The following is a 115,343-nucleotide window of genomic DNA, read 5'->3' on the forward strand; positions in this document are numbered from 1 at the left end:
TATCCCATACCAATACTCACTTTATCCCAAACAATTGCCTTCCAAAACTTAAAACCTATTCTTTCAGCAATGGGCTTGATGATAAACATAGTTTCTTGATCACAAAATAAATAGAAATGAGCATTTTTCTTTAAAACTCTGTGAATTTGAGTCAAAAGACTTTCAAACCGTTCATTGGGAAATATTTCGAACCATTGATTACTAGAGGATTTGCTCACTTTTAATCTGGTTGTGGTGCCTATTTTTCGATGTTTCTCTAATGACTCATACGGAGGATCTGTCACTATAAGTTCAACGCTTGAATCAGCGAGCGTTGAAAGCCAAGAAACGGCATCATCTTTAAAAATTTGCATTTATATCCTAGATTAAATCGCTACATTTACGCCCATTTTGAAACACTTGAGAAACTTCGCCCTTACCAAGATGACGGCATTCGGTACAGTAACTTTGGTCACCATCTGGATTTCGTGCGGTTTTGCGAGCGGGCGTTTTTCCAAAAGAAGATGGGTACGGGTGGAATACATGCTCTTTCCCATTAGCATCAGAACAATGAGGACATGATTTAAATTTCTGGTCAGTCACGGGATCTGTTTTATAAATTAAACCACGATTGAGAGGTTTACCACAACAGCAACATACCATACATATATCTCCACGATTAATGAAACATAGCCATCATAAGATATTATTCACATTAAAAATGAGATGCTTACATACAATTAAATAACCTAACTCATTTAAATACTCTTTTTTGCTCTATTCTGATTCTTCATCAGAACAACTTTTTAGACTTTCAATAAGCTTTTTCTTCTCAGAACCGCTCATTTTTCCTATTAAACAAGCTAGTTCAGCAGAAGCATCATCTTCACAGAAAAAGTAATTTAAAGGCACACCAAGTGCTTCTGCCATTTTTTTCAGAGTACTGATATCTGGTGTATGTCGACCTTTTTCATAATGGTTCATTCGGCCGCTTGCAGAGCTTTCATCCATACCAATCATTACTCCTAAATTTTTTTGAGTAATGCCTGCACGTTTGCGAGCTTGCTTAAGCCGAATAGGTATTGGGTTGTCTGCCACAGGCTTATCATTTATGTAATCCTTGAATAACTTAGATTGTCTAAGTTTTACTGATTTCTGTATACTTAGCAATCCTAAGTTTTACTGTATTTAAAGATAGCAATGAAAAGAACCAAAAAACTAAGCCATCCAATTTATAACCTTCTGATTAATAGAAATCTTGATAGATTTACGGTCATTCAGGCTCGGGATGAATTACAAAAATCTACTGATGACCGGTTTGATGATGCAAACGATGCTAGAAGGTATGTATACCGACAAATAAATCACCTCGTATCCAATGGCTATTTAAAAACTGTGGGTAACGGTAGGGAAAAACTATATATAAAAACCGAAGCGTTTAACTTAGGTTCTTTTTCCAAAAAGACAGTAAAAAAGTATCAACGTAATATGATAAAGGTTGAAAAGAGTGTCCAAATTACTCAAACTGAAAAATACATAAAAGCGTTAGAAAAAGAACGTATCCAGTATAAAAGTGAGCTTTCTGTCATTTTGGCCGAAGAACAAGAATATCATCGCTTAATGAACCGATTTATAGATAAAAAAGAGCTTTTAATGCCAATCTATACTCAAGCAAAGGAACGTTCAGAAACAACTCTCGGTAAGATAAATGCCTTAACTAGTGTACTTAATGCTATGCATAACCAAATGCCTGAACAGTATTAACTATAAAATAGATTCAGCCAGGTTTAGGCTGAATCGAAGATGGACAAAACTTAACATGGCAACTAATTGATCTTGGATTGAATTTGAGTCCACTGAAACTAATCAGTTTCTAGGAAAACGATCATCGATTCATATTTAACTTACGTTACACGCCTTGGCTTATATGACCTTTTATGCATACGATTAAATTAAACAAATCGTTTTCCGGATGTTTTTTCTTCAATGACAAGATGTATTTTGTGATTTTTTCATAATTATTTTTGTCAACGCTTTTTATATGTGCAATCCGACCGTTAATTGTAGGAAGCTTTGAATTGTCAGAGGTTAACATTGAGTAAACCTCTGCACGTATACGTCGGTACTCACTTCTTCCAATTCCAACACTATTAGGAGAGATTACTAACCCTGTTACTTCTTTTCGTTTTCTAGTTCCGCATATTTTTGTTTTTTTATGATTTATGATAAATCCTTCATCTTGGATTATTTCTTCAATCATAGGCTGTGCTTTTCTTATTTTTGCCTCGTTCCGAGCTGACAAGGTTATGTCATCTGCGTATCGTGTATACATGATACCCTTTGGTCCAGAGTAACCTTGAATCCTCGAATCTAATCGTTGACATGCTAGGTTTGAGAGTTTGGGGGAGGTAGGAGCTCCTTGAGGTAATCGACCGTTGAATGTGCATAAGCTGGTAAGAATGTAACTGATGTTTTTGTTGTAACCTATTGAATGGAATATACTGTACACGTTAGATGCGGGAACCGAATGGAAGAAGTCTTCTAAATCTATATTTAGTAGAACATGAGCGCCTACATGCGGCTTAGCATTGCTTAAAATAGATTCCCCAATTTCGAATCCTTTAGAGTTTCCAGATGAACTTAGGCGGTATAAGATTTTTCTTAAAATCCATGATTGAACCGCTTTCATAGCCCTAGATGGTTGAGCAATTTCTCTCTTACCCCCAGATTTTTTGTCTAAATAGTAAACATGATAGTGATCATCTGATTTGTAGATAAGTTGTTGAAGAAGACCTGAGGATAACCTCATTTGGCTAGATAGCTCGTTGAGGTTGCTAACTGCTGGTAAGCCTAGGTTTTTTAGTTTACTTAAAGCTTGAGGATGTGCTGAAATTTCCATTGTTAGATTGGGCACCTTTACGTCAAAAGTTCTCGTTTAGACCTTGCGAGTCTGAAACGAAGTTTCAGCGAGCAAGAACTAAATGAGCCAATGTTCCGGTTTAGTTGAAGGACAGCGAATCACTACCCAGTTGTATTTTGGATTTCTCAAAAAACAACTCGCTAAAGGTGCGTTCACTCATTCTATCATAATTTATTCCTGACTTTCCACGATACTGATAGTTCATAATTTCTATTCGTACTCGATCTAGACGATGTTGTGTAAATTTTGATAGGACATGTGATTCGCCGCTTCTGGTCATGTTATAGCCGCTAGTTGTATTCATTATCAATCTTTCCGATTGAAGTTTGCTCAATGCAGACCGTGTAGCAATGTCTGACATAACATGATTCTGATTTGTTGCTATTTCTAGTAATGTTTTCAGACTGTTAAAGTCAATGTTTTCAATTAAATATATGCACGGCAGTATAAAGTTTTCCGCTTCCAAAATGTTTGTGACATTTTTCTTTACTGGATTTTGTCTTTGGATTTTTGTTATTGCATCTGAGATAGAACGAAATACTCGAGGAATAGTGTCTGGGCAATCAAGTTTGTCATAGTCTAAATTTATCACTTTCCCCGTATCTGATGCTTTTATGAGTCTGTTTGGGCCATAGTTGAGAAAGCTTCTCTTGTTTTTATATCGTTGGTTAGCGACACATATGAGCTTATTTACTAAGTTGGGATTGCTGGAGAATGCACCCAGCTCAGCGAAAGAACCTGGACTTTCAGGGAGAAGTACGATTGCGTCTACAGAGCTTGCCAGAATGTTCTCGAGGGCTAAAAGGCTATGTTGCCCATGGCCTGCAAGTAAGTCATCAAACAAACTTTCTGGGTAGAGTAACTCATACTCAATCCGTGTTTGATTTTCCATTAATAGCTTTGCCATCTTGGAGCGACCAGTTGTTTTATCCTTAATATCTGCCCCACACAAGAAAACGGTTCTTTTTCTTTTGTAAACAGGAACATAAATACGTTCTTTTATTACCTTAGCGATGTCAGTTAGTTGTTCACTCGAAAATTTTCTTCTCACATTTAATTCCTGAAATAGCATTTATCATATGAGTACCGCAAGAAAACTATAGTTATGCTGCTTACATACCTGATACAGCCCCCACCATCTTGCTGGAAACGACTTAATATCACGGTAAACTAGATATCGCTGTAAGTAAAATACATTTAAAGGGGTTGTTCGACCGCTATCCGTTGATAATTTAACCCATACACATATATTTAATATTCTGTGAATATGGGATAAAACACTACCAGATTCATAGAAAATAAAGTCTTTATCGGTATCAATTTCAAATTCTATTTTATCGGAGAGTGATAACTTTCTGGGTTCAAACTTCTGTCCATTGACTTGCCAACGACTTGAAGTACTAATAGCCCATTTTATTTCTTCAACGACAACATCTCTAGTGTCACGATTTGCTATGACTAACTTGCATGTTGGCTTATAAAGGCACTTGGGATCAGAGAAATTCACAAATAAATCTTTGTAAATATGAGGATGTTGATATTGAACCCTCTCTTTTCTCTCAATTTTCTTTAACTCCAAATCCCGCAACTTAATCGCATAGTCTTGCCTTCTACCTTTAACCGTATTCCAGAGTGTTAATGCTGTGATAAATGTGGCAAAAATTGGGGCATACAGCACCAAGTCTTCAACTGTTAAAATTTCGTGCATATAAACCTCCAAATAGCACTACCATTCCGATTACTCATATGGTTACATTTTGGGTTTGAATATATACCCGAACGTTCAGCCATTTTTTTTTACTTGAGCTAAAAAATTATCTCTTTGGCTTTTATTACTGTTCATAACGTTCCTTTACAACTAATACGATGCCCGATAACCTTTTTGAATCGAAAACGCTAATCGGTTGGAACAAAAAATGCCATACATTAGCTATCTAATAGAACAATTTGTTAACTAATCACTCTTCTAACTTTTCCTTTATTTTTGATATCTTATCGTCAATTTTCGCAATATGACGCTCAGCATTTTCTTTGTATGATGCAGAGCCAATATACCAATTTTTGAACAAGACCATAGCAGCAGCAGCCCAAGTTGCTAGCTCTAAGAGAAGTGAGCTTGGCATTGGAATACCTGCCATCATAATCTTACTAACTATCGGAATTATATTTGCAACACAAATGACACCTAATGCATACATAATTGTCTGAAGAGTGTACTTAACGTAACTCACCCCACTAGTACTAATTTTAACTATTAGGTTTTTTTCATCTTCGAGAAATAACAATCGCTCTTTAAGTTTCTTTTTCCGACGAAGCCAAAGCCATGTAGCAAACAAGCTTGACGCGGTGCCAAGCAGAAATGTTCCAATCAGTGTTATTATATCAACGCTCATGATATCTCCTTGTTAAATTTAAGGAAATATATCAAGCTAATGGTATCTATGGCAATGGAAAGCTAACGCTAAGTAGTGCACTAACTTACTTAGCAACAAAATAAATACACAATCATATACAGTACCTACATAAGCAATATAAATTTGCGCACATATTTGACCGTGAGCAAAAATAGATCAATTGGTGAAATGAAAAACGTGTCCTAAATTTTAGGTTGGCAAACATCAGGGCATTTTTGATTCAGGTGATTAATTTCATAACACAAAAATGGTGGTTCATAGATCATTGATATCGATGTTAATTTCTGGGGAGTTTTCTCTTTGCTTAACTAGCTTTCTGTCTTGTTCATCTTCCTCAAATTCAATTCGGCAAGAGTCAAAAACATCGCTTCGTTGAACTAAAAAATCGCTGTCCGCCTTATCTGTATCTTCCAAATAAGATCCCCAATCTTTTTCACTTGTAGTCGCGAGTTCACTAGAATGTACTGTATGACTTGTTAATCTTTCTAAAAGGTCTTTTCCTGACAACCATTTTTTACTCATAGATCCCTTCTCGATTCGAAATGACATTAGATAATTTATAGCATAATGAGTAGCTAACCATAATGAAAGCTAGCCCAGAAACAAGGAATGAGGCATATATCGTTCTAGTGCAACTAACTTACCGCTTGTAACTTTGTTTTGAAATAATGTCTTAGTTAATAAAAACAATAATTGATTTAAACGGGATGAACAACAAGAGAGGAATACCAAGAAAATAGTATATTAAAATAGTATTTATACTATTTTAAGTTATATGTAATTAAAGTTCTTTTTCTTTATTAGTATGAAAAAAATAGCACTAATACACCGTCTGCATTTTCAGAGCGATCGCCCAAGCTGGCTGCCCATGTCACTATTTTGGTGATTTCCGGGCGCTTTTCATTCCACAGATGGTCGTGTTCGGCTTTTAGTTTATTGTAGCCTTCCCGGGTAATTAACTTTGTTTTCACGTAAAAACGATTCCTGATTCTCGTTATTAATATGACAGAATTTGTCTGATTGTATCAGCCGTTGTGGCAGAGAAAAAAGCCCTGAAACCACCGGATATCACGATACGGATATTTTTTGAGCATCACTGGTGAAGAGAAAGGCAGTGAATAATGATCATCTGCCTTAAATTATGAAAGACCAAAGAAAGAAAGGAATGTTTTCCGGTAGTCGTCCGTAAATTCCGAGGTATCCTGAAATTCATTACGAATAATCATCCCTTCGGTAAATGTCAGTGCCATCTCGACCCGTCCGGTATCCGCCTTATCTCCTTCGCTGGAACAGATGGTGGTGAGCAAGTCTTTTAACCACTGCTTATGAGCCTGAGAAATCTGGGTTATTACCGAATCGCTTTCTTTGAATTCCGAGACAGCGTGCATGAACATACAGCCTTTAAAATCTTTCTGACGAAACCAGACAAAATGCCAGTGGAGAAAAGCGTCCAGTTTTTTATTCATCGTTCCGGCTTGGCTGACTTCCTGCTCAAGGCTTTGAGCAAACCGCTTATGACGCCGCGCCAGAACTGCCGCGATCAGTTTGTTTTTTGAACCAAAATGGCGATACATGGATGTTTTCGATACCTGAGCGTTATCGCGGATTAAATCCACACCAACAGCGGTATAGCCAAACTGATTAAACAGGGCTTCTGCAATATCAAGTATGTGTTCTTTTTTGCTCATTATTCGTATTCCAGACAATACAAAACGTTTTCTTGCACTAAGTGTACAGATCTGTATTATAAAAAACCAGGGGTGAACAGATCTGTTCACTTTTATTGAAAGTAAGGAGATAAGTCAATGAATCGATTACGTGGTGGTGGTTCGCTGCCTTCAAAACCCTCATATTTACAACTGGCTAAAGGATTTATTGGTGGTTCGGCCGGTATTTTTTTATTGTCGGTATTAGGCCAGTACTCTGGCGTTCCCTGGTTAATGGCGCCATTTGGCGCAACCTGCGTTATTTTATTTGCAGCACCAACATCCCCTTTGGCTCAGCCAAGAAATGTGATTGGAGGGCATCTGATCACTGCATTTGTCGGTATTGCTGCTTTGTACGGCGCTGGTGATTCGTTGGTTGTGATGTCGCTGGCGGTAGGGGGGGCGATTGTTTTAATGCAGTTTTGCCGGGCGGTTCATCCTCCTGCCGGAGCGAATCCCATAGTTATCATTCTGGCGGGTAAGTCTGTTGTCGGATTCAGTTTTCTGATCACTCCGGTGCTTGCTGGTAGTGTGGCTCTCGTCGTTGTTGCTGCGGTTGTGAATAACTATGGGGTCAAACAGGGCTGGCCGGTTTACTGGCACGGATTCGGACGTTCAGAATCATAGCCATGAAGAGCTGAGTAGGACTGAGACGACAGTCCTACTGCTTTTAACGATTATGATGACATTTCAGCCGGTGTCAGATTGGTTTGCGCATGTTTTTTCTTAACTTTATAGGCAATGCCCATGGCGATAAGCCATACCGGTAACAGATACACAGACAGCCGCATTCCTGGCGTTAAATACATGATCGCCAGAATACCAAGCAGGAAGAACAGGCATATCCAGTTGGTGAGAGGATAGCCCCATGAAGGATACTGGGTTTTTTCCTGATGGCGGATTTTTTTCCGTTTGAATTTCATGTGGGTGATCGTGATGATAACCCAGTTAAGTACCAGGGCAGATACCACCAATGCCATCAGAAAGCCAAATGCTTCGCCGGGCATAAAGTAGTTGATCAGTACGCACAGGCCGGTTGAGATTGCGGAGACGGCCAGTGCAGTCATAGGAACACCACGTTTATTCACTTTCAGCAGCGCCTGTGGGGCATTTTTCTGTTTGGCTAAGCCAAATAGCATACGGCTGTTGGAATAAACGCAGCTGTTATAAACCGATAATGCAGCGGTCAGAATAATAACGTTCAGCACGTTCGCAACCCAGTTGCTGTCCAGTGCATGGAAAATCATAACGAACGGGCTGCCGCCCTCGGCCACTTTTTCCCATGGATAAAGGGAAAGCAGTACGACCAGTGAACCAATATAGAAAATCAGAATCCGGTAGATAACCTGATTGGTGGCTTTGGGAATGCTTTTTTCCGGATGCTCGGCTTCTGCGGCGGTGATACCGATAAGCTCAAGACCGCCAAATGAAAACATAATGGCAGCCATTGCCATGGTCAGACCACTGATACCGTTAGGCATAAAGCCACCCTGAGCCCATAAATTGGTAATGGTGGATTCCGGGTTACCGTTATTTGACGTCAGAAGATAAACCCCGAACAAAATCATGCAGATGATCGCCGCCACTTTGATAATCGAGAACCAGAACTCCAGTTCACCAAACATTTTTACATTGGTCAGGTTAATAGCGTTGATGAGAAGGTAAAAGGCGAGCGCGGAAACCCAGGTCGGGACCTCCGGCCACCAGTACTGGATGTATATGCCGATAGCGGTCAGTTCAGACATACCAACCAGAATGTAGAGGACCCAGTAATTCCAGCCCGACATAAAGCCGGCGAAGTCTCCCCAGTATTTATTTGCAAAGTGACTGAAGGTGCCGGCAACCGGCTCTTCGACGACCATCTCGCCAAGCTGACGCATGATGAAAAAAGCGATGATGCCGGCCAGAGCATACCCTAACAGAACAGACGGTCCGGCACTTTTGATGGTTTGTGCTATTCCCAGAAACAGCCCGGTACCGATAGCGCCGCCTAATGCGATCAACTGGATGTGCCGGTTTTTAAGTCCTCTGTGAAGATTTTCCGGCGGTGTATTTCCTTTCATTATCAATTCCTAATAATCAGAGAAGTCCGTTGGCCAACAGACTCATCGTTGAATATAAATTGCTGCATGCAAACTGACCGGAGCAATTCCTATGCCAATCCGGATACATAGTGATGCGTTCCGTTTTCTTCAGGACAAAAAGGGTAGGTCTAAGCGGACTGAGTTTGATACACTCGATCGCCTGGAAGTACGATTTAACCGGTCCGATGATGGAAAACGAACTTGATGAATTTGATGTAAAAATACTGACATTACTGCAGGACAACGGACGTCTCACCAACCAGGAGTTGAGTGAACTTGTTGGTTTGTCTCCTTCTCAATGTTCCCGCCGACGAATTAGCTTAGAAAATGAGAAACTCATTCTGGGCTACCATGCACGCCTCTCACCACGGGCACTTCAACAGGAAGTGATCGCAATGGTGGAAGTTAAGCTGCTAAGTCATGAAGAGGAAAAAGCCTATAGCTTTCTCAATTTTCTTAATGAAGAACAGTCGATTATTGATGCGTTTAAAACAACAGGAGAAGCCGACTACTTACTGAAATGTGTCGTTTCTGATCTGGAAAGTCTCAATGACCTGATTAATCGTATTTTCACTACCAAACTGATCGCGCATATTAAAACCTCTGTCGTACTTGATCGAGTAAAAGAGTACGGTGTTGTGACCAATCCCGGGTAAAAACTTGCACCATATTGTGACATCTTAACAACAAAATGTTCACGATTGGTGCATATAATAAGTCATTTCCTCACAAAACAATCTCTTTTTAATAATATATTGCATGATTATTTCTCTGTGGTATTAATGCTGCACGAATTATGCATTTTGAATTTCTGATATTAAAATTTTAGGGAAGAGGATTATGTCGGACGCAGCGGTCATGAATGTAGATGAAAAAACTGGAAAAAAATTAGCCCATAAATGGTTTGAAGATGTGATGGCGCTCCTGATGGGGACCAGCCTGGTGTCATTTGGTGTGTTGTTTTTGAAACAGCTCGGTATGATTACCGGTGGCACGGCCGGGTTGTCGTTGTTTCTTCATTATAAGTTGCATGTGGAATTTGGAACGGTTTTTTTTTCTGGTAAATTTGCCTTTTTATTACCTGGCCATTCGCCGGATGGGATGGCTGTTCACGCTTAAAACGTTTGCCGCTGTCGGTATGGTGTCATTTATTACCAATACGCAGGGGCAGTTTATTCATATCGACAGTTTAAATCCACTCTATGGAGCAATATTGGGTGGCTTTTTGTTTGGAACCGGATTTATTATCTTATTTCGTCATAAAGCGAGTTTAGGTGGCTTTAATATTCTGGCACTATATCTTCAGGATCGGTTTGGTCTGCGTGCCGGTTGGTTTCTGATGGGCGTCGACGTGACGATTATGCTGATTTCGCTTTCCGTTGTTGGTGTTTATGAATTAGTACTTTCGATAATTTGCGGTTTGATTTTAAATCTGATTATCGCGTTAAATCACCGTTCAGATCGTTATCATGTATGAGTTAAAGGAGAATTTTGTGTTTGAACATGTAACCTCGTATGCCGGGGACCCCATACTGTCTCTGATGGAAAAATTTATGGCAGACAGCCGATCTGACAAAGTGAATTTAAGTATTGGTCTTTATTACGATCAGAATGGGAAAATTCCGACGCTTGCTTCTGTTAAGGAATCCAAATCGCAGCTGATTACAAAAGGTGAAGAACCTTGTGTTTATTTACCGATGGAAGGGCTGGCACCGTATCGTACTGCCGTCCAGCATCTGGTTTTCGGGGATGAGCACAGCGCTTTGCAGGAAAATCGCATTGCAACGATTCAGTCTCTGGGGGGGTCCGGTGCTCTGATGATTGGCGCGGATTTCCTCCATTACTATTTTCCGCAGTCTGAGGTATGGGTCAGTAACCCAACCTGGGAAAATCATAAGGCTATTTTTGCCGGAGCCGGTTTCCATGTTAACGAATACCCTTATTTTGACGCGGCTACGAAAATGCTGGATTTTGAGGGTATGCTGGCATCACTGAAAACATTGTCGGCGAAGAGCATTGTCTTACTTCATCCTTGTTGCCATAACCCGACCGGGGTTGATCTGACCTGTGACCAATGGGACCGGGTGATCGAGGTAATCAAACAACGGCAGCTTATTCCATTCTTTGATATGGCGTATCAGGGATATGGGGAAGGCATGGCTGAAGATGCGTATGTGATCCGTCAACTGGCAATGGAAAAAAATGTGATTGCCTTTGTCAGCAATTCGTTTTCAAAAATCTTTTCGCTTTATGGTGAGCGGGTTGGCGGACTTTCGGTTGTCTGCAGCAGTGAAGAAGAAGCGGCCCGGGTTCTCGGTCAGTTAAAAGCGACCGTGAGACGTAATTATTCCAGCCCGGCGAAACATGGAGCCGTCGTGGTTTCTAACGTTTTGAACACCGATGAGCTAAAAGCGATGTGGCTTGGTGAAGTGGATGCAATGCGTACCCGTATTATGACGATGCGTCAGACACTGCATCACCGTCTTCAGAAGCTTTGTCCGGACAAGGATTATCAGTTTTTAGTGCAGCAGAAAGGCATGTTCAGTTATACCGGTTTCAGTGAAACTCAGGTGGATGAATTACGTGAGGAGCATGGTATTTACCTGATTGCGAGTGGCAGAATGTGTTTAGCCGGACTGAATGAGATGAATGTAGAAAAAGTTGCTCAGGCATTCGCTGCATTATCATAAATATCGCTTTTCAATGTCGTATATCAGGCGGGATAGTATTTACATATCCCGCTTTTTTTCTATTATCAGAGACATATGAAGTTGTTTTACGAAATACTCGTTAACAATTCTTTGCACTTTTCAGCCGGTAACGGTGATACATTACGGTTATTGAATATCGGAGTTTAGATTCGGTGAGCTGGCAGAGGTCGGCTTTGACAGGTGAGGTCTATCATGCAGGAAAATCATAAGATTTTAGTCGTTGACGATGATGTGCGCTTACGCTCCTTATTAGAGCGTTACCTTTCGGAACAGGGGTTTCAGGTTCGTAGTGTCGCAAATGGTGAACAGATGGATCGCCTGTTAACCCGTGAAAATTTTCATCTAATGGTGCTGGATCTTATGTTGCCGGGTGAGGATGGTTTGTCTATCTGCCGTCGTTTGCGGAGTGTGAACAACAAGATTCCGATTTTAATGCTGACTGCCAAAGGGGACGAAGTTGATCGGATCATGGGGCTGGAAATCGGAGCGGATGATTACCTGCCTAAGCCATTTAATCCGAGAGAATTACTGGCCCGTATTAAAGCGGTACTTCGCCGGCAAAGTCAGGAAGCTCCGGGAGCACCAAGCACGGAAGAATCCATTGTTGAATTTGGTGACTTTCGTTTAAACCTGGGCACCCGGGAAATGTTTCATGGCGATGAACCGATGCCACTAACGTCGGGGGAATTTGCCGTATTGAAAATTCTGGTCACCAATCCACGGGAACCCATGTCCCGGGATAAACTGATGAACATGGCCCGGGGCCGGGAATATTCTGCGATGGAACGTTCTATCGATGTTCAGATTTCCCGGTTACGCCGGATGCTGGAAGATGACCCCAGTAAGCCCCGTTATATTCAGACGGTGTGGGGACTGGGTTACGTCTTTGTTCCGGATGGGCAGTTTGCTAAATAAGAGTGAGAATCAGGCTCCTGAATTTCAGGAGCTTTTTTATTTAAAGGTATGCTATGCGGGTTCGTAGTTCTTTTACTCAAACCATTGTGTTATTTCTGATTTTACTGGCGGTTAACCAGCTTTATTCGTATTACGCGGTATTTAATTATGCCTTACTTCCCAGCTTGCAGCAGTTTAATAAAATACTGGCTCATGAGATCAGTCTGATGCTGGATGATTCGAGTGATCAGGATATCTCACTCGATGCTCCGGTTCGTCGTAAGGTACTGGAAAAACTGGGCGTGACGGCTCATTCGGCAAGCGGAGAGATGGAAAAGGCGTTTGAACACAGCTATCGCATTGATTTGATGAGCGATGAAATGACGGCTCAGCTTGGTTCTCCGACGATTGTCCGAATGGGAGTGGAAGATAAAAGTTATGTTCTCTGGATGAAAATTAAAAAGCTTCCGAATGTGTTGCTACGTATTCCTCTCACCGAATTACAGGAAGGGGATTTTGCGCCGTTGTTTCGTAATAGTTTAATTATGGCCATTATAATTATCCTTGGTGGGTGGGTGTTTGTCCGCTTGCAGAATCGTCCGCTGAAAAAATTAGAGTATGCGGCCAAGGCGGTCGGCCGGGGTGAAATTCCACCGCCACTCGAAGAGATTGGTCCGTCGGAAATCCGCTCAGTAACCAATGCGTTTAATCAGATGTCGAAAGGCATCCAGGCGGTGGAAGAAGACCGTGCCTTGTTAATGGCGGGAATCAGCCATGATTTGAGAACGCCTCTAACCCGGATTCGTCTGGCAACGGAGATGATGTCGCCTGAAGACAGTTATCTGGCTGAAGGCATTATCAGTGATACAGAAGAGTGTAATCAAATCATCGGTCAGTTTATGGATTACCTTAAACCGGTCAGTACGGATTCATTTTGTTCTGTGGACTTTAACGAGCTTGTCAGTGAAGTCGCATCGGCAGAAGGTGGGTATGAGCTGCAGATTGAAACGGACTTTGCCGAACCACTTAAACCGGTTTCGGGGCAGCCGGTTGCGATGAAACGGGCGATTACCAATCTGGTCATCAATGCAATCCGTTATGGCAATGGCTGGGTAAAAGTGAGCACCGGAATGACGGCAGATAGTTCACTGGTCTGGGTGAGTGTGGAAGATAATGGTCCGGGAATTCCTCCTGAGCAGGTCGTGAAAGTGTTTGAGCCATTTACCCGGGGTGATACCGCCCGGGGCAGTGAAGGAACGGGACTGGGGCTGGCGATTGTCAAACGCATTGTCAGACAGCATAACGGCTCTGTTCTGCTTGATAACCGGACGGAGGGAGGACTGAAAGTCCAGTTGAGTTTCCCGGTCCGGTAATTTTTCCGTTATCTTTTTGCAGTTATGCGAGCTTGGCGGTGATATTTTTTTTTGCTCCGGCTATGCTGATGATAGTTAGGTAAAAAATGAAGGTGTCGTTATGTGTTATCAACATATCCTGGTTGCACTGGAATTATCTGAAGACAGCAACAAGGTACTTATCAATAAAGCGACTGATCTCGCTGAATCTGTGAATGCAGAAGTCTCTTTCATTCATATTGATGGGACTCTGGGCGAAATTTATCCGGAACTGATGGACATTCAGGAACACCCGGATGACCGGCCTCTGAATGAGTACTCAAACGAACAGCTTCATCTTGTCCAGAAACATACGGACTTCCCGATTAAGCATTTTCTGGTCGGTACCGGTGAGCTGGCTGATAAGCTGGGGGAAGTGATTGGTGAGTATGGATTTGATGTGCTGATTTGTGGTCATCATCATACCTTCTGGAGCAATATTGTTTCTTATTCCAGAAAGGTCATCAATAAGTCACCCATCGATATTATTGTTGTGCCGGTGTAATACCCGGAATACTCTTAACCGTTTCGTTTGTAAGCCGGGTAATTGATTTATCCGGTTTTTTGTATGACTGATAAACGTTATCCATGTTTAGAATGTTTGGCCTTTTGGACTCTAAATAATTTCTGGACATAAATAAGTTAGCAGCGCACGAAACGCATTCATAAGTATCCTAAGAAGATTAGAACTCTTCATTACAAGCTAAAAAGACAAAATTATTTAATATCAAAATCTTGTTTTGGATACAGTTCTATTTTTTGTACCACTCTTTGGCAATATGAGGATCACGATTTATAAGTCAACTCCAAGTAGGGGAGCATGCTTTGAAAATGAGGCCACCTTCGTTCACTACAAACTGATTAACCATAGTTGCCCAAGCTTCAGTCATATGTGAAACATTGAGCGTATAATCTAAAGGTGGCATTATTTCCTACTAATCTAGCTTAATACCTGAATGGATAAGGAGTTACCCTCTAATGGATGAAATAATTGCCTTTGCTGATGAAAGTGGTAACACCGCCGGCTGTCCTTGCTACACGATTGGCATCCTTACTATTCCCACACACTACTTAGATGAGTTCGATAGTCAGCTAAAAGGCATGATTGCTAAGAGTGGTATTCGAGGAGAACTGAAATGGCAAAAGATCAGAAAAAGTGCTGGGAAGCTAAACCTATGTATAGGTATCGCGAAGCTAGTATTAGAAAGCCCGTGTTCGTTTCATTGTATCGTTGTGCGCAAAGACTTTTATCGGAAGTGGCAAATTGATGAAGAGGAAGCCTTTTTTACAACTTATGATTACCTACTTGCTAACACTCTGAAAAATAAAAATAGTAGAACGACTGTCAAAATAGATCAGAAAAGCACCTCTTATGCCAAACAAGACGAGGTAGTTAAGATCATTAGCAACCATATAATCAGGAAGAAAACTGGCAGAGCTAAAATCGAAAAGCTAAGTATGGAAGATTCCAAACAGCACCTTGGCTTACAGGCGGTTGATATTCTAACTGGCGCTGTAAATACAGGACATTGGCTCTTTATGGACAAGAATGCGCAAATTGACCTTGCAAAAAAGATAGCTTGCAAACGAATTGCAATGACGCTTGGGTGGAAGAAGCTAGTTCACGATACAATGCCAAATGATGAGTTCAATATTTGGCACTTTCCTCAAGAATACAGAAGTACCCCATCAACTGAAAAAGTAGCTATCAACCTTGAAGTTCCTACCGTTTCTCGAGAAGAGTACGAGTACTGGGCAAAAATTTATAGCTAATGGCCTAATTTGCCAATAGTTAAGACAAGAATCTTACTTTCCGCTTTATTGAAATGAACCTAGGCTGTACTTATTAGGTATAGCCAATTGACTGCATTCAAGCTCTGATCAAATCGTACCCACAAAAGTTAGGTTAGCATTTATGGTGCGCCATACCATGTAGCATTTAAGAACCAAACGAGAACAATTCAGTCCTATAACAAGCTTTGGGGCATAAATGAGTTAGCAGCACAATTAAACTCGTATTTATCTGATATGACCTGTACTTTGAATGGCTATATGTTGGGAACTGTAGCCTAACCTATCGCAAGCTCGAAGCCTTGCTGTATATAAATGGTGAGTTAAAGCATTTGGTGGTAAATAAACGACAGCGCTTTCAGTGACTTTGAATACAGTATGTTGATTTGAAGGAAATTCAGATATAAAAAAAGACGTCGTCTGACGTCCTCTACAGTGTTGTGGTGCAGATGGGGAGACTTGAACTCCCACGGCCGTGAAGCCACTAGCACCTGAAGCTAGCGTGTCTACCAATTCCACCACATCTGCGTGCCGCCTACTATCCAGATAAATGCATAGTGTGAAAAGTGTTATATGTACAACAAGTGATTTATGTCACAAAAAATCGCTGCAAGTGTCTATTAATAATACAACGTGTCCAGGGAATGTCTATTCCATTGATAAAAGTAATAAAGGTAGTGAACGGGATTATCGGGAATCAGGCCTTGGAGTATATATCTCTTTCCCCCAGCCAGCGTTCAATGATGGCCTTCGTATTTTCCGGGAAATTATCGTGCAAATGACGGGCAATTCTTTGTACTTCCGGTATTAATTGCTGATCACGAACTAAGTCGGCAATTTTAAAATCGGCCAGACCGGTTTGCTTGGTTCCCAGAAGTTCACCCGGCCCGCGGATTTCCAGATCTCGTTGGGCAATAACGAAGCCGTCATTACTCTCACGCATGACGCCAAGACGTTTCTGTGCCGTTTTTGACAGAGGGGGATGGTAGAGTAAGACACAATGACTGGCAACGGAGCCCCGGCCGACACGCCCCCTTAGCTGGTGGAGCTGGGCAAGCCCGAGGCGTTCCGGGTTTTCGATGATCATCAGACTGGCATTGGGAACATCCACCCCAACTTCAATCACCGTTGTGGCAACCAAAAGGTGCAGTTCATTCTCTTTAAAGCGCTGCATTACCGATTGTTTTTCAGCGGCTTTCATTCTGCCGTGAACCAGACCGATTTTAACGTCCGGCAGTTTGCGTTGCAGTTCCTGACAGATTTCCTCGGCAGCCTGTGCTTCCAAGATTTCCGATTCATCGATCAGTGTGCAGACCCAGTAGGCTTGCTTTTGTTCCGACACACAAGCATCATGAATGCGCTGAATAATGTTATCCCGTTTGGTATCCGGAATGGCAACGGTCTGAATAGGGGTTCTGCCCGGAGGCAATTCATCAATAACGGACGTTTCCAGATCGGCATAGGCAGTCATTGCCAGTGTTCTGGGAATGGGGGTGGCCGTCATAATCAGCTGGTGTGGGTACCAGCCGTTTTTTGCCCCTTTTTCTCTTAGCTCTAAGCGTTGATGAACGCCAAAGCGGTGTTGTTCATCAATAATCACTAACGCTAGTTTGTGAAACTCAACCTGTTCCTGAAACAACGCATGAGTCCCGACGACGATGTTTGCTTCGCCATTGGCAATGCTTTTCAGCGCCACTTCTCTGGCTTTTCCTTTTAATTTACCGGCCAGCCAGCCAGTCTTTAGTCCTAATGGCGTCAGCCAGTTTTCGAAGTTATTCGCGTGTTGTTCTGCCAGAAGTTCCGTTGGGGCCATCAGAGCAACCTGATATCCCTGCCCGATGACGGATAAAGCGGCGAGGGCAGCCACTAAGGTTTTACCGGAACCGACGTCTCCCTGAACCAGGCGCATCATAGGATGGGGTTTGGCCAGATCCGCTTCTATTTCACCGGCAACCCGCTTTTGTGCTCCAGTTGGTTCAAAAGGTAACTGGTTTAAAAAGGCTGCCATTAACGATGTTTGAGCACCGGAAGGTATCGGCGGGGCATCTTCTGTTTGTCCTTTGCTTCGTATGGCAAGCATCGATAGGTTTTGTGCCAGCAATTCTTCCATAATCAGTCGTAGCTGAGCTGGATGACGTCCCCGGTCGAACTGCTCAAGATCGATATCCGCCGGGGGACGATGAATGGTGTGTAGTGCCAGTGCCAGTGTCATCTGGTGATCATACAATCCGTCCGGAAGCAGTTCCTGTACCGCCGATTTTTCAAGCAGATCTAACGCCTGATCCGTCAGATTTCTGATGGTAATCTGACGTAGCCCTTCGGTTGTTGGATATACGGCTGTCAGGTTGGCTTCCTGAACCGGCGCTTTTTGTGATGTAAAAAATTTATAGTCCGGATGGACTATCTCCAGACCGTAATTTCCCCGTTTGATCTCTCCATAAACATGGACCATCCTGCCTTCACTGAAATTGTTTTTCATACCGGCATTGAAATTGAAAAATCGCAGGGTAAGTGTTCCGTTTCCGTCACTGATTTTGACGGTTAACATTTTTTTACGGCCAAAGATCGTATCTGTGGACATGACTTTTCCCTGAGCTGCGGCCCACAAACCGGGATGTAACTGGATAATCGGATAGATACGGGTACGGTCTTCATAACGAAGAGGAAGGTGAAACAGAAGATCCTGGACGGTTAAGAGTCCTATTTTTTCTAACTTTTCAGCTACTTTTGCACCAACCCCGCTCAGGGAGGTCAGAGGAACAGCAGATAAAAGTTGTGACATAACAGGACTCTATCAATCGGTTAACGTAGGGTTATTCAATCATTGAACTGTTTTTTTGTACAGGTTTTTTGAGAATTATTTGGCCTGCATCGCAGTCCACCAGTCTTTATCTGCAACGATTTGTCCTTCGTCATCCAGTGGCGGATAAGGCAGAGCCTTTTTTCTGGCGACCCGGGCTAAAACCGGATGACCCCGCTCGAACAGAATGCGGTGAATGTCTTTCTCTGGCAGAGCACTGACTGTCCGGTCATACATGCCTGCCAACTGGCGCTGACGCTGCGCTTCGTAAAGAATAAGTGCACTGGCCACAGACACATTAAGCGACTGCACCATGCCGACCATAGGGATGACAATATCCTGATCCGCTAGTGCCAGTGCTTGTTCAGAGATGCCGGTTTTTTCACTGCCGAGAATGATGGCAGTTGGTTTGGTATAGTCGATGTCACGAAAATCCACTGCAGAATCAGAGAGATTGGTAATCAGTATCTGCATATTCTGTTTTCTGAGGTGAGACACGGCAGTATCGATTGAAGAATGAGTGTCTACTTCAACCCAGTTTCTTGCCCCGGCTGAGGTGTGTGACAGAGTCCGCATGTCCTCCGTGGGCCAGACGGCATGAATTTTACTGAGACCGGTGGCATCCGCTGTGCGAATGATGGCTGAGACATTATTGGGCTTGTGGACTTCTTCTAAACAGAGTGTTAAGTCAGGTTGTCGGGATTTAAGAACTTCCTGAATCCGGTTGTAACGATCAATATTCATAATAATTGAGGGCTAAAGCCGCCTGATTAATAACTAAAATGACGCCCTTGATATCAGGTATCAAGGGCGGTGATTACGTGTCGGTGCTGTCGGTCTGAACTTAAAGTAAAATTAACTCCGTTTCCGCCGGACTTTCAGAGATTGTGGCATGACACGGATTTTACGCATAATTCCGGCCAGATGAACACGATCTTTGGTCGTTAGTAAAACGGTTACCGTGTATAGGCGTCCGTCTTTTTCTTCTGTTGACAGACCATGGATATTTGAACCGGTATTGGCTATGACATTGGTGAGTTCTGCCAGTGCTCCCTGATTATTCATCAGGTCCACTTTTAGCTCGGTCACGAATTCCTGATCATAATCATCAGACCATTCTACCGCCATGTAACGTTCCGGCTCGCGCTGGTATCCCCGAACGTTTGCACAACTTTCCCGGTGAATAACCAAGCCTTTTCCGGGGGAAATATGGGCGACGATATGATCATCCGGAATGGGATGACAACAGTTGGCAAAGTTCAGCAAAATGCCTTCGGCTCCGCGTATTGGCAGTTTCCGTTTCGGTTTGTCACTGTCTTTGACAATGATTTCATCGGCATTGCCGAGTAAGCGACGTGCAATCACAATGCTCATCAGTTCACCCAGACCAATTGCGGCAAGCAAATCATCCAGAGATGACATTTTCTGTTCATCAATGATAATCTGAATAGTGTTTGGATCAATGTCGTTCAGCGCGTGATCACCCAGTGCATGGTTCAGCAAACGGCGGCCAAGGCTGATGGACTCTTCGCGGCGCATGGTTTTTAGAACCTGACGAATTTTCGTCCGGGCGCGGGAAGTCACTACATAGTTCAGCCAGGCGGCGTTGGGTCGGGCTCCCGGAGCACTGATTATTTCAACAGTCTGACCAATTTTCAGTGCCTTACTGAGAGGATAAGGGTTGCGATCGACTCTTGCTCCGACACAGGTATTACCGATGTCAGTATGTACGGCATAAGCAAAGTCAACCGCAGTGGCATTGGCTGGTAATTCGACAATACGCCCTTTCGGTGTAAAGACATAAATTTCGTCCGGGAACAGATCCGATTTAACATTTTCAATGAATTCGAATGAGTTACCAGCACTTTGCTGAAGTTCCAGCAGGCTTTGCATCCACCGTTGTGCTTTCACCTGAGCCGTTGTACCGGAACGCTCACCGTTAGTTTTGTATGACCAGTGAGCGGCAACCCCTTTATCAGCCATTTGATCCATGTCTTCCGTGCGGATCTGAACTTCCACCGGAACCCCGTGAGGTCCCACCATAGAGGTGTGTAAGGATTGATATCCGTTGGCTTTTGGTACTGCAATGTAGTCTTTCACCCGGCCGGGTCGAGGTTTATACAGACTGTGGACCTGACCAAGAGACCGGTAACAGGCATCGGGTGTATCGACGATGATCCGGAACGCGTAGATATCCATGATGGTATGGAAGCGTTGCTCTTTGGTTTTCATTTTGTTGTAGATAGAGAAAAGATTTTTTTCTCGGCCCTGCACTCTTGCCGTGAGCCCGAAATCTCTGAGGCGACCTTCAATTTCGCTGTGAATTCGTTGAATCATCTCTTTTCGGTTACCACGAGCTGATTTTACAACGTCTCTCAGCACACGATAACGATTTGGGTAGAGTGCTTCAAAACCTAACTCTTCCAGTTCTGTTTTGATATTGTGAATACCCAGACGGTGTGCCAGCGGAGCAAATATCTCAAGCGTTTCCCGTGCAATCCGGCGACGCTTGTCCTGACGCAATGCGCCCAGTGTCCGCATGTTATGAGTGCGGTCAGCCAGTTTGATTAAGATAACTCTTATGTCCTGAACCATCGCAAGGATCATCTTACGAAAGTTTTCAGCCTGTGCTTCTTTTCGATCACGAAATTTCAGTTTGTCGAGTTTCGATACCCCGTCAACCAGCTCAGCCACGGCGGTTCCGAACATCGTTTCCAACTCTGCCTTGGCTACTTCCGTGTCTTCGATGACATCGTGGAGAAGAGCGGCTTGCAGTGTTTCCAGATCAAGACGCATTTCAGCTAAAATACGTGCGACGGCGACAGGGTGAATAATATAAGGTTCGCCGCTTGACCGGGTTTGCCCTTCGTGGGCATCTCTCGCTACCACATAAGAGTGACGCAGAGCCTCAATTTGAGGCTCTGACAAGTATTCCTGGGCAACGTCTTTGAGGCTATCGAATAGATACAAATTACAGGCCCGTGATGTTGTGTGATTTTACACTCACGATTAACGGTTGTGAGCGATACTGCTTACGGCTGCAAGTTCAGCCGCTTCCTGTTCTTGTTGTTCCTGACGTTCACGTGCATCCAGAACTTCTTTTGTGATCAGACCTTCTTCGATTTCACGTAGAGCAATGACGGTTGGTTTATCGTTCTCTTCCGGCACCAGAGAATCTTTACCGCCAGTTTGCATTTGACGTGCGCGGCGTGCCGCAATAAGAACTAAGTCGAAACGGTTGCCAATTTTTTCAACAGCGTCTTGTACAGTTACGCGTGCCATGAGAACTCCAAATAGTTAAATATATTAATTACAACAAGTGACCGTAAAGTATACAACTTAACACATTGATAGGCTAGTTGCAGACCTTACATAAATGATAAATTCAGGCTTATTCTGCTAAGAGCTCGGTAAGCATAGGGTTATATTTAGCAGCTTGCTTCTCTTCTTTCAATCTTTCCGCACGGATGATGGCCTTTAAATCAATCAGAGCCACATCAAAATCATCATTTACGATGACGTAATCGTATTCCGCATAGTGGGAAATTTCTGACCGGGCTTCATTCATTCGCTTCGCTATCACCGTATCACTGTCCTGGCCCCGGGCCGTCAGACGTCTTTCCAGCTCTTCTTTCGAAGGTGGTAAAATAAAGATACTTTTTGCCTGTGGCATTTGCTGACGAATTTGCTGCGCTCCCTGCCAGTCGATATCCAGAAAGATATCAATGCCTTTTTTCAGATTATCTTCGATCCAGATACGTGATGTACCGTAGTAGTTTCCGAATACCTCGGCGTACTCAAGAAATTCACCTTTGGCGATCAGTTCTTCAAATGTTTCCTTCCGGATAAAGTGGTAATGAACACCGTCTTCTTCGCCTGGACGCATGCCCCGGGTTGTATGAGAGACAGACACTTTCATCGCATAAGTCGGGTTGGTTTCCAGTAATGCCGCAATCAAACTTGATTTACCGGCACCGCTCGGTGCTGAAACGATATAAAGAGTACCTTTACCCATAATTACAATTCCACAGTCAATTGAAGAAGTTATTTTAAGATAGTCTTACCTGTATTGCCTGCGGGTTTTGCCGACAGGCAGAAAATGGAGGCGAAGAGTATCACGATCCTGACGATCTTCTCAAGTTTTAAACGATCGACAGGGGATTGCACTTATTAAAACTTCGCGTATAATCGCCGCTCCTGAAGAGGTGATGAAAAAATCATCACATCACATTGTTGAATGAAGTTTAACTTCGTTTGGGTTCCCTCGCCCCCAAATCAAACTAAAAAGGTATAACATGAGTCAATTTACCCCTTCTCAGCAACGTAAAGCCCTTTCGTATTTGGTTGTATTTCATCTGTTGGTGATTGTATCCAGCAATTATCTGGTCCAGATACCCTTTGTTATTTTTGGTTTCCATACCACCTGGGGAGCTTTTACGTTTCCGTTTATTTTTCTGGCAACCGATTTAACTGTTCGTATTTTCGGTTCGTCTCTGGCCCGGAAAATTATTTTTCTGGTTATGCTACCTGCACTTGCTCTGTCTTACGGCTGTTCAGTTGTCTTTCATCAGGGTGAATATCAGGGACTGGCTCCGCTCTCTGAATTTAATCTGTTTGTTTTCCGTATTGCGGCTGCAAGCTTTATGGGATATTTACTGGGACAGATTCTTGATGTCCATGTTTTTAACCGTCTGCGTCAGTTAAGACAATGGTGGATAGCTCCGGCGGCATCAACAGTATTCGGTAATGCGTTTGATACTATTTCATTTTTTGGGATCGCTTTCTATCAAAGTCCTGATCCGTTTATGGCGCAGCACTGGACTGAAATTGCGATGGTGGATTACAGCTTTAAGTTATTGATTAGTCTGGGACTGTTTGTTCCAATGTACGGTATTCTCCTGAATTATCTGGTTCGTAAGCTTACCTCGGTGAATCCGGGGCTGAAAATTGTAGGTATTAATGCCTGAGCGGTAGTTTTACGGATATCAGCCCGGCTCTGCCGGGCTTTTTTATGGCTGGATATTATTGATCCGATCCAGATGTATCATGAAATCGTCAGCATTCATGAAGCCGGTTATCCGGGTTGATGGTGACGTGTTCCCTTGTTTGTCCCAGAACAGTAAGGTAGGCAAACCCAGAATGTGAAGGTGTTTCAACAGTGCCTGATCGTTTTGGTTGTTGGCGGTTACATCCGCCTGAATGAGGGTATAACCGGACAATGCCTGCTGCACGTTTTCGCTTGAAAACGTGTACTTTTCGAATTCTTTACACGCGACACACCAGTCGGCATAAAAATCAATCATAACGGGTTTCCCATCATTTTTGGCCTGTTTTAACTGTTGTTCCAGCTGACTGACCGTAGTGACCCGGATAAATGCCAGTGAATGCGATTCATGCCAGGACGGGAGCAATACGCCGGTGATGGTAATAAAGGCAATACCGGCTGACAGTATGACTCCCGCTATTTTCGTTTTGAGTCCGGAGTCATTTCTAAAGCTGGCCCAAAGCAGCCAGGTAATGGCTGAAGTAGCGAGCAGAGTCCAAAGAAGCGATGAAACGGTCGCAGGTAATATTCTTTCCAGTAAGAACAGAGGGGCTGACAACAGAACAAAGCCAAACAACTGTTTTACTTTGTCCATCCACATGCCGGAACGGGGAAGTATCTGCTGGCCGAATAACGCTACAGCAATTAAGGGGACTCCCATGCCCAGAGCGAGAAGATAAAGAGCCAGAGCGCCGATATAAAGGTTGCCAGTTTGAGATACGTAAATCAGAGCACCGGATAGTGGTGCCGTGGTGCATGGTGAGCAGACCAGACCGGAAATCGCCCCCATCACAAATACCCCCCCAAATGTTCCGCCTTTCTGTCCGTTACTCCATTCATTGAGCCGGGTCTGTAGCGACGGTGGTAACTGAAGTGAAAACAGGCCAAACATCGACAGAGCCAACAAAATAAACAGAAGGCTTAATGTGCTCAGTACGTACGGATTTTGTAAATAAGCCTGAAACTGTAATCCGGCAGACGCAACAATCAGACCTAGAATGGTGTAGGTCAGTGCCATTCCCTGAACATAGGTAAATGAAAGTGAAAAGGTCTGCTTTCTGGTTAGTTTCCGTTGTCCCAGAACAATGCTGGTCAGAATCGGATACATGGGCAGAACACAAGGGGTAAAAGCCAGCCCTATTCCCAGAGCGAACATAAAAAAGAGGGTCCAGTAGTTATCGGATAACTGGGCAGCAATCTGATTTTGCTCAGAAACCGGAGAAGAGAGCCCGGTCGTTTTTACCTGTGTTGGTGTCAGTGTGATAGTGCGGGTTTCCGGAGGGTAACAGAATCCTTTATCGGCACAGCCCTGATACTGAATGCTGATGGAAGCGCCGGGATTTATGCCGTTGAGTGACAAAGAAAGGAACAGAGAATCCCGGTATATTTCTACCTTCCCGAAAAATTCATCCCGATGAGGCAATCCTTCGGGCAAGGTTAATGGTCCGGAAATGACATTCTTCGCATTGATTGTTATATTTTTTTTGTACAGGTAGTAGCCGGATTTTATTTGCCAGTCGATATTGAGTTGATTGCCTGACTGAACCGCGTTGAATGCAAAGGCTTGATCGACGGTCACAAAATCGTTGGATGACTGGCCAAACGGGTCTGTCTGGCCTGATTTAAATGCCGCCTGAGAGTACTGAGATAATAATAAACTGACAACCAGTAATAAAGTTCTGAGCATAACGAGTAGATGAAAGTAATTCAGACCGGATGATAAGCTAACAGTTATGAAAGAGATATACCAGCGATGGTATGAAACAGAGCTTAGCGCTGCCGCTCCGCCTTGGTGGTATTTTCTACAATAGTTAAACTTTCAAATTTATGAGCCGAGACGGTATTTTTCCCTTTTCTTTTAGAACGGTATAGTGCTTTATCAGCATACATGAAGGTTAACTGACTGTCCTCGTCGATTTCGGTGATGCCAATACTGACAGTAATCGGAATATTGTTGACAGTGTTGATAGAGTGGTTGAACCGGTGCATCAGTTCGTAGGCAGATTTGATATCAATGTGCTGAAGTATTACTGCAAATTCATCCCCCCCGATACGGGCAATAATGTCGGTATCACGTAACTGATTAGTCAGTTTTTCCGCTAAGCTAACAATGACATCATCACCAGACTGATGACCATAAGTGTCGTTGATGTTTTTGAAGTCATCAATATCGATGATTGCCAGACAGCTCATAGGCTGATTTTTATAGCGGCGTTTTAAACGGGAATAATGGCCGAGACTGTCATTGAATTTTTTCTTGTTCCACAACCCGGTTGCCGGATCTTTCTGGCTTTGATTTTTGAGTTCATCGATGACCTGAAGTTGTTCTGAGATATCAATGAAAGAGTACATATATTGTTTGTTGCTGTGAAAAGAACCGGGCAGCTCTTTTACTTCGAGCTGGTATGAGACGCCGTGAATGTCACACTCATCTTGCCAGTGCTCGCTGACGGATAGAGCCTGTTTGAGTTTCAGTCTGGAAAGACGGATGCGGTCCACTTTCAGGAGATTGATGTTTTTGAGTTCTGATTGCTCAAGTTCCAAAAGATGGCAAAAGAGCGTGTTTCCCATGAGGACCTGATGGTTCGCATCGGTTAAAGCCACCGGGATACTATTGTCAAGGACACTTCGGCTGAAAATTCTTTCAATGTTCATTTTGGAATAATTAACCCAGAAAATGGCAACCAGTCCGGATAGCAAGCCAAGTAATAACAAAAGAGTCAGCGCATCATTTTGTGTTTCCCGGTCATGACTTCTCAGAACTTCACTGATTTGGTTTGTCGGTATCAGGGTGACCAGTGTCAGTTTTCTTTTTGTGTCGAAAAGGGGAGCGGAGAAAGGTTTGTAAACGTAAAGGCCTTTTGGCGATAGCATGGCTCCGCTTCGGGTTTTAGAGGATGATATTTGCTGCCATAACTCTGGATTTTGAGTTGGCAGATTCATATCATTTCGTTCTTTGATGAGATTGCCGAAAAGTTTGGTGCTGTCACTGCTCAGGAGGTAATAGCCTTTAGTATCGACGAAGCTGACGGAATAGTTTTGCTGGCTGGATGTAATGTAATCAATGGTTTCCAGTACTTCCAGATTAGCAATAAAGTAACCATAACGCTTCCCATCTATATCAATAGGATAGATCAGCCGGAATCCGGGTTTATAGGGAATTAACGGTTTTCCGTGTTCATATTCCAGATCGATACCAAATGAGCCTTGCTCCCCAGGTTTCAGGTGGCTGGCATAAATAAAATAGTCACGGGTGCCTTTTTCTTGCAACTGATTGTCCGGTACGATGTATGGGACCGTCATTAATGGTGTTGATTCGACCCTTATAATCTCTTTACCCTGAGTATTTAAGTAACGAAGTTGGTAAAAATACCGGACATTTTCTTCTGTTATCAGCCATTGGTGCTCGATGTACTCTTTCAAGCGTGGTTCGCTTGACTTTGCAAAATCATACAGTAAAGGTGACTGGCTTAATTCTTTGAAAGTATTTCTAATTTGGGTGTGAAGTCGGTTTGCCCTGTCATCAACAAATGATAGAAACTGGTTTCCCTGCTCTTCAAAACGGGCAATTAAAAAATGATGGGCCTCACTGGTAGTATGGCGGTAGTAAATTAAAGGTATGACTGACAGTATCAGCCAGACTAACAGCATTTTTTGGAGTACTTGAATTGAGGTTTTCATTCTTATCCTGATACCTTATGCCACCAGATTATTATGAGCCTCTCTTAAAGCTAGTGTATGAGTGGTTTTTTGCCATCAAATTTTTGCTAATAGCAATGGTTCTCGGTTTCCTATCCGCATTAATACGAAAACAGAGATTACTGCTGATGACAAATTTGTCAGGTGAATTCGGAATATGGCAGAGAATAGGATAAACTAGTGAAACATATTGGTGCGGAGGTTGTGTGTTTCCTATCATTCTTTTATTTTTTATTGCTGTTCCAGTAATAGAAATTGCGTTATTTATACAGGTCGGCGGTTTCTTGGGATTTTGGACAACCATTGCGTTAGTGTTGTTAACGGCATTTGTCGGGGCGTCTTTGGTACGCAGTCAGGGCTTGCAGACATTAATGACCGTTCAGCAACGGCTTAATCAGGGAGAATTACCAGCCAGGCAAATTCTGGAAGGTGTGTTGCTGGCGGTTTCCGGTGTATTACTGTTAACTCCCGGTTTTATGACCGATGCTCTGGGGATGGTTATTTTGCTTCCGGGCCCACGTGCAATGCTTGCTCAGTACCTGATGAAGAAAGTGGTGGTTCAGGGGCAGTTTAATCCAGGGTTTCACCACTCATATCATAATACCAGCCAAGATGATGGTAATACTTATGAGGGTGAATATGAGCGTAAAGACAGCGATGATCACCACAAACTAAAGTAAGTTCCCCCCACTGAGTCTAGTTACTGAGTTGATAGACTGTGTTTATTGAGCTCCGTCGAAGTCCATTTGACGCCAGGCCTCATAAGCAATGATAGCAACGGCGTTTGATAAATTCAGGCTGCGGGCTTCTGCCATCATCGGGATACGGATTCGTTGTTCCAGCGGCAGGCCTTCGATGATATTTATAGGCAGGCCTCGGGTTTCCGGCCCGAAGAGCAAAACATCGCCCTGCGCATAGTGCGGATCAACATGATGACCCGTTGTTTTTGTTGTGCATGCGAAGAGCCGGTATGGTTTTCCTCTGTTTTCTAAGTATTCAAGAAAAGCCGGATAGTTTTGATGTCGGGTTACGTTCATTAGGTCCCGGTAGTCAAGACCGGCCCGGCGGACCTTTTTCTCTTCTAAGTCAAACCCCAAAGGTTCAATTAAGTGTAAGCTGGCACCACAGTTTGCACATAAACGAATAATGTTTCCAGTATTGGGGGCGATTTCAGGTTCATATAAAGCAATATCAAACATGATAGGATCTTTGCTGGTCGGAAATGGATGGCAAGAGTATATACCCAAGAGCATTTCAGGCAAATAATGAAGTTTTTTGTTGATGAAGGCATCGCTAAGCCCATTTTTAATGCTTAAAACGGGCTGAAAAAGATAGAATTTATGATAAAACCGGAAGTTGAAAGCAGATTTTTAAGCCGCCAAGTGGCTGGCTTCTTGAGGCTTCAATGGTTCCGCTATGCTGCCGGATGGCATTTTCTGTAATGGCCAGCCCGAGCCCTGTTCCGCCACTTTGTCTATCTCTGGCCGTTGAAACCCGGTAAAAAGGCCGGAAAATATCGTTTAGTTCCTCTTCCGGGACACCTGGGCCGTCATCTTCAACCGTGATGTATAAGTGCTCGCCAGATACTGTGAATTGGATAACGATTTGTTGCTGAGCATACTTAATTGCATTCCGGATGACGTTCTCCAGTGCGCTGATTAACAGTTTGGGGTTGCCTGAAATAGAACGTTCCGGAATGGCGGAATAGAGTAGTGTTTTTTTGAGTTGCTCCGCTTCAAACTGAGCATCATCAAGCATAGCTTCCCAAAGACTGGATAATGACTGTGTTTCGTGAATCAGATGACTGTCTATCTGCATTCTGGAAAGCTCAAGAAGTTCACTGATCATCTGTTCTAACCGGCGTGCTTCGGTATCGATTCTCTCTAATTCCTGTGTTTCTCCCAGCTTACGTTTTGCCAGTGCATTCGCCATGGTTAAACGAGTCAGGGGGGAGCGTAATTCGTGAGAAATGTCTGAAAGCAGCCTTTGCTGGCCGGAAATCATCCCATTAACAGCTTGCACCATTTTGTTGAAGCTTTGTCCGGCCTGGCGGAATTCTATCGGACCGAATTCAAGTGACGGGTCACTTTTAAATTCACCTCTGGCTACCCGTCGCGAAGCCATGGCCAGCTTGTTCGCAGGCTTGCTTAATGCCCAGGCAAGCCAGAGTAGAAATGGTGTACTGACCAACATGGCCAATAGCAAAAAGGAGATCGGGTTGTCCAGTAACCGGATAATGAATGGGGGTTCATTATCTGAACGCATTGCTACATATAGCAGTAAATCCCGGTTGGCTATGTAAATGGGAAAAGGGCCGATAATGGTCAGTCGTCCGTAGAGCCTTTTTTGTGGGTCTGAAACTGAATCACTGGAAGTGATGAAATTTTTTAATGCTCTGACCCTAAAACTGGTCCGGGTATCGGAAGGAATGAGGTTGCCATCTTTATCCGTCAGAAAAAAGCGCATCCTTTCCGGTCCATGGTCCATCCGCATATTGAGATGCTTTTCGATTCTGGACAGATCATTTAATCCGGCAAACTGAAGTTCAATGCTGTTTTTAATATCGTTAAAATGAAGGGTTTCTCCATGGGATAAGTTTTTTGAGCGGCGGGGATCCAAGTGCGGTAAAGATAGCACAGTAATCAGCACCAGAAAAATAATCAGCCAGAAAACAGCAAAAATCCGGCCATATAAATTATTGAGTTTTGGTAACCGCATTAATCCTCCAAAATCATCATGTAACCCCGGCCCCGCAATGTTTTAATCCGTTGTTTCCCATTTTGACGCTCCGGTAGTTTTTTTCTGAGGTTTGAGACATGCATATCAATTGCGCGATCAAATGCAGATAAATGTTTTCCCAGAACATCTAAACTCAGTACTTCTTTAGTGAGTGTTTTTCCCGGATGTTGAATAAAGTGGCTGAGCAGGGCAAATTCTGTGGTGGTCAGATCCAGCAATTCACCATCGCAATACGCTTCCTGTTTCCCCGGATACAGAGTTATATCCTGATAGCTGATTTGGTCGCTTTTCGATTGGCTGTTGTTTTGTGTTCTTCTTAGAATAGCTTTGATCCTGGCCAGAAGCTCCCGGTCACTGAAAGGCTTAGGAAGATAGTCATCTGCGCCCAGTTCCAGTCCGATGACCCGGTCAATTTCTTCACCTTTTGCCGTTAGCATCAAAACCGGAGTCTGCCAGTTTTCCCGTAACTTTTTGAGCATATCCATCCCGTTCAGTTTGGGCATCATGACATCCAGAAGAATAAGGTCGATACTGGCATCGATGCAGGTTAATGCTTCTTCACCATCGTTTGCTTCCGAAACGGTGAATCCTTCAAAGGTTAAAATTTCTTTTAGTAGCCCTGTTAATTCAGAGTCATCATCGACAATCAGTATGTGCGTCATTTTGTGTCTCCGGGATGTTTTTTATTATTTTACGGGTAAATTGGCTGAATGCCTGTATACAGACCGTAGTCTTTACACTCTTTTACGCCCTCTATACGTTGCTTGACATGGGAACCGCTATTCTATAATCACACGCTAAGAAACACGAAACGAATGATTCATTCTGGAGGTACACCTATGAAAGCTCTGAAAAAATACATTATTGCAGCGGCCGCTCTTCCTGTCATCTTAGGTTCTGCAAGTGCGTTTGCTTATAATGGTCCGAAAGATGGCAGAAAACCAATGATGAATGACTGTCAGCCTGGTAGTAGCGAACGTTTGATTATGAGACAACTCAATCTGTCGCCCGAACAACGCGATGAAATCCGTTCGATTCACCGGCAGGAACGCGACCAGATGAGAAAGGAAATGAGAAGTCTGCGGGCAGAAGAAGACAAATTGTTACTGAGTAAAGACTTTAGTGAAAGTCAGGCAATGGCTCTGGCGAAAAAAATGTCAGAAGAGCGAATTCAGCACCGGGCTCACATGTTAGAAACCAAGCATAAAGTTCTGAATGTTCTGACACCGGAGCAGAGAGCAAAATGGTCTGAACTTCGTCAGCAGGGAGTTAATGCTGCTGAGCAGTGCTTTCCGGGTAAACAGGGTCCGCGCGGTCGTCGGGCTGATATGGGTCCTCAGGGGCCAAGAGGACCAATGGATGCACCTCAGCCACCAGTAAACGAATAATCATGGATTGTTAATTTATAAAGAGAATAAAGGTAGCGGTCTGTTGCTTTTATTCTCTTTAATTTTTGAAGATTGGGCTACTTTCTGTTTTGGATTCATGCACAAACCGATAAACTGATTTTATAATAAAAGTCGAATTTATGTTTTGTGGGGTTACATGGAAAAAGAATATGCCCGTTTAGTATCTATTGCCGCCTGGTCCGCGACACTGGTCGCGACGTCGCTGTTAATCGTAAAACTGATTGCCTGGTGGGTGACCGGTTCTGTCAGTCTGCTTGCCTCTCTTATCGATTCATTTATTGATATTGCCGCATCGGTGATTAATTTAATTGTTGTGCGTTACTCGTTACAGCCGGCAGACCGTGAACATGCTTTTGGTCATGGTAAGGCTGAATCTCTTGCGGCACTGGCTCAGGCGATGTTTATTACCGGCTCTGCCTGTTTTTTGATCCTGAATGGTATTGATCGTTTTTTCCGGCCTCATGGTTTACAGTCTCCGGAATATGGTGTTTATGTCAGCGCGTTTTCTTTTGCGTTAACGGCTGTGCTGGTGATGTTCCAGAAATATGTGGTCAGAAAAACTCAGAGTCAGGCTATTGCCGCAGATTCATTACATTATCAGACCGATTTATATATGAATGTGGCTATTATGATTGCGCTTGTGCTTAGCTGGTATGGCTTTCATCAGGCTGATGCTATTTTTGCTGTTGGAATTGGCATATATATATCCGTCAGTGCGGCAAGGATGGTTTACCACGCATCTCAGACATTGTTAGACCGAAAACTTCCCGATTTCGAGATCGCACAGATCCGTCAGATATGTATGGATGTGGAAGGCGTGTTGGGCCTTCATGGTGTCCGAACCCGTATGTCCGGACCGGTGCGTTTTATTCAGTTGCATCTTGAGCTGGACGATGAAATCAAACTGATTGAAGCTCATCGAATTTCCGATATTGTGGAAGAAAACCTGAAAGAGACTTTTCCGAGTGCGGATATCCTGGTTCACCATGACCCTTATTCAGTTATTTTTGATCAAGAAATAGATCAAAAAAATCGGGGATGGTAAGGCAATATTAATCAAAAATTAATCAATTTTTGTAATAATAGTACGCGAAAATGATATGTATCAACGAAGAACTGACTCTTTGTTGTAATACTCTTTCACCATTCAAAAAACTTAATCAACGATGCGAAATAAGAGTAGTATTCCTTCTGAATACAGGTAACATATTGCGCAGTTTGAAACCGAATCTCCATTTATTGACAGGTTCGTAAATGGCAACAACTATTAATAATAAGTTCCCAATATCATAGGGGTGAGCATGATTAAAAAGATCGGGATTTTGACAAGTGGCGGTGATGCACCTGGGATGAACGCAGCAATTAGAGGCGTGGTGCGAACTGCATTGGGTGCAGGTCTGGAAGTTTATGGTATTTATGACGGCTATTTAGGGCTTTATGAAGACCGTATCGTAAAACTTGCACGTTCAAGCGTTTCTGACGTTATTAACCGCGGTGGTACTTTCCTTGGTTCAGCACGTTTTCCTGAATTTAAAGAAGAGGAGATCCGTGCGACAGCGATTGAAAACCTGAAAAAGCATGGTATTGAGGCGCTGGTTGTTATCGGTGGTGACGGTTCGTACATGGGTGCGAAGAAATTAACAGAAATGGGTTACCCATGCATTGGTCTGCCAGGCACTATCGATAATGACATCGCAGGAACGGATTATACGATTGGTTACCTGACTGCATTAAACACCGTTATTGATTCGATTGACCGCTTGCGTGATACCTCTTCATCTCACCAACGTATTTCTATTGTTGAGATTATGGGGCGTCACTGTGGTGACTTGACATTAATGTCGGCTATTGCTGGTGGTTGTGAGTACATCATCACACCGGAAACCGGTTTAAATATGGAAGAGCTTATCGCGAATCTTCAGGATGGTATCAAGAAAGGTAAAAAACACGCGATTATTGCTTTGACTGAGCTGATGATGGACGCAAACGAGCTTGCCCGTAAGATTGAGGAAGCAACAGAACGCGAAACCCGTGCAACTGTGCTTGGTCATATTCAGCGTGGTGGCCGTCCGACGGCGTTCGACCGTGTATTGGCTTCCCGTATGGGAAATTATGCGGTTCATTTGCTTCTGGAAGGTTATGGTGGTCGTTGTGTTGGTATCCAGAAAGAAGAGCTGGTTCATCATGACATCATCGATGCAATTGAGAACATGAAACGCCCGGTTCGCAATGATCTGTACAAAGTAGCAGAAGAGTTGTTCTAGAAACATTTAATTGTTGTTTCAGGTGATAAAAAGGTCGCGTTGGCGACCTTTTTTGATTCATCATTTGATTTCCGAAAACAGAAAATCAAATGATAACCGTCCGTTCCTCTGGATCTTTACGATCAAGGTAATGGATGGATTTTATCCGGCGAATGGTCCGGCAGCGGCCGCGGATAAGCAGGGTTTCTGTGGTTGCAATGTTACCCTGGCGGGTAATGCCTTCCAGCAGATCCCCTTTCGTTATGCCTGTCGCGGCAAAAATGACATTATCGCTTTTTACCATGTCTTCCATTGCCAGTATCTTATTGGCTTCAACGCCCATTTCTTTACAGCGTCTCAATTCGTCTTCGCCTAACTTCCGGTTTTCTTCGGTATCACCTTTCACATCATGACGGGCAAGCAGGCGGCCATGCATATCACCATCGAGAGCGCGAATGACAGCAGCAGAGACAACGCCTTCCGGAGCGCCGCCGATGCAATACATCATGTCGACTTCACTATCTGGCATACAAGTCAGTATTGAGGCCGCCACATCACCGTCCGGCACGGCAAAGACGCGGACACCAATGCTTTGCATTTCCTGGATGACCTTATCATGGCGAGGTTTGGCCAGAGTTATGACGGTTAGTTCATGGAGTGCTTTGCCCAGTGCGTTAGCAACATTCTCTAAATTTTCTTTCAAAGGTTTGCTCAGATTGATGCAGCCTTTTGCGCCCGGACCGACAACCAGCTTTTCCATATACATATCCGGGGCTTTCAGAAAACCGCCTTTGTCAGCGGCAGCTAAAACAGCAAGAGCATTTGACTGTCCCATTGCTGTCATACGGGTGCCTTCTATCGGGTCGACGGCGATATCAACTGCATCGCCACCCAGCCCGACTTTCTCACCGATATACAGCATTGGAGCATCATCGATTTCTCCCTCGCCAATGACAATTTCACCGTCAATTTCTGTTTTATTGAGCAAACTGCGCATTACTTCTACTGCTGCGCCGTCTGCGGCATTTTTATCTCCACGACCCAGCCATTTATAACCAGCCAGTGCCGCACCTTCAGTGACGCGTGAAAATGCCATCGCCAATTCGCGTTTCATGCTAACTCCAAGTAAAGAGAGGATCGAAAAATTGTGCGTTGAATTCTAGCATAACCAGAAGCAAACGTTTGGCCTTTTGGGGCACGTGATTTGTATTTGATCAAAATGATGTCATTTAGATCCGTGGGTTGGCCGAAAACGCTATCGAAAGTAAAGAGCGTGTCAATTTGCGCTTTTTTTTTAAGCGAATAGCGCGAATATTCAATATAGAGCGTGTGTATCCGGAACGGCGTGAGTAGAATAGGGCGTATTGAGTGTGATGGTAACTCACGAGACTATATTTTTGAGGAGAGACGAATGTCTTTTGAAGTATTAGAACAATTAGAAGCGAAAATCCAGACTGCGGTTGACACAATTACCTTACTTCAGATGGAAGTCGAAGAATTGAAAGAACAGAAACAGGCGCTGGAAAGTGAAGCAAACGAACTGCGTTCCGGCCGTGAAGCGCTGGAGCAAAAAATGCAGAATATGCAGCAGGAACAGACCGCCTGGCAAGAGCGCATTCGTGGCCTGTTAGGAAAAATGGACAACGTAGAATAGAAGAATGCCGACGGTTAAGTCGGCATTTTTGATTTTATCCGTCCCGGAGTCAGACGTTTCTTATGCTGTGGGTCTTACGCCCAATGTATGACAAAGCGCATAAGTCATTTCTGCCCGGTTCAGTGTGTAGAAGTGGAAGTCTTTGACACCTTCTCGACATAAAATTCTAACCATATCAATGGCCTGACTCGCTCCGACCAACTGACGGGTGACCGGATCATCATCCAGCCCTTCAAATTGTTTGGCCATCCAGCTTGGGACTTTTACCTGATTCTGCGCGGCAAATTTATTTGCCTGCTTAAAGTTTGATACCGGCAGGATTCCCGGAACGATTTCCACATCAATGCCAGCTGAAACGCAACGATCCCGGAAGCGAAGATAGCTTTCAACATCAAAGAAAAACTGAGTGATGGCCCGGTTAGCTCCGGCATCCACTTTTCTTTTCAGATTAAGCAGGTCGGCCTGAGCGCTTTTGGCTTCCGGGTGAACTTCAGGGAACGCTGCAACTGAGATATCGAAGTCGTGACGGGATTTCAGAAGCGTTACTAAATCGGCAGCATACATTTCGGGTTTACCACCGCCTGGCGGAATATCACCGCGCAGAGCGACAATATTCTGAATCCCATTATTCCAGTAATCTTCAGCGATATTGATAAGTTCTTCACGAGTTGCATCAATACACGTCAGGTGAGGGGCTGCTATCAGACCGGTTTTTTCTTTGATTTCTTTGATAATAGAGTGAGTACGGTCTCTTTCACCGGAGTTGGCACCGTAGGTGACGGACACAAATTTCGGTTGTAATGTTTTCAGGCGGTGTACTGAATTCCACAGTGTTTCTTCCATTTTAGGGCTGCTGGGTGGAAAAAACTCGAAGGACACATTGATGTCGTCCGAAAGTTCAGCGATGTTCTGATTTAGTGCGTCAATGTGACTTGCGTGTGTATAGCCCATAATCACTCTCCGGTTGTGATGTTGCCTGATGTTTGCTCTTCTGACGTTTAGACGTCTATATGTCTAAAGAATGTATTGAAACACTTTCATTGTCAACAATATAAACATGAATAATACTCATGATGTCTTGAGTTTTTTTCACATACAAAAGAAAGAGCCAGAGGCTCCTTCTATTATTGTCTACTTAAAGAAGAGATGACAGTAAATTGATATCCGATTGTATCGCTCCGGCCGTTACCTCCCGGCCTGCGCCGGGTCCGCGTATGACCAGTGGATTGTCTTTATACCATTTACTTTCAATTGCAAAAATGTTGTCACAGGGAAGAAGGTTTGCCAGAGCATGTTCCTGTGGCAGCGCTTCGACACCAACTCTTGCTTTCCCTGATTTATCCAGACGAGCAACATAGCGTAATACTTTACCATCTCTTTGCGCCTCATGAAGGCGTTCAGAAAGCAGTTCATCCAATTGTTGGCAGTTATCCAGAAAATCATCAAGAGAAAGCGGAATAAGCGCATCGGGAACCAATGATTCGACAGATACACTGTCTGGTTCTATTTCCTGCCCGGCTTCACGAGCCAGAATGATTAATTTTCTCATGACATCTGAACCGTCCAGATCGCTTCGTGGATCCGGTTCTGTGAGTCCTTGTTGCCAGGCCAGTTCAACTAGCTGGCTGAATGGAATGGAACCATCATATTGTTGGAATAACCAGGAGAGAGTTCCGGAAAAAATTCCTGACAACGCAATGACTTCATCGCCACTTTCACGAAGATCTTTTACGGTATGGTTGATTGGCAGACCAGCGCCAACCGTAGCATTATAAAGCCAGTGGCGGTTGATTTTTTCAAATGATTCTTTTACCTGATAGTAATAATCGCCCGGAGAGGAACCGGCTATTTTATTGGCCGAAATCAGATGCAATCCCTGTTGGGCTATATCCAGATACTGATTGGACAAATCCTGACTGGCTGTGACATCCAGAACAATGACGTCGTCAAATTTCTCGGTATTACCCAGTTTTAACAGCCATTCGTCGCCATTGTTAGCAATGGCTTTATCTTTAAAATGGATATCTGCCGTTGTGGCATCAATGCCATTTTCATCGTACCAGTACGATTGACTGTCAATGATAGCGATGAGTTCAAAGTTCATGCCCCGACGCTTTTCCAGCTCCGCTTTTTGTTCACCAAAAAGTGACAGCCAGCTTGACCCAATGTTTCCTTTACCACATAAAGCCAGTCCGACTCTTCTTTGCGCCTGAAACAGTTGGCGGTGGATGCCTTTTACTAACGCACAGAGTGGTGCGGAATGGCGTAGAACAGAAACCAGGCTCAAGCCGGTTTGTGATTCAGTGATAAATTCAACAGGAGCCGACTTTAGTTGCTGATAAAAGCCAAAGCAGTGTTGAGCATTATTGGTGACACCTGCACCGACGGCCGCAATGAGGGAATAGCCCTCTTTCAACTGAATATCTGAGTCAATATTCAGTGCCTTGAGGTATTCAAAAGCACCGTTGGCGATTTCACTGGTATAAGCGAGCCGGACTCTTTGCTGATCGGCATGAGCATCTGTAGCTAATGGGGTTAACTGAGCCTTTTGTAACTGCTCGGTAACAGAGGCCAGAAGACGATTGAAGTCATGACCTTTTTCAAACGTCAATTCAAGTAGTATGACATTGTTCAGTGAAGTAATTATTTTTGCTCCCCGGCCGGATGCCAGAACCCGTTCGATGTGCGTGGAACCTGATTCAGGCTGGTAGCTACAACGCAGATGCAGGTCGATGGCACTTTGTGCGACAGGCTGTAAAGTTCTGCTGTGCAGAACCGGGGCGGCTAAGCGGGCAAGCTCACTGGCTTCATCCAGTCTCAGTAAAGGCAGAAGACAGGCATCATCAACGATTCTGGGGTCGGCACTATACACACCGGCAACGTCACTCCAGATAGTAACGCGTTCAACTTCTGATAGTGCTCCGATAATGGTTGCCGAATAATCCGAACCATTGCGGCCGAGAAGTACGGTTTTTCCCTCATCATTCTGTGCAATAAAACCGGTAAATACGATTCTCTGGTGGGCATGCTGAGCAAGGATTTCTTTGATCAGTGGGTACGATTTCGCTTTTTCTATTTCTGGCTGAGTTCCGGCTGGAGCCCTTAAAAAAGTTCTGGAATCTTTTGCGACGGCGACCAAACCATGTTGATTTAGTAAAGAGGCCAGAAGGCGGGATGACCATACCTCTCCATGAGCCAGTATACCCGCGTATTCAAATGAGGAGAGCGGAGCACTGAATTCAGACAGTAAGTTCAGCTCGTCATCTAACTGAGCAAGCAGTACTTGTGCTGATTCACCATCGATTAGATTCTGGATCAGTGAGGACTGAAATTCTTTTATGGTATTCAGTGTTGTCTGAGCAGCTTCTTTATCCAGTGCCAGCTCTTCAGTAAACTGAATCAGGTTATTCGTGGTTTTTCCTGCAGCAGAAACCACGATTAGGTCGTTGGTATGAGAATATTGTTTAAGAATGTCAACGACTCTCAGATAACATTCCGGGTTTGCTAAGCTACTACCGCCAAATTTATGTAGGTGACGAGCTTCCGTCATTATTGAATCTCCTTCGATGACTCAAATGCTTGTTCTAAATCGGCAATAAGGTCGGTCGCATCTTCTAAGCCAACAGACAGGCGTAGTAACTGGTGGGATACGCCTGCGGCTTTTAGTGCTTCTTCGCCCATTGCCCGGTGGGTCATGGTCGCCGGATGACAAATAAGACTTTCTACACCACCAAGAGATTCAGCTAATGAGAATAAAGACAGAGCGTTGACGAAACGTTTTAACTGTTCGTAGCTTCCGGCAAATTCAAAACTGAGCATACAACCAAAACCTGACTGCTGTTTCTGCGCGATGTCGTGTCCCGGATGATTTGGCAGACTTGGGTGGTAGATCGTTTTCACCAACTCATGACTGGATAAAAAGTGAATGATTCTTTGACTGTTTTCTTCGTGGGCACGCATACGTGCACCGAGTGTTCTTAACCCTCTTAGCGTCAGATAGCTGTCGAAAGGGGTGCCGGTTGATCCTATGCAGTTCCCCCACCAGGCCAGCTCTTCCGCATGTTCAGCCGTTTTGGCGATAACTACACCACCAAGAACATCGGAATGTCCGTTGAGATATTTTGTGGTTGAGTGAATGACGAAATCTGCACCAAGAGTGATGGGGTTCTGAAAAATAGGGGAAAGAAATGTATTATCGACAGCGACAAGTGCACCGGTTTTTTTTGCCTGCAGGCATATTTTTTCTATGTCCACCACACGGACTAATGGGTTTGAAGGTGTTTCCAGCAAAATAAGTTTGGGTTTTTCCCTGAGTGCTTCCTGCATTGCACTGTCATCACACTGGTCGATAAACAAAACGTTAAAATCGCCTTTCTGGCTTCTTGAATTAAACAAACGGAAAGTTCCGCCGTAGCAATCACAGGGAGCGATGATCGTATCGCCCGGTTTCAGGAACGTTGAAGCCAGAAGGTTTAGTGCTGCCGTTCCACAATTGGTGATCACTGCGCCTGCTCCGTTTTCCAGCTGTGATAATGCAGACTCTAATAGGCCTCGATTGGGGTTGCCGGAGCGGGTATAGTCGTATTCAGGAACTTCCCCAAAATTGGGAAAACTGTAGTTAGTCGACAGATAAATTGGCGGAACAACAGCATGATGTTGAGTGTCTGATTCGATACCAGTGCGAACGGCAATCGTGGCTGGTTTGTGAGTTGGCATATCGGCTTTCCTTCCTGATTTAGCGGCAATATTAACGCAATGGGCAACGTAACTGAGTTATTATAATTAACAGACGCATTTTAAACTTGTAATTAACAGATACACTTTAAACTTGTCTGCTTGAGACGTCAATACTTCCAGACGTCTATATGTCTTTGCTTATGGCGGTAAATAACGCTAAAATTATCCCCAGTTTTTGAATCAGTATTTTTGCGAGTGAGAGGTTGAAATGGCGGATTGGAATGGCGAGTACATCAGTCCTTATGCTGAACATGGAAAAAAGAGTGAACAGGTAAAAAAAATAACCGTATCGATTCCTCTTAAGGTATTGAAAGTATTAACTGATGAACGTACCAGACGCCAGATTAATAATTTACGGCATGCGACCAACAGTGAATTATTGTGCGAAGCTTTTTTACATGCTTACACCGGTCAGCCTTTACCGACGGATGAAGATTTGCGAAAAGATCGTCCTGATGATATTCCGGCAGAAGTGAAAAAAATCATGACGGAAATGGGAATTGAATTCGAATCTTTTGATGAAGAATGCTGATTAATTGATACTGTATTATATATAAAAAGCAGAGCCGCCCTCATGGGGCGGCTTTTTTTCGTCTGTTTTTATCTGGAGAACATATCGGCCCTCCTTATTTTTAAAAAAAACTAAAATTATAAAAAAATTTTAATAATTCAAATAAATTTTACTTGAACAACAATTCGTGCAAGAGGATGATGAAAAGTGAGACATAGAGCACACATATAAGCTCTAAATACTCAACATAAATAAAATAAATTAGTCAGCTTTTAAAAATTTGGAGGTTATATGAGTAACACGAGTATTGCCTATTTTATTGCGGATACGTTACGCCAGGCCGGTGTTAAACGTATGTGGGGAGTTACTGGTGATTCTTTGAATGGTATCAGTGACAGTTTGAGAAAGATCGGTTCTATTGAGTGGTTGGGTACCCGCCATGAAGAAGTGGCCGCATTTGCTGCAGGCGCTGAATCTCATGTTTCCGGAGAATTGTCTGTGTGTGCCGGTTCGTGTGGACCGGGTAATATGCATTTAATTAACGGGTTATACGATTGTCACCGCAATAAAGTGCCGGTTTTGGCTATTGCTGCCCATATACCATCGTCTGAAATCGGGACGAATTATTTTCAGGAGACCCACCCACAGGAATTATTCAAAGAATGCAGTGTTTTCTGTGAGTTGGTTTCTAATCCGGAGCAAATGCCCTATTTGTTGGAAACCGCAATGCGCCAGGCCATTTTGAATAATGACGTTGCGGTATTAGTTCTGCCTGGTGATGTGGCTTTAAAACCCATGCCTGAGGGGATAAAACCGAAATGGAATGTCCCCAAACCGGCATTTTATCTGCCAGAACCACAAGATCTTGATGAGTTAGCCAACGCATTGAATGGCAGTAAGAAAGTGACTTTGTTATGTGGTGCGGGAACAAAAGGTGCGCACGACGAAATCGTGAAACTGGCCGGTAAATTAAAAGCGCCAATTGTGCATGCATTAAGAGGGAAAGAGTATCTGGAATACGATAACCCTTATGATGTCGGAATGACCGGTTTAATTGGCTTTGCTTCTGGTTACTATGCCATGCGTGAGGCAGATACGGTATTGGTGATCGGAACCAGTTTCCCATACCGGGCCTTCTATCCGGAAAAAGCCCGTATTCTGCAGATTGATAACGATCCGGGCGCTTTAGGCCGACATACCCAGATTGATTTTGGTATTTTAGGGGATACAAAAAGTACCGTAAATGCTCTTTTGCCTCTAATTGGTGATGATCGTTCTGACAAACATCTGAATAGCTGTCTGAAAAATTACAAAGAAGCGAGAAAAGGGCTGGATGATCTTGCTAGTGGGAAAACTTCACATAACCTGATCCACCCTCAGTATCTGGCCAGTCTGATTAGCCAGCAGGCGGCGGATGATGCCGTTTTTACCTGTGATGTTGGTACTCCGACCGTTTGGGCTGCCCGCTATTTAGACATGAATGGTCAGCGCCGGTTAATTGGTTCATTTAATCATGGTTCAATGGCAAACGCGATGTCTCAGGCAATGGGGGTTCAGGCGATTGATCGTAAACGTCAGGTGATCGCCATGTGTGGTGACGGTGGGTTTTCGATGTTGATGGGCGATTTATTGTCACTGAAACAGCTCAACCTGCCAGTGAAGATCATTGTATTCAACAACCGTTCTCTGGGATTTGTGGCAATGGAAATGAAAGCCGGCGGCTATCTGTCGGAGGATACCGACTTAGACAATCCCAACTTTGCTGAAATAGCCGAAGCCTGTGGTGTGAAAGGCATTCATGTTTCTGACCCGCAAGCCCTGCCGGCTGCGATTACGGAAACCCTGAATCATTCCGGCCCTGTTGTGCTTTCCGTTGATACGGCGAAACAGGAGCTGGCCATGCCGCCTCAGATCAAGATGGAACACGCGAAAGGTTTCAGCGTTTATATGATGAAAGCGATCATTAATGGACGCGGCGATGAAATCGTTGAGCTAAGTAAAACCAACTGGATACGCTAATGTTTCTATTTGAGGGCCACCTTTCGCGGCCCTTTTTTGTGGAAACTTTACCGGATAAGGGGTAGGTTAGAATCTGGTTTCCGGTTCAATTATCTGGAGTTTAATTATGATTTACCTGCATCACCTGGAGCGCTCCCGCGCAGACCGAATCGTGTGGTTACTTGAAGAATTAAAGCTGGATTATGATATTATCCATTATAAAAGAGATGAAAAAACAAGTGGGTCACCTGAATCACTGAAAAAGGTTCACCCTCTGGGCAAATCGCCGGTGATTACCGATGGGGAACTGACAGTTGCGGAGTCCGGAGCCATTATTGAGTATCTGATCGATACTTATGACAATGAAAACCGGCTGAGACCTTCAGAAGGGCAGGCATTGCTGGATTATCGTTATTGGCTGCATTTTGCAGAAGGTTCATTAATGCCGTTGCTGGTTATGTGGTTTGTACTCAACATTTCACTGGAAAAACCGATACCATTTTTTATTAAACCCATCATTAAAAAGTATGTAGAGGCGATTAACCGGTATTTTATTGCACCTAGGTTACAACCTCAGTTGGCGTTAGTTGATACTCATTTGAGTAAAAATGACTGGTTTGCCGGCGATTCGTTATCCGGCGCTGATATTCAGATGGTGCTGGCTCTGCAATTTGCAAAAAGTCGGACTGATATGTCCCCTTTTACCGCGATCACCCGCTATCTCGATAAAATTGAAAAAATGGACACTTACATTCAGTCTGTTGAAAAGTCCTGAGATGAAAGCAAAAAAACCGCAGAGAATGTCTGCGGTTTTGTCTGAGTTTATTCAGATGGAATATTAGTTTTCCATGTAGCCTTCCGGCATCGGGATTCTTGCGCTTCCGGAATCAACGGCAGCCTGAGCAACGGCTTTGGCGACTCTTGGTAGTAAGCGAGGATCCATCGGTTTCGGAATGATGTAATCCGGGCCAAAACTTAATTTTTCCACACCAGCGGCTTTCAGCACTTCTGACGGCACTTCTTCTTTTGCCAACTGGCGGATTGCTTCAACAGCAGCCAGCTTCATGTCATCATTAATTTCTTTCGCCCGGACATCCAGAGCACCACGGAAAATGAATGGGAAACACAAGACATTATTCACTTGGTTAGGATAATCAGAACGGCCTGTGCCCATGATCAGATCATTTCGTACTGAGTGTGCGAGTTCCGGTTTGATTTCCGGATCTGGATTGGAGCAGGCGAAAACAACCGGATTTTTTGCCATTAACTGCAGGTTTTCTTGTGAAATAAGGTTAGGACCGGAGACTCCTAAGAACAGATCGGCATCTTTGATGACATCTTCTAATGTACGTTTGTCCGTATTGTTTGCAAACAGCTGTTTGTATTTGTTTAAGTCATCGCGACGAGTGTGAATGACCCCTTTACGATCAAGCATATAAATCTTTTCACGCATTGCACCGCATTTAATTAACAGTTCCATACAGGCAATGGCTGCAGAACCGGCGCCCAGACAAACAATTGTACATTCTTTCAGATTTTTATCCTGAAGTTCCAGCGCGTTAAGCATTCCCGCAGCTGTGACAATAGCAGTACCGTGTTGATCGTCATGGAAGACAGGCACATCGCAGTGTTCAATCAGCTGTTTTTCAATTTCAAAGCAATCCGGCGCTTTAATATCTTCAAGGTTTATGCCGCCAAATGTGTCAGCAATATTAGCTACGGTATTCACAAAGTCTTCCGTTGTGCGGTGTTTCACTTCAATATCGATGGCATCGATATTAGCAAAACGTTTGAAAAGCAAAGCCTTGCCTTCCATTACCGGTTTTGAGGCCGTAGGGCCCAGGTTGCCTAAACCTAAAATAGCGGTGCCGTTTGAAATGACTGCGACGGTATTACCTTTTCCTGTGTACTTGTAAACATTCTCTGGATTTTGAGCAATTTCTCTTACGGGTTCTGCAACACCTGGGCTATATGCTAATGCTAAATCTTCTGCGGAATTGGCGGGTTTGGTTAAGGCTATTTCGATTTTTCCGGGGATAGGGTTTGCGTGATACTCTAATGCTTTGTTTCTTAATATCTCTTCCTGAGATAATTCTTGATCATTGTTATCGGACATGGATTGTCTCTCTTTTCATTGTTATTAATTTATTTGTTTCGTCAGGATATTCTAGATCAGGAGAGGCTTAGTGCATAGGGAAAAAAAAGTTTCAAAAGTGTATAAAAAAAGGCGCTGTGAAAGCGCCTTTTCTGAATCTGTTTAATAACAGCTTATTTTTTACCGCTTGATAAAGCGCCAAAACGTTTGTTGAAGCGATCAACACGGCCGCCTGTATCAACGATACGTTGTTTACCAGTATAGAATGGGTGACATTTATCACACACATCAAGGTGTAGCTGTTCTTTATTCAGAGTAGATTTGAATACGAATGTATTACCGCAAGAGCAGTTCGCTGTTACTTCTCTGTATTCTGGGTGGATACCAGTTTTCATGGGAAACCTCAAATATTGGGCCGTGTCGCCATCCGATTCTGAGCCGGACACCACACGTACAGTTTAAATAATATCAACAAGCAATAGTTTAGCCTACCGCTAAGGCGCGCTATATTAAAGAATCCTTGAGCAGGGATCAACCTATTTTGATGTATTTTTCACCATAGACATAACTCGAATTTCATGAATGCATCGTTTACACTATGTTCTCGTCTTAAAAAGTGATGTGAAATGACGGATGCGTCCCTCCATAGCCCGAATTGCCTTACCCGTTCCGCTTGATCGGTTGTTTGATTATCTGATACCAGAACATTGCTTTCCTGTTATTGGCGGAAGAGTCTCGGTGTCTTTCGGGCGTCAGACACTTATTGGGATTGTCATTGAATTAGCGACTGAATCTGAGCTGGAAAAGAACAAGCTTAAAATGCTTAATGAGGTTATTGATGTTGCACCGGTATGGACAGATTCGTTGTTCTCACTTCTGAAGTGGTGCAGTCAGTATTATCATTTCCCGTTGGGCGATACGCTATCAAATGCCATGCCAACGGCATTAAGGAAAGGCAAAAGTGCGGATGTTCGCCCTCAGTTATTCTGGTCTCTTTCTGAGCAGGGACGGAATAAACTGATGTCTGGCATGGGGCGAGCTGTTAAACAGGCTAAGGTCCTGACGATGCTGACATCGGGCGCCTTACCTCATGAAGCGATGACGGAAGCCGAAATAAGCCGTAACGTGCTGACCACTCTGGAGGATAAAGGGTGGATTTTTTCTGAAAATGTGGTTCCGGAAATCAAGCCCTGGCCGGATAACATTGATAATGATTCGGACAAACCCCGTCTTAATGAAGAGCAGGCGGTGGCGATTGCCAGCATAAACAGTTGTGGTGGATTCGGATGTTTTTTGCTTGATGGTGTGACCGGTTCAGGAAAAACAGAAGTGTATCTTAATGCGATGCAGTCTGTTTTGCAGAAAAAACAGCAGGTGCTGGTACTGGTTCCTGAAATCGGTCTGACTCCACAGACTATCGAGCGATTCCGGCGTCGTTTTAATGTTCCTATCGAAATTTTGCATTCCGGATTAAATGAAACGGAAAGGCTGAATGCCTGGTTGTCTGCGCGTGATGGACACGCCGGGATTATTATTGGCACCCGTTCCGCACTGTTTACGCCGTTTCATCAGTTGGGAATGATCATTGTTGATGAAGAACACGATGCATCGTACAAACAGCAGGATAATCTGCGTTATCACGCAAGGGATATTGCGGTGATGAGGGCGAACAATGAACAGATTCCGATTGTACTGGGGTCGGCAACTCCTTCTTTTGAAAGCATACAAAACGCATTATCAGGTAAATATTTTTACCTGGAGCTAACCAAAAGGGCTGGGAATGCCAAGCCAACAAAAAATCACATCTTAGATATTAAAGGTCTGTATCTGGAAAGCGGATTATCCGCGCCTTTAATAGCCAAAATGAGAGAGCATTTGAATGCGGGAAATCAGGTGCTTCTTTTTTTAAACCGTCGTGGTTATTCTCCGGCACTAATGTGCCATGAATGTGGCTGGATCGCTGAGTGCAAACGCTGTGATGCATATTATACGTTTCACCAGTATACGAAAGAATTGCGTTGTCATCATTGTGGTAGCCAGCGGCCGGTAATTCACCAGTGTCAGGAATGCGGTTCGACTCAAATGGTAACGGTTGGCGTCGGCACAGAGCAGTTAGAAAATCAGCTGACAGTATTGTTTCCTGAATACAGTACTATCCGTATTGACAGAGATAATACCCGGAAAAAAGGCAGTCTGGGGTCGGCACTGGACGAAATCCGTCAGGGAAAACACCAAATATTGATCGGGACGCAAATGCTGGCAAAAGGGCACCATTTCCCGGATGTTACACTGGTTGCGATTCTTGATGTGGACAGCGCGTTATATAGTAGTGATTTCCGGGCAGCAGAGCGTTTAGCTCAGCTTTATATCCAGGTATCCGGGCGGGCCGGAAGGGCAAGTAAGTCTGGGGAAGTCATTTTGCAGACACATCATCCGGAACATGAATTACTCTCTTCTTTACTGAAACACGACTACCGGCAGTTTGCTATGTCTGCTCTGAAAGAGAGAAAGTTGGCACTACTGCCCCCATTTAGTTATCTGACATTATTCAAAGCCGAATCGAATCAGTCTGATACGGCAGAAATGTTTTTGAGACAGGTTCGCCAGACTTTGGAGGTGAATCCATTATTTGATCAGCAGTGTTCAGTCATGGGGCCGGTTCCGGCTCCTATAGCCAAAAAAGCCGGACGTTTCCGGTGGCAATTGTTATTACAGGTAGAGTCCCGTACAGCGATGCAAAAGTTATTGATGAGTTCCGATTATGCGCTGACGCTTTTACCTTTAGCGAAACGTGTCCGGTGGTCCATTGATGTTGAGCCACAAGAATTATCTTAGTTAATTATCAATAGCTTAATTAACTCTCTTTTTCAGGTTTTATCGAGAGGTCAACCTAAGATTATTATATTTTAATGCGATCTTTATCACATTTGTGATGTAAGTTTTGTTACATTGACCGAAAACTTCACAATAGAATGACTTACACTAGACGATGTTTTTGATTAGCTTTCTGATAATTAAGTATCTTTATAATAGTGCTTTGCGTTTTCAGAATTTATGATGAGGTTATTATTTTATGGCAACAATGAAAGATGTTGCTCAACTGGCTGGCGTGTCTACTGCGACTGTGTCACGGGCTTTGATGAATCCGGAGAAGGTATCACCATCGACGCGCAAGAGAGTAGAGGATGCAGTTTTGGAATCCGGGTATTCTCCTAACTCTTTGGCCAGAAATCTGAGGCGTAATGAGTCGAAAACTATTGTTGCTATTGTTCCGGACATTAGTGATCCTTATTTTTCAGAGATCATTCGCGGAATTGAAGATGCAGCCGTTGAGCATGGGTATTTAGTCTTACTTGGCGACAGTAGCCATCAGAGTCATCGCGAAAGTTCTTTTGTGAACCTTGTGTTTACTAAACAGGCTGATGGGATTCTGTTACTTGGTACGGATTTACCTTTTAACGCTAGTAAGGCTGAGCAGAAAAACTTTCCGCCGATGGTGATGGCCTGTGAATATGACCCTGAGCTGGAGCTTCCGACCGTTCATATTGATAATTTAACGTCTGCTTTTGAAATCGTGAATTATCTGACGCAGATGGGGCACAACAAAATTGCGGAAATAAGTGGTCCCGGTACTGCGGCACTGGTTAATTTTCGTCATCAGGGTTATATGCAGGCTTTAAGACGTGCTGGTATCAATATGACACCAATTTATCAGGTTTCTGGTGATTTCACGTTTAAATCCGGCGCGACGGCGATGAATAAACTTCTCAATATGTCAGAACCGCCAACAGCTGTTTTTTGTCATAATGATATGATGGCCATTGGGGCTATTCAGGAAGCGAAGCGCCTGGGATTCCGTGTCCCTCAGGATGTGTCTGTTGTTGGGTTTGATGATATCGTTTTTTCGCAGTATTGTGATCCACCTTTAACGACGGTTTCTCAGCCTCGTTATGAGATTGGTCGTCAGGCTATGTTGATGATGTTAGAAGTTTTGCGTGGACATGACGTTAGAGCCGGGTCCAGATTGTTGGAAACTCGGCTTATTGTCCGGGATAGTGTTTCTGCTCCCCGTTTGGTTTGAAACTAAGCGGGATCATTTATATTAGTAAAAGCCGTAAACAGTAGTTGAGTATACGTCTCGTATTCCTTTAACATACGTGTATCGTTTTTTTTAGAATATCATTTCCAGTGGCTAATCGAGATTATGTAAAGCGGGGCGGGTCCCCAAAGAAGAATTCCACTCGTAAGAAAGCAGTGCCTCGTCGCGGGTTTCCGTGGCGAAGTAGTTTGCTGGCTGTTATTGCAGTCTGTGCATTTGGTTCTTTATTGATTACCTTAAGTGGTCAGCCCGATCCGGAACCTGCGGTGCCCGATTCTGTCATTGTTCCGGCAAAGCCATCTAAGCCTGTCACGAAAAAGAAAAAAGAAGTGTTGCCACCGCCGCCGACTGAAAAATGGGAATATGTAAAATCATTACCCAATCGGGAGATTAAAGTGAAGCCTAAAGAACTTCCTGTTTCCGAAATTCCGTATGTAATGCAGTGCGGCGCGTATAAAACATTACATCAGGCTGAAGAACGTAAAGCAAAAATTGCCTTTCAGGGATTGGTTAGTAAAATTCGCAAGAAAGAAAACAGCAACTGGTACCGTGTGGTACTGGGACCTTATAAATTTAAGCGCGAAGCCGAGAAAGATAAGCATCGCTTACAGAGAGCTAAAATAGAACCTTGTGCTATCTGGAAAGATACCCAGTAAGTTCTGATTGTCATTGTTAAGAAAAGGGGAATTCTGGTCGGTAACACTTGAATTCCTTTTTTTGCATCCTCATATAAGTTTCTAACACATTGAGTGAAGAAAACAGAAAGAGGTCAGCTCGTGACTACTATTGTATCAGTTCGTCGTAATAATAAAGTTGTCATCGCAGGCGATGGGCAAGTGTCGCTTGGGAATACAGTGATGAAAGGTAATGCACGTAAAGTTCGTCGCTTGTATAACAACAAAGTTCTGGCCGGTTTCGCGGGCGGTACGGCTGATGCGTTTACTTTGTTTGAACGATTTGAAAGCAAACTGCAGATGCACCAGGGGCATCTGACAAAAGCCGCTGTCGAGTTGGCAAAAGACTGGCGTAGTGACAGAGCATTAAGAAAGCTTGAAGCTATTCTGGCCGTTGCTGATGAAACGGCTTCTTTTATTATCACCGGTAACGGAGATGTGGTTCAGCCAGAGAATGATCTGATTGCGATTGGCTCCGGTGGTAATTTTGCCCAGGCGGCAGCCACAGCATTACTGGAAAATACGGATTTAGATGCGAAAGTCATTGCAGAGAAAGCATTGACGATTGCAGGTGATATTTGTGTGTTTACTAACCAATTTCATACGATTGAAGAACTAGAAATACCAGAAGGTACTGTTCCGGCATTGCCTCAGGGTGATAATTAAACCGTCGTCGTTAGTAACCGATTTTAAGGATTTCATTATGTCTGAAATGACTCCCCGTGAGATAGTTCACGAACTTAACCGCCATATTATTGGTCAGGATAATGCAAAACGCGCGGTCGCTATCGCATTGCGCAATCGTTGGAGACGCATGCAGCTAGACGAAAGTCTTCGTGTTGAAGTTACTCCGAAAAATATTTTAATGATTGGCCCTACCGGTGTTGGTAAAACGGAAATTGCCCGTCGTCTGGCAAAACTGGCTAATGCGCCTTTTATGAAGGTTGAAGCGACCAAATTTACGGAAGTCGGTTACGTTGGTAAAGAAGTTGAAACCATTATTCGCGATCTGACGGAAGTAGCTGTCAAAATGACCAAGCAGCAGGCGATGGAGAAAGTTAAATTCCGGGCAGAAGAACTGGCTGAGGAGCGGGTTCTTGATGCGCTTTTACCTCCGGCACGCGATTCATGGGGACAGGATGAAAAAGCGGACGAGTCTTCTCACACCCGTCAGATTTTCCGTAAGAAGCTGCGTGAAGGTCAGTTAAACGATAAAGAAATTGAAATCGATGTTGCAGCTCCGCAGATGGGTGTAGAAATTATGGCGCCTCCTGGTATGGAAGAAATGACCAATCAGTTGCAGGGTATGTTTCAGAATTTAGCGGGTGATACGAAGAAAAAGCGTAAGCTAAAGATTAAAGATGCGATGAAAGGTTTAACGGAAGAAGAAGCCGCTAAGCTGGTCAATCAGGATGAGCTGAAAGAGAAAGCCATTTATAACGTCGAGAATAACGGCATTGTTTTCATCGACGAGATAGACAAAATTTGTAAGCGTGGCGAATCTTCGGGCCCGGATGTTTCCCGTGAAGGTGTTCAGCGGGACTTACTGCCTCTTATTGAAGGTAGTACCGTTCAGACGAAACATGGAATGGTTCGTACGGATCATATTCTTTTCGTTGCTTCTGGTGCATTTCAGGTATCCAAACCTTCGGACCTGATTCCTGAGCTTCAGGGACGTTTGCCGATCCGGGTTGAGCTGGAAGCATTATCCAGTGATGATTTCAAACGTATTCTGACGGAGCCTAAAGCTTCGTTGACGGAGCAGTACGTTGCTTTGCTGAAAACAGAAGAGGTAAACATTGAGTTTACTGAAGATGGCATTGAACAGATTGCGAATGCAGCATGGCGGGTAAATGAAACAACAGAAAACATCGGAGCCAGAAGGCTTCATACCGTAATGGAACGTTTGATGGACGATATTTCCTACCAAGCTTCTGAAAAATCAGGTGAATCTATGAAGGTTGATGCTGATTATGTGAAAGAACGCCTCGGCGAGTTGGTTGAAGACGAAGATTTGAGCCGTTTTATCCTGTAATCGCGCTTTCTATTCTTGCAATAAACGGCCCGCTAATGACAGCGGGCTTTTTATTATGTGTCATTTCAGCGTATACTGGCATCCTTGTCATTAACGTTTTATAAATGATGAATAGATCACTTGCAATCTGGTTCGATGCAGCCAGACCTAAAACTTTACCTTTGGCTTTGGTGTCAATCTTTACCGGCAGCGCGTTGGCTTATTCGATAGGTCAGTTTTCCTGGGTTGTTGCTATATTGGCATTTGTGACGGCCACTTTGTTGCAGATTCTGTCCAATCTGGCAAATGATTATGGGGATGCCGTCAAAGGAACCGATAATGAATCCCGTCTGGGACCTGTCAGAGCAATTCAGTCCGGTGCAGTTTCATTAGAAGACATGAAGCACGCTATCTGGATCAATATGGTTTTTACTGTGATATCCGGATTAACGCTTATTTTTATTGCCCTTGATAGCGTGGAAAGTATTTTAGCATTCATGGGATTAGGTGTTTTAGCTATGTTGGCAGCTATCGCTTATACCATGGGTAATAAACCTTATGGATATGTCGGATTAGGCGATTTGTCAGTGTTTATTTTCTTTGGCTTGCTGGGTGTCTTTGGCACCTTCTTTCTGCATACCGGAACGGTATCGCTGGATTTATTACTTCCTTCGGTCGGATGTGGTTTGCTTGCCGTTGCGGTTTTGAATGTCAACAATATGCGTGATATTGAAAACGATCTGGAATGCGGTAAAAAGACGGTTGCCGTAAGATTGGGACAAAGTTGGGCAAAACGCTATCATTTTGTATTACTGGCGGGAGCTTTAATTGCTTTTGGCAGTTATTTATGTGTTCAGTCTGGCGTTAACTGGGTTAATTTACCTTTTGCAATCAGTATTATACTGGTAACAAAGCACGCACTGGCAGTAAAAGCGGCGACTCAGCCTGTTCATATTGCGCCTATGTTACCGGCAATTGTGAAATGTTCCGTTTTAACTAACCTTTTGTTTGTTGGGGTTGTTGTTGCTCAAACTATGCTGAGTTAATTGAGGTTTGTCATTGCATTGACGTAATCAAAAGATATACTCGTTAATATACCTACCAATAGAGAATGATGGCTATGGAATATAATACTTCTGCGCTATGTGATATTTATCTGGATCAAGTAGATGTTGTTGAACCTATGTTCAGTAACTTTGGCGGACGGGCGTCTTTTGCAGGACAAGTCACCACGATTAAGTGTTTTGAAGACAACGGCATCATTCGTGAAACGCTGGAACAGGATGGCCTGGGACGAGTTTTGTTAGTTGACGGCGGTGGCTCTTTACGCCGGGCCTTAGTCGATGCTGAAATTGCAACGATGGCTGAAGAAAACGAATGGGAAGGTATTATTGTCTACGGTTGTGTCAGGGAAATTGATGAACTGGAAGAAATGAACATCGGTATCCAGGCCCTGGCATCCATTCCGGTCGGTGCTGTTGCTCAAGGTATCGGAGAAATGGATATACCGGTTAATTTTGGTGGAGTTACCTTTTTACCTGAAGATTATCTGTATGCGGATAGCACCGGCATTATTCTATCACAGGAACCGTTAAGTGCAGATTTAGATGATGTTGAAGACATTGACGAAGCAGATGACGATGACGACGAATAATCTCGTTTGATTGATTCTCTTTGTATAAACCGGGGCTTATATCGCTCCGGTTTCCATTGTTTGTTTTCTGAGCTTCAATGCCTGAAAGTAGCCTGAAACGCCACTCATTACATTGCCAGCCGCAATACCGACAAATAATCCCTCAACGCCATAATAGAACCCACCTAACCAGGAACAGGGAAGAATGCAAATAAACAGCCGGAAGAAGTTCCATAAAAAAGCCTGAATAGGTTTGTGGAAGGCATTCATCGTTGAAACCAGCATCATAACTATTCCCTGAAATCCATAACTTACCGGAACAATGACAAGGTATTGCCACAACAGCTCTTTTACGCCTTCTTCCTGAGAGAAAAGATGGGATATCGGAATACTGACCGGAACCATCATAATAAAAATAACCAGTTGGAATAGGATGGCAAAGCGCATACTCAGAAAAAGTCCTGAAAAGGTTCTTTTATAGTTCTTGGCTCCTACGTTTTGGGCCAGAAATGGGGTCAGTGACGATGTTAATGACATCAGAACAATTAAAAGCACGGATTCTACTCTTTGGGCTGCGCCATAAGCTGCAACCGCAGAGGTGCCGAACCGTGAGAGCAGAGCCATCAAAACGGCACCGGACATAGGATTCATAGCGGAAGAAAAAGCGGCAGGGGTACCGACGGTTAACACGGATCTCCAGTCAGAAACCATATACTGAAATCCCGGTTTTGTGATTTTCTTTTTAAGAACAAGAAAATAAATGGAAGCCAGTAATCCGACAAGCCAGCTGATGGCACTGGCAATGGCGGCGCCTTTCATTCCCATTTCCGGGAAAGGGCCGATACCAAAAATAAACAGTGGGTCGAGAGCACCATTTATCAGACCTGATAAGATCATGATTTGTGCTGGTGTCTTAGTGTTTCCGGATGCTCTGATCGCACTGTTTCCGGCCATAGGGAAAACCAGCAGAGGAATGGCCAGATACCAGATATACATGTAATCGTGAATGAGTGGCAATAATGCTTCCGGAGCCCCCAGTAACCGGAAAACACCATTTAATGTAATGATACCAAGAAAAGAAGCGACACTAACCAGTATTATGGCGAGAATGATGCCATGTGTTGCAAATTCGGCTGCCCGGATACGTTTTCCCTGCCCCAGTAATTTTCCAATTTGGACTGATAATCCGACACCGATTCCCATCGTAATACAGTTGATACCAAACGTGACCGGGAAAGTATAACTAACGGCTGCAAGCGCGTCTGTTCCCAGTAATGAAATAAAAAAAGTATCCACCAGATTAAACATCAGCACGGCTATCATTCCAAATGTCATTGGAATGGTCATTCTGCGTAGAACGTCAGGAATAGGATCAGTCAGCAGACCGTGTTTATCATGCATATCAGTATTGTGGGGTAGCAGTGTCAGGAATAGTAAGGATACGGAATAAATGTTTTTCCGACCAGAGTTATTGCGAATAATAAAAGACCAGCGCTGATAATCAGGCTGGTCTTTGGATGATGTAAGTTATTTTTTAATAACTTATGCTTTGGCTTCTGCCGCTGCTTTTACGATTGCAGCAAAGCTTTTTGCATCCAGAGAAGCACCGCCAACCAAAGCACCATCGATGTCTGGTTGTGCAAAGTAAGTAGCTGCGTTTTCTGGTTTAACAGAACCGCCGTACTGGATAATTACCTGTTCTGCCACAGCAGCATCTTTTGCTGCAATTAAGCCACGGATAGATGCATGGATGCGTTGAGCATCGTCTGCAGTTGCTGCTTTACCAGTACCGATAGCCCAGATTGGTTCGTAAGCAATGATAGCGCCGTTAAATGCTTCAACGCCAAGAAGATCGATAACCGCATTGATTTGACGGGCACATACCGCTTCAGTTTCGCCAGCTTCGTTCTGAGCTTCAGTTTCACCAATACACAAAACCGGAACAAGACCGTTTTCTTTCAGGAACGCGAATTTTTTCGCAACGTATTGATCAGATTCACTGTGGTAGTCACGACGTTCTGAGTGACCGATGATAACGTGAGTGACACCAAATTCTTTATACATTTCAGGAGAATTATCACCAGTGAATGCGCCGCTGTTTGTTAGATCCGTATCTTGTGCGCCAAGGATGATTTTTTCTTGACCTTCAGCGATAGTGCGTTCAGCAAGGTCTAAATATACTGCTGGTGGCGCTACTGCAACATCAACACCTTGTACACCTTTAATTTCAGCATCAAGACCGCTAATCAGGTCTTTGACCATTGCTTTGCTACCGTTTAATTTCCAGTTACCCATAACTACAGGACGACGCATAGGAATATCTCCATATTCAAATTAATATACAAATAAAATCATGCATCAGAATATATCAGATAAGGACAAGTAAATCATGATGCTTGTCATGTCTTTCTCGGATCTAGTTATATCTATGCATAATAGTGGTAATAGTGTTTTTGTATCGGAAAGAAGTGAAGAACACAGAGTGAAGAATCATTGTGAAGGATAAATTATGCCAAATCTAATCATGGAATATTCGAATTCAGTGGATGAAAGAGCTAGCGTCCCATTATTGCTTGAATCTTTGCATCAGGGGCTGATAGACAGTGGATTATTTGAAGTGCCGGCAATAAGATCCCGTGCGATTCGTATTAATGACTGGTTGATTGGTTCTTCTGAAGACCGGGAAGATTTTATTCATGTTACCTTAGAATTGATGGAAGGGCGTTCTGATGAGCAAAAAAATCGGCTGGCTGAGGCGATCATTCATATTTTATCAGAGCATGCCGCCAGTATTGAGTCCCTTACCGCTACTGTCAGAGAAGTTTCTTCTGCAGGTTTTCTTAAATTTGCTCATCAAGTTTAGTCATTCATCATTATGTTTGCTTGTGTATCCATTGGTTTTCAGGCACGCCTGTATCGATCAAGTGGGATGATTTCGGCACTTTGAGGTTCTTCGTCGGTTGTTTTAATCAGAGCAAACTGGAATTTGTGCATCTGGGTCGCCAGTTCCTGCATCAGTTTTATATTGGAGTGTAGTGGGTTTTTACAGGAATCCACTAATCTGTCGATATAACTTTGTTGGGCCCAGAGCCTGTCTCTCATTATGTCTGAAGAGCACATAATGGCCTCTTCGCAGATATCCTGTTTTAAAATATCAAAGGCTTCTGGATTTTCTTTTGCTAAATCCATTAGCTCGTCAAAAGAAGGCAGCGCTTCCATAACTATTCTCCTTATAGTTTCACTATATTGATTACAATATCAACAACAATAATCATATAGCACACCAGAGGAATTTGCCGAAAATTTCTTCAAATGTCTCATTTTTGATAATTATAGCCGGGTGATTTTGTATGTACACCTTCTTTGGCCCGAGACGATATGTTCTTGCCTTACAATGTTACAGCTGTTTTGCAACAGGATCTGAAAAATATGAAGCTCTGACTGGCAAAATTCCGGACACCGGGTTGCGGCGCGGCAGATTGGACAATGATTTTCTATGAGAAGAAAATGATCCGGCGCTTTCTGCAATTCGACCATATAACCTTCATCTTCTCTTAACTGAACGAGTGCGGTGAGTTTTTCTTCAAGTGTCCGGCAGTCTTTTAATACCTCACTGTAAGTCCGAAGCGTGTGTTCTTCTCTTTCCTCAGCAATTTTTTTCAGCCCTTGTTTACCATAAATGGATTCAACGGCATCGATAATCTGGACAGCGAGATCATTATGTCTGTCTATAAATTGTTCATGGCCATCCGGCGTTAATGTCCAATGACGTGTTGGACGGCCGACTTTGACTTTGACATCATAAAATTCAATCAGACCATCATCTTCTAATGCCTGCAGGTGTTGTCTGGCACCCATTGTGGTCATTTCAAATTTATCTGCAAGATACTTTGCAGTGACATTGCCTTCTCTTTTTATAGTATGAAGTATCTTATCGGAAGTTTTCATAGTGTCTCCTCTGTCGGTACTTCATTATTCCCAGTCTATTTTATAAAGTAAACCGTTGACTATTTACAAGAATGAATTTTTCACCTATAGGTCTGATTTATAAATTTACATTTTTTGCAAAAATTATCACATTTTTCTTACTCTCCCCCTTGGATCTCTGTTTTTATGCCCCACATAATGATCACGAGCCAAGTAATACGGCTCATTTCATTAACTAAAACGGATAAATTTTAAATCAGGAGAGACGACAGATGAATATTCGTCCATTGCATGACCGAGTTATCGTTGAACGTCAAGAAGTTGAATCAAAATCAGCGGGTGGAATCGTATTAACCGGTTCTGCAGCAGAAAAATCAACTCGTGGTAGTGTCCTAGCGGTTGGTAAAGGCCGTATTCTTGAGAACGGTTCTGTTCAGCCTTTGGATGTTAAAGTTGGTGATACTGTTATTTTTTCTGAAGGTTTTGGTACCAAAACAGAAAAGATCGATGGCAAAGAAGTATTGATCTTATCTGAAAGCGATATCCTTGCAATCGTTGAGTAAGAACGCAATCGTTGAGTAACCTTCGCTCTAATTATTTGTACTAACGAAAAGAATTGTGAAAAGGAAATAAAAAGATGGCTGCTAAAGACGTCAAATTTGGAAATGATGCTCGCGTAAAAATGCTTGCGGGTGTAAATGTTCTGGCAAACGCGGTTAAAGTAACTCTGGGACCAAAAGGTCGTAATGTTGTTTTAGACAAATCTTTTGGTGCTCCATCGATCACTAAAGATGGTGTTTCTGTCGCTCGTGAAATTGAACTTGAAGACAAGTTTGAAAACATGGGTGCACAAATGGTTAAAGAAGTTGCATCTCAGGCAAACGATGCGGCTGGTGACGGAACAACAACAGCAACAGTTATTGCACAGGCAATCGTTAATGAAGGCCTGAAAGCCGTTGCTGCCGGCATGAACCCAATGGATCTGAAACGTGGTATCGACAAAGCTGTTGTTGCTGCCGTTGAAGAACTGAAAACACTGTCAGTGCCATGTTCAGATAATAAAGCTATTGCTCAGGTCGGTACTATTTCTGCGAATGCTGATGAAAGTGTTGGCAGTATTATCGCTGAAGCGATGGAAAAAGTAGGTCGTGATGGCGTTATCACGGTTGAAGAAGGCCAGGGCCTTAAAGACGAATTAGACGTTGTTGAAGGTATGCAGTTCGACCGCGGCTATTTGTCTCCATACTTCATCAATAATCAGGAAGCCGGTTCTGTTGATCTGGAAAATCCATTTATTCTTCTGATTGATAAAAAAGTATCTAATATTCGTGAACTGTTACCAGTATTGGAAGCGGTTGCTAAAGCATCCCGTCCATTGCTTATCATTGCAGAGGATGTTGAAGGCGAAGCACTGGCAACACTTGTTGTGAATAACATGCGCGGTATTGTAAAAGCAGCGGCAGTAAAAGCACCTGGTTTTGGTGATCGTCGTAAAGCAATGCTGCAGGATATTGCGATTCTGACTGGCGGTACTGTCATTTCTGAAGAAATTGGTCTGGATCTTGAAAAAGCGACTCTGGATGATCTTGGTCAGGCAAAACGAATCACAATCACGAAAGAAAATACAACTGTGATTGATGGTGCCGGTGAACAAGCTGCAATTGAAGGTCGGGTAACTCAGATCCGCCAGCAGATTGAAGAATCCACTTCTGATTACGATAAAGAAAAACTTCAGGAACGAGTTGCTAAACTGGCTGGCGGTGTTGCGGTTATCAAAGTTGGTGCAGCTACTGAAGTTGAAATGAAAGAGAAAAAAGACCGTGTTGAAGATGCGCTTCATGCGACTCGTGCTGCGGTTGAAGAAGGTGTTGTTGCCGGTGGTGGTGTTGCACTTATCCGTGCTGCATCAAAACTTGTTGACTTAACCGGTGATAACGAAGATCAGAATGTTGGTATTCGTGTTGCACTTCGCGCTATGGAATCTCCGGTACGCCAGATTGCGGCTAACGCAGGTGATGAAGAATCCGTTGTTGCTAATGGTATTAAGAACGGCGAAGGTAACTATGGTTACAACGCAGCAACTGGTGAATATGGTGATATGCTTGCGTTCGGTATTCTGGATCCAACAAAAGTAACCCGTAGTGCACTTCAGTTTGCGGCATCCGTTGCTGGTCTGATGATTACAACTGAAGCGATGGTTACTGATTTACCTAAAGACGAAGCGCCTGCAATGCCTGATATGGGCGGCATGGGTGGAATGCCAGGTATGATGTAATACATTCGTATCTGCTTTTCGCGAAAAAATTGGCGGCTATTATTTTATTAGCCGCCAATTTTTAATTTATACCAAAGTCTCTCTTTCCTCTCTTTCGACTTATTTCGTATTATATTCTTTTCTCACATTGTATTTCGGATGACTTCATGAACATTCAAGGATTGGATATTCCCGGCCTGCGTATCCTCAATTGGTCCCTCGCTCCTCACCAGCATTGGGGGATATTTGTTACGCAGAGTTCGGTCTCGAAACCGCTGGAACAACTATTCCATAGACACTATTCGGAAATAACGGAATTACCGGCAACCATCGGATTTGTTTCTTTGAGTGAACAGCAAAAACTCCATGAAGACGAAATCACTAAAGATGAAACCGATTTTAATAATTTCATCGATTATGGTTCTACCGTTGAAGAGCTTATTAAAGATGTTGGTTGTGATGATGATAAAGCGGAAGAATTGCTTGAGCGGCTGAATCTAACCGGATTAAAACAGAGAGGTTTCCGTCAGTTATCAACCGGTGAAACCCGTCGGGTTATGCTTGCCAGAGCCATGGCATCAGAACCTGATATGCTTTTTTTAGAAGAGCCTTATGCGGGGCTTGATGTTGAGAACCGGGCGTTGCTTAAACAGGTATTGGATCAGTTGGCCTCAGTCTGTCAGTTGGTGGTTCTGGCCTCCCGGGTTGAGGAAATGCCATCGTGCCTGACTCATATTGCCTTGTTTGATGGTAAGTCATTATCGCAGACTATGACCACGGAAGAGTGGCAGACAAATCCTGTTGTGCGACAGCTAAATGCTCTTTCGGAGCAGAAAAGTGAACAGTACGTCAGGTTGATCAATCAGTATGGCGATCAGCCAGAACTGCCGTCACCATTGCTGAATATGAACAATGCTAAGGTTGAATACACAGATGGCTTAATATTCGGAAATTTAAACTGGACGGTGAAGGAAGGCCAACACTGGCAAATCCGGGGGCCTAATGGTTGCGGTAAAAGTTCTTTGCTGGGATTGATTACCGGTGATCACCCTCAATGTTACAGTAATGACATTCAGGTTCTCGGTTATCAGCGAGGAGGTGGGGAAAGCATTTGGGATGTTAAGAAGAAAATAGGCATTGTTTCATCTTCTCTGCATCTTCAGTACCGGGTGGGATGTAGTGCTTTGGATGTTTTGCTTTCGGGTTTTTTCGATTCTATTGGTCTTTATGAATCGCCATCGGCCAATCAGGTTAACATTGCAAATCAGTGGCTGGCAGTGTTGGGAATGACGGATTATAAGAAGGACAGCTTCACCTCCCTTGAGTATGGCCAGCAGAGGTTATTATTGATTGCCAGAGCATTGATTAAACGTCCAGCTCTGCTGATTCTGGATGAACCGTATCAGGGTCTGGATTATCTGAGCAGGCAATTAATCATGAAGGTTGTAGATAAAGTCGCTCAGTTTAATCTGAGCCATCTATTATATGTAACCCATCATAAAGAAGATCAGCTTTCTTCAATATGTCATTACGTGGACTTTATACCTAATAACGGACCGGGCTTTACGCCGGTGATTCATCATGGGGTAGAAAGCTGAGCGCGCTTTTGTAAAAAACAGCCTGATGCAATTGCATCGGGCTGATTCATTTCTGTCCTGGCTGTTATTCAAGATGCAGATCCAATGGTATTTTGCTACTTCTTCCTCCGACTTCTCTGGTTAGCTGGGGAACCAGATAACCGGATACTTCAGCAATGAGCCCAGCCATTAATTTTTTAGCCTTCTCGTCAGAGACATAGTAGTGTGCGGCTCCCTGGACTCTATCCAGAACATTCAGGTAATAGGGCATAATTCCGCTGGAAAATAGTGCTTCACTTAACGTAACCAGTGCATCTACTGAATCATTGACACCTTTAAGTAGTACCGACTGATTTAATAACGTGACATTGGCGTCACGTAGCTGATGAAATGCCTGACGGAGTTCATGATTGATTTCATTGGCGTGATTTATGTGTGAAACCAAAACGATGTTTAACGGTGTGCGGGTTAACAGGTCAACGAACGACGCCGTTATCCGGGAAGGAATCACTACGGGTAGTCGGGAATGAATTCTCAGTGTTTTTACATGTGCGATGGATTCAAGTTGCTCCATAAACCAGGATAATTCGTGGTCTTTTGCCATCAGAGGATCACCGCCGGACAGAATGACCTCGTTCACTTCCGGGTGCCGGGCGATGTAACTGAGGTTCTCTGTCCAAACGGACTTCCCCCCTTTATTGCTTTGATATGGAAAGTGACGCCGGAAGCAATAACGACAGTTGATTGCGCAACCACTTTTAAAAATGAGTAATACCCGGTTTTTATATTTGTGCAAAAGCCCCGGTTGTTCTGTGTCGTGCTCATCCAGTGGATCATTGGAATAGCCTTTATGGACATCAAACTCATCTGCCAGTGGCAGAACTTGCCTGAGCAAAGGATCATTGGGGTTTCCTTTTTCCATTCTTTCTATAAAGCTGACAGGTACTCTTTGTGGAAAAAGTTTTTTTGCTTCAAACCCCTGACTCCATGGTGATGGATCAATATTGAGGTATTTGAGTAGAATTTGCGGATCTGAGATCGCATTCGTCAACTGTTTGAGCCAGTTTTGCTCAACAGAATCTAATTTTCGGGTTATTATGTCGGACATTGAATTTAACTCGAAGAATGTAAGAGGAAAAAATGGCTACTGCTAGCACGAATGAATTTAAAGGCGGTCTTAAAATTATGCTTGATAATGAGCCTTGTTCCATTCTCGAAAATGAGTATGTAAAACCTGGCAAAGGACAAGCATTCAACCGCGTTAAAATCCGTAAACTGCTTTCTGGTAAAGTACTAGAAAAAACATTTAAATCAGGCGATACCGTTGAAGTCGCAGATGTCATGGATATCGATTTAGATTATCTTTATAACGATGGTGAATTCTACCACTTTATGAACAATGAAACATTCGAACAAATCGCTGCTGATGAAAAAGCGGTAGGTGAGAATGCTAAATGGCTGGTTGAAAACAACACCTGTATGTTGACTTTATGGAATGGTAATCCAATTTCAGTGACACCACCAAACTTTGTTGAGCTTGAAGTCGTTGAAACGGATCCTGGCCTTAAAGGAGATACTCAGGGTACCGGTGGTAAGCCAGCAACCTTGACAACTGGCGCGGTTGTTCGGGTTCCTTTATTTATCCAAATCGGTGAGGTGATCCGTGTTGATACACGTTCAGCAGAATATGTGAGCCGGGTAAAATAACTAACAAAACTAGTGGTATATCGCGAAATATATTTGAGCGAAAAGAATACAAGAAAAAGGCTGAACGTGAATGGTTCAGCCTTTTTTATATTTTACTATTTATTTACTAACGTCATTGTTATGTTAGATCATAAATACAAACACAACGCCAAGTACAGTGATAGCAAACGCAATTGCATAACACAGGAACTTGACCAGTGAACCAGTGTGGATTTTCAGATCATGCATACCGTGGTGAAGACGGTGCATACCATGCCACATTGGCAGCGCCAGCGTCAGAATGACAAAAATGCCACCAATAAAGCTGCCGGCAAAATCCGCCACTCTGTCATAGCTGAATGCGTCCGCATCCAGAATACCCAGCGGTGCCAAAACACCAAGTACAAGGATTGTGACCGGTGAAATCATGGCAAACCAGGTACCACCAGCACCAAACAGACCCCACCATACCGGCTCGTCGGAACGTTTTGGATGTTGATTAATCACAGTCTTCTCCTTATACCAATAGCAATACGATGATTGAAATCACGACAACCGCTGCCCACTGACCGCCAACAATCAGTTTTGTATCAATCTCTTTGCCGTTCAGTTTGATTGGCATGACTTTCGGCAGCATGCCGAAAAATGTATGCGCGTGGTAAAGTGACCCCAGCAGCGCAAGAATATCGATAATGATGACAACCGGGTTAGACATAAATGATAACCAGCTTGCCCAGGCTTCCGGGCCCTGTACCAATGCACCCAAACCAAACGTCAGGAATACCGTAAACAGGAGCAGGGGTAATACCGTTCCTTCACGTAACATGTAAAAACGGTAGAACGGATTGTTGTTCCACCAGGTCCGTTTCATTTCTCTTACATAAGGCTTACGATTACTCATCTTCTTATGACTCCTGTGGTTTTAGCATGGCAATCACAAAGTCTTTTGATGACTCAAGTTTGCCCTGGTTAACTGCTGCTGCAGGGTCAACGTGTTTCGGACACACTTCAGAGCAGTAACCGACAAACGTACAGCCCCAGACACCGTTTTCACCGTTGATTATATCCATACGCTCAGCCTTACCGTTATCACGGGTATCCAGATTGTAACGGTGCGCCAGCGTCAGCGCCGCAGGACCGATAAAGTCAGGATTCAGACCAAACTGAGGACAGGCTGCATAGCAAAGACCACAGTTGATACACGCCGCAAACTGTTTGTAACGGGCCATCTCTTCCGGTGTCTGCAGGTTAGTGCCGTCTTCCGGTTTGCGGTCGTTACCAAGAATGTAAGGTTTAATGGCTTCCAGACGCTCGATAAACGGAGTCATGTCCACAATTAAGTCTTTCTCAATCGGGAAATTCGCCAGCGGCTCAATCTTGACACCATTCGGATAATCACGCAGAAACGTTTTACACGCCAGTTTCGGTACGCCACCAATCATCATGCCGCAAGAGCCACAAATGGCCATACGACAGGACCAGCGGAATGACAGGTGTTTGTCCAGATTGTCTTTGATGTACATCAGCGCATCCAGAACCGACATGGTTTCATTGAATGGCACTTCGTACGACTGTAGATATGGTTCAGCATCCTTTTCAGGGTCATAACGCAGAATATCTACCTTTTGCATGCGTTGTGGGGTCATTATGCCTTCTCCTCTGCGCTTTTTGCTGCCGCCGCTTCTTCCGCTGCTGCTTTTTCAGCTGCATCACCATACAGACGCGCTTTCGGTTGCGATTTGGTAATCGTTACCGGACTGTAGTCAATCTTCGGTGCGCCCTCTGGGTTGTAAAAGGCCAGCGAGTGTTTCAGATAATTAACGTCATCCCGTTCCTGACAACCTTCGTCTAAACGTTGGTGTGCGCCACGGGATTCGTGACGGTTAATCGCAGAGTGAACCATTGCTTCCGCAACATCTAAGCCATAACCCACTTCGATTGCATAAAGAAGGTCAGTGTTAAATACATTGCCTTTGTCTTTGATGCTGATTTTTTTGTAACGTTCTTTCAGCTCAGCCAGTTTGTCGATGGTCTGCTGCATCAGGTCTTCCTGACGGTAAATACCACAACCGGCTTCCATGCTCTGCCCCATCTCGGTACGGATGGTTGCCCAGTTCTCGTCACCTTCCTGAGTGCGGAGCGCCTCAATACGGGCTTCCACTTCTTTTACCTGTGCCGCGATTTTCTTATCATCCCAGCCGGCAAACTTGTCCACGTGTTTCACCGCGCTTTCGCCCGCAACCCGGCCAAGTACCACGAATTCCGCCAGTGAGTTAGAGCCCAGACGGTTAGCGCCGTGCAATCCGGAAGACGCACATTCACCCACCGCAAACAACCCTTTAATACGGGTTTCACACGCCGGGTCAACTTCAATACCACCCATGGTGTAGTGAACCGTCGGACGAATTGGAATCGGCTCTTTCGCCGGGTCTACGTTAACGTACGCTTTGGCCAGCTCACAGATAAACGGCAGACGTTCTTCCAGGTATTCTTCACCCAGATGACGAAGGTCCAGATGCACCACATCACCCAGTGGGTGCTGAATGGTGTTGCCTTTCTGTTGCTCATGCCAGAAAGCCTGCGACACTTTGTCTCGCGGACCTAATTCCATGTATTTGTTCTTCGGCTGACCCACCGGTGTTTCCGGTCCCAGACCGTAGTCCTGCAGATAACGGTAACCGTTTTTGTTCAGCATGATACCGCCTTCACCACGACAACCTTCGGTCATCAGAATACCGGTACCCGGCAGACCTGTCGGGTGATACTGAACAAATTCCATATCACGCAGTGGTACGCCGTGACGGTAAGCCATCGCCATACCATCGCCCGTAACAATACCGCCGTTGGTGTTGCAGTGATACACACGACCCGCACCACCGGTTGCCAGTATGACGGATTTGGCTTTGATGATGACCATCTCGCCTTCTGACATGTGAATAGCAAGCAGACCCTGAATTTCATCGCCGTCAACCAGCAGGTCAACCACAAAATATTCATCAAAACGTTTAATTTGTGGGTACTTCATTGAAGTCTGGAACAAAGTATGAAGCATGTGGAAGCCGGTTTTATCCGCTGCAAACCAGGTGCGTTCAATTTTCATTCCGCCAAAACGACGTACGTTCACTTCGCCGTTTTCTTTACGGCTCCATGGACAACCCCATTGTTCCATTTGGGTCATCTCGCGGGTTGCGTTTTCAACAAAATATTCCACAACATTTTGTTCACACAACCAGTCGCCACCGCCAACCGTATCATTGAAGTGGTTATCCAGTGAATCTTCTTCTTTGATGACAGCCGCTGAGCCGCCTTCCGCTGCAACGGTATGCGAACGCATTGGGTAAACTTTAGAAATCAGAGCGACTTCCAGGTTTGGATTTGCTTCGGCTGCTGCAATCGCTGAGCGAAGACCGCCGCCACCGGCACCAATGACCGCGATATCTGTGGTAAAAGTTTGCACAGTTATCCTCCAGTGAGAGAAAATTTGCGGGGGAATCCCGCTTGTTATCATAAAAAGCGTAAAGCTTTGGAATCTAAACTATAGTCTACGGTAGCCATGTTTCGAAAAAATTGACACTGTTAGGTTTTTGATCGAGAAAAAATTTTATTTCTGTGATTATTGTTTTATGTGAGATCTGCATCACGCTTTTTTTTCTCAAATAAGCGAGGTAGACTCCTATTTTTTGTTATCAGTGAAAAAGTTATGACCAAATCAGACTGGCAGCCATCTGCAACGATTGAGTTTTTACAGAACAGAGCATTCATCATCAAAAAAGTACGTCATTTTTTCGAAGAAAGAAGTGTATTAGAAGTGGATACGCCCGTGTTAAGTCATGCCACTGTTACTGATATCCATTTGCAAACATTTAAAACCGACTTTGTTGGTCCTGGTTATGCCGAAGGTAAAACAGTCTATTTAATGACCAGTCCGGAGTTTCATATGAAACGATTATTGGCGGCAGGCAGTGGCTCAATCTATCAAATTGGTAAGTCATATAGAAATGAGGAGTGTGGACGGCATCACAATCCCGAATTTACTATGCTGGAGTGGTACCGGGTTGGGTTCGATCACCATGATTTAATGGATGAAATGCATGAGTTTCTTCAAACGATACTGGGCGTCTCCGAGACCCGGAGAATGACCTATCAAGAAGTATTTATTGAGTGTCTGGGGGTTTGTCCTCTGGAATCTTCTCTTGATGAATTAAAACAAGTCGCCAGTCAGCTGAAATTAAGCGATATCGCTGAACCGGAAACAAACCGGGATACGTTGCTACAACTGTTGTTTTCTGTCGGTATTGAAAATCAGATTGGTCAGAAATATCCTGTCTTCATTTATAATTTTCCCGCAACTCAGGCGGCACTGGCGAAAATTAACCCCGATGATGACCGGGTGGCCGAAAGGTTTGAAGTCTATTTCCAGGGTATCGAACTGGCCAATGGATTCCATGAACTTGAGAATGCCCGGGAACAACGGATCAGATTCGAAGAGGATAATAATGCCCGTCGGAATATGGGGCTGGAGGCTCAGCCTATTGATGAGCACCTAATTGATGCTTTATCGGCTGGTTTTCCTAAGTGTTCCGGGGTCGCTTTAGGCATTGATCGTTTAATTATGTTAGCGTTAGGGGCTGAGAATATCAGGGATGTTATTGCGTTTGATTTTCCAAGAGCGTAATCATAATTTTTCCGGGGAGGGACGTTTTTCTTGATGAGTAGCACTCGCGTCATTGAACTAACCCCGTTATACTCCTTTTTTATTTGAACAACTAACTACTAATACAGAGCTTGATATATGCAAGAGTACATTCAGTTTTTTCAGCAGAACCTGCTGTTATCGATCGCATGGGTGGCCATTGTCGTTGCGATTGTTTTTAATTTTGTGAAATCGGCCTCAGCCAAATATAAATTCATTTCTGTCAATGAACTCACACATTCTGTGAACAAAGAGAATGCAGTAGTGGTGGACATCCGTACCAGAGATGAATTTAAACAGGGACATATCACCAATTCGGTCAATGTACTTCCATCTGATATCAAATCCGGTAACTGGGGAACGCTTGAAAAACACAAAACAGACCCAATTATTCTGGTATGTAAAAATGGACAGACTGCTCAAGAGAATGCAGTGGTTCTGATAAAAGCCGGTTTTGAAAAAGTAACCGTGTTAAAAAATGGCCTGGTTGCATGGAACGAAGGTAATCTTCCTCTTGTGCGTGGTAAGAAATAATTTATTTTTCATATTTTGACGATTTTAAGTAAAGGAATTCCTCATGTCTGAAGCAGAACAACAAGCCCCTGAACAAAACTTTACCATTCAAAGAATTTACCTGAAAGACCTGTCTTTTGAAGCGCCTAATTCCCCGGTTATGTTCCAAAAAGATTGGGATCCGAATGTGAATCTTGATCTGGATACTCAGAGTAAGGAATTGGGTGAAGGTGTTTACGAAGTGGTGCTTCGTTTAACGGTAACGGTTAAAAATGAAGACGAAACGGCCTTCCTTTGTGAAATTCAACAGGGCGGTATTTTTACGGCTGAGAAAATGGAAGCTGGTCAGCTTGCTCATTGCCTGGGCGCTTTCTGTCCAAATATTCTATTCCCTTATGCCCGTGAAACGATTTCAAGTTTAGTTGTTAAAGGTACATTCCCACAACTGAATTTGGCTCCGGTTAATTTTGATGCGTTGTTCATGAATTATCTTCAGCAACAGGCTGAAAAAGACGGAGATAGCTCTCAGGCGTAATTGTTCAGAGAGTTTCTCACCATGAAGCTTTAATGTTAAGTGCACAGAGCATCTGACGTTTGTTGATGAACGAATGATGTGTTGTGCACTTTTTACTTTTATTTAGTTCAATAAAACACTTAGGCAATCCCATGACAGATTTAATCACAGCCCCAAGGGATCATGCACAAATTTCGATTAGTGTTATTGGTGCTGGATCGTATGGTACTTCTCTGGCGATTTCTCTGGCCCGTAATGGATCGAACGTTATTCTGTGGGGACACGAACCCGAGCACATGGCGCGTCTGGAAGCGGACCGGGAAAATAAGCAGTTTCTGCCTGATGTCAGTTTTCCAGATAGTTTGATTATTGAGAAAGACCTGGAGAATGCGGTGCAGGCATGCCGGGACTTGCTGATTGTTGTGCCAAGTCATGTGTTTGGTCTTGTTTTGCAATCCATTAAGCCTTTTTTGCGGGAGGACTCTCGTATTTGCTGGGCGACGAAAGGTTTGGAACCCGATACCGGACGTTTACTACAAGACGTTGCCATTGAACAGTTAGGTGATAACTGTTCTTATGCGGTATTGTCCGGACCGACGTTTGCCAAAGAGCTTGCTTTAGGGATGCCAACGGCCATTTCTGTTGCATCTAATGATTCTCAATTTGTTGAGGATCTTCAGGATAAAATCCACTGTAGCCGTTCTTTCCGGGTGTATGCCAATGATGATTTTATTGGTTTACAACTGGGTGGTGCCGTTAAAAATGTCATTGCGATTGGTGCTGGTATTTCGGATGGAATTGGTTTTGGTGCGAATGCCCGTACCGCTTTGATTACCCGCGGACTGGCAGAAATGTCCCGTCTTGGGGTGGCTCTTGGGGCTTTACCTGAAACATTTATGGGAATGGCAGGACTGGGTGATTTAGTGTTAACCTGTACTGATAATCAATCACGAAACAGACGATTTGGACTGGCTTTAGGAGCAGGGAAATCTGTTGAAGTGGCTCAGGATGAAATCGGGCAGGTGGTTGAAGGGTACAGAAATACCAAAGAAGTGTATCTGTTGGCTCAACGGGTTGGGGTGGAAATGCCCATCGTTGAACAGATCTATCAGGTTTTGTATCAGGGTAAAAATGCTCAAATAGCAGCAAAAGATCTACTTGCAAGAGATAAAAAAGCAGAGTGAAAACTCAATAGATAACAAGCAAGTATCGGGAGAAAGTTGAGTCAATGAGTCAATGTAGAAAAGAACAGGTCTGGCAGACGATAATAAAGGAGGCCAGAGAGCTTGCCGAGCAGGAACCGATGCTGGCAAGTTTTTATCATGCCACCATTATCAAACATGATAGCTTGGCTTCGGCACTAAGCTATATCTTAGCCAATAAATTACAGACACCATCTATGCCGGCTATGGCGGTCAGAGAAGTGGTTGAAGAAGCTTACGGTTCTGATCCGGATATTACCGGTGCGGCGGCCTGCGATATCTGTGCCACGGTCAGCCGGGATCCTGCCGTTGCTCAATATTCAATACCATTGCTCTACCTGAAAGGTTATCACGCTTTGCAAGGATACCGGGTTGCTAACTGGTTGTGGAGACAGGGACGACGGGCTCTGGCAAGTTACCTTCAGAATCAGATATCAGTTGCCTGTCAGGTAGATATCCATCCGGCGGCAAAAATTGGGCGTGCTATTATGCTGGATCATGCGACAGGTATTGTTGTTGGTGAGACGGCTGTTATTGAGAATGATGTTTCCATTCTTCAGGATGTGACGCTTGGTGGTACCGGTAAAGAATCGGGTGACCGGCATCCGAAAATCCGTGAGGGTGTTATGATTGGAGCCGGAGCTAAAGTTCTTGGAAACATTGAAGTGGGAGAGGGTGCGAAAATTGGTTCGTGTTCTGTCGTGCTACAGTCTGTCCCTCCTCATACTACAGTTGCGGGTGTTCCTGCTAAGATTGTCGGGCGTCCTATTTCTGAAAAACCATCACTGGATATGGATCAGCAATTTAATGGTAAATCCCAGACATTTATTGGTGGAGACGGTATTTAGGCTATTGCTGATAAAAAGAAAGGCTAAACAAAAGAGAGGACAATCTGTCCTCTCTTTATCGTTATCAGGAAATTATGTTGAGTTCATTAAGAGCTTCTTCAGCCCAGACTATCCATGCTTCTCTTGCGAGAATATTTCTACGCAGTGTCAGTCTTTCAAGTCTTTGATGTTTATCTAAAGTTTCTGGAGCAGCATAGTATGCAGCTTCGATCTCTTTAAAGTGATCAACCAGTCTTTTAGACTCACTGATTAAGTCAACCACCTGATTTCTGTACGGTGCTGATGGCTGTACTGCACAAGCCATCAGTTTTGCACAAAATTCATCACGGACAGTAGGATGAGCTGTTGGTTGATCGAACCATTCAGTTAATGTCTTTTTCCCTTCAGTTGTGATGGAATAGACTTTTCTGTCTGGTTTTCCTTCTTGAGGTTCTAGTACGCAGGTAACTAGGCCTTGTTGTCCCATTTTGTTGAGCTCACGGTATACTTGTTGATGGCTGGCCTTCCAAAAGTAACCGATGCTGGAGGAAAACTCTTTGGTTATATCGTATCCGGTTGCATCGCGAGTACTCAAAACAGTAAGGATTACGTGTGGTAATGACATGTCTGAAATCCAAAATAGTTAATAAAAATTACAATCAAATTGAATCTTGTTAAGCTTCTGTGGCCCAATCATTTGCGATTCAAATTCCCAGCACAATGTACTGGTTCTGTCACCTAAAAGCCGGTATCTAGCTAACCATGAGTGATATACAACTTGCCGACTGCAACTGTTGTTTAAGATATTTATTGCAGTACGTAAATTGTATAACTAAATAATAACTATAAACAGTATGAAGGGGACAATTTGGGGCTAAATTATAATTTTATTTTTAATTTTTTGATTTTTTAAAATAAAAGGCCGCATAATAGCGACCTTTTTTACCATTTATAGTACATTATATTGTTTTATCAGCCAGTATTTCGCATTCCTGCTGCAATACCTGCGATGGTAATCATTAAGGCCTCTTCTAACTCAGACGGAGTTTCTTCGTATTGTCTGGTTCGGAACAGAAGTTCTGCCTGAAGCATATTTAGCGGTTCAATATAAATGTTACGCAAACGAATCGATTCCTGACCCCACGGATCCCGTTGCATCAGGTTCTCGTTATTTTCAACGTTCAAGACGGATTTAATGTCTTTTTCCAGTTGTTCCCTTAGCTTGTCTCCTAATGGGATTAAACGCTCTTCTACGAGACGTTCATCATAGTACCGGGAAATATTGGCGTTACATTTGGTGTACACCATTTCCAGCATGCCTAATCTTGTTGAGAAAAATGGCCATTCACGACACATTTCTTCAAGCAGAGTCTGATGTCCTTTATCGACTGAGAATTGAATGGCTTCTCCGGCACCCAGCCAGGCAGGTAACACCAGGCGGTTTTGACTCCAGGAGAAAATCCATGGAATGGCTCTCAGGCTTTCGACACCTCCGGTTGGATTTCGTTTTGCCGGACGGGAGCCCAGAGGCAGTTTGCCGAGTTCTTGTTCCGGAGTGGCCTGACGGAAATAAGGAACGAAGTCAGGTTCACCACGAACCACGTTACGATAAGCTTCACAAGACACTTCTGACAGAACCTCCATCAGATCCCGCCACTCTTTTTTCGGCTCTGGTGGTGGCAGTAAGTTTGCTTCCAGAATGGCGCTGGCATATAGGTTGAAGCTGTTTACGGCGACATCCGGAAGACCTAGTTTGAAACGAATCATTTCACCCTGTTCGGTAACCCGCAGGCCGCCTTTCAGACTTTTTGGTGGCTGAGACAGCAATGCAGCATGAGCCGGTGCCCCGCCACGTCCAATAGAACCACCACGGCCATGGAATAGTGTCAGATCAATATCAGCATCTTCACTGACATTAACCAGAGCTTCCATTGCCCGGTACTGGGCCCAGCCAGCTGCTAATGCCCCGGCGTCTTTTGCTGAATCAGAGTAGCCGATCATGACCATTTGTTTGTTTTGAATAAAGCCACGGTACAGATCGATGTTAAACAGTTGAGTCATTACGGACTCTGCATTGTTTAAATCTTCAAGAGTTTCAAATAATGGGCAGACATCCATACGGTACGGACAGCCACATTCCTGAAGCAGTAAGTGAACCGCAAGCACATCTGATGCTGTTCTGGCCATTGAGATAATATAGGCACCAAAGGCATCGCGAGGATAACCGGCAATGGTTTTGCAGGTATCAAGAACTTCTTTCACTTCCGGAGACGGTTCCCAGTCTCTTGGAATTAACGGACGTTTTGAGGCCAGTTCATTGCTCAGGAAGGCAACTTTGTCCTGTTCACTCCACTGGTCGTAGTCACCCAGCCCTAAATAGCGGGTAAGTTCAGATAAAACATTAGCATGTCTGGTGCTTTCCTGACGGATATCGAGGCGAACCAGATTGACGCCAAATGCTTTAATGCGGCGAAGTGTGTCCAGCAGGTTACCATCCGCGATTTTTGCCATACCACACTCATGTAATGACTGGTAACAGGCATAAAGTGGTTCCCAAAGCTGGCCGGCATCTTTAAGAGGCGCCTTGATTGGTAGTTGCTGTCCGTGAACTTTTGCGTCAAGAATTTCGATAGTGTCATTCAACAGGCTACGAAGTTCTTTCAAAATGGCTCGGTAAGGTTCGTGTGCATTGTCACCAGCCAGCTTGCGAACACTATCATTGCACTTAGTCATCGATAGTTCTCTAACCAGCTCATTAATATCATTCAGATAGAGATCGGCTGCTTTACAACGCGATTGTAGCAATACCTCACGAGTGATTGCGTGGGTTACATACGGGTTGCCGTCCCGGTCGCCACCCATCCACGAAGAGATATGAACCGGTGCCGCACCGATAGGTAAGCCTTCACCCAGATACTCTTTTGTTTTTTCATCAAATTCGCGTAAAAACTCAGGAATGGCTTCCCAAAGAGAATTCTCGACGACAGCCAGACCCCATTTGGCTTCATCAAGCGGTGTTGGACGTTGTTTACGGATAACATCTGAGTGCCAGAACTGAGCAATAACCTGCTCCAGACGACGTTGTGTCCGTTTTCTTTCTTTATCTGAAAGATCAAGCTCTAGCTTAGATAAACACTCATTAATATTAACGAGCTGGTTTATCATTGTTCTGCGGTTAATCTCCGTTGGGTGGGCAGTCAGCACGAGTTCGATATTTAAATCTCTGATCGCTTGTGCGGTATCAAGCTTACTGATTTTTTTATCAGTCAGTTTGGCAAAAAGCGAGTTGATTGCATCTGGTTCGCGGATTTTCGTATCGCAATGACGGGAAATCGTATGATACTGCTCTGCAATATTTGTGAGATTTAAGAACTGGTTGAATGCTCGGGCTACCGGTGTCAGCTGGTCATCAGTTAAATTCTGAATTTCTTTAACCAGGGCATCGTAGTCTGATTTATCACCATTACGGGCAGATTTAGATAGCTTACGAATGGTTTCTACTTTCTCAAGAATAATGTTGCCATCTGCATCCAGGATAGTATCCCCTAATACTCGTCCTAACATGCTCACATTACTTTTGAGTGCAGCGTATGTTTCGTTCATTGTTATGTTCCTGCCTTGAAATAAAATTACATCCCATGTTCTTTGTCAGCTAAACAATTTAGCGAAAGACTCATCGCCAAGTCAATTAGACAATAGCGAAGTCCTTGTATTATCTACTTCGTCAATAGAAATAGAAATAAAAAATTGAAAGAAAATTTCAAAAGTTTTCTTTCAATAATGAAATAAAGTTAGATTTTTACATTCAGTCAATTAATCAAATCATGCGTTAAAAACAGTACTTATGTATTGACCTTTTCAATAAGCTGATTGTTGGGTCAATAAAGTCAAATGACAGAAATTCATCAGGTTGATGAGCCTGATCTATTGAGCCCGGTCCCAGAACAATTGTGGAACTGACTTCCTGCAGATACGGTGCTTCGGTACAATAATTCACAGTTTCTGCTTTTGTACCACACAAATCTCCCATTTCTTTTACGAAATGATGGTTATGATCACACTCGTATCCCGGAATGGAATCATGCAGAGGTTTCATTTCGACACATCCCGGCCATTTTTCAAACACATTGTTTAATGTTCCCCGGAGAAAGTTGTCCAGATTATCCAGACTAATTCCCGGTAAAGGTCTTACATCATAGTGTAGTTCACAGCAACCACAGATGCGATTTGCGCTATCACCACCATGAATATGTCCTAAGTTTAGTGTAGGGTAGGGAATTTCAAAGCCCGGATGATGATATTTTTTGATAAGAATATCCCGGGCCTGCATAAGTGCGTACATGACTTCATGCATGATTTCGATAGCATTGATGCCCAGAGCCGGATTGGATGAATGGCCGGATTTTCCGGTGATTCTGATAACGTTCGCGACGTGGCCCTTATGCCCATATATAGGAATGAGCCCGGTGGGTTCTCCTATAATGCAATAGTCTGGCTTGAATGGTGGATGCTCTGAAAAGTGGCGGGCCCCCAGCATTGTGGTTTCTTCATCACAGGTTGCCAGAACATATAGTGGCTTTTTCTGTTTTGACCAATCAATGTTTTTTACGGATTCTATAATAAAAGCAAAGAACCCTTTCATGTCCGCGGTGCCTAAACCATAAAAGCGGTTGTCTTTCTCCGTTAATTTGTGAGGGTCGAAATTCCAGCGTCCTTCATCGAAGGGAACAGTATCAGAGTGGCCGGATAGTAGTAAGCCTCCGTTACCATGGCCCATCCGGGCTATCAGGTTGTGCTTATTCGGAGTAACTTTTACGGTGTCGACATCAAAACCAAGAGATGTAAACCAGCCAGCGAGTTTTGCAATCACTTCAGTGTTTCCTTCATCCCACTTAGGATCACTGGAGCTAATTGAGGATGTTGAAATTAAATCTTGGTAAACGTCCTTAAATTTAGGGAAATTCATAGAAACTTTGCTCCTACTATTGACAGGAATATTCAGAGAAGGTAAAACACATATTAAATCACTTTTTATGAATAAAAAACCAAATAAATAAGAAATTGTAAAATTTATAATCAATTATTAGTGTGGTTTTTAATCAAATTGTCGGGTGTCTAATATGCTAAAAACAACCATCATTGGAGCTAGCGGTTATACCGGAGCTGAACTTGCGTACATGGTGCAAAAACACCCTGAGTTGACGCTATCAGGTTTATACGTTTCTGCCAACAGTTTAGATGCAGGAAAACCCATTTCGCAACTGCATGGAAAGCTGGATGGTGTTGTTGACATGGCGGTTCAGCCTTTGGTTGAGCCTGAAGCCGTCGCCAAAGATGCTGATATCATATTTTTAGCAACGGCACACGAAGTCAGTCATGATTTGGCACCTGTGTTTTTAGCTCAGGGCTGTCAGGTTTTTGATTTATCCGGAGCATACCGGGTAGATAGTGATGAATTTTTTACTAAATATTATGGTTTTGAACATCAATTTTCGGACTGGCTAAAAAAGGCGGCTTATGGGCTTGCTGAATGGAATGCCGACGAAATTAAGGCGGCTCAGTTAGTCGCGGTTGCCGGATGTTACCCGACAGCGAGTCAGTTAGGTATTAAACCGCTGATTGAATCTGATCTTCTGGATTTGGTTCAGTGGCCTGTGATTAATGCGACCAGTGGTGTTTCCGGTGCGGGCAGAAAAGCGTCCATGACCAATAGCTTTTGTGAAGTCAGCCTGGCTCCGTATGGCGTTTTTACTCACCGTCACCAGCCGGAAATCTCGGCCCACCTCGGACGGGATATTATTTTTACACCACATTTAGGTAATTTTAAGCGTGGTATTCTGGCAACGATTACCATGAAACTGGCTCCGGGAGTAACTGATGATCAGGTGGCAGAAGCTTTTGAGAAAGCCTACGGTGATAAGCCTGCTGTTCGTCTGAAACCGGGGTTCCCTCGCTTGCAGGATGTTCAGTTTACGCCATTTTGCGATATTGGCTGGAAAGTTAGCGGCGAGCATGTCATTGTTGTATCTGCAATCGATAACCTATTAAAAGGTGCGTCAAGTCAGGCGATGCAATGTCTGAATCTTCATTATGGTTATCCTGAACTTACTTCATTGATCTAAGGGAAATCGTCATGGCTAAAACCCAGCGTCCGGTCGTCGTAAAATTAGGTGGTGCTGTTCTTTCCAGCAAAGACACACTGGCTGAATTGTTTTCAGCTATTTCAGAATATCAGGAACAACAATCCGTAGTGATTGTTCATGGTGGCGGATATCTCGTCGATGATCTGATGTCGAAACTGCAGTTTGAAATTGTAAAGAAAAATGGTCTGAGAGTGACCCCCTATGATCAGATTCCTTTTATTACCGGATCTCTGGCGGGAACGGCAAACAAGCTGCTTCAGGGGGAAGCTGTAAAAAGTGGCTTGAAAGCCGTTGGATTATGTTTAGGCGATGGCGGTCTTTGTGATGTGACTGAACTGGATCCGGAGCTGGGGGCTGTCGGGCTTGCAAAAGCAGGCGATCCGACAATTGTCAACGCGATTATTAAGGCTGGTGGGACCCCCATTATCAGTTCTATCGGTTTAACTGTCGAAGGTCAGCTAATGAATGTGAATGCCGACGATGCTGCTGTTGCTGTTGCAAAATCGCTGGATGCGGATCTGGTCCTTCTTTCTGATGTGAGTGGGGTTCTTGATCAGCATAAAGAATTAATCCCTGAACTTGATTCAGAACGGGCCGAACGCCTTATTAATGCAAAAGTCATCACGGATGGTATGGTTGTTAAGGTCCGCGCTGCTTTAGAAGCGGCGAATGATTTGGGGCGTCCTATTGAAGTCGCCGGTTGGAAAGATCCTGCTCTGTTGACCCAGTTGTTTGCCGGAAAGAGCATAGGGACATGTTTCTTCCCTAATGCTTAGTAACGAATTTATATTTTAATATTGATAACCCCCTTGGCACTGACCGCCATGTGCAGAGCCAGGAAGTTGGAGAAAACAAAATGAGTAAAGTACAAGTAAAAAAAGTGGTTGTTGCCTACTCTGGCGGTCTTGATACGTCAGTTATTATTCCATGGTTGAAAGAAAACTATGGTGGTTGTGAAGTGGTTGCTTTTGTTGCAGATGTCGGTCAGGGGGCAGATGAACTGGTTGGTATTGAAGAAAAAGCTATCGCTTCCGGTGCTTCTGAATGTCATGTTGTTGATCTTAAAAATGAGCTGGTTTCTGATTATATCTACCCAACACTAAAAACCGGTGCGTTGTACGAAGGTAAATATTTGCTGGGTACATCAATGGCTCGTCCGATTATTGCTAAAGCTCAGGTTGAAGTTGCGCGTAAAGTCGGTGCTGATGCATTAGCGCACGGCTGTACCGGTAAAGGTAACGATCAGGTTCGTTTTGAAGGTGCGTTTGCTGCACTGGCACCGGACCTGACTGTTATTGCACCATGGCGTGAATGGGATCTGGAAAGTCGTGAAGAGTGTTTGGATTATTTGGCAAAACGTAATATTCCATGTGCAGCGTCGCTGACCAAAATTTACTCCCGCGATGCGAATGCATGGCATATCTCTACTGAAGGTGGTGTGCTGGAAAGTACATGGAATGCACCTAATGACGATTGCTGGACATGGACGGTTGATCCTAAGAAAGCCCCGGATGAAGCAGAAACCGTGACTCTTAAAGTTGAAAAAGGCGCCGTTGTTGCTGTTGATGGTAAATCTATGTCTCCTTATGATGTACTGGTTTGCCTTAATGAGAAAGGGGTTAAACACGGTGTTGGTCGTATTGATATCGTGGAAAACCGTCTTGTTGGTATGAAGTCTCGTGGTTGCTATGAAACTCCGGGAGGCACTATTATGATGGAAGCACTTCGTGCCGTTGAACAACTTGTACTGGATAAAGCCTCTTTCGAATTCCGTGAAGAGCTTGGTATTAAAGCTTCTCATCTTGTGTATGACGGTCGTTGGTTTACTCCGCTATGTCGTTCAATTCTTGCCGCAACAGAAGAACTGGCACAAGATGTTAACGGCGAAGTGGTGATTGAGCTTTACAAAGGCCACGCAACTGCGATACAAAAACGTTCTGATAACAGTCTGTATTCGGAAGAGTTTGCGACATTTGGTGCTGATGATGTTTATGACCAAAGCCATGCTGGAGGCTTCATCCGTCTATACTCATTATCAAGTCGTATTCGCGCACTTAATGCAGCAAAAAAATAAGTAATAATCATTTTCAGAACAGAAGCAATGTGAGGATCTAGACGAAAGGTCTAGATCCCTTTTCAGTATTTAGGAGAGACACAATGGCACTATGGGGTGGTAGATTTACCCAGGCAGCAGACGCTAGGTTCAAAGATTTTAATGATTCACTGCGCTTTGATTACCGATTAGCAGAGCAAGACATTGTGGGCTCTATCGCATGGTCTAAAGCATTACTGACCGTTAACGTGTTAACTGAAGAAGAGCAACAACGACTGGAACTGGCACTGAATGAGTTAAAATTGGCCGTGATGGAAGATCCTGAGCAGATCCTTCGTTCTGATGCCGAAGATATTCATTCCTGGGTAGAGCAACAACTGATCAACCGGGTGGGTGATTTAGGCAAAAAATTACACACCGGCCGTTCACGTAATGATCAGGTTGCGACCGACCTGAAACTTTGGTGCCGTCAGCAGGGACAACAGTTGCTAATTGCTCTGGATCGTTTACAACGTAAATTAGTTGAAGTGGCAAAAGAGCACCAGACAACAGTGTTACCTGGCTATACTCATCTGCAACGGGCTCAACCGGTGACATTCGCTCATTGGTGTCTGGCTTATGTTGAAATGTTTGAACGTGATTACTCCCGTCTGAGTGATGCGATTAACCGTTTGGACACCTGTCCGCTTGGTTCCGGCGCTCTGGCCGGGACAGCGTATTCCATTGATCGGGAAAAACTGGCTCATAATTTAGGTTTTCGCCGGGCAACCCGAAACTCTCTGGATTCCGTTTCTGATCGGGACCACGTCATGGAATTAATGACGACGGCATCCATTTCTATGCTGCATTTATCGCGCCTTTCTGAGGATATGATTTTCTATAACTCGGGTGAATCGGGTTTCATTGAATTAGCAGATACTGTGACTTCTGGTTCCTCATTAATGCCACAGAAGAAAAACCCGGATGCTTTAGAGCTTATCCGTGGTAAGACCGGCCGGGTATATGGCTCTCTTGCCGGTATGATGATGACAGTAAAAGCGTTGCCTCTGGCGTATAATAAAGATATGCAGGAAGACAAAGAGGGCTTGTTTGACGCACTGGATACCTGGAATGACTGTATGGAAATGGCAGCTCTTTGTTTTGATGGTATTAAGGTTAATGAAGATCGCACTCTGGAAGCCGCTAAGCAGGGCTATGCCAATGCCACTGAGCTTGCTGATTACCTTGTATCGAAAGGCATCCCATTCCGTGAAGCGCACCATATCGTGGGTGTCGCTGTTGTCGGAGCGATTGCGAAAGGTTGTGCTCTGGAAGAATTATCACTGGATGAACTGAAAGAATTTTCCGGTGTTATTGAAAACGATGTGTATGAAATTCTTACTATTGATTCGTGCCTTGATAAGCGTAGTGCTTTGGGGGGGGTATCTCCGGTTCAGGTGGCATACGCCGTTGAACAGGCGCAGAAACGAATGGGTAAACATAATGCGAACGCGGTGAAAGTTCGTCCGGCCCGTTTGACGGATATTGAATCTCTGGAAGGGATGGTCGCTTATTGGGCGAATCTTGGAGAGAACCTGCCGCGCTCCCGCAGTGAATTAATCCGCGATATTGGTTCTTTTGCGGTGGCAGAACATCAGGGTGAGGTCACCGGTTGTGCTTCTCTGTATGTGTATGACTCCGGACTTGCAGAAATCCGTTCTCTGGGCGTGGAAGCCGGCTGGCAGGGTCAGGGGCAGGGCAAGGCCATTGTCAGCTATCTGGTTAGCCGGGCGAAGCAGATGGCAATTAAGAAAGTGTTTGTTTTAACCCGCACACCGGAATTCTTTATGAAGCAAGACTTCCTGCCTACGTCGAAAACCTTGTTACCAGAAAAAGTATTAAAAGATTGTGATAAATGCCCTCGTCAGCATGCCTGTGATGAAGTGGCGCTGGAAGTGAATCTGGATGATGATCTTATCTATAAGGCGAATGTCGCTTAATTGTATGATTTTTGGTTGATTATCAGTATTATCGGAAAAGATCAAAAAAGATCGAATTTTTTTTGAACCATCTTCAAAAAGCAGTGTCTATTAAAATACCACTGCTTTTTCTTAGATTGAATCTAAGAAGCCCTGAAACTTGTTATTGGTTTCAGGGCTTTTCTTTTTTATGGATATCAATTTTTTGGCTATTTTCTTTGAGTTATGGGAATGATTAAAAATTTCATCAGTAAATGCAAAATGAGCAGCCCATGGCAGGCTACACCAAAGAAAAGAAGCGTAATACTCTCGATGGATTTCGGTTCTTTTATCCCCCACCCAAGCCATACAGGCCAAAAGAGCAGGCTCAATACCGTCAGTTGAATCATGCATCGCCGGCATCGGCCGATTTTTTTCCAAAACCAGTGTGTTGAACAGGTCTGGCAGCTCATGGCGTCATCCTTACTCGTACTGACTATAAGATAATGAGGGATAGATTAGGTATTTTGCGGAGTACTTTCAACGAATAACGCGGACTTTCTAAAAAGTAAAACAAAAGCCCCCGTGGATTAGAGGGGCCTTTGTTATTATCCGTGGTTTCTTAGGAGGAAAAATTATGAGAAGTACATTTCCAGATCATCACTTCCGCCAATGTGTTTGCCGCCGATGAACACCTGAGGAACGGTTGACCGGCCGGATACCGCTCTCAGGCTGACCGTTGTGGCATCTTTACCTAGAATGACTTCTTCATATTGCAGACCTTTGTCAATCAGAAGTTGTTTCGCTTTGGCACAGAATGGGCATCCCGGTTTTGAAAAGACCGTGATGGATTCCTGTACCTGATGAGCGGGTGCGACGTATTTCAGCATGGTGTCGGCATCGGACACTTTGAACGGGTCACCGGGTTCATTAGGTTCAATAAACATTTTTTCGATGATGCCATCTTTGACCAGCATGCTGTAACGCCATGAGCGTTTGCCAAAGCCAATCTCATTTTTATCGACCAGCAGTCCCATGCCGTCGGTAAATTCACCGTTTCCATCTGGAATAAACGTAATATTTTCAGCTTCCTGATCGGCTTTCCAGGCATTCATAACAAAGGTGTCATTAACAGAAACACAAAGAATGTCATCGACACCGTGATCTTTAAAAACGGGGAACAGCTCATTGTAACGAGGTAGATGGCTGGACGAACATGTTGGGGTATAAGCACCAGGCAAACTGAATACAATAACGGTTTTGCCTTTAAATAATTTGTCGGTGGTGACATTGACCCACTGGTCACCCTGGCGTGTAGGAAAGGTAACCTGAGGTACAGCCTGGCCTTCTTTTGATGTGAACATATTTTTTCCTTTTATTTCGGGTTATTCAGTAGAAGCTTAGCGTTATTTATCATTTTTTGATGGGATAATTATTAAAAAAATCTTTTGATAGTTCTAATCGTTTAATGCTATGGTTTTGATAGGCAATTTCTATATGGAATTAGTATGAACATTCGAGACTTTGAATATCTTGTTGCGTTAGCGGATCATAAACATTTCAGGAAAGCTGCGGAGGCTTGTTTTGTCAGCCAGCCGACGTTGAGTGGTCAGATTCGTAAGTTAGAAGACGAATTAGGAACCGCATTACTTGAACGCAGCAGCCGCAGAGTATTATTTACTGAAGCGGGGCTTCAGTTGGTCGAACAGGCAAAAACAATTCTTAAAGAAGTGAAAACGTTTAAAGATATGGCCAGCGGGCAGAGCAGTTCAATGAGTGGTCCGATGCATATAGGCTTTATTCCAACTCTTGGGCCCTATTTATTACCCAGAATTATTCCTGCGGTTAAAACCGAATATCCTGATCTGGAACTGTATCTGCATGAAGCGCAGACAGCACAATTGGTCAGGCAGCTTGAAGAGGGGAAATTGGATTGTCTGGTATTGGCCTCGGTTGATGAAACACAGCCTTTTAAAGAAATTGAAGTGTATCAGGAGCCGCTTAGTGTGGCTGTACCAAGTGATCATGAATGGGCTGATAGAGAAGTCATCGACATGTCCCTGTTATCAGGTAAAACGGTTCTTTCTCTGGGAGATGGACATTGTCTTCGTGATCAGGCATTGGGCTTTTGTTTTGCTGCCGGAGCAAAAGATGACGAACGTTTTAAAGCCACCAGTTTAGAGACGCTACGAAATATGGTGGCAGCCGGAACCGGTATAACACTGCTGCCGGAGTTATCGTTGCCTGCCGAACATGAAAGAGATGGTGTGTGTTATATCAGGGCTACCAATCCTGTACCTTCCAGAACCATAGTGCTCGTCTATCGTCCAGGTTCTCCACTGAGAGAACGATATGAACAATTTGCACAGATGATTAAAGCGCAACTGGAAAAAAGAATTCCTGCCGCGGCTTAAATAAAAACGGGCAAATGATTTGCCCGTTTTTATTTTTTTCCTCAGGAATTTTATTATCAGAATAAGTCTTCGCTGCCACTGGATGTGGAGATGCTGTTGGTAACGTTATTCTGAACATATTCTTTCGGTTCTGTACCTTCCTCAAAATACTCAAACATGGACGAGCCATCCGTTTTATTGGTGAGTAACCCTGTCGCACGGTCAATACGAACGCGGATGATATGAACCGGGATGGTTTTTTCTTTTTCAGGTACTCCCTGAAGCGCTTTCCCCATGAATTCAATCCATGCTGGCTGGGCTGTTTTAGCTCCGGACTCAACGCCTCTGAGCATTTTATTTCCCATGTTAGAATTACTGCTGACTTTGCCTAACTGACGATTATGATTGTCAAAACCAACCCAGGCTGTTGCAACAATATCAGGGCCAAAACCATTATACCAGGTATCTTTTGAATCATTGGTTGTTCCGGTTTTTCCGCCAATATCTCTGCGTTTTAATCTCTGAGCACGCCATCCGGTACCATTCCAGCCAGTACCATCCCTCCAGTTGCCCCCTCCCCAGATATTGCTGTATAGCATTTCGCGGACAAGGAATGCGTTTTGTGAAGAAATGACCTGAGGCGCATAGGGTGATTGTGTCGCCTGTTCCGGAGTTTCGGAATCCTGAATATCTGCTACCGGCTGTTGTTCTGTCCCCGGTGCCTTACCGTCATTATTCTCATCATAAGCTTGATTCTCTGATGGTGTGATTGAGTTCTCTGCACTGTTTTCCGGATGGCAATCATGGTGGCATACCACTTTAGGGGATGCTTTGTAAATCTGATTGCCAAATGGGTCATCAACATGATCAATAAAGTAGGCCTGAACGTAGTAGCCACCGTTGGCAAAAACAGAGTATCCCTGAACCAGCTTCACCGGTGACAAGCTACCGGCACCTAAAGCGACCGTTTCTGAGTCCGGTAATTTGTCGAGTTCAAAACCAAACCGGGTCAGATAATGGCGGGTTTCCTCCAGGCCTACCGCTCTCAATACCCTGACAGCCATTACATTCTTAGATTGAGCCAGACCTATTTTCATACGGGTTGGACCGCCGTATGTCGGTGGCGAATTTTTTGGCCGCCAGGCTGTGCCCTGACTTTTATCCCACTGGTTAATTGGGGCATCATTAATCAGTGTTGCCAGCGTCATACCTTTGTGGAGTGCGGCAGAGTAAATGAACGGTTTAATGCCGGAACCAACCTGACGGATGGACTGCGTTGCCCGGTTAAATTTACTGTGAATGAAATTAAAACCGCCGACAAGCGCTTTTACTGCACCATCATTCGGGTTCATGGCGACAAAGGCGGTGTTCGCATTCGGTACCTGACTTAAATGCCAGACTGGTTCCTGATTTTTAGCGGCAATATTCCGGACCCAAATTTGTTCTCCCGGCTGTAGAATATCGGACGGTTTCTGAGGTGCATTGCCCTGACGTTTATCGGTGATGTATGGCCGTGCCCATTTCATTTCATCCCATGAAATTAACTGGTTGCCAATACTTTTAATATCAACATTTACGGAGTCATCATTTATTTGAGTGACAACGGCCGGGATAAATTCGCCATATGATGGCTGATCTTTCAGCTTTTCAGCAATTTCATCTTCAGTAAATGCCGGTTCACCGTCTTTCCACAATACCCGGACAGGTCCTCTGAAGCCGTGTCTCTCATCATAAGCAATCAGATTATGCACAGATGCTTCGTTGGCAGCTTCCTGAAGTCTGGAATTAACAGTCATGTAGATTCTCATACCGGAAGTGTAGGCATCTTCTCCAAAATGCTTCACCATCCAGGCCCTGGCTATTTCTGCAACATAAGGGGCGTGCAATTGCAGCTCTGCGCCATGGTAACTGGCAATAATCGGTTCCGATTTCGCTTCGTCATATTGTTGCCGTGTAATGTAGTGTTCATCGAGCATTCGCATTAAGACTACGTTACGCCGGGTTGTTGCTCTGTCCAGAGAATAAATAGGGTTCATCGTAGATGGGGCTTTAGGCAGTCCGGCGATAACGGCCATTTCGCTCAGAGTCAGATCCTGAACATTTTTCCCAAAATAAACTTGTGCAGCGGCTCCGACACCATATGAACGGTAACCCAGATAAATTTTATTCAGGTACAGCTCGAGAATTTCATCTTTGGTCAGAAGTTGTTCGATATGAACAGCAATAAAAATTTCTTTAATTTTTCGCATGATTTTCTTTTCATTTGATAAAAAGAAATTTCTTGCCAGTTGCTGCGTGATGGTACTTGCCCCCTGAGTGGCATTACCTGAAATCATAACGGCCAGGGCTGCACGTACGATACCAATAGGATCAAAACCGTAGTGTTCGTAAAAACGGGAATCTTCAGTAGCAATAAACGCCTTAACCAATTCTGGCGGTATTTCTGAAAGCTTTAACGGAATGCGTCTTTTTTCACCAAATTGGGCAATCAGTTTGCCGTCTTTGCTGAAAACTTGCATCGGTGTTTGCAGTTTTACGTCTTTCAGTGTGGCGACGTCAGGCAGTTCTGGTTTTACATAATAGTAAAAACCAATAATTGTCCCCGATCCTAAAACAATGCAAATCAATGCAAGTAAAAATAAGCGCTTTATGAACTTCACCGGATAATCCCTGTTTAGTTGAAATGCTCAGATGCAATTCGGATAACTTTCCGCTACAAAAACAGCTCTGAAATGGTCGCATATTGTACTACCAATCACGAGTTTTAACAGAGTCGATTTAAGGGCATGAACATGGGTAAACGAATCATAACGGGTATTGATATTCGTTGTAATTCTATTCTTGCTATAACCGTAGCTAAAAAGTATGACATTTATCAGATACAAATGATCCAAGATATTTCATTAAAAGACAATATCGAGGTCAGAAATATAAATTCTTATCATCAGATTATTGTCAGTGTTTTAAAGAAAATAAAACAGAAACTGCCAAAAAGCTCATCTCATACTGTGTTTTCTTTACCTGACTCTGAAGTCATTGTAAAAGAAATTGAATTACCGGCGACGGATGCACTTTTCCGGCCAGAGCTTTTATTACAGCAATTTGCCAGAGATATCCCGGTTCCGGTTGATGAGCTGGTGGTGGATTATATCTGTGAGCAAAATCGTTATCATGTGTTTGCGACCCGAAAAGAGGGGGTGCTTATCCGGAAGAATATTGCCCGGAACGCAGGGTTGACATTGGGTCTGATCGACTTTGAAAAGCAGGCATTTCTACAAAGCCTTTGTTATTTAAAGGAAGTTTTCCCGGAAAAGACCTCTATTCTTATTGATATCGGAACGCATTATCTGCGTATTGGGGCTTTGCTGAATAAGAACCAGTCATTATTCAGGGCGATTGAAATACCTGCCGGAAGCCTTCGTTCTCAAACAATGATACCTGAATTCGTGGCGGAAGAATGGAAACGAGCGGCCTCATTCTATTCTTCAGAATTTCTCTCTGAGTCGGTATTTGTTTGCCTATCTCCTGATTACCCTTCTGAAATTTTCACAATACTGGCAGAAAAAATGCCATGCCATTGTGTCCGGGTTGAATCTTTACAGCATTTCCCTTCTGTGCCCGGGCTGGATTTAATGATTAATGAACCTTTTATCGCAATTGGTAATGCGCTAAGAGGATTCCACAGTATTGAGAAGAATAAATATGCTGCATGATATTAATTTTATGGATTGGCAAGAGTATCAGCAACTGCAGAGAAAGCGTGGTATGCAATATTTTTGTCTTTTAATACTGATGGTTTTCCTGTGGATTGAAAGTGGTTTTTTTCTGCACTGGCAATATAAAACGCAATTGCTCAAATTAGCAGAAAGAGATTATCAACAATCATTATCTTTCTTTTATGGACTGCAACAACAGGTAAAACGAGGTGAACAGATAGAATCCAGAACCACAGAATTACGCCGTATTGCGGATGCGTGGGAGGGGGAGCGGAGAACTGTGTATGAGTTTCTCCATGCCTTAAAAGCGTCCAGTAATGTGGCTGTGTCTGTTAAACGTTTTACTCAGAACCAAAGGGAGATTGAAATGGATGGCACATTTCTATCTCAGAAACAATTCCATACCTTTCTCAATGTAATGGGGCATCAATCGGCTATTCAGGACGTTCGTGTCATAGCCGTTTCAGCGGATCCACAGAAAACTGAACGATCACCGGTTTATTCTCAGTTTCGTATTTATATCAGGATGAATTCCCATTTCCCTTCTGAAAACCGGAGACAGATTCGATGAACTTATCCGGAATTTTTTTCCATTATCGATATGCAAGATTGTTTTTACTTGGAATATGCGTTTCCTGTTTCGTAGGCTTCACCTGGTTTTGGGGCTGGAATCCTTTGTTTTGTGAGTTATCCCGGAAGTACATTCAGACAGCTGATAATCAGGTAAAAAATGATGCACAAAGCTATCAGTATTATAAATATGTCTCCGGGAGACAGAATAGAAAAGACGATTTTGATTCAGTTCATCAGTGGCTGCTGAGTATGACATCTCATCCTTCAAGTATTGAAATTACGAAATTTCTTGAAGAGGTGGCTGACAAGTCCGGTGTAAAAAAAGCCGATATCAGATGGTTAGAAAGGCGCCAGACTCATTGGTATGAAGAAAAAATATTTGAATTGAAAGTAACGGGTAATTTTGTGGCATTAGAACTGTTTTTTGAAAAACTTGCAGAACATGAACCATTAGTCATTTTTTCTTACTCTCAATGGCTGAAATCAGACGAATCGGGAGACATTAATGTTATGACAAAAGGGCACTCCTATCGATGGTTAGGTAAGGAGCATTAAATTGAAATTCTATTCTTTATTTCTTGTATTTTTGATTTCTTATTTTTTTAGCGTTGCCGGCAATTGTGCTCAGGAAAGTGTTGATCCGTTTCACAGCATTCACTACAGCCGTACGGCAATGCCGGAAAAAGAGCGCGCGGTTAACCAGAGCAAGCACAAAGTGATCCATAAACAGTCGAGATATTTCAGGTTAAGGCATACGGATAGTGAGCAGGTATATAAAATGCTCAGTGAACAGCAAGGTTTCCTTTCTCAATCCGGTTCTGTGACCTTTGATACAAGAACCAATACTCTTGTCGTTTTTGATTATCCGGATGTGATGAAACGAATCGAGTCATTGATTCAGAATATCGATTGTCCGGCAAAGCTGGTTGAGATAGAGGCCCGTATTGTTATGGTGAATGAAGGGGCTTTGGATGAGCTTGGTGTCCAGTGGGGAGTGATTTCTCATCATCAGAATGCTTCGATAACAGGTCGTATTGCTTCGGGTGGGCAGGTCGAAGAAAATAGCTATAGTGATCGGATGGCTGTTACCTTACCAGCCAGTTCTGCCAATGCATCCTCCATTGCTTTTCAACTGGCTTCTCTGGGAACCGGGACATTATTGGATCTTGAGTTATCTGCGCTTCAGAGTGAATCGAAAGCGGAAGTCATATCCAGTCCAAGATTGTTAACAATGAATAATAAGCCGGCATTTATTGAGCAGGGAACAGAAATACCCTATCTGGAATCCAATAAGGATGGTGAACAAACTATTGCATTTAAGAAAGCCGTTCTGAGTCTGAAAGTGACGCCGAAAATGAATACTGATGATAAAATGACTCTGGATTTGCTGGTAACGCAGGATCGCCCCGGGCAGGTGGTGAAAACGGGGACTGGAGAAGCTGTGGCTATTATTACTCAACGAATTGGCTCACAGGTTATGGCTAAGGATGGTGAAACGATTGTTTTAGGCGGAATCTTTCAGAAAAACACCACAAAAAATACCGATAAAGTTCCCTTGTTGGGCGATTTGCCGTTAGTGGGGCCACTGTTTCGCCGAAGCTATGAGAATACCGGGAAAAGTGAGCTGGTTATTTTTGTAACACCCAGAACTATAATTCAATAACTTATGATTGTTTTTACGACAAAAATAAAAATAATGTTGCAATACGATGCTCAGATCTAGATAATTTCGGGTCTTATCACGAAATATCTGTGAGGAATTGGTGCCACGAGAGTTGCTCAGCACATATTGTGTTGTTGTGTTCTTGTGGCGATGTCATTGAATTAACGCAAGAAACTACTGCTGAACATGGCTGAAAAACGTAATATTTTCCTGGTCGGCCCAATGGGCGCTGGCAAAAGCACAATTGGTCGATATCTCGCTCAACAACTTCACATGGACTTTGTTGATTCTGATACTGTAATCGAAGAGCGAACTGGAGCTGATATCGCATGGGTCTTTGATGTTGAAGGTGAAGATGGCTTCCGTAAACGTGAAGAAACGGTAATTAATGAATTAACTGAGCAACAGGGTATTGTTTTAGCGACGGGTGGTGGCTCGGTTAAAAGCAAAGATAATCGCAACCGTTTATCTGCAAGAGGCATCGTTGTTTATTTGGAAACAACAATAGAAAAGCAGTTAGCCCGTACTAATCGCGATAAAAAACGTCCTTTGTTACAGACTGATTCTCCAAGAGAAGTGCTCGAGTCTTTAGCCGGGGAGCGTAATCCACTTTATGAAGAAATTGCGGATGTCATCGTAAAAACAGATGATCAGAGTGCAAAAGTGGTCGCGGCTCAGATTGTAAAAATGTTAGAAGAGCAATAAACCTTTCATTACATAGGAGCATTACCATGGAACGGATTACGGTCAGTCTTGGTGAACGTAGCTATCCTATCTCTATCGGTGCCGGATTATTTAATGATCCGGCCCTGCTTTCTTTTCTGGATTCAAAACAAAGCGTTGTTGTCATTACCAATACAACCGTTGCCCCCTTGTATGCTGAAAAAATTGACGCATTATTGGCTCAGACGGGGTGTAAACATTCTTTGCTTCAGCTACCTGATGGCGAAAAGTACAAGTCATTAGAAACATTCAATACGGTGATGACCTATCTTATTGAAAATAATTACGGCCGTGATGTTGTGATTATGGCTTTAGGTGGTGGTGTCATCGGTGATTTGGTCGGATTTGCTGCGGCATGCTATCAGAGAGGGGTCGATTTTATTCAGATACCGACCACATTATTGTCACAGGTAGATTCATCCGTTGGAGGTAAAACGGCGGTTAATCACCCACTTGGCAAAAATATGATTGGGGCATTTTATCAGCCAAAATCGGTTATCATTGATACGAATTGTCTGTCGACCTTGCCGGAACGTGAGTTTGCAGCGGGAATGGCAGAAGTTATCAAATATGGCATCATTTATGACTATGACTTTTTTGTCTGGCTGGAAGACAATTTGGATGCGCTTTATGAACATGATGAAGATGCACTGAAGTATGCGATAGCCCGTTGTTGCCAGATAAAGGCTGAGGTGGTTGCTCAGGATGAGAAAGAATCCGGTATCAGGGCTCTTTTGAATTTGGGGCATACGTATGGACATGCGATAGAAGCTGAGCTTGGCTATGGTAACTGGTTGCATGGTGAAGCGGTTGCATCCGGTACGGTAATGGCGGCTAAAACTGCCTGTCTCCAGGGAATGATGTCGAAAACGCAAGTCGATAGAATAATCACTATACTGAAAAGAGCTAAGCTGCCTGTACATACACCGGATACCATGTCATTTGATGATTTCATCAGGCATATGATGAGAGACAAAAAAGTGTTGGCAGGTCAATTGCGTCTGGTTTTACCGGTTGGTTTAGGTAAAGCTGATGTGGTTAAAAATGTTCCGGAGTCCGTTCTCAGGGAGGCGATTGATTCCTGCAGAAAACGCTAATAACCTGTTCGAATAATCTGCTTTTTACAGACAGAAGGACGTTATCATGAGCTCAGCAAATTCATTGCGGGTACTGGAGTTAGAATCTCAGGGTGAAGTACTGGAGCGTCTTCAGTTGCTTTCAAATTTTGGCTCTAGTCTGATAACGGTTACCGGTTCTCCCGGAGCAGGAAAAACCTGGATAGCCCAGCGATATCTTGAAGCCTGGGCTGACGAGAAAAATCAGGCTTTGCTGATGTGTTTCCCTAATCAGGACAATGAGCAGCGTCGTTCTACCATATTGTCACAGATTTCATCTCAGTCCTATTTTGACCCATCGGCGTCGCTGGCGGAAAGTCTTTCCGATTTTTACCATGCAGACCGTTGTAATATTGTTATTGTGGTTGACGATGCTCAGCTTCTTTCTGAAACACTGATCTCTGAATTATGGATGTTAGTTTTGGAAGCTCAGTCCCGGCCGGAATGGTCTATTAACGTTATTTTATTTTCTCTTCCTAATCTTCTTGATACTCTTTTAACTCGCTTAAGTTATGGTCAGGAACATAAACCTGTTGATGTTGAAATCGAAGTGTTGTCTGATGATGATGCAGATCGTTTCTTTGAATTTTACGTCATGCGTTATGTCGAACCGGATATGGAGAAGCGGGTTCGTCATGCTTACAATAAGGTGAAGAAAACGCCAGGGGATATTATGGCTTTAGGAGAGCAGAAAATGGAAAAGCGTGTCGTTATTCGTTCAATTATTGGCTCGCCTGTTAACATTACCATCATTATTGTTCTTTTACTTGTGTTGATTGGTGGTGGGTATTACTGGATGCTGAAAGATGGGTTACCGGAACCTGAATCAGTTACAGGTAAAGCAGGCTCAGAAGAACAGGCTAAGAGTTCGGTATTGCCTGATACCGTGCAGGAAAATGTCCAGGCACTGAAAAATAAGTTAAAAGAATCGAATGGTTCAGAGTCTGAGTTGATGAAAAAAGCAGTGAAAGACGGTGCAAAGAACGATTCGTATGCTCTTCCTCCGGCAGTCACCAGCACGGTTGAGCGGGTTGGTGTGGAAGACAGTAACAGGAAACGAGTGGTGATCAGTTCAGATGTGGTTGATGCGCTGATGGATGGTGAAAAGAGTCCTGAGAAAAAAGTACTAACACCAGGTGATGTACCGCCGAGTGAACCTGTCCGAATTGAGTCTCCTGAGCTGACTAACCCGGCTGATGATGCCGTTTCTTCAGAGAAAAAAGAGCCCGATCAGCAACAACAAGCCCCGGATATCACATTCTCTTTTGCCCGTGATAAGTTGCTGGCGATGCCAGACCGGAGTTACACATTGCAGTTGGGTGCTTTTAATACCCTCCAGGAAACAGAGAAATTTATCAAGCAGTATCAGTTACAGGGACAAAATAAAGTATATGTTTATCCGACCTTTAGAGATGGTGAAAAATGGATCATTGTGACTTATGATGAATTTCCGACGATTCAGTTAGCCAGAGACGCTGTTGACACGCTTTCCCCTGAGTTACAAAGGCTTGGTCCGTGGGCTAAATCGTTACGTCAGGTCCACCGGGAAGTCGATCGTGCGAAATAAACCTGAGCTCAACAGGAAAATATGATACATTCCGCTACCTTGTGTGTTTGGTGAATAAGAATCAGAGCAGTCGATGAAGAAGCAGCGTGCCTTTTTAAAATGGGCGGGTGGAAAATATAGCTTAGTTGAAGATATAAAGAGACACCTTCCGGCTGCTGAGGTTTTAGTGGAGCCGTTTGTCGGCGCTGGCTCTATCTTCTTAAATGCGGACTATGAGCGCTATATTCTGGCCGATATTAATCCGGATCTGATCAATCTTTATAATTTATTAAAAACAGATCCGGTTATGTATATTTCTGAGGCCAGACGTTGGTTTATACCAGACAATAACCGTAAAGATTTTTACTTATCTACCCGCAAAGCGTTTAATGAATCGGATGATATTCTCTTCCGTTCACTGGCTTTCCTGTATATGAACCGGTTCGGGTTTAACGGTTTATGTCGTTATAATAAGAAAGGTGGGTTTAACGTGCCCTTTGGGTCCTATAAAAAACCCTATTTCCCTGAAGCTGAACTGGAATTTTTTGCTGAAAAAGCAAAAAAAGCGGAGTTTGTCTGTGTTAATTACCGGGATTCTTTTGCGATGGCTCCGCAAGGGGCTGTCATTTACTGCGATCCTCCTTATGCTCCATTATCGACGACCGCTAACTTTACCTCCTATGCCGGTGGTGGTTTTTCTCTTGACGATCAGGCCCGGTTGGCGGATGTCGCGGAAAAAACTGCGTTAGAAAGAGATATTCCGGTATTGATTTCTAATCATGATACGGCGCTAACCCGGCGTCTTTACCACGGTGCAAAACTAAATGTGGTGAAAGTCAAAAGGACGATCAGCCGTAATGGGGCCGGGCGGAATAAAGTGGATGAACTGCTTGCGTTATTTTCGCCTTCTGAGTGATTTTATTGACCTAAAGATTAGCAGGCTCTAGGAACCCGGCAACCCCTTAGGTACAATAGTCGTTCTGTGCCAGAGTGTTTCTAAAACGGTGAAACTAGTTATGACTGATTTTCTTATTGCTCCTTCAATTTTATCTGCGGATATGGCCCGACTTGGTGAAGACGTTGAAAAAGTGTTGGAAGCCGGAGCGGATGTGGTTCATTTTGATGTAATGGATAACCATTATGTGCCTAATCTGACGTTTGGTGCGCCTATCTGTAAAGCGCTTCGGGATTATGGGATTACGGCACCCATTGATGTTCACCTGATGGTAAAGCCTGTTGACAGAATTATTCCGGATTTTGCTAAGGCCGGTGCAACAATGATTACGTTCCATGTTGAAGCGTCAGAACATATTGATCGGACACTTCAGCTTATCAAATCTCATGGTTGTCAGGCTGGCGTCGTTCTAAACCCGGCAACGCCATTGAGTTGTCTGGATTATATTATGGATAAAGTGGATCTGATCCTTTTGATGTCGGTGAACCCCGGTTTTGGTGGTCAGTCGTTTATTCCCCATACTCTGGATAAATTAAAAGCGGTAAAACAGCGCATCAAAGCATCAGGCCGGACTATTCGTCTGGAAATTGATGGTGGTGTAAAAGTCGATAATATCAGAGAAATTGCAGAAGCGGGTGCGGATATGTTTGTTGCGGGGTCAGCGATCTTTGGTCATCCGGACTACAGAGAAGTGATTTCAGCGATGCGTGAAGAGTTGTCAAACATCTCTGCTGATTAACTTAAAAACAAAGTCTTTCATTCTTTCTATAGACATTTTCTGTCCGGGCTTGATAGCATCAAAGGATGCATCAAGCCCTTTTTATTGGGCGCTAAATACAGAGAAAAATTCACAATGTCATTAAAGCGATTAAAACTGGTTGTGTTTGATTTGGATGGCACGATCATTGATAGTGTTCCGGACCTTGCCGTTGCTGCAGATCTAGCTGCTAAAGAGCTTGGATTCCCAGGGGTCAAAGAAGAACAGGCCCGTGATTATGTGGGGAATGGAGCGGATATTCTTATAGCCCGGGTGCTGAGTCAGAGTTTACAGATTGATCCGAATCTTTCTGCTGAATTACGAAAAGAAGCCCGGCATTTGTTTGATGATTTCTATGAGGCGACAGGGCATAAACGCAGCCAGCTTTATGACGGCGTACAAGAAACGGTTAAGCAGCTATTTGAGGCCGGGTACAAGCTGGCTGTAGTAACCAACAAACCGTCCCGTTTTGTTCCGGAAATTTTACAACAGCATGGACTGATAGACTATTTCAGCGATATTATCGGAGGTGACTGCTTTGAAACCCGAAAACCGGATCCCATCGCTCTGAACTGGTTACTGGATAAGTATCAGCTAACTGCAGAGCAGATGCTTATGGTGGGCGATTCGAAGAACGATATTTTGGCTGCAAAAAATGCCGGATGTGAATCTTTCGGATTGACCTACGGTTATAATCATGGAGAGCCGCTTGAGTTATCAAAGCCAACTTATATTACCGATAACTTTAGTGATTTACTCAAAGTCGTACTTAAATAACGTGAAAAACCGGTATTGACTCTAGTAATATACTCGTGAATGAGTACACTTCTGTTTTCACAATATTAAATTGTGAACTCGACCTTTTATTGTTTTTATATGTAGCAAGGAAATCATACAAATGAGCAAGCCCATCGTATTTAGTGGCGTTCAACCTTCCGGTGAACTAAGTATTGGTAACTACCTGGGTGCTCTACGTCAATGGCATCAAATGCAAGACGATTATGATTGTCAGTATTGTGTTGTGGATCTGCATGCGATTACCGTCAGGCAGGATCCGAAAGCCTTATATGAAGCAACATTAGATGCACTGGCAATTTGTCTGGCTGTTGGAGTAGATCCGCAGAAAAGTACGTTATTTGTTCAGTCCCACGTACCGGCACATGCTCAACTTGGCTGGCTTCTAAACTGTTACACCCAAATGGGTGAACTGAACCGGATGACTCAGTTTAAAGACAAATCTCAGCGTTACGCTAATGATGTGAATGCCGGATTATTTGATTACCCTGTTCTTATGGCCGCGGATATTCTGCTTTATGGTGCAAATCAGGTACCTGTTGGTAGTGATCAGAAACAGCACCTGGAATTAGCGCGTGATATCGCTATTCGCTTTAATAATATTTATAGCCCTGAATCACCTGTTTTTACCGTACCGGAGCCTTACATCCCAACGGTCAATGCTCGGGTTATGAGCCTTCAGGATGCGACGAAGAAAATGTCAAAGTCTGATGATAATCGTAAGAATGTGATAACGTTACTGGAAGATCCTAAGTCGATTATCAAGAAGATTAATAAAGCTCAGACCGATACGGAAACGCCTCCCCGTATTGCTTATGATATCGAATCAAAAGCCGGGATTTCGAACCTGATGGGGCTGTACTCTGCGGCAACCGGAATGTCTTTCGAAGAAATCGAAGCGCAGTACAAAGGTGTTGAAATGTATGGTCCGTTCAAGAAAGACGTCGGAGCCGCACTGGTTGCTATGCTTGAACCCATTCAGTCTGAATATCATCGTATTCGGGCGGATAAAGCTTATCTGGAAAATGTTATGAAGACCGGTGCAGAGAAAGCATCAGCCAGAGCGTCAGTTACGTTGAAAAAAGCATTTGAAGCTGTTGGTTTTGTCGCAAGACCATAATTGAAGCTGTCTCAAATAGAAGAAACCTCTGAACCGTTTCGTTTTCAGAGGTTTTTTTATTCTTTTCCTCGTGTTCCATCTGGTTGTTTCCCCTGTCAAATTTCTATCCTAAAGCGCCATTCCGGTATTTTCTTTTTGTTCACTCAGGTGAATGTATGGTGCTATATGCACCCTTGTGTTTAAGTTTTTTCAGTTTCTTTGATTTCTGCCAGCTTATTAAGAAAATTAACAATAATTTATAGATGGTCAGGAATGCACCTTAATGCTGAACAAGGATATAATAATTTGGCGTTCATTCATTGATAGAGGAAATTATGAGTGCAAGAAATCAACTATTATTGTCTACTGGTGCACTTATCGTATTAATTGTGGCCGTTTTATCTGTTTTAGGGTACAACCAGATTCATAAATCTTCGACATATGCTTTTCGGCATAATCTCGCTGATGAATCTTCTCTTGTTGCTAAAGCCGTTGAAGGAAAAGTGAACAGTTATTTCACGGCGTTAGAGAGTTTGTCTTCTGCTTTGGATGCAGAGCAGGGGAAAATTGTGATTAATGAGAAAGTCATAAACTATCTTGTCAGCCATAAAAAACGAATGAATGTGTTGAATTTTTTCATCGGTTTTTCCGATGGTACAACTTATGATGCAGCTAACCATGGCGTCATTCCGGGATTTAATGCTAAGCAAAAACAGCGTGAGTGGTACATGGAAGGAATGGCCGGTAATGATCGGATCGTCACCAAGCCATTTCTGGCGACCACCGGGGATCTGACAATGGTGATGGGAGTGCCATTTAAAGAAAATGGTAAGGTCATTGCGGTTATCTGTTTAAGTTTAAAAATGAGTGATATCACTGACTATATCAATGGATTATCAGAAAAACGGAACGTTTTTGTTGCCCGTAAAGATGGTTTCCTGATGGCTGCCAGCTCTTCTGATTTGGTTGGTAAGAACCTGTTTGAACTTCATCCTTCTTACCGCCAGTATGCCACAGAGAAGAAAAGTGAGCATACCTATGATGTGCCCGGGAAAGGGGAGTTTGATGTTCTTTCAACTAAAATACCATCGCTTGATTGGACTGTATGGGCCTGGGCTTCCTGGGATGATATTAATGCAACGTCTGTCGCCACAGTGAAAAACAATATGATATCCGGTTTGATTTTTATCATTCTGGGGATTGCCGTGGTGTATTACTTGATCACAACATTGATGTACAAACCCATTGGGGGAGAACCGGTTGAAATTGAAAAACTGGTTAACCGGATTGCCAGTGGTGATTTATCGGATATTCCAGCATTGGATGAAAAAAGCATTGGTGTTTACCGTTCCACGTTAGTGATGGGCACTCAGTTTAAAGAAATTATTTCAAACATTAATGTCTTAACCGAACAATTGCTGCATGTTTCTAGCCAGTTAGGCGATTCGTCTTTTAAAGTTGACGGATCGTCGAAAGAGCAGATGATGCAGCTGGAGCAGGTCGCAACGGCGATGAATGAAATGGCAGCAACTGTTGCCGAAGTCGCTAAAAATGCGGTTGAAGCATCCAATTCGTCTGATGATGCCAATGATTCCTCACAGCAGGGATTGGACGTTGTGAGTCAGATGAATCAGGAAATTTCTCACCTGGTTAGCGATATTGGTAATGTTGAAGAAGAAATATCCAGTGTGAAAGCGGAAACTGAAAATGTCGGTAGTATCCTGGATGTGATTCATGGCATTGCGGATCAGACGAATCTGTTGGCTTTAAATGCGGCGATTGAAGCGGCAAGGGCTGGTGAACATGGGCGTGGATTTGCAGTAGTCGCGGATGAAGTCCGGACCCTGGCAACTAAAACGCAGAACAGCACGAACGAAATTCAGTCTATGATTGAAGCGCTTCAGGAAAAAGCATCGCATTCTGTGACGTTGATGAATAAGAGTACTTCCAGTGCTGAAAAAACGTTAGAGAAGTCTGCTGAGGCCAGTTATGCGCTGGAACAGATTGAACAGAAAATTAGTATCATCAAAGATATGAATAATCAGATAGCAACCGCTGCTGAGGAACAATCCAGTGTTGCTGCTGACATTAATGAAAATGTGGTCAGTGTGAATGATCTGGCTGCCAACACCGTAAGTGATGTTCAGGAGAATGTTCATACTGCTGAAGAGCTCAATGAAATGGCGAATAGCCTGAGAGATGTGGTGAAAAAATTTCGCGTATAACTTCAGTTCTTAAGGGCTATTATAAAGGGAGAGCGGTTAACGGCGTTCTCCCTTTATTTTATGGCTGGTAACGAATGGCTATATGAAGCCGGAGCTGTGATTTCTTTTGCCTTTTCTGTTGATGTTGCTAACCGGAGTAAGGCAGAATATTGTTTTTGTTTTTTAGTGGCTTTGCTGTTCTTATGTTGTTAATTATTGATAATTATGATTCTTTTACCTACAACCTTTATCAGTACTTTTGTGAACTGAATGTCAGGGTGACGGTAATTCGAAATGATGACATTGATATCACCGGCATTGAACAGCTAAAGCCTTCTCACCTTGTTATTTCCCCCGGTCCATGTACACCCAATGAAGCGGGTATTTCGCTTGAGGCGATTAAATATTTTTCCGGTAAGATGCCTATTTTGGGGGTCTGTCTCGGGCATCAGTCCATCGCTCAGTCGTTTGGTGCCAGTGTGGTTCGGGCCAGACAAGTCATGCATGGGAAAACATCTCCGGTTGTTCATACGAATGAAGGCTTGTTCAAAGGGTTAAAAAATCCATTAACCGTGACCCGTTACCATTCTCTGGTCGTGGCTCCCGATACTTTGCCTGATTGCTTTAATATTACCGCCTGGACTGAAAAGGAGGATGGAACCCTGGACGAAATCATGGGATTTCAGCATAAACGGCTACCCTTGGATGCGGTTCAGTTTCATCCGGAATCAATAAAAACAGAACAGGGACATGAATTACTGGCTAATTTTTTGTCCAGATGACTTTTTATTCTTTTTGCTTGTTTCGCTTTATAGTGCAGTTTTATTTTAAAATTATAGATTATTTTAAAATTTTTCTGAAAAAATACTTAATAAAATAGCATTTTTAATGCATAAATAATCATGTAGAGTATGATGGTCTATGTTTTTCCTTCCGGAAACCGATGATTAGGAAAAGCAAATATGACTAAGCGTAAAATATTCGTTTAATTTCATGCCTGTACATATTGATATTTATATTCGATGATAAATGTAATGGCAATGAAGAAAGAATATAAAACGAATATGAATAATTCAACGGGAAGGAGAGAGTAATGTCGACGGATCAATCAGTAGAACGTAGCTTATTTGATGACGTAATGGTTCCTTGCTATAGCCCGATGGAAATGATCCCGGTTAAAGGGCAGGGGTCCAGGCTATGGGATCAGGGTGGAAATGAATATATCGATTTTGCCGGGGGCATTGCCGTAAGCTGTCTTGGACACTGTCATCCTGTTATGGTGGATGCTTTGACAAAACAGGCGAATAAGATCTGGCACCTGAGTAATGTGATGACAAATGAGCCTGCACTGCGTTTAGCCAAAAAGTTAACCGAGTTGAGTTTTGCCGAGAAAGTGTTTTTTGCGAACTCCGGAGCTGAAGCCAACGAAGCGGCTTTAAAACTGGCTCGTCGCTGGGCGGCTGACAATTATGGCAACGAGAAAACAGAAGTGATTGCTTTTTATCAGGGATTCCATGGCAGGACTTTCTTTACGGTGAGTGTCGGTGGTCAGGCTAGTTACTCTGATGGCTTTGGGCCAAAACCCGGCGATATTACCCATTTGCCTTATAATGATGTTGAAGCGCTGAAAGCACATATTTCAGATAAAACCTGTGCAGTTATGATGGAACCCTTGCAGGGGGAAGGCGGAATTATTACACCAACCGATGAATTCGCTAAAACGGTCCGGGAGCTTTGTGATAAACATAATGCGTTATTAATTTTTGATGAAGTTCAGACGGGTAATGGCCGTACCGGGGACTTTTATGCCTATCAGGGACTGGGGATTACTCCTGATATTCTGAGCACGGCTAAATCTTTGGGTGGTGGTATTCCCATTGGCGCTATGCTGACAACTACTAAGCTTGCACAACACTTTAAAGTTGGTGTACACGGATCGACTTATGGCGGTAATCCGTTAGCCTGTGCCGTTGCAGAGGCAGTGATTGGTGAAATCAGTAAACCATCCGTACTTGATGGAATTAAGGAAAGAGAATCGATTTTCCGGGAATGCTTGACTAGACTTAATGAAAAGTACCATGTTTTCAGTGAGATTCGCGGTAAGGGTTTGTTGCTTGGTGCTGTGATGAGTGAAAAATATGAGGGTAAGGCCCGCGACATTCTTGTTGCAGCAGGTAAACAAGGTCTGCTTGTTTTAGTTGCCGGTGCTAATGTCGTTCGTTTTACTCCATCTCTTGTCATCAGTAAGGAAGACATTCAGGAAGGATTTGCCCGGCTTGAGAAAGCGATCGCTGAATTTGTCGCATAAATTTATCCGATAAAACCGGAGGGAAAATCTCTCCGGCTTTTTCTAAGGGAGGATCCGTCTATGTTGGTTGTTCGTCCCATTACCATGTCTGATTTTGCTGCCCTTCACCGTTGTGCAATAGATTCCGGCCATGGATTTACCTCTCTTCCCGTCAATGAAGAATTGCTTACCCGTCGTATTCAACATTCGGAATGCAGTTTTGCAAAGCAGAATGTGACTGCTCCGGATGATGAAGGGTATCTGATGGTTGCTGTTGACTCAAAAACGGATCAGATTGTGGGTACGACGGCTATTGAGGCGGCCGTGGGATGGGATAAGCCTTTTTATTCTTATCATATAAGTACTCATGTCCACACTTCTCAACGCCTGGGCGTTAACAAAGTGGTTAAGCTTCTTACCTTAGATAATAACTATACCGGTTGTAGCGAACTTTGTACTCTGTTTCTTCAACCGGATTACCGTGAAGGTCTGAATGGCCGTTTTCTGTCAAAATGCCGTTTGCTCATGCTTGCACAGCACCCTGAACGGTTTGCTGAAACGGTGATTGCTGAAATGAGGGGCGTGTCGGATGAGAATGGGAATTCACCATTCTGGAAGTGGTTACAGAAGCATTTTTTCGATATTGATTTTACGCTGGCCGATTATTTAAGCGGGATTGGCAATAAAGGATTTATTGCTGATCTTATGCCTAAAATGCCGATTTATGTAAACCTTCTGAGTGAAGAGGCTCAGGCTGTCATTGGTGAAGTTCATGAGTTTACCAAGCCTGCGTTGGTATTACTGGAGAAAGAAGGCTTTACCTGCCGTAATTACGTTGACATTTTTGATGCAGGTCCCACCGTTGAATGTGATTTGAAGAATATTGAATCCGTTCGTCATTCTTATTTGCTTAAGGTCTATATTTCAGATAGTCATCAGAAAAAGAAATCTCCGTTATTTGTTGCCAATACGTCTTTTGAATTCTTTCGGGCGGTACTGGTAGACAGTGATTATGATCTGGATGCGGGCTATATAGTGGTAACACAGGAGGCAGCGGATGCTCTTTTGGTTCAGGATGGTGATTTGGTTCGGGTGCTGGTTCAGGCTGGCTAGGGAGACAACATGTCGTTATACATTTCGGGTAAATGGCTGGACGGAGACGGTGAGTCGTTCACCTCGTTAGCACCTTATTCCCGGCAGTTGGTATGGAAAGGTGGGTGTGCAACGACAGAACAGGTAGAAGAAGCCGTGAGTGCGGCACGTAACGCTTTTGTTATTTGGAAAAAAGTTCCATATGAAAAGCGCGCCGCCATTATTTCCCGGTTCGCTGAGATAGTGAAAGAACATAGTGATGAACTTGCCGGTGTTATAGCAGAAGAAACCGGAAAGCCACTTTGGGAAGCAAAAACGGAAGCCGCTTCTGTTGCCGGGAAAATCGCGTTATCTGTAGATGCTTATCATCAGAGAACCGGACAAAAAAATCATGAGAATAATGGTGTTCAGGTAACATTGAGTCACCGTCCAATTGGTGTGATGGCAGTGTTCGGAGCTTATAATTTTCCCTGCCATTTACCAAACGGCCATATTGTTCCAGCTCTGCTGGCCGGGAATACTATCGTTTTTAAACCATCGGAACTCACACCTTACAGCGGTGAGCTAATGATAAAACTCTGGCATTTGGCTGGTGTTCCGGAGGGCGTGATCAATCTCGTTCAGGGAGGAAAGAACACTGGTATGGCCTTGTCTCAGGCCAGAGATATTGATGGTCTTTTGTTTACCGGCAGTGCGGATACCGGTCATTTAATTCATCAACAGTTCGGGGGATGTCCGGAAAAAATGCTGGCATTGGAAATGGGAGGAAATAACCCTTTAATAGTGTCTGAACATAGTGGCAAAGCGATGGAGGCCATTACTTATCAAATTATTCAGTCAGCGTTTGTCAGTGGTGGGCAACGTTGTACCTGCGCAAGACGTCTGTTTGTTCCTGACAGCGAATATGGCGATGAGTTGATAGAACGGCTTTGTGATGCTATTCAGCGCATTGTCATTGATGAACCGTTTGCCAGTCCACAACCATTTATGGGGGCGCTGATATCAGAAAATGCGGCGGATCAGCTGGAGCAGGCTCAGAAACATTTGTTATCCATTGGTGGTAAAGCTCTGGTGTTAGGAAAAAGAGGAGATTTCGCTTTCTTTTCTCCGGCATTAATTGATGTTACGGATATTGCGATGTTACCGGATGAGGAATATTTCGGCCCTTTGTTACAGGTAATTCGATACGATAAGCTTTTGCATGCCATTGAAATGGCTAATAACACCCGTTTTGGCCTTGCCGCCGGGCTGATTTCTGAATCGGATCAGGAATGGGAACTGTTTCTGGATTATATCCGGGCAGGTATTGTAAACCGGAACCGGCCATTGACCGGGGCAAGTGGCAGTGCACCATTTGGCGGGCCGGGTGCTTCCGGAAATTTCAGACCAGGTGCTTTTTATGCTGCCGATTATTGTGCTTATCCAATGGCTTCCATGGCCAGTCGGTCAGTGATACTTCCGGAGATCCTGTCCCCCGGCCTTGGTTTTTTCCAATCTTAAGCGCTGCGTTAAGGAGCCGATTATGACACCAGCAACCTTATTCAATGCATTATGGTATGACTATGTAAATCGTTTATGTCCTTCAGCATTAAAAGTTCATGATTTGCTGGAAGAAAATACTCCGTTGATTAACGATCACATTGCATTAAGAACGTTTAACTTATCTCCAGTAAGCCTTGATACGCTGGCTAAATCCTTTCTGGACATCGGATATTATGTCGGTGGTGACTATCAGTTTGAGAAAAAAAAATTGAGGGCTCAGCATTTTGAGCATCCTGATGAGATGTTACCTAAAGTTTTTATCAGTGAACTGTTGGTGGATCAATGTTCCTTTTCCGCTCAACGTATTATTCATTCTTTTATGGCTCAGATAGATGAAGCGAAGCTATCCGATCCATTGTTTCTGGCCAAAGGAAGAATGTGGAATGTCAGTATTGAGCAGTACCAGAAGCTGGCGAAAGAAACCGAGTATGGAGCCTGGGTGGCCGCTCACGGGTACGGTGCCAATCATTTCACAGTGAGTGTTAACCAGCTTAATCGGTTTGATGAAGTGAGTGAGGTGAATAACTTTCTGAAACGTGAAGGGTTTAAAATGAATGACGCCGGTGGTGAAGTCAAAGGGACACCGGGGGAGTTGTTGGAGCAATCATCGACAATGGCTGATAAGGTCGGGGTATCATTTATTGAAGGCGAGCTTTATGTCCCAGGTGGTTTTTATGAGTTTGCGAAGCGTTATAAGACTGAAGGTGGTCAGTTGTATTCCGGTTTTATTGCGGCCTCTGCGGATAAAATTTTTGAAAGTACTTACCGTTAGTTTGTTTAGAACTAACGGAGAACTGTTGACGTGAAATAATAAAAAACGCCATCCACTAGGATGACGTTTGGGTATTAAAAGCTACTTATTGTAGTGATTAACGGGTTCCGTATACTACAATCGTTTTACCGTGAGCTGAGATTAAGTTCTGCTCTTCAAGCATCTTCAGAATACGGCCTACTGTTTCGCGGGAACAGCCAACGATCTGACCAATTTCCTGACGGGTAATCTTAATTTGCATTCCGTCCGGGTGGGTCATGGCATCGGGTTGTTTTGCAAGATTTAACAATGTTTGTGCAATACGGCCGGTCACATCTAAGAATGCCAGATCACCAACTTTCTGGCTGGTAACCTGAAGGCGACTTGCCATCTGACCAGATAGTCTCATCAGAATATCCGGATTAACCTGAATCAGCTGACGGAATTTCTTGAATGAAATTTCCGCTACTTCGCAAGGTGATTTTGCCCGAACCCATGCGGTACGTTCCTGGCCTTCTTCAAATAAGCCAAGTTCACCGATGAAATCGCCTTGATTAAGGTAAGAAAGAATCATTTCTTTACCTTCTTCATCTTTGATTAAGACAGCAACAGACCCTTTGACAATGTAGTAAAGAGTTTCTGCTTTCTCACCGGCATGAATCAGCGTGCTTTTAGAAGGGTATTTATGAATATGACAGTGTGAAAGAAACCACTCTAATGTCGGGTCGGTTTGAGGTTTACCTAGAACCATAATAATCTCTCTTCCTCTGCAGGGTACGCTTGCTGTTTTCCATATTGTAGCCAAGCTAAATGTTGAACACTTAGAATAAAAGCTATTAACTGAACCAGCAAGCTAAGTTCTGTATCGCTAATAGATAGTATCCTTTTTTTGTCTTAATTTCTTGATTTTAATCGTGTGACTTCGGTAATTTTGTAAGCAAAAATGTGCACATCGTCACGCTATAACAACTAATTTAAAAGAATAGTGTTCTATATAACTATTTATCGTTTATTTCCGTTTGTCAAATAAGCAGTTATCCAATTTTTCCACATTCAATCAGTTGCTGTAATAACGGCCTGACAATTAACTCCATTGCAAAGCTCATTTTTCCCCCGGGAACTACGATGGTATTGTGGCGAGACATAAAAGAGCCATCAATCATTGCCAGCAAATAAGGAAAATCAACATTTTTAATCCCGCGTAAGCGTATTACAACAAAACTTTCATCCAGACTGGGTATGCCTTTGGCATTCAGAGGATTGGAAGTATCAACGGTCGGAACCCTCTGAAAGTTAATGTGAGTTCGGGAAAATTGTGGCGTAATGTAATTCAGGTAATCATCCATGGAGCGAACGATAGAGTCCATCACCGCCTCCCGGGAATGACCTCTATCCCGGGTATCCCGTACGTATTTCTGAATCCACTCAAGGTTCACAATCGGTACCATACCAATAATGAAATCTACGTGCTGGGCAACATTAACTTCGCCATCAACGACTGCGCCATGTAATCCTTCATAAAACAATACCTGAGAATCATCGGGTAAATCCTGCCAGGGCGTGAATGTACCGGGCATCTGATTATAGGGGACCGCTTCATCAAATGTGTGCAGATACCGACGGATTTTTCCGGTGCCGGAACGGCCGTATTCTCTGAAAAATTCAGAAAGGGCAACAAAATCATTTGCCTGAGGGCCAAAGTAACTGATATGACGACCCTGTTCTCTGGCCTTACGGATTTCCACATCCATTTCCGGGCGGGTAAACCGGTGGAAACTGTCTCCTTCCACTAACGCCGGTTTGATTCGCATCATGTTGAACATTTTTCGGAATGCTTCGGAGGTTGTGGTGGTTCCTGCTCCGGATGACCCGGTTACAGCTATAATGGGATGTTTTGCTGACATGACATTCCCTTGTCTTAACGGAATACAACTAACGAAAAGTTACTATATAACAGGTACGGTACATAAGTCATTGTTCACTATCTCATTTGTATGACATCTAGTTTTTTTGCTGAATATCAATCGATTCATGCAGCTCGGAATAAACGATGACCGCCTTGCCTGATTTTAGTTGTTGTTTCACCTGCTCAACTTTTTCATCAACCGGTATTTCATGTTCACCATAATCCGTTCCTTCACGGAGAACGAATTCTTTTATTAAATTATCCAAAGTATCCGGATCGATCTGTTCCCATGGGATGTTCATAATACGACTTCCTAAGTAACCGGCGGTTGTATGGTTGATTTAACCTTTGTTGAGTAGACTGTCAAAGTATAGCGGCAAGCTACGTTCAAGCCAAAGATTGAGTTTACCATTGTGTTTTTCCACAAAACCGACATGGCCACCGTGTTCTGTCAGATAGTAGTGAATATGTTCTGGGAGCGGTGAGGATAGAACAACCTGACTGTCCATAAACGGGTCGTCTTTAGAATGAATAATCAGGCTGGGAATCCGGATATTGTGGATCTTGCTGATAGCAGAGCATTGATGGTAATAATCTTCGGCATCTTTGAAGTGGTGCAATGGCGCTGTCAGCAGGTTATCAAACTCTCTGAGTGTTTTGATTGCTTTGATTTGAGGTTTGGATAGTTTCAGAGCCTGATGAATTAAGTCGGCTTTGTTTAAGGCATTTCGTTTTAGCGAGTGCAGTAGATAGTTTTGATAAATTTTTGAAACCCCTCTGTTGACCCGGTTTGAGCAGGATGACAGTTCAAATGGGGCTGAAATAATAGCAGCGCCATTAAGGAATGTATCGTTTTCATATTGACTGAGATAATTCGCCAGCATGTTACCGCCAAGAGAAACGCCCACAGCAACTTTGGGATTTTCAGGAAAGCGGTTGTGAATGGATTCGATAAAAAAGCGGGTATCCTGTATTTGTCCGGAGTGGTAGGCTCGTGCATAGTTGTTGGATCGGCCGCTGCATCCTCTGAAGTGCATCATGACGGATAGCCATCCCTGTTTTGAGAAAGCATGCATTAATCCATTCGCGTAAGGGCTGGAAAAATGCCCTTCTAATCCATGAAACAGAATAAATATGGGGCGGGTGGTGCTGGTGGTCCGATGTGGGGCTTCGCTCCAGGCAATATCCAGAAAATCATTATCAGGAAGAGGCAACGTTTGCCAGAAAGGCGAAAATAAGGGGGTGCGGCGAAGAAGTTTAGGAAGCACCGTCTGAATGTGAGTATTGCTGTAATGTTGTGCTGATTGAAAAGCAGGAATCGGTAACTCAGAGAGATTCATGTTTTTGGACTGTTTTCCGGGATTGGGCGGGAAAATATATCAGTTAATCCATCCGCCGTCAGCTGCATGCAGTACCGCGTTGTCAGACGGGAATGATCCGGCGTCGATTTACGGATGTTTAGATGATGGATGCAGTCGACTAAGTCTGACTGTTGCTGTTTTTCCAGCAATAGTTCAAATTCTAACGATTGCCGGTAAATAATATCCGGTACCGTTGTTTTTAACTGGCGTCTGAGCTGACGGAAATCATGCAGTAAGACATCGGTGCGGTGAAGACAGTCTGACAACAAATGCCATTCGCTGTCTTCAAACGTGATGTTTTGCTCATCCAGCCATTTCAGAGCCAGCAACAGATTCACATTGCCGTTAAATCGGTTTTGCAGAGACAGGCACGCTTCTTTGACTTCCCTGACGCTGTAATAGCGCAGGCTGAACTGCCATAAATGTTCTAATGTCAATGATAAATCCGCGTGCTCTTCACTCATAGGCTATTGAATTCCTGCTCCATTATTTCGAGCTCTTCCTGTTTTTCCATCCATAGACACTCAACATTTTCCAGGGCCGATTTCGCTGACGCCTGAGCAGTCAGTACCTGATTAAGTTTAGCCTTATTTTCGGCATCATAAAGGTGACTGTCAGACAATTCGTGTTCTGCGTTATGTAACGTGACGTTGAGGCGGTCTATTTCTTTTTCCAGTCTTTCCAGTTCCTTACGAAGCGGAGCCGTTTGTTTCCTGAAGTCGGCTTCCCGTCTTTTTTGTTCTTTTTTGGCGGCAGCGCTGTTGGCCGGGGTTTTGGTATCCGGCTGGGATTCTTTCCGCTCGGCCTTTTGCTGATCGGTTAACCATTTATAGTAATCGTTGAGATCACCATTGAAGGGCTCGGCCTGCTTATTGTGAACCAGATAAAGATCGTCCGCTGTTGCCCGGAGCAAGTAACGATCATGGCTAACGATAACCATTGCACCTTCAAAAGTTTGCAGTGCCAGAGTCAGCGCCTGACGCATGTCTAAGTCGAGGTGGTTGGTCGGTTCGTCTAAAAGGAGCAGATTCGGTTTCTGCCATACGATTAAAGCCAGAACCAGACGGGCTTTTTCCCCGCCCGAGAATGGGGCGACGTTTTCCAGTGCTTTATCACCCCGGAAACCGAAGCTGCCTAAATAATCACGAAGTTGCTGCTCGGTTTGATCCGGAGCTATCTGCATCATGTGTTGCAGCGGCGTTTCTTCCGGGTGCAGGGTTTCTAACTGGTGCTGGGCAAAATAGCCAATTTTGACTCCCTGAGAATAGGTCAGGGTGCCATGATTCGGGGTCAGTTCTCCTGACAGCAATTTGATCAGTGTTGATTTCCCGGCGCCGTTTCTGCCCAGTAAGCCGATTCGGCTTCCGGGAACCAGATTAAGCCGGATTTTTTCCAGAATGGTGACATCACCGTAGCCGGCACTGACTTCCTCCATCATGATAATAGGGTTGGGTAACGCCGAAGGCTCCCGAAACTCAAAGCTGAAAGGGTTATCAAACTGAGCTGGCAGTACTTTTTCTATCTTTTCCAATGCTTTGATCCGGCTTTGTGCCTGACGGGCTTTTGATGCTTTATACCGGAAGCGATCAATATAGCTTTGCATGTGAGCCATTTGCTTTTGCTGTTTCTGATACATGGCCTGTTGCAGTATCATTTTTTCTGCCCGTTGTTTTTCAAAGGATGAATAGTTGCCGGTATATTCGTTTAGCTGGTGGTTTTCGATATGGATAATGCGATTGACTATTGGGTCTAAAAAATCCCGGTCATGTGAAATCAGAACCAGTGTGCCCGGATAGCTTTGTAACCAGCGTTCCAGCCACATAACCGCATCCAGATCCAGGTGGTTGGTCGGTTCATCAAGCAGCAGAAGATCAGAACGGCATATCAACGCCTGAGCCAGATTGAGGCGCATTCGCCATCCACCGGAAAAGTCGGTCAGATTCCAGGTCATTTGGTCCTGACGAAATCCCAGTCCGTCAAGCAAACTGGCTGCCCGAGAACGAATGGTATAACCGCCAACGGTTTCGATTTTTCCATGCAGGTCAGCAATGCGTGTTCCCTGTTCTTTTTCCTCGGCTTCTGCCAGCTGTCTCTCAAGATCGCGAAATTCCCGGTCACCATCGATAACGTAGTCAATGGCTTGTCGGTGTATGGCTGGCGTTTCCTGTGCAACCCAGGCCATTTCCCAGTTAGACGGGAGGTTAAAGTTTCCGGCATCAAGGATTAATTCATTTTTTATTAGTGCAAAAAGGGTGGATTTTCCACAGCCGTTTTTGCCCACTAAACCCACTTTATCGCCGGGATGAATGGTTGCTGAGGCATTGTCTAAAAGAGGCTTTCCGCCGCGCAATAACTGAATATCTGAAAAGGTAATCATAAAATTTTTTGTTATCTGATAAGTGAGTCGAGAGAAATATTAGGGGGATTTGGGATAAATGTCGATCATTCACCAATTTACGTTATGATGAATAATAGCACAGCTTTACTCGCGAAAGGAGTCGCTTTGGCATGGACAAAAATTTGAAAGACTTAGACTACCGACCGAGAATTTTAATTATCTATGCTCACCCAGAGCCTGATAACTCTGTGGCGAATCAGTTGTTGATTAAAGAAATTCAGACAATAAAACATGTCACTGTTCACGATCTTTATGCTTCCTATCCTGACTTTTTTATCGACGTTGCATCCGAGCAAGCGCTGTTACTTAAGCACGATATCATTGTTTTCCAACATCCCCTTTATATGTATTCCTGTCCGGCTTTATTAAAAGAGTGGTTGGATCGTGTGTTAGCCAAAGGTTTTGCGTTTGGTTCTCATTCGGCTCTGAAAGGCAAAGTCTGGCGCAGTGTGATTACAGCTGGCGGTAAGAAAGAGGCGTTTGAAAGCTCCGGCTATAATAAATACCCTCTTGAAGATATTCTTCAGCCTTTTGAATTAACGGCTGCATTATGTTGCATGCACTGGATTGAACCTCTTGTGTTGTACTGGGCAAGGAATGTCACGGACATTGAGCGATTGCAACATGCTCAGTATTACCGTGAATGGCTGAATGCGCCTTTTGATACCGATTGGGAGATTTAATATGGCGGCATTTACCTCTGAATTTCTTGAAAGCGGAGCTATTTTTCTGACCTCGGCGGCCATTGCCGTACCTATTGCGCAGCGGGCGGGGTTAGGATCTGTGTTGGGCTACCTGATTGCCGGTGTGATCATTGGCCCATGGGGACTTGGGTTGATCAATGATGTTGATGAAATACTACATTTTGCCGAGTTTGGCGTGGTGATGTTGTTATTTTTGATCGGCCTGGAACTTAACATAAAGAAGCTATGGAAAATGAGAGGACCGATTATTGGTCTTGGTGGGGCGCAGGTTGTGGTAACGGCTTCTCTGCTCTTTTCTTTAGTTCATTTATGCGGATTGTCATGGCAAAGCAGTCTGGTGGTTGGTATGGGGCTGGCGCTGTCTTCTACCGCCATTGCTTTACGTGTTATCGAAGAGCAGAAACTGGAACGGAGTGAAACCGGGAATTCCGGCTTCGCTATTTTGTTGTTTCAGGATATTGCTGTTATTCCTATGCTTGCCATTCTTCCGGTTCTGGCGGGGAAAACCTCCGGAAGCTGGGTAGACGCTATATGGATGCTTTGTGGTATTGCCGGATTACTGTTAGGGGGAAAATATCTTCTTAACCCTTTGTTTCGTTATATTGTCATGAGTAAAGTTCGTGAGCTTTTTACAGTTGCCTCTTTATTACTAGTAATTGGGATTGCTCTGTTAATGCAGTCTCTCGGGCTTTCTATGGCTCTTGGAACCTTTTTAGCGGGGGTTTTACTGGCAGAAAGTGAGTTCCGCCATGAATTGGAAATTGCGGTTGAGCCGTTTAAAGGATTATTGCTGGGATTATTTTTTATTGCTGTCGGAATGGCGGTGGATCTGGGATTATTGTTGGATCAACCTTTTGCGGTTCTGGGCTCGGTTTTTTTACTGGTTTGTATTAAAGGTGGCATCTTATATCTGCTGGCCCGTTTTTCCGGTATCAGGCTTAAGGCCCGCAGTTCAATTGCCGTTATTTTAAGTCAGGGTGGGGAATTCGCTTTTGTTCTTTTTACGGCTGCTGAGGGGTTGGGATTGATTCAAAGTCAGCAATCTTCCTTTTTATTGGTGGTTGTCAGCATTTCAATGATGACAACGCCATTGCTGTTATCTCTTCAGAAACGGTGGTTTGCTTTAGGATTGAATGCAACCAGTGATGATTTACCGATGGACATTGAAAACACCAAACCAAAAGTTATTATTGCGGGTTTCGGCCGTTTTGGTCAAATTGTCGGGCGTCTGATGTATGCCAATAAAATCAAAGTAACCATTTTGGAAAGCGATGCCAGTCAGATCAAATTACTGAGAAAATACGGGTATCATGTTTATTATGGCGATGCGACAAATATTGAACTGCTCCGGGTGGCGGGTGCCGATGACGCTGAAGCTATTGTTGTGTGTACGGATTCGCCGGATGAAGTGATGAAAATAGTGCAGATATGTAAAGAGCATTTTCCGCATCTTAAAGTATTGGCTCGTGCCCGAAGCCGGATTGAAGCCTATCAGTTGCTAAATCAGGGCGTCAGCCAGTATTCGAGGGAAACTTTTTTGGGGGCTCTTGATTTAGGCCGTCAGACTCTGATTGAATTGGGAATGCATCCTTATGAAGCGAAGCGCGCTGAATCGCATTTTCGTCGTATCGATAATACGATGCTGAAAGAGCTGTTGCCTATGCACACCGAAGAGAAGCAATTGACGCTACGGGCAAAAGAGGTGCGCCAGGAACTGGAGGAAATTTTCGGACGGGAAATGGATCGGGACAGACAGGCAGACGAATTTTGGGATAAGCCGGAAAGCACAAAGTCAAATGAAAATTAATCTTATCTGGCTTTTTTAGAACAGAAGAATTGAGTTTCTGCTACAGTCCTTCATAATATCGCTTTAGTTTAGACTCGCCACTGTCGAGTTACTTTAAATGCACTTAATGCCCTGGAGCTCGTATGAAAATTGAAAAGAACGTTGTTGTTAGCCTTGCCTATCAACTGAAACTGGATGATGGCGTTGTTGTCGATCAGTCAACAGTTGATGCACCATTAGATTATCTGCATGGACACAGCAACCTGATTACCGGTTTGGAAAAAGAGCTGGAAGGCAAAGTGACCGGTGATAAATTCACAGCCGTTATTGCCCCTGAAGATGCTTATGGTGAACACAATGAAGCATTAGTTCAGCGTGTACCGGCTAATGTTTTCCAGGGTGTTGATCAGCTTGAAGTCGGAATGCGTTTTATCGCGGATACCGATCAGGGACAGATCCCGGTCGAAATTACAGAAGTTGATGGTGAAGAAGTGGTTGTTGACGGTAACCACATGCTTGCAGGTCAAACGTTGACATTTGATGTTGAAGTGGTTGCTCTTCGTGAAGCGACTGATGACGAAAAAGCGCATGGGCACCTTCATCAGGCTGGTGGTTGTGGACATGACCATGGTGACGAAGGCTGTTGTGGAGGTCATGGTGATGAATGCTGTGGTGGCCATGAACACGATGAAGAAGAAGGTTGCTGTGGCGGAAAGGGGAATGGTGAAGGTGGCTGTGGTTGCCACTAATTACTGACTTCCTTCCATTTAGGGCTCTGTAATCTGATTTGAGACAGGGCAGAAAAGACACCTGCTTAGATAATAGGCAGGTGTTTTTAGTTAGAGAGGAAAAGATTGGCTCATGAATTCCGTTACTAATATAGCTTTTGCGGTTCAGGGCGGTTGTCTGAATGATATGACAGACAAAACGCCGGAATTTGGACAATACATAAAGCAGGAGTTGGGTAAAGCTGCCTCGATGGGGTATGAGTTGCTAAAGCAGAGTTATTCGGCGACAGAAGTCGTGAGCCGGGTCATCGCGGAATTGGAAAATACGCCGGGTTTTAATGCCGGTAAAGGGTCGGCTCTGACTGCAAATGAAATGGTTGAGATGGATGCGTTCATCATGGCAGAGCGATTTGCGGCCGTTTCCGGTATCCGTCATATACAAAACCCGGTCAGGCTGGCTCAGACGTTATTGCAGAAGCATCCCGATACGGTGATGTATTCAGAAGGTGCTGAGGTCTTTGCATTTAAGCATGAGTTTGCATACACGGAACAGGATTATTTTTTTACGGATGAAAGATACGAAGAGCTGATGAGAATCAAGTCCAACGATGGATCTTCTTCACCGGCTTTATGTGGAATGGTGAGTGCCGTCGCGTTGGATAAGGATAATGATCTGGCCGTTGCTGCCAGTTCCGGAGGTGATGCGAACCGTTGTACTGGCCTGATGGGGTATCCGGCACTTGTCGGTAGTTCCGCGTTTGTTCAGGGGCCATTTGCGATCGTTGTACACAGTGACAATGGTGAGAGTATTACTCCCGGTGCGTCTGCGGTGATAGCGAACCTTTTAATTTCTTCGGAGGCCTTTTCCGTCCGGCAATATGAGAAGATAATACATTCCTATCTGAGTACTCTGAAAAAGAAAGTGAGTCTGATTGTTGTGGATAAACAGGGTCATATTTTCAACCTTTCGACTGGTGCCGGCATGTATCGGGCAAGTGTTGATATTCATGGTTTATTGACGGTAGATGTGGCTGTTAGTAAATAATAGGGTTTTAAGCTATTGAATATGCGCTATAGACGATTTAGTTATTTTTTTATTACATATTTATGCTTAAAAAATGACTGCATAAGATGACTATCGATGCTAGAATCCATTTTTAACTAGCAATCAGACTTGGAAAGATGGGAAATAACGTAGTTGTTTTAGGCACCCAGTGGGGTGACGAAGGAAAAGGAAAAATTGTTGATCTGCTAACTGAAGAAGCAAAGTATGTTGTTCGTTACCAAGGCGGACACAATGCAGGTCATACTCTGGTCATTGACGGTGAAAAAACCGTTCTTCATTTAATTCCATCCGGCGTTTTACGTGATAATGTGAAATGTATTATCGGTAATGGTGTGGTTCTTTCACCCGATGCCCTTATTCATGAGATGGAAGCCCTCGAAGCTCGTGGTATTCCGGTTCGCGAACGTTTGTCTGTTTCAGAAGCATGTCCTTTGATACTGCCATATCATATTGCTTTGGACCAGGCCAGAGAAGCTGCTCGTGGTAAGAAAGCCATCGGTACGACCGGTCGTGGTATCGGACCTGCTTATGAAGACAAAGTGGCTCGCCGTGGATTACGTGTTGGTGATTTGTTTGATAAAGCTGAGTTTGCCAATAAATTAAAAGAAGTCATGGAATACCATAACTTCCAGTTAGTGAATTTCTACAAAGCAGATCCGGTTAGCTATGAAGAGGTTCTTGAGCAGGCATTGGGTTACGCTGATCTGCTGACATCCATGGTTATTGATGTGACTGATGAATTGGATGCGGCCCGTAAACGTGGTGATAAAGTCATGTTTGAAGGTGCTCAGGGCACGTTGCTTGACATCGACCACGGTACTTACCCGTATGTTACCTCATCAAATACGACGGCAGGTGGCGTTGCTGCCGGTTCCGGTTTCGGCCCATGCCATTTAGGCTATATTCTGGGAATTGTAAAAGCGTACTGTACCCGTGTTGGCGCAGGCCCGTTCCCAACTGAACTGGATGATGCAGTTGGTGATCATTTAAGCACAAAAGGTGCAGAGTTTGGAGCAACAACCGGCCGGAGACGTCGTTGTGGCTGGTTTGATGCTGTTGCATTGCGTCGCGCCATTCAGCTGAACTCAGTGACTGGTTTCTGTCTGACTAAACTGGATGTTTTAGATGGCCTGGATGAAATAAAAATTTGTACAGGCTACAAAATGAAAGACGGTTCGACCGCTGAAGTATCGCCACTGGCTGCGGATGCATACGAAGGCTTGATTCCTGTTTATGAAACAATGCCAGGCTGGTCTGAAGTCACATTTGGTGTAACATCTTTAGATCAATTACCTCAGGCGGCTCTCAACTACATTAAACGAATTGAAGAGCTGACAGGGGTTCCGGTTGATATTATTTCTACGGGTCCTGACCGTAAAGAAACCATTATCAAAGTCCATCCGTTCAGTGTTTAAGCCTCTGAACTGATCGTTTGATTAAAAAGCCGGTGATACAGTCACCGGTTTTTTATTTTTAAACAATATATTTTTTAATATTCAACAAAATCGTTTCCGATAGCATCAGCGGTGAGCAGAGCATCGAATAATTGATCGGGTGTTACATCACCCAGCATATTGTGAATGGTTTCGCCTTCAGCGCAGGCTTTTTCTGCTGCAAT

The 115,343-nt window shown here is 43.8% G+C and carries 108 protein-coding genes, 1 tRNA gene and 2 pseudogenes (2 of these 111 cut by a window edge); 62 read left to right on the top strand and 49 right to left on the bottom strand.

Features of this window, described 5'->3' with window-relative positions:
- Together LRQ06_RS08285 and LRQ06_RS08290 are read right to left on the bottom strand one after the other, a co-directional pair.
- Positions 1-353: the 5' portion of a DNA-methyltransferase gene (locus tag LRQ06_RS08285; protein ID WP_232765900.1), read on the bottom strand. The gene continues 304 nt to the left of window position 1, outside the view; only the first 353 of its 657 coding nucleotides appear in the window; it begins with the start codon at positions 351-353; its stop codon lies beyond the left edge, outside the window.
- Between the two features lie 403 nt (positions 354-756).
- Positions 757-1,077, bottom strand: a complete 321-nt coding sequence (locus LRQ06_RS08290; protein ID WP_232765901.1) for a helix-turn-helix domain-containing protein — start codon at positions 1,075-1,077, stop codon at positions 757-759.
- Positions 1,078-1,179: 102 nt separating this feature from the next.
- Between LRQ06_RS08290 and LRQ06_RS08295 the strand changes: the two genes are divergently transcribed.
- The gene (locus LRQ06_RS08295; protein WP_232765902.1) at positions 1,180-1,743 is read left to right on the top strand and encodes a VspR family transcription factor; all 564 of its coding nucleotides are present in this window, start codon (positions 1,180-1,182) and stop codon (positions 1,741-1,743) included.
- Positions 1,744-1,888: 145 nt separating this feature from the next.
- Here LRQ06_RS08295 and LRQ06_RS08300 read toward each other — a convergent pair whose 3' ends face one another.
- From LRQ06_RS08300 to LRQ06_RS08330, 7 genes and pseudogenes are all read right to left on the bottom strand, one after another.
- The gene (locus tag LRQ06_RS08300; protein WP_232765903.1) at positions 1,889-2,878 is read right to left on the bottom strand and encodes a retron St85 family RNA-directed DNA polymerase; all 990 of its coding nucleotides are present in this window, start codon (positions 2,876-2,878) and stop codon (positions 1,889-1,891) included.
- A 100-nt stretch (positions 2,879-2,978) separates the two neighbouring features.
- Positions 2,979-3,950, bottom strand: coding sequence for a retron St85 family effector protein (locus tag LRQ06_RS08305; RefSeq protein ID WP_232765904.1), 972 nt, complete (start codon positions 3,948-3,950; stop codon positions 2,979-2,981).
- 24 nt (positions 3,951-3,974) lie between these two features.
- Positions 3,975-4,607, bottom strand: coding sequence for a hypothetical protein (locus LRQ06_RS08310; protein WP_232765905.1), 633 nt, complete (start codon positions 4,605-4,607; stop codon positions 3,975-3,977).
- A 250-nt stretch (positions 4,608-4,857) separates the two neighbouring features.
- Positions 4,858-5,292 carry a hypothetical protein gene (locus tag LRQ06_RS08315; protein WP_232765906.1) on the bottom strand — a complete coding sequence of 145 codons (435 nt, stop codon included), beginning with the start codon at positions 5,290-5,292 and terminating at the stop codon, positions 4,858-4,860.
- 276 nt (positions 5,293-5,568) lie between these two features.
- On the bottom strand, positions 5,569-5,835 hold the full coding sequence (locus LRQ06_RS08320) for a hypothetical protein (protein ID WP_232765907.1): 267 nt from the start codon (positions 5,833-5,835) through the stop codon (positions 5,569-5,571).
- 308 nt (positions 5,836-6,143) lie between these two features.
- A pseudogene (locus LRQ06_RS08325) lies at positions 6,144-6,284 on the bottom strand (transcription elongation factor GreB); the annotation flags it as partial.
- A gap of 168 nt (positions 6,285-6,452) precedes the next feature.
- A complete protein-coding gene (locus tag LRQ06_RS08330) occupies positions 6,453-7,001 on the bottom strand; it encodes a TetR/AcrR family transcriptional regulator (RefSeq protein WP_232765908.1) in 549 nt (182 codons plus the stop codon).
- 117 nt (positions 7,002-7,118) lie between these two features.
- On the opposite strand from LRQ06_RS08330, the gene LRQ06_RS08335 reads away from it, so the two are divergent.
- A complete protein-coding gene (locus LRQ06_RS08335; protein ID WP_232765909.1) occupies positions 7,119-7,646 on the top strand; it encodes an HPP family protein in 528 nt (175 codons plus the stop codon).
- A 50-nt stretch (positions 7,647-7,696) separates the two neighbouring features.
- On the opposite strand, the gene LRQ06_RS08340 is transcribed toward LRQ06_RS08335, so the two are convergent.
- A complete protein-coding gene (locus LRQ06_RS08340) occupies positions 7,697-9,082 on the bottom strand; it encodes an amino acid permease (protein ID WP_232765910.1) in 1,386 nt (461 codons plus the stop codon).
- Positions 9,083-9,246: 164 nt separating this feature from the next.
- Here LRQ06_RS08340 and LRQ06_RS08345 point away from each other — a divergent pair, with 164 nt between their 5' ends.
- From LRQ06_RS08345 to LRQ06_RS08375, 7 genes and pseudogenes are all read left to right on the top strand, one after another.
- Complete coding sequence (locus LRQ06_RS08345; RefSeq protein ID WP_232765911.1) at positions 9,247-9,759, top strand: Lrp/AsnC family transcriptional regulator; 513 nt, start codon at positions 9,247-9,249, stop codon at positions 9,757-9,759.
- Positions 9,760-9,961: 202 nt separating this feature from the next.
- Positions 9,962-10,580, top strand: a pseudogene (locus LRQ06_RS08350) (YitT family protein).
- A gap of 16 nt (positions 10,581-10,596) precedes the next feature.
- A complete protein-coding gene (locus tag LRQ06_RS08355) occupies positions 10,597-11,793 on the top strand; it encodes an amino acid aminotransferase (protein ID WP_232765912.1) in 1,197 nt (398 codons plus the stop codon).
- A 213-nt stretch (positions 11,794-12,006) separates the two neighbouring features.
- Entirely contained in the window at positions 12,007-12,729 is a 723-nt protein-coding gene (ompR, locus tag LRQ06_RS08360; RefSeq protein ID WP_232765913.1) for an osmolarity response regulator transcription factor OmpR, read from the top strand.
- A 53-nt stretch (positions 12,730-12,782) separates the two neighbouring features.
- A complete protein-coding gene (gene envZ, locus LRQ06_RS08365) occupies positions 12,783-14,081 on the top strand; it encodes a two-component system sensor histidine kinase EnvZ (protein WP_232765914.1) in 1,299 nt (432 codons plus the stop codon).
- Positions 14,082-14,181: 100 nt separating this feature from the next.
- Entirely contained in the window at positions 14,182-14,604 is a 423-nt protein-coding gene (locus tag LRQ06_RS08370; protein WP_232765915.1) for a universal stress protein, read from the top strand.
- A 473-nt stretch (positions 14,605-15,077) separates the two neighbouring features.
- Positions 15,078-15,872: a DUF3800 domain-containing protein gene (locus LRQ06_RS08375; protein WP_232765916.1), complete on the top strand. Its 795-nt coding sequence runs from the start codon at positions 15,078-15,080 to the stop codon at positions 15,870-15,872.
- A 459-nt stretch (positions 15,873-16,331) separates the two neighbouring features.
- On the opposite strand, the gene LRQ06_RS08380 is transcribed toward LRQ06_RS08375, so the two are convergent.
- From LRQ06_RS08380 to gmk, 6 genes are all read right to left on the bottom strand, one after another.
- Positions 16,332-16,418: transfer RNA gene (locus LRQ06_RS08380), tRNA-Leu, on the bottom strand.
- Between the two features lie 169 nt (positions 16,419-16,587).
- Positions 16,588-18,672 (bottom strand): ATP-dependent DNA helicase RecG, encoded by a 2,085-nt coding sequence (gene recG / locus LRQ06_RS08385; RefSeq protein WP_232765917.1) that lies wholly within the window; start codon positions 18,670-18,672, stop codon positions 16,588-16,590.
- A gap of 75 nt (positions 18,673-18,747) precedes the next feature.
- Positions 18,748-19,434: a tRNA (guanosine(18)-2'-O)-methyltransferase TrmH gene (gene trmH, locus LRQ06_RS08390; protein WP_232765918.1), complete on the bottom strand. Its 687-nt coding sequence runs from the start codon at positions 19,432-19,434 to the stop codon at positions 18,748-18,750.
- Between the two features lie 111 nt (positions 19,435-19,545).
- Positions 19,546-21,660, bottom strand: coding sequence for a bifunctional GTP diphosphokinase/guanosine-3',5'-bis pyrophosphate 3'-pyrophosphohydrolase (gene spoT / locus LRQ06_RS08395; RefSeq protein ID WP_232765919.1), 2,115 nt, complete (start codon positions 21,658-21,660; stop codon positions 19,546-19,548).
- Between the two features lie 39 nt (positions 21,661-21,699).
- Positions 21,700-21,972 (bottom strand): DNA-directed RNA polymerase subunit omega, encoded by a 273-nt coding sequence (gene rpoZ / locus LRQ06_RS08400; protein WP_004405947.1) that lies wholly within the window; start codon positions 21,970-21,972, stop codon positions 21,700-21,702.
- A 109-nt stretch (positions 21,973-22,081) separates the two neighbouring features.
- A complete protein-coding gene (gene gmk, locus LRQ06_RS08405; protein WP_232765920.1) occupies positions 22,082-22,705 on the bottom strand; it encodes a guanylate kinase in 624 nt (207 codons plus the stop codon).
- Positions 22,706-22,985: 280 nt separating this feature from the next.
- On the opposite strand from gmk, the gene LRQ06_RS08410 reads away from it, so the two are divergent.
- Entirely contained in the window at positions 22,986-23,657 is a 672-nt protein-coding gene (locus tag LRQ06_RS08410) for a 7-cyano-7-deazaguanine/7-aminomethyl-7-deazaguanine transporter (protein WP_232765921.1), read from the top strand.
- Positions 23,658-23,699: 42 nt separating this feature from the next.
- Here LRQ06_RS08410 and LRQ06_RS08415 read toward each other — a convergent pair whose 3' ends face one another.
- The gene (locus LRQ06_RS08415) at positions 23,700-25,421 is read right to left on the bottom strand and encodes a protein-disulfide reductase DsbD (protein ID WP_232765922.1); all 1,722 of its coding nucleotides are present in this window, start codon (positions 25,419-25,421) and stop codon (positions 23,700-23,702) included.
- A gap of 83 nt (positions 25,422-25,504) precedes the next feature.
- On the bottom strand, positions 25,505-27,415 hold the full coding sequence (locus tag LRQ06_RS08420; protein ID WP_232765923.1) for a GGDEF domain-containing protein: 1,911 nt from the start codon (positions 27,413-27,415) through the stop codon (positions 25,505-25,507).
- A 224-nt stretch (positions 27,416-27,639) separates the two neighbouring features.
- Here LRQ06_RS08420 and LRQ06_RS08425 point away from each other — a divergent pair, with 224 nt between their 5' ends.
- A complete protein-coding gene (locus tag LRQ06_RS08425; protein WP_232765924.1) occupies positions 27,640-28,113 on the top strand; it encodes an FxsA family protein in 474 nt (157 codons plus the stop codon).
- A 42-nt stretch (positions 28,114-28,155) separates the two neighbouring features.
- Here LRQ06_RS08425 and LRQ06_RS08430 read toward each other — a convergent pair whose 3' ends face one another.
- From LRQ06_RS08430 to LRQ06_RS08440, 3 genes are all read right to left on the bottom strand, one after another.
- On the bottom strand, positions 28,156-28,632 hold the full coding sequence (locus LRQ06_RS08430; protein WP_232765925.1) for a tRNA (cytidine(34)-2'-O)-methyltransferase: 477 nt from the start codon (positions 28,630-28,632) through the stop codon (positions 28,156-28,158).
- Positions 28,633-28,771: 139 nt separating this feature from the next.
- Positions 28,772-30,151, bottom strand: coding sequence for an envelope stress sensor histidine kinase CpxA (cpxA, locus tag LRQ06_RS08435; RefSeq protein WP_232765926.1), 1,380 nt, complete (start codon positions 30,149-30,151; stop codon positions 28,772-28,774).
- The gene (locus LRQ06_RS08440) at positions 30,151-30,834 is read right to left on the bottom strand and encodes a response regulator (protein WP_232765927.1); all 684 of its coding nucleotides are present in this window, start codon (positions 30,832-30,834) and stop codon (positions 30,151-30,153) included. Before LRQ06_RS08440 ends, cpxA begins: the two co-directional genes overlap by 1 nt.
- A gap of 177 nt (positions 30,835-31,011) precedes the next feature.
- Between LRQ06_RS08440 and LRQ06_RS08445 the strand changes: the two genes are divergently transcribed.
- From LRQ06_RS08445 to pfkA, 3 genes are all read left to right on the top strand, one after another.
- On the top strand, positions 31,012-31,560 hold the full coding sequence (locus tag LRQ06_RS08445) for a DUF4890 domain-containing protein (protein ID WP_232765928.1): 549 nt from the start codon (positions 31,012-31,014) through the stop codon (positions 31,558-31,560).
- A 157-nt stretch (positions 31,561-31,717) separates the two neighbouring features.
- Complete coding sequence (fieF, locus tag LRQ06_RS08450) at positions 31,718-32,626, top strand: CDF family cation-efflux transporter FieF (RefSeq protein WP_232765929.1); 909 nt, start codon at positions 31,718-31,720, stop codon at positions 32,624-32,626.
- Positions 32,627-32,882: 256 nt separating this feature from the next.
- Positions 32,883-33,845: a 6-phosphofructokinase gene (gene pfkA / locus LRQ06_RS08455; protein ID WP_232765930.1), complete on the top strand. Its 963-nt coding sequence runs from the start codon at positions 32,883-32,885 to the stop codon at positions 33,843-33,845.
- Positions 33,846-33,930: 85 nt separating this feature from the next.
- Here pfkA and glpX read toward each other — a convergent pair whose 3' ends face one another.
- Positions 33,931-34,938 (bottom strand): class II fructose-bisphosphatase, encoded by a 1,008-nt coding sequence (gene glpX / locus LRQ06_RS08460; RefSeq protein ID WP_232765931.1) that lies wholly within the window; start codon positions 34,936-34,938, stop codon positions 33,931-33,933.
- 297 nt (positions 34,939-35,235) lie between these two features.
- Between glpX and zapB the strand changes: the two genes are divergently transcribed.
- Entirely contained in the window at positions 35,236-35,478 is a 243-nt protein-coding gene (zapB, locus tag LRQ06_RS08465) for a cell division protein ZapB (protein ID WP_232765932.1), read from the top strand.
- Positions 35,479-35,538: 60 nt separating this feature from the next.
- On the opposite strand, the gene metF is transcribed toward zapB, so the two are convergent.
- The 3 genes from metF to LRQ06_RS08480 form a co-directional block, all read right to left on the bottom strand.
- Positions 35,539-36,429, bottom strand: a complete 891-nt coding sequence (metF, locus tag LRQ06_RS08470) for a methylenetetrahydrofolate reductase (RefSeq protein WP_232765933.1) — start codon at positions 36,427-36,429, stop codon at positions 35,539-35,541.
- A 184-nt stretch (positions 36,430-36,613) separates the two neighbouring features.
- Entirely contained in the window at positions 36,614-39,028 is a 2,415-nt protein-coding gene (locus LRQ06_RS08475; protein ID WP_232765934.1) for a bifunctional aspartate kinase/homoserine dehydrogenase II, read from the bottom strand.
- Positions 39,028-40,194, bottom strand: a complete 1,167-nt coding sequence (locus LRQ06_RS08480) for an O-succinylhomoserine (thiol)-lyase (RefSeq protein WP_232765935.1) — start codon at positions 40,192-40,194, stop codon at positions 39,028-39,030. The genes LRQ06_RS08475 and LRQ06_RS08480 overlap by 1 nt, the downstream gene beginning before the upstream one ends.
- Positions 40,195-40,423: 229 nt before the next feature.
- Between LRQ06_RS08480 and metJ the strand changes: the two genes are divergently transcribed.
- The 3 genes from metJ to LRQ06_RS08495 all read left to right on the top strand — a co-directional run bounded on the left by metJ (position 40,424) and on the right by LRQ06_RS08495 (position 43,499).
- On the top strand, positions 40,424-40,747 hold the full coding sequence (gene metJ, locus LRQ06_RS08485; protein ID WP_232765936.1) for a met regulon transcriptional regulator MetJ: 324 nt from the start codon (positions 40,424-40,426) through the stop codon (positions 40,745-40,747).
- A gap of 270 nt (positions 40,748-41,017) precedes the next feature.
- Positions 41,018-42,745 (top strand): ubiquinone-dependent pyruvate dehydrogenase, encoded by a 1,728-nt coding sequence (gene poxB / locus LRQ06_RS08490; RefSeq protein ID WP_232765937.1) that lies wholly within the window; start codon positions 41,018-41,020, stop codon positions 42,743-42,745.
- Positions 42,746-42,851: 106 nt separating this feature from the next.
- Positions 42,852-43,499 carry a glutathione S-transferase family protein gene (locus LRQ06_RS08495; RefSeq protein WP_232765938.1) on the top strand — a complete coding sequence of 216 codons (648 nt, stop codon included), beginning with the start codon at positions 42,852-42,854 and terminating at the stop codon, positions 43,497-43,499.
- A 63-nt stretch (positions 43,500-43,562) separates the two neighbouring features.
- Here the strand turns inward: LRQ06_RS08495 and LRQ06_RS08500 are convergent, their stop codons facing one another.
- Both LRQ06_RS08500 and rpmE read right to left on the bottom strand, forming a co-directional pair.
- Entirely contained in the window at positions 43,563-44,840 is a 1,278-nt protein-coding gene (locus LRQ06_RS08500) for a malic enzyme-like NAD(P)-binding protein (protein ID WP_232765939.1), read from the bottom strand.
- Between the two features lie 152 nt (positions 44,841-44,992).
- A complete protein-coding gene (gene rpmE, locus LRQ06_RS08505) occupies positions 44,993-45,214 on the bottom strand; it encodes a 50S ribosomal protein L31 (protein ID WP_232765940.1) in 222 nt (73 codons plus the stop codon).
- 238 nt (positions 45,215-45,452) lie between these two features.
- On the opposite strand from rpmE, the gene priA reads away from it, so the two are divergent.
- The 7 genes from priA (at position 45,453) to rraA (ending at position 53,260) form a co-directional block, all read left to right on the top strand.
- Positions 45,453-47,654, top strand: a complete 2,202-nt coding sequence (priA, locus tag LRQ06_RS08510) for a primosomal protein N' (RefSeq protein ID WP_232765941.1) — start codon at positions 45,453-45,455, stop codon at positions 47,652-47,654.
- A 238-nt stretch (positions 47,655-47,892) separates the two neighbouring features.
- On the top strand, positions 47,893-48,900 hold the full coding sequence (gene cytR, locus LRQ06_RS08515; protein ID WP_232765942.1) for a DNA-binding transcriptional regulator CytR: 1,008 nt from the start codon (positions 47,893-47,895) through the stop codon (positions 48,898-48,900).
- 107 nt (positions 48,901-49,007) lie between these two features.
- On the top strand, positions 49,008-49,574 hold the full coding sequence (locus LRQ06_RS08520; protein WP_232765943.1) for an SPOR domain-containing protein: 567 nt from the start codon (positions 49,008-49,010) through the stop codon (positions 49,572-49,574).
- Between the two features lie 120 nt (positions 49,575-49,694).
- Positions 49,695-50,258, top strand: coding sequence for an ATP-dependent protease subunit HslV (gene hslV / locus LRQ06_RS08525; protein WP_232765944.1), 564 nt, complete (start codon positions 49,695-49,697; stop codon positions 50,256-50,258).
- A gap of 37 nt (positions 50,259-50,295) precedes the next feature.
- A complete protein-coding gene (hslU, locus tag LRQ06_RS08530) occupies positions 50,296-51,627 on the top strand; it encodes an ATP-dependent protease ATPase subunit HslU (protein WP_232765945.1) in 1,332 nt (443 codons plus the stop codon).
- Positions 51,628-51,734: 107 nt separating this feature from the next.
- Positions 51,735-52,652 (top strand): 1,4-dihydroxy-2-naphthoate polyprenyltransferase, encoded by a 918-nt coding sequence (locus LRQ06_RS08535; RefSeq protein ID WP_232767118.1) that lies wholly within the window; start codon positions 51,735-51,737, stop codon positions 52,650-52,652.
- A 74-nt stretch (positions 52,653-52,726) separates the two neighbouring features.
- Positions 52,727-53,260, top strand: a complete 534-nt coding sequence (rraA, locus tag LRQ06_RS08540; protein WP_232765946.1) for a ribonuclease E activity regulator RraA — start codon at positions 52,727-52,729, stop codon at positions 53,258-53,260.
- A gap of 36 nt (positions 53,261-53,296) precedes the next feature.
- Here the strand turns inward: rraA and LRQ06_RS08545 are convergent, their stop codons facing one another.
- Both LRQ06_RS08545 and tpiA read right to left on the bottom strand, forming a co-directional pair.
- Positions 53,297-54,640 carry an MATE family efflux transporter gene (locus LRQ06_RS08545; protein WP_232765947.1) on the bottom strand — a complete coding sequence of 448 codons (1,344 nt, stop codon included), beginning with the start codon at positions 54,638-54,640 and terminating at the stop codon, positions 53,297-53,299.
- Positions 54,641-54,781: 141 nt separating this feature from the next.
- Positions 54,782-55,552 carry a triose-phosphate isomerase gene (gene tpiA / locus LRQ06_RS08550; RefSeq protein WP_232765948.1) on the bottom strand — a complete coding sequence of 257 codons (771 nt, stop codon included), beginning with the start codon at positions 55,550-55,552 and terminating at the stop codon, positions 54,782-54,784.
- A 196-nt stretch (positions 55,553-55,748) separates the two neighbouring features.
- Between tpiA and LRQ06_RS08555 the strand changes: the two genes are divergently transcribed.
- A complete protein-coding gene (locus LRQ06_RS08555; protein ID WP_232765949.1) occupies positions 55,749-56,102 on the top strand; it encodes a 5-carboxymethyl-2-hydroxymuconate Delta-isomerase in 354 nt (117 codons plus the stop codon).
- Between the two features lie 38 nt (positions 56,103-56,140).
- Here LRQ06_RS08555 and LRQ06_RS08560 read toward each other — a convergent pair whose 3' ends face one another.
- Together LRQ06_RS08560 and LRQ06_RS08565 are read right to left on the bottom strand one after the other, a co-directional pair.
- Complete coding sequence (locus LRQ06_RS08560) at positions 56,141-56,458, bottom strand: DUF3135 domain-containing protein (protein ID WP_232765950.1); 318 nt, start codon at positions 56,456-56,458, stop codon at positions 56,141-56,143.
- 111 nt (positions 56,459-56,569) lie between these two features.
- Entirely contained in the window at positions 56,570-57,187 is a 618-nt protein-coding gene (locus LRQ06_RS08565; RefSeq protein WP_232765951.1) for a helix-turn-helix transcriptional regulator, read from the bottom strand.
- 251 nt (positions 57,188-57,438) lie between these two features.
- Between LRQ06_RS08565 and LRQ06_RS08570 the strand changes: the two genes are divergently transcribed.
- From LRQ06_RS08570 to LRQ06_RS08580, 3 genes are all read left to right on the top strand, one after another.
- Positions 57,439-57,729, top strand: coding sequence for a co-chaperone GroES (locus LRQ06_RS08570; protein ID WP_232765952.1), 291 nt, complete (start codon positions 57,439-57,441; stop codon positions 57,727-57,729).
- Between the two features lie 74 nt (positions 57,730-57,803).
- Positions 57,804-59,441 carry a chaperonin GroEL gene (groL, locus tag LRQ06_RS08575; protein WP_232765953.1) on the top strand — a complete coding sequence of 546 codons (1,638 nt, stop codon included), beginning with the start codon at positions 57,804-57,806 and terminating at the stop codon, positions 59,439-59,441.
- A 146-nt stretch (positions 59,442-59,587) separates the two neighbouring features.
- Positions 59,588-61,018 (top strand): ATP-binding cassette domain-containing protein, encoded by a 1,431-nt coding sequence (locus LRQ06_RS08580; protein ID WP_232765954.1) that lies wholly within the window; start codon positions 59,588-59,590, stop codon positions 61,016-61,018.
- A 64-nt stretch (positions 61,019-61,082) separates the two neighbouring features.
- Here LRQ06_RS08580 and epmB read toward each other — a convergent pair whose 3' ends face one another.
- Positions 61,083-62,105, bottom strand: coding sequence for an EF-P beta-lysylation protein EpmB (gene epmB, locus LRQ06_RS08585; RefSeq protein ID WP_232765955.1), 1,023 nt, complete (start codon positions 62,103-62,105; stop codon positions 61,083-61,085).
- 32 nt (positions 62,106-62,137) lie between these two features.
- Between epmB and efp the strand changes: the two genes are divergently transcribed.
- On the top strand, positions 62,138-62,704 hold the full coding sequence (gene efp / locus LRQ06_RS08590; protein WP_232765956.1) for an elongation factor P: 567 nt from the start codon (positions 62,138-62,140) through the stop codon (positions 62,702-62,704).
- Between the two features lie 123 nt (positions 62,705-62,827).
- On the opposite strand, the gene frdD is transcribed toward efp, so the two are convergent.
- Genes frdD through frdA form a run of 4 tightly spaced genes read right to left on the bottom strand, consistent with a single transcriptional unit; the run spans position 62,828 to position 66,140 of the window.
- Entirely contained in the window at positions 62,828-63,190 is a 363-nt protein-coding gene (gene frdD, locus LRQ06_RS08595) for a fumarate reductase subunit FrdD (protein ID WP_232765957.1), read from the bottom strand.
- A gap of 10 nt (positions 63,191-63,200) precedes the next feature.
- On the bottom strand, positions 63,201-63,584 hold the full coding sequence (gene frdC, locus LRQ06_RS08600) for a fumarate reductase subunit FrdC (RefSeq protein ID WP_232765958.1): 384 nt from the start codon (positions 63,582-63,584) through the stop codon (positions 63,201-63,203).
- Positions 63,585-63,588: 4 nt separating this feature from the next.
- The gene (locus tag LRQ06_RS08605; RefSeq protein ID WP_232765959.1) at positions 63,589-64,329 is read right to left on the bottom strand and encodes a succinate dehydrogenase/fumarate reductase iron-sulfur subunit; all 741 of its coding nucleotides are present in this window, start codon (positions 64,327-64,329) and stop codon (positions 63,589-63,591) included.
- The gene (gene frdA / locus LRQ06_RS08610) at positions 64,329-66,140 is read right to left on the bottom strand and encodes a fumarate reductase (quinol) flavoprotein subunit (protein ID WP_232765960.1); all 1,812 of its coding nucleotides are present in this window, start codon (positions 66,138-66,140) and stop codon (positions 64,329-64,331) included. Before frdA ends, LRQ06_RS08605 begins: the two co-directional genes overlap by 1 nt.
- 243 nt (positions 66,141-66,383) lie before the next feature.
- Here frdA and epmA point away from each other — a divergent pair, with 243 nt between their 5' ends.
- The 5 genes from epmA to cysE all read left to right on the top strand — a co-directional run bounded on the left by epmA (position 66,384) and on the right by cysE (position 70,453).
- The gene (gene epmA / locus LRQ06_RS08615; RefSeq protein WP_232765961.1) at positions 66,384-67,358 is read left to right on the top strand and encodes an elongation factor P--(R)-beta-lysine ligase; all 975 of its coding nucleotides are present in this window, start codon (positions 66,384-66,386) and stop codon (positions 67,356-67,358) included.
- 117 nt (positions 67,359-67,475) lie between these two features.
- On the top strand, positions 67,476-67,910 hold the full coding sequence (locus LRQ06_RS08620; RefSeq protein WP_232765962.1) for a rhodanese-like domain-containing protein: 435 nt from the start codon (positions 67,476-67,478) through the stop codon (positions 67,908-67,910).
- Between the two features lie 43 nt (positions 67,911-67,953).
- Entirely contained in the window at positions 67,954-68,424 is a 471-nt protein-coding gene (gene secB / locus LRQ06_RS08625; protein WP_232765963.1) for a protein-export chaperone SecB, read from the top strand.
- Between the two features lie 131 nt (positions 68,425-68,555).
- Entirely contained in the window at positions 68,556-69,587 is a 1,032-nt protein-coding gene (gpsA, locus tag LRQ06_RS08630) for an NAD(P)H-dependent glycerol-3-phosphate dehydrogenase (RefSeq protein ID WP_232765964.1), read from the top strand.
- Between the two features lie 44 nt (positions 69,588-69,631).
- Positions 69,632-70,453 (top strand): serine O-acetyltransferase, encoded by an 822-nt coding sequence (gene cysE / locus LRQ06_RS08635; protein ID WP_232765965.1) that lies wholly within the window; start codon positions 69,632-69,634, stop codon positions 70,451-70,453.
- Positions 70,454-70,517: 64 nt separating this feature from the next.
- On the opposite strand, the gene LRQ06_RS08640 is transcribed toward cysE, so the two are convergent.
- The 3 genes from LRQ06_RS08640 to argE all read right to left on the bottom strand — a co-directional run bounded on the left by LRQ06_RS08640 (position 70,518) and on the right by argE (position 75,398).
- Positions 70,518-71,057, bottom strand: coding sequence for a PadR family transcriptional regulator (locus LRQ06_RS08640; RefSeq protein WP_232765966.1), 540 nt, complete (start codon positions 71,055-71,057; stop codon positions 70,518-70,520).
- 347 nt (positions 71,058-71,404) lie between these two features.
- On the bottom strand, positions 71,405-74,035 hold the full coding sequence (ppc, locus tag LRQ06_RS08645) for a phosphoenolpyruvate carboxylase (protein ID WP_232765967.1): 2,631 nt from the start codon (positions 74,033-74,035) through the stop codon (positions 71,405-71,407).
- Positions 74,036-74,261: 226 nt separating this feature from the next.
- Positions 74,262-75,398 (bottom strand): acetylornithine deacetylase, encoded by a 1,137-nt coding sequence (gene argE / locus LRQ06_RS08650; protein WP_232765968.1) that lies wholly within the window; start codon positions 75,396-75,398, stop codon positions 74,262-74,264.
- Positions 75,399-75,552: 154 nt separating this feature from the next.
- Between argE and argC the strand changes: the two genes are divergently transcribed.
- From argC to argH, 4 genes are all read left to right on the top strand, one after another.
- Positions 75,553-76,554: an N-acetyl-gamma-glutamyl-phosphate reductase gene (argC, locus tag LRQ06_RS08655; protein WP_232765969.1), complete on the top strand. Its 1,002-nt coding sequence runs from the start codon at positions 75,553-75,555 to the stop codon at positions 76,552-76,554.
- Positions 76,555-76,565: 11 nt separating this feature from the next.
- Complete coding sequence (argB, locus tag LRQ06_RS08660; protein WP_232765970.1) at positions 76,566-77,351, top strand: acetylglutamate kinase; 786 nt, start codon at positions 76,566-76,568, stop codon at positions 77,349-77,351.
- Positions 77,352-77,431: 80 nt separating this feature from the next.
- Entirely contained in the window at positions 77,432-78,649 is a 1,218-nt protein-coding gene (locus LRQ06_RS08665) for an argininosuccinate synthase (protein WP_232765971.1), read from the top strand.
- Positions 78,650-78,732: 83 nt separating this feature from the next.
- The gene (gene argH / locus LRQ06_RS08670; RefSeq protein ID WP_232765972.1) at positions 78,733-80,607 is read left to right on the top strand and encodes an argininosuccinate lyase; all 1,875 of its coding nucleotides are present in this window, start codon (positions 78,733-78,735) and stop codon (positions 80,605-80,607) included.
- A gap of 188 nt (positions 80,608-80,795) precedes the next feature.
- On the opposite strand, the gene LRQ06_RS08675 is transcribed toward argH, so the two are convergent.
- Positions 80,796-81,038 carry a DUF3624 domain-containing protein gene (locus tag LRQ06_RS08675; protein WP_232765973.1) on the bottom strand — a complete coding sequence of 81 codons (243 nt, stop codon included), beginning with the start codon at positions 81,036-81,038 and terminating at the stop codon, positions 80,796-80,798.
- A gap of 162 nt (positions 81,039-81,200) precedes the next feature.
- Entirely contained in the window at positions 81,201-81,929 is a 729-nt protein-coding gene (locus tag LRQ06_RS08680; RefSeq protein WP_232765974.1) for a glutathione peroxidase, read from the bottom strand.
- 144 nt (positions 81,930-82,073) lie between these two features.
- On the opposite strand from LRQ06_RS08680, the gene oxyR reads away from it, so the two are divergent.
- Complete coding sequence (gene oxyR / locus LRQ06_RS08685; protein ID WP_232765975.1) at positions 82,074-82,979, top strand: DNA-binding transcriptional regulator OxyR; 906 nt, start codon at positions 82,074-82,076, stop codon at positions 82,977-82,979.
- Between the two features lie 56 nt (positions 82,980-83,035).
- Here the strand turns inward: oxyR and LRQ06_RS08690 are convergent, their stop codons facing one another.
- Complete coding sequence (locus LRQ06_RS08690; RefSeq protein WP_232765976.1) at positions 83,036-85,618, bottom strand: penicillin-binding protein 1A; 2,583 nt, start codon at positions 85,616-85,618, stop codon at positions 83,036-83,038.
- A gap of 132 nt (positions 85,619-85,750) precedes the next feature.
- Between LRQ06_RS08690 and pilM the strand changes: the two genes are divergently transcribed.
- The 17 genes from pilM (at position 85,751) to LRQ06_RS08775 (ending at position 103,797) form a co-directional block, all read left to right on the top strand.
- A complete protein-coding gene (gene pilM / locus LRQ06_RS08695; RefSeq protein ID WP_232765977.1) occupies positions 85,751-86,671 on the top strand; it encodes a type IV pilus biogenesis protein PilM in 921 nt (306 codons plus the stop codon).
- Positions 86,661-87,245, top strand: a complete 585-nt coding sequence (locus tag LRQ06_RS08700) for a PilN family protein (RefSeq protein ID WP_232765978.1) — start codon at positions 86,661-86,663, stop codon at positions 87,243-87,245. Before pilM ends, LRQ06_RS08700 begins: the two co-directional genes overlap by 11 nt.
- Complete coding sequence (locus LRQ06_RS08705; RefSeq protein WP_232765979.1) at positions 87,242-87,802, top strand: type 4a pilus biogenesis protein PilO; 561 nt, start codon at positions 87,242-87,244, stop codon at positions 87,800-87,802. The genes LRQ06_RS08700 and LRQ06_RS08705 overlap by 4 nt, the downstream gene beginning before the upstream one ends.
- A gap of 1 nt (position 87,803) precedes the next feature.
- Positions 87,804-88,910 carry a type IV pilus secretin PilQ gene (pilQ, locus tag LRQ06_RS08710; protein ID WP_373054816.1) on the top strand — a complete coding sequence of 369 codons (1,107 nt, stop codon included), beginning with the start codon at positions 87,804-87,806 and terminating at the stop codon, positions 88,908-88,910.
- A gap of 186 nt (positions 88,911-89,096) precedes the next feature.
- Complete coding sequence (aroK, locus tag LRQ06_RS08715; RefSeq protein ID WP_232765980.1) at positions 89,097-89,615, top strand: shikimate kinase AroK; 519 nt, start codon at positions 89,097-89,099, stop codon at positions 89,613-89,615.
- A 26-nt stretch (positions 89,616-89,641) separates the two neighbouring features.
- On the top strand, positions 89,642-90,730 hold the full coding sequence (gene aroB, locus LRQ06_RS08720; RefSeq protein WP_232765981.1) for a 3-dehydroquinate synthase: 1,089 nt from the start codon (positions 89,642-89,644) through the stop codon (positions 90,728-90,730).
- Positions 90,731-90,776: 46 nt separating this feature from the next.
- Positions 90,777-92,315, top strand: coding sequence for an AAA family ATPase (locus LRQ06_RS08725; protein ID WP_232765982.1), 1,539 nt, complete (start codon positions 90,777-90,779; stop codon positions 92,313-92,315).
- Between the two features lie 73 nt (positions 92,316-92,388).
- Complete coding sequence (locus LRQ06_RS08730; RefSeq protein WP_232765983.1) at positions 92,389-93,210, top strand: Dam family site-specific DNA-(adenine-N6)-methyltransferase; 822 nt, start codon at positions 92,389-92,391, stop codon at positions 93,208-93,210.
- 100 nt (positions 93,211-93,310) lie between these two features.
- Positions 93,311-93,988 (top strand): ribulose-phosphate 3-epimerase, encoded by a 678-nt coding sequence (rpe, locus tag LRQ06_RS08735; RefSeq protein WP_232765984.1) that lies wholly within the window; start codon positions 93,311-93,313, stop codon positions 93,986-93,988.
- A gap of 114 nt (positions 93,989-94,102) precedes the next feature.
- Positions 94,103-94,783: a phosphoglycolate phosphatase gene (locus tag LRQ06_RS08740; protein WP_232765985.1), complete on the top strand. Its 681-nt coding sequence runs from the start codon at positions 94,103-94,105 to the stop codon at positions 94,781-94,783.
- A gap of 121 nt (positions 94,784-94,904) precedes the next feature.
- Positions 94,905-95,921, top strand: coding sequence for a tryptophan--tRNA ligase (gene trpS / locus LRQ06_RS08745; protein ID WP_232765986.1), 1,017 nt, complete (start codon positions 94,905-94,907; stop codon positions 95,919-95,921).
- 314 nt (positions 95,922-96,235) lie between these two features.
- On the top strand, positions 96,236-98,125 hold the full coding sequence (locus tag LRQ06_RS08750; RefSeq protein WP_232765987.1) for a methyl-accepting chemotaxis protein: 1,890 nt from the start codon (positions 96,236-96,238) through the stop codon (positions 98,123-98,125).
- A 182-nt stretch (positions 98,126-98,307) separates the two neighbouring features.
- Positions 98,308-98,886, top strand: coding sequence for an aminodeoxychorismate/anthranilate synthase component II (locus LRQ06_RS08755; RefSeq protein WP_232767121.1), 579 nt, complete (start codon positions 98,308-98,310; stop codon positions 98,884-98,886).
- A gap of 311 nt (positions 98,887-99,197) precedes the next feature.
- Positions 99,198-100,412 carry an aspartate aminotransferase family protein gene (locus LRQ06_RS08760; protein WP_232765988.1) on the top strand — a complete coding sequence of 405 codons (1,215 nt, stop codon included), beginning with the start codon at positions 99,198-99,200 and terminating at the stop codon, positions 100,410-100,412.
- A 60-nt stretch (positions 100,413-100,472) separates the two neighbouring features.
- Complete coding sequence (gene astA / locus LRQ06_RS08765; protein ID WP_232765989.1) at positions 100,473-101,504, top strand: arginine N-succinyltransferase; 1,032 nt, start codon at positions 100,473-100,475, stop codon at positions 101,502-101,504.
- A 9-nt stretch (positions 101,505-101,513) separates the two neighbouring features.
- Entirely contained in the window at positions 101,514-102,983 is a 1,470-nt protein-coding gene (gene astD / locus LRQ06_RS08770; RefSeq protein ID WP_232765990.1) for a succinylglutamate-semialdehyde dehydrogenase, read from the top strand.
- A 22-nt stretch (positions 102,984-103,005) separates the two neighbouring features.
- Entirely contained in the window at positions 103,006-103,797 is a 792-nt protein-coding gene (locus LRQ06_RS08775; RefSeq protein ID WP_232765991.1) for a DUF1338 domain-containing protein, read from the top strand.
- 97 nt (positions 103,798-103,894) lie between these two features.
- Here the strand turns inward: LRQ06_RS08775 and crp are convergent, their stop codons facing one another.
- The 6 genes from crp to LRQ06_RS08805 all read right to left on the bottom strand — a co-directional run bounded on the left by crp (position 103,895) and on the right by LRQ06_RS08805 (position 109,420).
- On the bottom strand, positions 103,895-104,527 hold the full coding sequence (gene crp, locus LRQ06_RS08780; protein WP_077314098.1) for a cAMP-activated global transcriptional regulator CRP: 633 nt from the start codon (positions 104,525-104,527) through the stop codon (positions 103,895-103,897).
- A 283-nt stretch (positions 104,528-104,810) separates the two neighbouring features.
- Positions 104,811-105,680: a phosphoribulokinase gene (locus tag LRQ06_RS08785; RefSeq protein WP_232765992.1), complete on the bottom strand. Its 870-nt coding sequence runs from the start codon at positions 105,678-105,680 to the stop codon at positions 104,811-104,813.
- 97 nt (positions 105,681-105,777) lie between these two features.
- Positions 105,778-105,984: a YheU family protein gene (locus tag LRQ06_RS08790; protein WP_232765993.1), complete on the bottom strand. Its 207-nt coding sequence runs from the start codon at positions 105,982-105,984 to the stop codon at positions 105,778-105,780.
- A 39-nt stretch (positions 105,985-106,023) separates the two neighbouring features.
- The gene (locus LRQ06_RS08795) at positions 106,024-107,001 is read right to left on the bottom strand and encodes a hydrolase (protein WP_373054826.1); all 978 of its coding nucleotides are present in this window, start codon (positions 106,999-107,001) and stop codon (positions 106,024-106,026) included.
- 17 nt (positions 107,002-107,018) lie between these two features.
- Positions 107,019-107,507, bottom strand: a complete 489-nt coding sequence (locus LRQ06_RS08800; protein WP_232765995.1) for a TIGR02444 family protein — start codon at positions 107,505-107,507, stop codon at positions 107,019-107,021.
- The gene (locus LRQ06_RS08805; protein ID WP_232765996.1) at positions 107,504-109,420 is read right to left on the bottom strand and encodes an ABC transporter ATP-binding protein; all 1,917 of its coding nucleotides are present in this window, start codon (positions 109,418-109,420) and stop codon (positions 107,504-107,506) included. Before LRQ06_RS08805 ends, LRQ06_RS08800 begins: the two co-directional genes overlap by 4 nt.
- Before the next feature lie 131 nt (positions 109,421-109,551).
- On the opposite strand from LRQ06_RS08805, the gene kefG reads away from it, so the two are divergent.
- The 5 genes from kefG (at position 109,552) to LRQ06_RS08830 (ending at position 115,140) form a co-directional block, all read left to right on the top strand.
- On the top strand, positions 109,552-110,124 hold the full coding sequence (gene kefG / locus LRQ06_RS08810) for a glutathione-regulated potassium-efflux system ancillary protein KefG (RefSeq protein ID WP_232765997.1): 573 nt from the start codon (positions 109,552-109,554) through the stop codon (positions 110,122-110,124).
- A 1-nt stretch (position 110,125) separates the two neighbouring features.
- Positions 110,126-111,952, top strand: a complete 1,827-nt coding sequence (gene kefB, locus LRQ06_RS08815; RefSeq protein WP_232765998.1) for a glutathione-regulated potassium-efflux system protein KefB — start codon at positions 110,126-110,128, stop codon at positions 111,950-111,952.
- Positions 111,953-112,074: 122 nt separating this feature from the next.
- The gene (gene slyD, locus LRQ06_RS08820) at positions 112,075-112,680 is read left to right on the top strand and encodes a peptidylprolyl isomerase (RefSeq protein WP_232765999.1); all 606 of its coding nucleotides are present in this window, start codon (positions 112,075-112,077) and stop codon (positions 112,678-112,680) included.
- Between the two features lie 112 nt (positions 112,681-112,792).
- Positions 112,793-113,704, top strand: coding sequence for an isoaspartyl peptidase/L-asparaginase (locus tag LRQ06_RS08825; RefSeq protein ID WP_232766000.1), 912 nt, complete (start codon positions 112,793-112,795; stop codon positions 113,702-113,704).
- A 137-nt stretch (positions 113,705-113,841) separates the two neighbouring features.
- Positions 113,842-115,140 carry an adenylosuccinate synthase gene (locus tag LRQ06_RS08830; protein ID WP_232766001.1) on the top strand — a complete coding sequence of 433 codons (1,299 nt, stop codon included), beginning with the start codon at positions 113,842-113,844 and terminating at the stop codon, positions 115,138-115,140.
- 74 nt (positions 115,141-115,214) lie between these two features.
- On the opposite strand, the gene LRQ06_RS08835 is transcribed toward LRQ06_RS08830, so the two are convergent.
- Positions 115,215-115,343, bottom strand: partial view of a glycerol dehydrogenase gene (locus LRQ06_RS08835; protein WP_232766002.1) — the 3' portion only. 963 nt of this gene lie beyond the right edge of the window; 129 of the gene's 1,092 nt are visible here — the last part of the coding sequence; its start codon lies off the right edge, out of view; the stop codon is at positions 115,215-115,217.

The sequence above is a fragment of the Vibrio salinus genome (assembly GCF_021272385.1).
Lineage (GTDB): Bacteria > Pseudomonadota > Gammaproteobacteria > Enterobacterales > Vibrionaceae > Vibrio > Vibrio salinus.

What these genes read in the sequence shown, in the direction of transcription:
- LRQ06_RS08445 (WP_232765928.1), top strand. Translation starts at nt 31,012, where the DNA reads ATGAAAGCTCTGAAAAAATACATTATTGCAGCGGCCGCTCTTCCTGTC.
- aroB (WP_232765981.1), top strand. Translation starts at nt 89,642, where the DNA reads ATGGAACGGATTACGGTCAGTCTTGGTGAACGTAGCTATCCTATCTCT.
- cytR (WP_232765942.1), top strand. Translation starts at nt 47,893, where the DNA reads ATGGCAACAATGAAAGATGTTGCTCAACTGGCTGGCGTGTCTACTGCG.
- LRQ06_RS08805 (WP_232765996.1), bottom strand. Translation starts at nt 109,420, where the DNA reads ATGATTACCTTTTCAGATATTCAGTTATTGCGCGGCGGAAAGCCTCTT.
- LRQ06_RS08315 (WP_232765906.1), bottom strand. Translation starts at nt 5,292, where the DNA reads ATGAGCGTTGATATAATAACACTGATTGGAACATTTCTGCTTGGCACC.
- LRQ06_RS08420 (WP_232765923.1), bottom strand. Translation starts at nt 27,415, where the DNA reads ATGAAAACCTCAATTCAAGTACTCCAAAAAATGCTGTTAGTCTGGCTG.
- LRQ06_RS08410 (WP_232765921.1), top strand. Translation starts at nt 22,986, where the DNA reads ATGAGTCAATTTACCCCTTCTCAGCAACGTAAAGCCCTTTCGTATTTG.
- argH (WP_232765972.1), top strand. Translation starts at nt 78,733, where the DNA reads ATGGCACTATGGGGTGGTAGATTTACCCAGGCAGCAGACGCTAGGTTC.
- epmB (WP_232765955.1), bottom strand. Translation starts at nt 62,105, where the DNA reads ATGTCCGACATAATAACCCGAAAATTAGATTCTGTTGAGCAAAACTGG.
- crp (WP_077314098.1), bottom strand. Translation starts at nt 104,527, where the DNA reads ATGGTTCTAGGTAAACCTCAAACCGACCCGACATTAGAGTGGTTTCTT.
- LRQ06_RS08310 (WP_232765905.1), bottom strand. Translation starts at nt 4,607, where the DNA reads ATGCACGAAATTTTAACAGTTGAAGACTTGGTGCTGTATGCCCCAATT.
- frdC (WP_232765958.1), bottom strand. Translation starts at nt 63,584, where the DNA reads ATGAGTAATCGTAAGCCTTATGTAAGAGAAATGAAACGGACCTGGTGG.
- recG (WP_232765917.1), bottom strand. Translation starts at nt 18,672, where the DNA reads ATGTCACAACTTTTATCTGCTGTTCCTCTGACCTCCCTGAGCGGGGTT.
- LRQ06_RS08675 (WP_232765973.1), bottom strand. Translation starts at nt 81,038, where the DNA reads ATGAGCTGCCAGACCTGTTCAACACACTGGTTTTGGAAAAAAATCGGC.
- LRQ06_RS08705 (WP_232765979.1), top strand. Translation starts at nt 87,242, where the DNA reads ATGAACTTATCCGGAATTTTTTTCCATTATCGATATGCAAGATTGTTT.
- groL (WP_232765953.1), top strand. Translation starts at nt 57,804, where the DNA reads ATGGCTGCTAAAGACGTCAAATTTGGAAATGATGCTCGCGTAAAAATG.
- poxB (WP_232765937.1), top strand. Translation starts at nt 41,018, where the DNA reads ATGAGTAACACGAGTATTGCCTATTTTATTGCGGATACGTTACGCCAG.
- LRQ06_RS08700 (WP_232765978.1), top strand. Translation starts at nt 86,661, where the DNA reads ATGCTGCATGATATTAATTTTATGGATTGGCAAGAGTATCAGCAACTG.
- LRQ06_RS08500 (WP_232765939.1), bottom strand. Translation starts at nt 44,840, where the DNA reads ATGTCCGATAACAATGATCAAGAATTATCTCAGGAAGAGATATTAAGA.
- argB (WP_232765970.1), top strand. Translation starts at nt 76,566, where the DNA reads ATGGCTAAAACCCAGCGTCCGGTCGTCGTAAAATTAGGTGGTGCTGTT.
- LRQ06_RS08725 (WP_232765982.1), top strand. Translation starts at nt 90,777, where the DNA reads ATGAGCTCAGCAAATTCATTGCGGGTACTGGAGTTAGAATCTCAGGGT.
- rpe (WP_232765984.1), top strand. Translation starts at nt 93,311, where the DNA reads ATGACTGATTTTCTTATTGCTCCTTCAATTTTATCTGCGGATATGGCC.
- LRQ06_RS08415 (WP_232765922.1), bottom strand. Translation starts at nt 25,421, where the DNA reads ATGCTCAGAACTTTATTACTGGTTGTCAGTTTATTATTATCTCAGTAC.
- LRQ06_RS08375 (WP_232765916.1), top strand. Translation starts at nt 15,078, where the DNA reads ATGGATGAAATAATTGCCTTTGCTGATGAAAGTGGTAACACCGCCGGC.
- pfkA (WP_232765930.1), top strand. Translation starts at nt 32,883, where the DNA reads ATGATTAAAAAGATCGGGATTTTGACAAGTGGCGGTGATGCACCTGGG.
- astA (WP_232765989.1), top strand. Translation starts at nt 100,473, where the DNA reads ATGTTGGTTGTTCGTCCCATTACCATGTCTGATTTTGCTGCCCTTCAC.
- LRQ06_RS08495 (WP_232765938.1), top strand. Translation starts at nt 42,852, where the DNA reads ATGATTTACCTGCATCACCTGGAGCGCTCCCGCGCAGACCGAATCGTG.
- ppc (WP_232765967.1), bottom strand. Translation starts at nt 74,035, where the DNA reads ATGAACGAAACATACGCTGCACTCAAAAGTAATGTGAGCATGTTAGGA.
- epmA (WP_232765961.1), top strand. Translation starts at nt 66,384, where the DNA reads ATGACCAAATCAGACTGGCAGCCATCTGCAACGATTGAGTTTTTACAG.
- gmk (WP_232765920.1), bottom strand. Translation starts at nt 22,705, where the DNA reads ATGGGTAAAGGTACTCTTTATATCGTTTCAGCACCGAGCGGTGCCGGT.
- LRQ06_RS08760 (WP_232765988.1), top strand. Translation starts at nt 99,198, where the DNA reads ATGTCGACGGATCAATCAGTAGAACGTAGCTTATTTGATGACGTAATG.
- LRQ06_RS08300 (WP_232765903.1), bottom strand. Translation starts at nt 2,878, where the DNA reads ATGGAAATTTCAGCACATCCTCAAGCTTTAAGTAAACTAAAAAACCTA.
- LRQ06_RS08580 (WP_232765954.1), top strand. Translation starts at nt 59,588, where the DNA reads ATGAACATTCAAGGATTGGATATTCCCGGCCTGCGTATCCTCAATTGG.
- trpS (WP_232765986.1), top strand. Translation starts at nt 94,905, where the DNA reads ATGAGCAAGCCCATCGTATTTAGTGGCGTTCAACCTTCCGGTGAACTA.
- hslU (WP_232765945.1), top strand. Translation starts at nt 50,296, where the DNA reads ATGTCTGAAATGACTCCCCGTGAGATAGTTCACGAACTTAACCGCCAT.
- ompR (WP_232765913.1), top strand. Translation starts at nt 12,007, where the DNA reads ATGCAGGAAAATCATAAGATTTTAGTCGTTGACGATGATGTGCGCTTA.
- LRQ06_RS08480 (WP_232765935.1), bottom strand. Translation starts at nt 40,194, where the DNA reads ATGCCAACTCACAAACCAGCCACGATTGCCGTTCGCACTGGTATCGAA.
- LRQ06_RS08570 (WP_232765952.1), top strand. Translation starts at nt 57,439, where the DNA reads ATGAATATTCGTCCATTGCATGACCGAGTTATCGTTGAACGTCAAGAA.
- LRQ06_RS08535 (WP_232767118.1), top strand. Translation starts at nt 51,735, where the DNA reads ATGAATAGATCACTTGCAATCTGGTTCGATGCAGCCAGACCTAAAACT.
- tpiA (WP_232765948.1), bottom strand. Translation starts at nt 55,552, where the DNA reads ATGCGTCGTCCTGTAGTTATGGGTAACTGGAAATTAAACGGTAGCAAA.
- LRQ06_RS08800 (WP_232765995.1), bottom strand. Translation starts at nt 107,507, where the DNA reads ATGAGTGAAGAGCACGCGGATTTATCATTGACATTAGAACATTTATGG.
- metF (WP_232765933.1), bottom strand. Translation starts at nt 36,429, where the DNA reads ATGGGCTATACACACGCAAGTCACATTGACGCACTAAATCAGAACATC.
- LRQ06_RS08545 (WP_232765947.1), bottom strand. Translation starts at nt 54,640, where the DNA reads ATGCATGATAAACACGGTCTGCTGACTGATCCTATTCCTGACGTTCTA.
- LRQ06_RS08335 (WP_232765909.1), top strand. Translation starts at nt 7,119, where the DNA reads ATGAATCGATTACGTGGTGGTGGTTCGCTGCCTTCAAAACCCTCATAT.
- envZ (WP_232765914.1), top strand. Translation starts at nt 12,783, where the DNA reads ATGCGGGTTCGTAGTTCTTTTACTCAAACCATTGTGTTATTTCTGATT.
- cysE (WP_232765965.1), top strand. Translation starts at nt 69,632, where the DNA reads ATGAGTCAATGTAGAAAAGAACAGGTCTGGCAGACGATAATAAAGGAG.
- LRQ06_RS08340 (WP_232765910.1), bottom strand. Translation starts at nt 9,082, where the DNA reads ATGAAAGGAAATACACCGCCGGAAAATCTTCACAGAGGACTTAAAAAC.
- metJ (WP_232765936.1), top strand. Translation starts at nt 40,424, where the DNA reads ATGGCGGATTGGAATGGCGAGTACATCAGTCCTTATGCTGAACATGGA.
- trmH (WP_232765918.1), bottom strand. Translation starts at nt 19,434, where the DNA reads ATGAATATTGATCGTTACAACCGGATTCAGGAAGTTCTTAAATCCCGA.
- rpmE (WP_232765940.1), bottom strand. Translation starts at nt 45,214, where the DNA reads ATGAAAACTGGTATCCACCCAGAATACAGAGAAGTAACAGCGAACTGC.
- LRQ06_RS08785 (WP_232765992.1), bottom strand. Translation starts at nt 105,680, where the DNA reads ATGTCAGCAAAACATCCCATTATAGCTGTAACCGGGTCATCCGGAGCA.
- rpoZ (WP_004405947.1), bottom strand. Translation starts at nt 21,972, where the DNA reads ATGGCACGCGTAACTGTACAAGACGCTGTTGAAAAAATTGGCAACCGT.
- LRQ06_RS08680 (WP_232765974.1), bottom strand. Translation starts at nt 81,929, where the DNA reads ATGTTCACATCAAAAGAAGGCCAGGCTGTACCTCAGGTTACCTTTCCT.
- LRQ06_RS08430 (WP_232765925.1), bottom strand. Translation starts at nt 28,632, where the DNA reads ATGTTTGATATTGCTTTATATGAACCTGAAATCGCCCCCAATACTGGA.
- zapB (WP_232765932.1), top strand. Translation starts at nt 35,236, where the DNA reads ATGTCTTTTGAAGTATTAGAACAATTAGAAGCGAAAATCCAGACTGCG.
- LRQ06_RS08555 (WP_232765949.1), top strand. Translation starts at nt 55,749, where the DNA reads ATGCCAAATCTAATCATGGAATATTCGAATTCAGTGGATGAAAGAGCT.
- LRQ06_RS08440 (WP_232765927.1), bottom strand. Translation starts at nt 30,834, where the DNA reads ATGACGCACATACTGATTGTCGATGATGACTCTGAATTAACAGGGCTA.
- LRQ06_RS08740 (WP_232765985.1), top strand. Translation starts at nt 94,103, where the DNA reads ATGTCATTAAAGCGATTAAAACTGGTTGTGTTTGATTTGGATGGCACG.
- LRQ06_RS08620 (WP_232765962.1), top strand. Translation starts at nt 67,476, where the DNA reads ATGCAAGAGTACATTCAGTTTTTTCAGCAGAACCTGCTGTTATCGATC.
- LRQ06_RS08665 (WP_232765971.1), top strand. Translation starts at nt 77,432, where the DNA reads ATGAGTAAAGTACAAGTAAAAAAAGTGGTTGTTGCCTACTCTGGCGGT.
- glpX (WP_232765931.1), bottom strand. Translation starts at nt 34,938, where the DNA reads ATGAAACGCGAATTGGCGATGGCATTTTCACGCGTCACTGAAGGTGCG.
- LRQ06_RS08750 (WP_232765987.1), top strand. Translation starts at nt 96,236, where the DNA reads ATGAGTGCAAGAAATCAACTATTATTGTCTACTGGTGCACTTATCGTA.
- LRQ06_RS08560 (WP_232765950.1), bottom strand. Translation starts at nt 56,458, where the DNA reads ATGGAAGCGCTGCCTTCTTTTGACGAGCTAATGGATTTAGCAAAAGAA.
- rraA (WP_232765946.1), top strand. Translation starts at nt 52,727, where the DNA reads ATGGAATATAATACTTCTGCGCTATGTGATATTTATCTGGATCAAGTA.
- kefG (WP_232765997.1), top strand. Translation starts at nt 109,552, where the DNA reads ATGGACAAAAATTTGAAAGACTTAGACTACCGACCGAGAATTTTAATT.
- cpxA (WP_232765926.1), bottom strand. Translation starts at nt 30,151, where the DNA reads ATGCGGTTACCAAAACTCAATAATTTATATGGCCGGATTTTTGCTGTT.
- LRQ06_RS08370 (WP_232765915.1), top strand. Translation starts at nt 14,182, where the DNA reads ATGTGTTATCAACATATCCTGGTTGCACTGGAATTATCTGAAGACAGC.
- priA (WP_232765941.1), top strand. Translation starts at nt 45,453, where the DNA reads ATGCGTCCCTCCATAGCCCGAATTGCCTTACCCGTTCCGCTTGATCGG.
- argE (WP_232765968.1), bottom strand. Translation starts at nt 75,398, where the DNA reads ATGAATTTCCCTAAATTTAAGGACGTTTACCAAGATTTAATTTCAACA.
- pilM (WP_232765977.1), top strand. Translation starts at nt 85,751, where the DNA reads ATGGGTAAACGAATCATAACGGGTATTGATATTCGTTGTAATTCTATT.
- efp (WP_232765956.1), top strand. Translation starts at nt 62,138, where the DNA reads ATGGCTACTGCTAGCACGAATGAATTTAAAGGCGGTCTTAAAATTATG.
- kefB (WP_232765998.1), top strand. Translation starts at nt 110,126, where the DNA reads ATGGCGGCATTTACCTCTGAATTTCTTGAAAGCGGAGCTATTTTTCTG.
- aroK (WP_232765980.1), top strand. Translation starts at nt 89,097, where the DNA reads ATGGCTGAAAAACGTAATATTTTCCTGGTCGGCCCAATGGGCGCTGGC.
- LRQ06_RS08295 (WP_232765902.1), top strand. Translation starts at nt 1,180, where the DNA reads ATGAAAAGAACCAAAAAACTAAGCCATCCAATTTATAACCTTCTGATT.
- fieF (WP_232765929.1), top strand. Translation starts at nt 31,718, where the DNA reads ATGGAAAAAGAATATGCCCGTTTAGTATCTATTGCCGCCTGGTCCGCG.
- LRQ06_RS08830 (WP_232766001.1), top strand. Translation starts at nt 113,842, where the DNA reads ATGGGAAATAACGTAGTTGTTTTAGGCACCCAGTGGGGTGACGAAGGA.
- oxyR (WP_232765975.1), top strand. Translation starts at nt 82,074, where the DNA reads ATGAACATTCGAGACTTTGAATATCTTGTTGCGTTAGCGGATCATAAA.
- LRQ06_RS08775 (WP_232765991.1), top strand. Translation starts at nt 103,006, where the DNA reads ATGACACCAGCAACCTTATTCAATGCATTATGGTATGACTATGTAAAT.
- LRQ06_RS08825 (WP_232766000.1), top strand. Translation starts at nt 112,793, where the DNA reads ATGAATTCCGTTACTAATATAGCTTTTGCGGTTCAGGGCGGTTGTCTG.
- gpsA (WP_232765964.1), top strand. Translation starts at nt 68,556, where the DNA reads ATGACAGATTTAATCACAGCCCCAAGGGATCATGCACAAATTTCGATT.
- LRQ06_RS08605 (WP_232765959.1), bottom strand. Translation starts at nt 64,329, where the DNA reads ATGACCCCACAACGCATGCAAAAGGTAGATATTCTGCGTTATGACCCT.
- LRQ06_RS08320 (WP_232765907.1), bottom strand. Translation starts at nt 5,835, where the DNA reads ATGAGTAAAAAATGGTTGTCAGGAAAAGACCTTTTAGAAAGATTAACA.
- secB (WP_232765963.1), top strand. Translation starts at nt 67,954, where the DNA reads ATGTCTGAAGCAGAACAACAAGCCCCTGAACAAAACTTTACCATTCAA.
- slyD (WP_232765999.1), top strand. Translation starts at nt 112,075, where the DNA reads ATGAAAATTGAAAAGAACGTTGTTGTTAGCCTTGCCTATCAACTGAAA.
- LRQ06_RS08640 (WP_232765966.1), bottom strand. Translation starts at nt 71,057, where the DNA reads ATGTCATTACCACACGTAATCCTTACTGTTTTGAGTACTCGCGATGCA.
- LRQ06_RS08330 (WP_232765908.1), bottom strand. Translation starts at nt 7,001, where the DNA reads ATGAGCAAAAAAGAACACATACTTGATATTGCAGAAGCCCTGTTTAAT.
- LRQ06_RS08730 (WP_232765983.1), top strand. Translation starts at nt 92,389, where the DNA reads ATGAAGAAGCAGCGTGCCTTTTTAAAATGGGCGGGTGGAAAATATAGC.
- LRQ06_RS08565 (WP_232765951.1), bottom strand. Translation starts at nt 57,187, where the DNA reads ATGAAAACTTCCGATAAGATACTTCATACTATAAAAAGAGAAGGCAAT.
- LRQ06_RS08790 (WP_232765993.1), bottom strand. Translation starts at nt 105,984, where the DNA reads ATGAACATCCCATGGGAACAGATCGATCCGGATACTTTGGATAATTTA.
- astD (WP_232765990.1), top strand. Translation starts at nt 101,514, where the DNA reads ATGTCGTTATACATTTCGGGTAAATGGCTGGACGGAGACGGTGAGTCG.
- LRQ06_RS08755 (WP_232767121.1), top strand. Translation starts at nt 98,308, where the DNA reads ATGTTGTTAATTATTGATAATTATGATTCTTTTACCTACAACCTTTAT.
- LRQ06_RS08475 (WP_232765934.1), bottom strand. Translation starts at nt 39,028, where the DNA reads ATGACGGAAGCTCGTCACCTACATAAATTTGGCGGTAGTAGCTTAGCA.
- argC (WP_232765969.1), top strand. Translation starts at nt 75,553, where the DNA reads ATGCTAAAAACAACCATCATTGGAGCTAGCGGTTATACCGGAGCTGAA.